Genomic DNA, 112,214 nt, shown 5'->3' with positions numbered 1-112,214 from the left:
AGGCCGCCGAGAAGGCCATAGCGAACCCGCTGCTGGACGAAATCAGCCTGCGCGGGGCGAAGGGTGTCCTGATCAACATCACCGGCGGGCACGACCTGACGCTGTTCGAGCTGGACGAAGCGGCCAACCGCATCCGCGAGGAAGTGGACGCCGACGCCAACATCATCGTGGGCAGCACGATGGATCCGACGATGGAAGGCTTCATGCGCGTGTCCGTCGTGGCCACCGGCATCGACGCCAGCGACGAGAGCAAGGAAATCCCGGTGCCGCGTCGCTCGCTTGCAGAGCCGCTGAAGCCGGTTGAAGACGTCGAGGTCGAGGCGATCGAGGCCTACGAGGAAAAAGTCGAGCCGGTAGCGGAGCCCGCCGTGGCGGCGAGCACCGAAACGACCGAAGAACCCAGCCTGTTCAATGCCTTTGACGCGCAGCGCGCAGCGGCCGAAGAGCAGATGGAAGACATCTTCGAGGCCGAGAGCGGCGAGCGCGACCTGCCGCCGCCGGCCTATACGCCGCGCCCCGAGCCCGAAACTTTCGTGGCGCAGGCGGAAGAACCCGAGACCTTCGTGGCGCCCAAGGCCCCCGCGCCGGGCACCCCGTCGCAGGACGCTCTGGCCCGGCTTCAGGCGGCGGTTCATCACCGTGGCGGCGAAACCCGCCAGCCAGCGCAAGAAGCGCCCGCAGCTGCACAGGGGCAGGGTCCGGCACATGCCGCCGAGAAGCCGCGTTTCGGGATCAACTCGCTGATCAACCGGATGACGGGTCATGGCATGGAAGGGCAGCCGCAGCAGCCGCAGCGCCCGGTGCGCCAGCAGCCGCCGATGCAGGCCACGGCGCCGCAGCCGGAGGTGCGCGACGAGCGTGAGGAAGAGGACGACCAGATCGAAATTCCCGCATTCCTGCGCCGTCAGGCGAACTGATCCGAACAATAAATCACTATGCTAAAGGGCCGCGAAGAGCGGCCCTTTTTCGTTGTGGTGCAAGGAGTTGGCAGGTTGTGCGGCAGAGTTGGCAAAAAACCGCCAAGCCTTGCAACATCGATGTTTCAGCGCGTTGCAAAGAGTGAATTGAGGATTTCTTCGGAGCGAAATAGGTGTGGCTGAGTTAATTAAAATATGCCGATCTTCGGCCTGAGGTAAGCACGTGCAAAATACGGTCAAAACCCCGGTATCTTTCGATGGCCTCGGCCTGCACTCGGGTGCGCCCGCGCGCCTGACCATCCTGCCGGCGCCGGCGAACCGCGGAATCGTCTTTCGGCGGATCGACGGCGATTTGCGTGACTGCGAAATCCCGGCGCGCTGGGACATGGTGAACCAGTCGCCGCTTTGCACCCTTCTGGAAAACGCGGCGGGCGTCAGTATTTCGACGGTCGAGCACATCATGGCGGCCCTGTCGGGATGCGGTGTGCACAACGCGGTGATCGAGGTCAACGGACCGGAGGTGCCCATCCTGGATGGCAGCTCGGCCCCGTTCGTGCATGGCATCCTGTCCACCGGGCTGCGCCGCCAGCACGCGCCGGTACGCGCGCTGAAGGTTCTGAAGCCTGTCGAGGTGGTCAAGGGTGACGCAAAGGCCCGTCTGGTGCCGCATGACACGCTGCTGCTGGAATTCGTGATCGAGTTCGATGATGCGGCGATCGGTCGGCAGAAAAAGCTTCTGAATATGTCGAACGGCAGTTTCGTGCGCGAATTGTCGACCGCGCGCACCTTCTGCCGCAAGGCGGACGTGGACGCGATGCGCGCCAACGGTTTGGCCCTGGGTGGCAATCCCGGAGAGAACGCGGTGGTCTTCGACGGGGACCGTGTGCTGAGCCCCGGCGGGCTGCGCCAGCCGGATGAACCGGTGCGGCACAAGATGCTGGATGCGCTTGGCGACCTGGCGCTGGCCGGTCTGCCGATCCTGGGCCATTACAGCGGCCTGCGCGCCGGGCATGCGGTCACCAACGACCTGCTGCGCGCGATGTTCGCCCAGCCCGATACGTTCGAGATCGTGACCTGCGACGCCGAGACCGCCGCCCGGCTGCCCGGCGCGGGCGTGCATTGGGCCGAGGTACCTGAGGTCGCCTGACCACAGGTTAGTGCTTTGTGACCTGCAATCGGGTCTAAGGCGTTTTGCACCGGAAAATTATGTGCTAGGACGCCGTTGATATTGCAGATATGATCCTGCGACATCACGCGGCCTTAAGGCCTGAACACGAGTTTAGCACAGGGCTTTTGGGGGTACGTGCGAGCATGACAGGCGGCAGAATCGGGATCGGTTTGGCAGCGGCCCTCGTGGCCTCGACACTCCTTGCAAGCTGTGGTGGCGTCAACTCGCGCATTTCGCGCGGTGAAGTCGACTACGAACAGTTCACGGCGGAACAGATTTTCGGCCGGGCCGAGTACGACCTGGCAAGCGGTGACCCCGAACAGGCGGCGGAACTCTTCGCCGAGGTCGAGCGGCTTTATCCCTATTCGGAGTGGGCCAAGCGCGCCGTGATCATGCAGGCCTTTGCCTATCACAAGGACGAGGATTACGAGAACAGCCGGTCCGCCGCGCAGAGGTATCTCGATTTCTATCCCGCCGATGGCGATGCGGCCTATGCGCAATACCTGCTGGCGCTCAGCTATTACGATCAGATCGACGAGGTGGGCCGCGATCAAGGGCTGACGTTCCAGGCGCTGCAATCGCTGCGACAGGTGATCGAACAGTATCCCGACAGCGAATATACCAGCTCGGCGATCCTGAAGTTCGACCTGGCCTTCGACCACCTGGCGGCCAAGGAAATGGAGATCGGGCGCTATTACCTGCGGCGCGATCACTTCACGTCGGCCATCAACCGCTTTCGCGTCGTGGTCGAGGATTTCCAGACCACGACCCACACCGCCGAGGCGCTGCACCGGCTGGTCGAGGCGTACCTGTCGCTGGGCCTGACGAACGAGGCACGCACGGCAGGCGCGATCCTGGGCCACAACTTCAAGAGCACCGAATGGTACGAGGACAGTTACAAGCTGTTGACCGGGCAGGGGCTGACACTGGAAGCGGTGGGCGACAGCTGGCTGCGGCAGGTCTATCGGCAAACGATCCTCGGACGCTGGTTGTAACCGCCCGGGGGGCCTGATGCTCCGCGCGCTGGAGATTCGTGACATTCTGATCATCGACCGGCTGGACCTGGCGTTTCAGCCCGGTCTGAACGTGCTGACCGGCGAGACCGGGGCCGGCAAGTCGATCCTGCTGGACTCGCTGGGCTTCGTGCTGGGCTGGCGCGGACGGGCCGAACTGGTGCGGCAGGGGGCCGAGCAGGGCGAGGTGGTGGCCGAGTTCGATCTGCCCGAAGGGCACGCGGCACGGGCGGTACTGGAAGAGGCGGGGCTGCCGGTGGAGGACACGCTGCTGCTGCGGCGCGTGAACACCGGCGACGGGCGCAAGACGGCCTGGGTCAATGACCGCCGCTGCTCGGGTGACGTGCTGCGGGCGCTGTCGGACACGCTGGTGGAACTGCATGGGCAGCATGACGACCGGGGCCTGCTGGACCCCAAGGGGCACCGGGACCTGCTCGATGAGTTTGGCGGGCTGTCGGGACTGCGCGAAAAGGTGCGCGGCGCGTGGAAGGCGCGCAGCGCGGCGCGCAAGGCGTTGCGCGAGGCCGAAGCGAAGCTGGCCGAGATGCGCGCCGAGGAAGAATTCCTGCGCCACGCGGTCGAGGAACTGGACGCGTTGTCGCCCCAGCCGGGCGAGGAGGCGGAGCTGGACACGCGCCGCCGCCTGATGCAGCAGTCCGAACGCATCCGCGAGGATATCGCCAAGGCGCAGGCCGCCCTGCGCGATGGCGCCGAAGGGCAGGCGCAGGATGCGCTGCGCTGGCTGGAAGGGGCTGCCGACAAGGCCGAGGGCCGGTTAGAGGAGGCGCTGGCCGCCCTTGGCCGCGCCATGGTCGAACTGGACGAGGCCGCGAGCGGCGTCGAGGATTGCCTTGAGGCGCTGACCTTCAACCCGCTGGAATTGGAAGAGACCGAAGAGCGGCTTTTCGCGATCCGGGCGCTGGCCCGCAAGCATGGCGTGGCGCCGGATGACCTGGCCGGGTTTGCCGAGGGCGTGCGCGACCAGGTTGCGACCCTGGAACAGGGCGATGCGGACCTCAAGGCGTTGCAGGCGGCGGTCACGGAAGCGGATGCGGCCTATGCCGAGGCCGCCGGGACGCTGAGTGACGCGCGTACCAAGGCGGCGGGTAAGCTGGACAAGGCCGTGATGGCCGAACTGGCGCCGCTGAAGATGGATCGCGCGGTCTTTGCCACGCATGTCACCCAAGCCGATCCCGGAGAAACGGGACAGGACGCGGTGACCTTTACCGTGGCCACCAATCCCGGCGCGCCGGCAGGCCCCTTGGGCAAGATCGCCTCGGGCGGGGAGTTGAGCCGGTTCCTGCTGGCGCTCAAGGTCTGTCTGACCGGCGGGCAAAGCGGCCTCACGCTGATATTCGACGAGATCGACCGGGGCGTGGGCGGGGCCACCGCCGATGCGGTGGGCCGGCGGCTGGCGGGGCTGGCGTCGGACAACCAGGTGCTGGTGGTCACCCATTCGCCGCAGGTCGCGGCAAGAGGCGCGCACCACTGGCGCGTCGAAAAGCGCGTGGCCAAGGGGCAGACGCTGTCGACGGTCACGGCGCTGGATGCAGGGGCGCGCACCGACGAGATCGCGCGGATGCTGTCGGGCGAGACCATTACCGAGGAGGCCCGCGCCGCCGCCGAGGCGCTGATGGCGGGCTGACCCCGGCTTTTCCTCTGGCCATAATTATCCCGGGGAAGCGGCGAAACCGCAGGTTCGCCGTGGGGGGCAGCGCCCCCTCTTCGCGGCGTCACACGCGCCGCGCGGTCAGTTGCGGGGCGGCACGAGTTTGCCGGGGTTCATGATGTTGTCTGGGTCAAGCGCCTGCTTGATCGTACCCATGAGGCCCCAGGCGGGACCATGTTCGCGTTCCATGTAGCCCAGCTTGCCCACGCCGATGCCATGCTCGCCCGTGGCGGTACCGCCGAGCGACAGCGCCAGCTCGACCAGATGCTCGGAGGCTTTCAGCACGCGGGCCTTGTCGGCGGCATCCTCGGGGTCGAATTGCAGGATGGCGTGGAAATTGCCGTCGCCCACATGTCCCAGGATCGGGCCTTCGATGCCTTGCGCATCGAGGTCGCGCCGCGTCTCTTCAATGGCGCGGGCCAGGTTCGAGATCGGCACGCAGATATCGGTGACCAGCGCCTTGGTTCCGGGACGGTGAGCGACGATGGCGTGATAGGCGGCGTGGCGCATGGCCCAGAGCGCGGAGCGTTCCTCGGTCTTGCGGGCCCAGTCGAAGCCCTTGCCGCCGAACTCCTGTGCCAATTCACCGAACATCCGCGCCTGTTCCGCGACGCCCGCGTCCGAGCCATGGAATTCCAGCAGCAAATGCGGGCAGGCGGGCAGGGCGGCGCCGGAATAGGCATTCACCGCTGCGACGCTTTGGGTGTCCATCAGCTCGATCCGGGCGAGCGGCAGGCCCATCTGCACAGAGGCCATGACCGCCTCGACCGCGTCGCCCACGGCGTCAAAGGCGCAGACGGCGGCAGATATGGCCTCGGGCGTGCCCTGCAGGCGCAGCGTGATCTCGGTGATCAGGCCCAGCGTGCCCTCGGAGCCGACGAACAGCGCGGTCAGGTCGTAGCCCGCCGAGGATTTGCGGGCGCGGGTGCCGGTGCGGATGACCTCGCCCGTGGCAGTGACCACTTCGAGCCCCAGCACGTTGTCGCGCATGGTGCCATAGCGCACCGCCGTCGTGCCGCTGGCGCGGGTCGAGGTCATGCCGCCGATCGAGGCGTTGGCGCCGGGGTCGACGGGAAAGAAAAGGCCCGTGGCGCGCAATTCCTCGTTCAGCGCCTCGCGGGTGACGCCGGGCTGAACGCGCACGTCCATGTCGTCCTGGGACACTTCGAGGATGCGGTTCATGCGCTGGAAGTCGACGCAGATGCCGCCCGAGAACGCCTGCGCCTGCCCTTCGAGCGAGGTGCCGGTGCCCCAGCCGATGACCGGCACGCCGTGGCGGGCGCAGGCCTGCACGATCCGGCGCACCTCGTCTGTGTTTTCGGGATAGGCGACGGCATCGGGCGGCGCGTCCGCGAAATGCGTCTCGCTCCGGCCATGCTCTTGCAGATCGGACTTGGACAGGCTGAGCCGTTGCCCTAAAACGGGCGATAACTCTGAAATGGCGTCACGAATACCCATGTCGAACCCCTGCATTCCCCTGAAACCGCACCCTATGCGAAGCGGTTCCGACAGGGAAGCGCCCTGCGTCACAAGGCCGGGGGCAGGCGGTTGACCGATACCGAGACAGCGCAGGCCGAGGACAGCCCGGGCCGATTGCGGCGCGGATGGCAGCGGATCGACACGTTCGGCCGCAACGCGTGGCGGGTGCTTCGCGACAAGGGGCCGAGCCAGTTCCAGTTCTGGCTGATCGCGCTTTGCATCGGGATCGCGGCGGGCTTTGCGGCGCTGTTCTTTCGCAAGGGAATCAACGCTCTGCAACTGCTGCTTTACGGGTCCGAGGACCCGTCTCTGATGCACAGCTGGGTATCGAACCTGCCGTGGTACTGGGTTCTGGTGATCCCGGTGGGCGGCGGGCTGGTGGTGGGGGCGATCCTGCACCGCTTCACCCCCGATGGTCGGGCGCGGTCGGTGGCCGACGTGATCGAGGGGGCCGCGCTCAACGAGGGCCGGGTCGAGACGCGGGCCGGTGTGGCCTCGGCGCTGGCGTCGATGATCACGCTGGGCACGGGCGGCTCGTCGGGCCGGGAGGGGCCGGTGGTGCATATGGCCGGCGTCATCTCGACCTGGGTCAGCAACCGGATCAACGCCGACGGGATCACCGGCCGCGACCTTTTGGGCTGCGCCGTGGCGGCGGCGGTGTCGGCGTCGTTCAACGCGCCCATCGCGGGTGCCCTGTTCGCGCTGGAGGTGGTGCTGCGCCATTTCGCGCTGCACGCCTTTGCGCCCATCGTGATCGCGTCGGTGGCGGGCACGGTGATCAACCGGCTGGAATTCGGCGATGTGACCGAGTTCGAGTTGCCCATGGCGAGCATTCTGGAATTCTACGTGGAATTGCCCGCCTTCCTGATCCTGGGGTTGATGTGCGGGGCGGTGGCCGTCGTGCTGATGCGCGGAATTTTCTTTGCCGAGGGATTCGCGGATCGGGTGCAGGCGCGCACCGGGTTGCCGCGCTGGCTGCGGCCCGGTGTGGCGGGGCTGATACTGGGCGTGCTGGCAATCGGATTTCCGCACATCATCGGCGTGGGCTATGAGACCACGTCGAAGGCGTTGACCGGCAAGCTGCTCTGGAATGAGGCGGTGGTGTTCTGCATCCTGAAGGTCATCGCGGTGGCGATCACCATCGGCGGGCGTATGGGCGGCGGGGTCTTTTCGCCCTCGCTGATGGTGGGGGCGCTGACGGGGCTGGCCTTCGGGCTGACGGCGACGGCGCTGTTGCCGCAATGGTCGGGGGCGCCGACGCTTTACGCGCTGGCGGGGATGGGGGCCGTGGCCGCCGCGGTGCTGGGCGCACCCATATCGACCACGCTGATCGTATTCGAACTGACGGGGGACTGGCAGACCGGGTTAGCGGTGATGGTGGCGGTGTCGATGTCCACGGCGTTGTCGTCAAAGCTGGTGCGCCACTCGTTCTTCCTGACGCAGCTGGATCGGCGGGGTGTCAGGCTGGCGGCGGGGCCGCATGCCTATCTGCTCACCATGTATCGCGTTGCGCGGGTGATGCGGGAGAAGGGGGCCGAGCGCAGCGCCAACGAAGAGACCTGTTGGGAGTTGATCGAGGACGGGGTCTATATCGACGCGAATGCGACGCTGGACGTGGCGATGCCGATCTTCGAGCGCACGGGCGTCGCGTTCATCCCGGTGGTGACCCTGACCGGCGAGGATGCGAAGCCCGAATTACAGGGGGCGCTGTTCCATGTCGATGCGCTGAAGGCCTATAACCGCGCGCTGACGGCGGTGTCGGCGGAAGAGCATAGCTGAGCGGCGTGCGCCTATTTGGGTCGCCTAAGCGCGGTAGCGCTTCAAACTATGTTGATGTCGCGAAAAGCGTATGTACCCGGCGTGGCGTTTTCGATGGCCTCGCGAAACACATCATCGCAACCTCCGACGGCGTAGATATGCGTTTCCATCCAATAAATTGACATACTACCCCTGCCTATTCTCGCCTCTTTCTTTCGGCCTCTCCCACAAACCCGCTGCCGGACGATCTCAGCTCGCTCGAAGCGGGAGAGGATTTCGAGACGATTTTTGCCACGAAAGTTCGTCACTTGACAAGCCGGTTGAAGGCGGTGTCGGCGGAAGAGCATAATTGATCCGGCAGAACCGCGGCTTTGGTCCGGGGCGAGGTGAGACCCGGTAAGACGCACAACTAAAGGCGGTTGTGCGAAAAGTGATTTCTTGTTTAAAGTGTTTTTCGTGCTCTCACCTCATCGCGGGGGGATGCCATTTTTCAATTGTTTCACATCAAAGGATTTCCGACCATGCTGACCTTTCTTCAAGGCGAATCCACCCTACCGCCAACGATCACCGACATCCCCTGGGGCGACGCTTACAAGATCGGCGGCGGTGTGGATGCCGTTACCGGCGACACGTTCGACGGCTCGGCGCTGACCTCGACCGACACGACACCGGCCAAGGTCGGGGAGGGGCAGATTTCGATCAAGATCATTTCGACCGAAGCGGAGATGGAGCGCGAGATCGACGTGGGCGCGTCGGGGTCCTACAACACCGGTGCGGTCGAGATCTCGGCCGAGGCGTCATACCTCAACAGTGTCAGCTACTCGGCCACGTCCCTGACCGTTCTGGCGCAGGTCGAGATCAGCGATACGGACTATGCGACGATCAAGGACCCGGCGCTGAAGGCGAAGGCGAAGAGCTTGCTGGACAGCGATCAGGCGAAGTTCAAGAAAACCCATGGCGACTATTTCATCAGCGGGGTCAAGTCCGGCAGCCTGCTGAGCGTGGTGTTGCGGATCACGGCGGAGTCCGAGTCGCGGCTGGATGATTTCAAGTCCAAGTTCTCGGGTTCGAAAGGAAACCTCTTTTCGGCGTCGGGCTACGCCAATTTCAAGCAGGCTGTGTCGAGCAGCAAGACGACGTTCGAACAGACGGTCGTGCATTTCGGCACCAAGACCGGGGCGGTGCCGCCCAAGGCCGACGACCCCGAGGAATTGCTGAGGTGGTTCAAGGACAATCTTCAGGCGGCGCAGATGCGGGCCTACCTGACCAGCTATTCCTCGCTCGATCCGAATTTCGACCGGACCGTGCCGGTGGCCCCGGCGGTCTTCGGGGAGATCACCGCGCTATACAAGCAGGTCTGGCTGGTCGAGAGCCGGTTCAAGACCTGTCCGGGCGATTACGCCGACGCCTACGCCCATACGTTCGACACGCTGACGGGCGAGATTCGCGCGGCGCGTGAGGAACTGGCCTCGGAGCCGTCGAAAATTGCTGAGTACGCTAGCCAGCTTGCCTCGCTGAAGACCGAGCTGGATGAGATCTATGCCCGCTACGCGCTTTACATGAGCGTGAAGGGAGCAAAGTCCAGCGTGCCGAAGAAGGACAAGGAACACGAGTCGGGCGATACCAATATCTGGCATTACGGTTACGACACCTGGCCCGGGATCGCGACACAGATCTCGACTACCGAACAAAGCTATAGCGAGAAATGGCAAATCGGCCACCGCACCCACACGTTCGACTGGGGCGGCAGTTCCAAGTACATGCTGGTGGGCTTCACGGTTGACAGCGTCTGGCATTCGCATAACGGGTCATGGAAGCTGACGACGAGCGATCCTCTGTTGAAGGATACCGCCAGCATCTACGTATCGTCGGAATACGACCGGGGCACGAACTGGAAGGTCAAGTGGCACTACGTCGAGGCCAAGGACTATCAGTTCGATTGAAGCGCGACACGCGAGGCCGGGGCGGAATTTTTTGAAAATTCTTGGTGCGCCTAGCGGACCAGTTGCGCTTTCATCCCCGGTTCGGGAAAGCAGGTGGCGGGCTGGCCTGTCGCCTCTTGCCAGCGGCCGATGGAGCGGCGGGTCTTGAAGCCCGGCAATCCATCGGCACCGCCGACGTCGTGGCCCATGCCTTCAAGGCTGCGCTGCATGGCGGCGATGTCGGAGCGGTACATCTTGCCGACAGCCCCCCAGGGTGCCGCGAAGTCGCCGACGCCGTACTGGATGCGGTCGCCGACATGGCCCACGTAAAGCGCGTAGAGGTCGGACATGTTGTAGTCCTTGAGCACGAAGAAATTGGGCGTGACCACGAAGGCCGGGCCGTTGCGCCCGGCGGGCATCATCAGGAAGCCGTCGCCGTTTCGTTCATGATCAGGGAAGGGGCGGCCCGAGACGCGGGTGATCCCCATGGCTTCCCACTCGGTGATTGGACGGCCCTGGTCGGGGCCTTCGAGGGAACAGGAGACGGCGGATGGTACGGTGACCTCGAAGCCCCAGTCGCGGCCCGCGACCCAGCCGTGGCGGGCGAGGTAATTGGCGATGGAGGCCAGCGTGTCGGGCACCGAGCCCCAGATATCGGCACGCCCGTCACCGTCGCCATCGGAAGCGTATTGCAGGAAGCTGGAGGGCATGAATTGCGGCTGGCCGAGCGCGCCGGCCCAGGAGCTGCGCAGGGGGCCGCTTGTGTGGCCGGCCTCGGCGATTTGCAGGGCGGCGATGAGTTCCTCGCGGAAATAGGGCGCGCGGGTGGCCATGAAGCCCTTGGTGCCCAGAACCTCGAACACGTTGTGCGGGATCTTGGCGCGGCCATAGGCGCTTTCGCGGCCCCAGATGCCCAGCAGGATGCGACCGGGCACGCCGGTCTGCTGTTCGATCCGGGCGAGGGTGGAGGCGTGGCGGCTGGCCAATTGGCGGCCTATGGCGGCGTCGCCCGAGACGCCGCGGAAATAGCGGCCCGGCGCGCCGAATTCGGACTGGGTCTGGCGTTTGGGGGTGGTTGCCTTTGACCCCGGCGGGACGAGGTCCGGCAGGTCCCAGTTGAGGCGGACGCCACCCATGGCCCGCTCGAACGTGGCGCGGGAGACGCCCTTGGCCCGGGCGGCGGGCCAGACGTCTTGTTGTAGCCAAGACTGGAATTGGCGCTCGATAGCGGCGCGGTCCTGTGCAAGGGCAGGAATGGCGACGAGGATTGTAACGATCGTCAGTACAAAGCGGATCATGGGCGAAACGGTTTCATATTGCCCGGTTGGAGACAAGATGTGGTGGCAGGCGGGATGAAATCCCGCCCTACACAGGGCGCTTCGGTTCGGTTCACGTCCGGGTCAGACGTAAACGCATCACCCCAAGCTGACGCTTGCCGCACTCTCGGGCAGTTCCTCGTCGAAGCAGCGCTGGTAGAACTCGGCCACGGTCTGGCGTTCGAGTTCGTCGCATTTGTTGAGGAACGTCAGGCGGAAGGCATAGCCAACGTCGCGGAAGATGCGGCTGTTCTGGGCCCAGTTGATCACCGTCCGGGGGCTCATGACGGTCGACAGGTCGCCGTTCATGAAAGCGGTCCGGGTGAGGTCGGCGACAGTGACCATCTGGCTGATCGTCTTGCGCCCGGCCTCGGTGTTCATCTGGGGGGTCTTGGCGATGACGATGGCGGTTTCGGCGTCGTGGCTGAGGTAGTTCAGCGTTGCGACGAGCGACCAGCGGTCCATCTGCGCCTGGTTGATCTGCTGCACGCCGTGATAAAGACCGGTCGTGTCGCCCAGGCCCACGGTGTTGGCCGTGGCGAAAAGACGGAAGCAGGGATGGGGCGTGATGATCTCGTTCTGGTCCAGCAGTGTCAGCTTGCCGTCATGTTCCAGCACCCGCTGGATGACGAACATCACGTCGGCGCGGCCCGCATCGTATTCGTCGAACACGATGGCGACGGGGTTGCGCAGCGCCCAGGGCAAGATGCCTTCGTGGAATTCGGTCACCTGCACGCCCTCGCGCAGCTTGATCGCGTCCTTGCCGATCAGGTCGATCCGGCTGATGTGGCTGTCGAGGTTGACGCGCACTGCGGGCCAGTTGAGGCGGGCGGCGACCTGTTCGATATGGGTCGACTTGCCGGTGCCGTGATAGCCCTGCACCATGACGCGGCGGTTGTGGGAAAACCCGGCCAGGATCGCCAGCGTCGTGTCGGGGTCGAACTTGTAGGTCGAATCGATATCCGGCACGCGTTCGCTTCTGTCGGCGAAGCCCTTGATGACCATGTCGGTGTCGATCCCGAAAACATCGCGGACCGAAAGCTCCTCGGTCGGTTTCATGTCGTGATCCATGTTCCCGTCGGCCATCTGCCTTGATCCTTCAATCGTCGTTTTTTCGTTCGCCCTTCCGTGCAACATATCGCCGGGAAGGGCAAGGGAAAGGGAAAGAATTACTGGCACTCGCCATGTGCCTGCCCTAGGTTCCGATTTCGAAAGGGATGCGCGTTCCATGAAAGACCTCGACGCTATCGAACACATGATCGGTCGATGCGCCCTGAACGACAGGGCCGCGTTTTCCGAACTTTATTCCGCGACTTCGGCGAAACTATTCGGCGTGATCCTGCGTGTGTTGGGTAACCGGGCCGAGGCCGAGGAGGTGCTGCAAGAGGTCTACGTGAAGATCTGGCGCAATGCCGACCGGTACAGCACGGGCGGGTTCAGCCCCATGACGTGGCTGATCACGATCGCGCGGAACGCAGCCATCGACATGCTGCGCAAGCGCAAGGGGGCGGGCGAGCAGATGCCGGAAGGACTGGCTGAAGCGATGCCGGATGCCGCACCGGGGCCGGAGGCGCAAGCCGTTCAGGCGTCGGAGCGGGAAAAGTTGGACGCGTGCTTCGACGAGTTGGAGGCCGATCGCGCGCAGGCCGTGCGCGGGGCTTACCTTGACGGAGAGACCTATGCCGATCTGGCGGCGCGGTTTGACGTTCCGCTGAACACGATGCGAACCTGGCTGCGCCGCAGCCTGCTGAAACTGAGGGAGTGCCTGTCGCGATGAGCGAGGTGCCGGAAAAAGACGACGACGTGGTCCTGGCGGGTGAATACGCGCTGGGATTGCTGTCGGCTGCGGAGGCCGCGGCCTTCGAGTCGCGTCTTGGCGCCGAGCCCGAATTGCGGGCGCTTTACGCGCAATGGGCCGAGGATTTCGCCGTGCTGGCGGATGAGATCCCCGAAGAGGCCCCTCCGGCACGGGTGAAAGCGGCGCTGGACCGCCGCCTGTTCGCTGACGAGCGCCCGGCGCGGCGCGGCCTGTTCGAGCGGTTCGGACTGACCGGATTGGCAGCAGCGGCGCTGGTCGTGGCGCTGTTCTTCGTCGTGGACCTGCCGGGGTCGGGCGTGCAACCGCCGGAGAGCCCGGTCTACCATGCTGACCTGCGGGCCGAGGGTGAGGAAGAGATCATCCTGGCGGCGGGGTATGACGCGACCACGCAGGAAATGTATGTCGAGCGGCGCGGGATGCAGGACCGGCCTGACCGCGATATCGAGATGTGGCTGATCGCCGGGGACAACCCGCCGGTGTCGCTGGGCGTGCTGCCGGAAAACGAGCGGCTGCGCCTGCCGATGACGCCGGAGCAGATCGCGGTGTTGCAAGGCGCGACGCTGGCGATTTCGGACGAACCCGAGGGCGGCTCGCCCACCGGGGCGCCCACGGGCGACATCCTGGCCACTGGCCCGCTCGAAGACGTCTGAAAAATTTCCCGAAACAGCTGAAACTTTCGGTTCGCACCTCCCGTGGCTGCGTATGGGTTGGGCAACAAGGCCCGGCTTTTGTGCATTAAGTTAGGGAGTAGAGATATGTTTAACGTGAAATCAATGACCGCCGCCGTGGCCCTCGCAGCGACTGCGAGCGTTGCCTATGCCGACAATCCGATGGTCGGCGGTGCGGCGATGTATGCCGACAAGAACATTGTTGAAAATGCCGTGAACTCGGCCGATCACACGACGCTGGTGACCGCCGTGAAGGCCGCGGACCTTGTCGACACGCTGTCGAGCGAAGGGCCGTTCACCGTGTTCGCGCCGACCAACGCCGCCTTTGGCGAGCTGCGCGAAGGCGCGGTCGAGGCACTGCTGCAGCCCGCGGCTAAGAAACAGCTGACCGAGATCCTGACCTGCCACGTGGTATCGGCCGACGCGATGTCGACGGCGATCAAGGGCATGGTCGACGATGACGGTGGCGCGCACATGGTGCCGACCGTGGGCGGCTGCATGTTGAAGGCCACTTACCAAGGCAACAGCATCATGCTGGAAGACGAGCGTGGCCGCGTGGCCAACGTGACCATCGCAGATGTCGAACAGTCCAACGGTGTGATTCACGTGATCGACACCGTGATGCTGCCGGCCAAGCAGTAACAAGCTCGTAAGCTGCGGAACGGGGGGCGTTCGTCCCCCGTTCTATCCTCGAATGACAAACGCAGGAGGCTGAAGATGCTACGACGCACATTCATACTGTCGGCCCTGTCCGGGGGCACTTTTCTGACCGCGCTGCCGGGATTTGCCGCGCCGGGCACTTTCGAGGTGACACGCACCGAGGCGGAATGGCGCGAGATGCTGACCGATCCGGAATACGAGGTGATGCGCGAGGAAGGCACCGAGCGCGCCTTTAGCAGCCCGTTGCATGATCTATACAAGCCGGGGACGTATCATTGCCGCGGCTGCGACCTGCCGCTTTATTCGTCCGAGACCAAGTATGACAGCGAGACCGGCTGGCCCAGTTTCTGGAAGGCGATGGACAATGCCATCGGCACCAAGCCGGATCATTCGCTTTTCGCGACGCGGACCGAATGTCACTGCCGCCGCTGCGGCAGCCACCTTGGCCATATTTTCGATGACGGGCCACAGCCGACGGGCAAGCGCCATTGCCTGAACGGAGTCAGCCTGACATTCCGCGACGCCTGAATTCCGGGTCCGATCGCGCACCGGGTGGTTTCAGGACCCGGAACGGTACGAGTGACCCGGTGCGCCCTATTTTTCCAGCTTACTTGAAGTTGCGGCTCTGCTTGATCTGGTCCCAGGCCCAGACGACCTGTTGAAGCTGTTCTTCCTGGCTGCGGTCGCCGCCGTTGATGTCGGGGTGCAGCACCTTGATCAGCGCCTTGTAGGCCTTGCGGATCTCGGCCTTGGAGGCGTGTTCGTTTGCCTCAAGGATTTCGATGGCGCGGCGTTCGGTCGGGGGCAGCTTGCGCTGGCCGCCGCGGTTCTTGCCGGGGTTCTGCGTGGCATTGCCGCCCAGCACCTGGTGCGGGTCCTCGATGCCCAGCCGGGCCCAGGCACGCGCCTCGGGGTCGTTGAACGCCTTGGTCTTGCGCTCCCACACCTTGTCCGAGGACATCTGGGCGTTCATCTCGGCCTCGGTGGTGCCGTCGAAGAAGTTCCACTTGGTATTGTACTCGCGCACGTGGTCCTTGCAGAACCAGTAGAAGTCGTCGAGCACGTCCGGCGCCTTGGGCGCGCGGTACTTGCCGGGCTGGTTGCAGCCCTCGTGGTCGCAGACGCGCGTCGACGTTTCGGATGCCCCGGACATGCCCCGCCGACCGCGCGGGTTCTTCTTTTTCGCGGATGAAACGGACATGTCGAAACCAAACGGATCGGATTTAGCCATTGGCATTCCCTTTGCGACTCGAGGCCAAGAGTGTATGTGATTGCGCGGCAAATTGAAGAGGAAAGATCGGGAAAAAACCGCGCGGTCCCGAACTTCCTTGCACGGGTCAGTCCCGGGGTGGCAGATCGGGGCGCGGCGTGTCTTCGCCATCCCCGTTATCCGCGTCGTCATCTGGCGTATCGTCCTGATTATCCTCGATTTCGTCAGTCTCGGCGGCGGTTTCCAGCTCTTCCGCCTCGTGGTCGTCCCACGGCAGCGGCGGCGGGCTGTCGACGCCTTCCAGTTCCAGCGGGCGGCGGAAGACCAGCATGCTGCGATAGACCGTCTGCGACGAGGTCAGGCCCTGACGTTCCTCGCTGGGCAGGATGTCGGCGCGCAGGTATTCCCAGCCCTCGAGCGCCAGTTCGTTGATCACCGTTTCCAGCCCGTGGGCAAAGCGGCCTTCAGCGCCCTTGATGCCCGGGCCCTTGCGGCCCTTGGCGGGGGCGGGGATGACCTTGTACTCGTATTTCTGGATCACGAAGTGCACCTCTCAAAATTGGCAGGACATCGTAACGTCCTGAGGCTCGGGTGCAACATCAAACCGAAGAAGAAGCGGTCAGCCGCCGGACCAAAGATCCTCGTAGACCTGGGCGATGGTTTCGGCCTCTCGGGTGACGCTGAAATGGGTGCAGGCAATGGTGCGGGCGGCTTGGGACATGGCGGCGTGGCGGTCGGGGTCTGACAGGATGGAGGCGAGCGCATCGGCGGCATCGCCCGGATCGTCCGGCACGATAAGGCCGGTTTGGCCCTGGCTGGAAAAGCTGCGGTAATAGCCGGTGTCGGTGGCCACGAACGGCACGCCCGATGCCATCCCTTCAAGCGGGGTCATGCCATAACCTTCGTAGCGGGGCAGTTGCATCACGGCAGAGAGGGAACGTGTGAGGGTGGGCAGGGCGTCGGGGGAGACCTCGCCGGGGAAGAGGATGCGGTCACTGAGGCCCGCGGCGGCAATCTGCGCCTTTAGCTTGTCGAGGAAAGGCTGGTCGGACTTGGCCGCGCGACCGATGACGAGAGCGGTCAGGCCGGGGTGCTGCGGCAAGAGGCGCAGCATGGCGGCGACGAAGCGGTCGGTGCCTTTCTCGGAGCGGATGCGCCCGATGGTGGCCACGCCGTGGGTGCCGGGATAGCCGGTGGCGGCCCACGCGGCGGCGCGGTCGGGGGCGGGCGTGAAACGGTCGGTGTCGACGCCGTGGGGGGCGACGGCGCGGACATGCGGGACGAACCCGGCTGCGGCCTCGGTCGTGGCGATGACGGCGTCCATGCGCGAAATGAGCCAGCGCGGAAAGGCCGAATGCCGCCGGATCGCGGCGGAGGTGAAGACAATGCGGATGGGGCGGCGCAGCACGTCGCGGACCCAGAGGGCCGCGCGCATTTCGGGATTGCGGCGGACATGCCAGATGGTGAAGGGGTGGTCTTTGGGAGGGGTCTTGGAAAATGCCGCGGCTTGGGACTTGGTGATTGGGTCCGGGCAGCCGGGCAGGGGGTGGCCCGCAAGCGCGAGGTCGTATTGCGACACCTGGCAGCGCACCACGCTGGCGGCGGTCGAGGAAACGCCGGTGAAGTTGCGGTTGAAATTGGTGACGATGAGGTCCGGCACGCGGGGCGGCTTTCCTTGGGGTTCTCGACAGGTGCTAGCGCAGGCCGAGCGACTTGGAAAGGGTGGTCGCGAAGTCGTCCAGCACGTCGGCCTGTACGGCGGCAAAAGCGCGGGTTCGGTCACGCAGCGCGTCGAGGGCGGCGGGATCGTTAAGATAGGTGGTCAGCTTGGCGCCGAGGTCTTCGGCATCGGTGACCTCGATACAGGCCTCGTTGGCCTGCATCTCGGCATAGGCCTCGGCGAAATTGGCGTAGTGCGGGCCGTGGAGGACGGCGGAGCCGGCATGGGCGGGCTCGAACGGGTTGTGGCCGCCCACATCGGTGAAGCTGCCGCAGATGCAGGTCAGGGGGCTGAGCGCGTACCACAGGCCCATCTCGCCCAGTGTGTCGGCGAGATAGACGCGGGTCTGCCCGGTGATGGTCATGCCGGTGGAGCGGCGGGCGCCCTCGAAGCGGTGCTCGGCGATCATGCGCTCGATATCATGGGCGCGTTCGGGATGGCGCGGTACGAGGATCAGGAGCGCGTCGGCATTGCCGCCGGTCATGGCGCGGTGGGCCCTGAGCACGACCTCGTCCTCGCCCGGATGGGTGGAGGCGGCGAGCCAGACCGGCCGGCCGGCGATGAGGCCCTGCATCCGGAGCAGTTCGTCCCGGTCGAAGGGGAGCGGGCCGGCGACGGACTTGAGGTTCATGCCGGCTTCGGCCTGTCTGAGGCCGAGGTCTTGTAGATGGCTCGCGGTGCGGTCGTCCTGGCAATGGATCAGGCGGAAATGATCCATCAGATGCCGCGCGGTGCGGGGGAACCGTTTCCAGTTGCGGGCGGATTTTTCGGAAATCCTGGCGTTGACCAGTGCCAGCGGGACGCCTGCGGCATGGGTCAGACGCAGCATCTGGGGCCAAAGCTCGCTTTCCACGAAGACCGCCGCCGAGGGGCGCCAATGGTCGAGGAAGCGCAGGACCACGCGGCGGGAATCGAGCGGCGCGAATTGATGCGTCGTGCGCGGCGGCAGGCGCTTGCCGACGATCTGCGCCGAGGTGGCGGTGCCGGAGGTTATGAGGAAGGACAGGTCGGGATGCGTGTCGCCCAGATGCTCGATCAGGCGCAGGACCGACAGGCTTTCGCCGACCGAGGCCGCGTGGAACCACATGAGGTCGCCGACGGGGCGCGGTGCGGTGGCATGGCCCTGCCGTTCGGGCAGGCGGTTTGCGGGAATGCCTTGGCGCGACAGGTTTTCCGAGACGCGGCGATAGGCCAGCCGCTCAAGCAGATTTGCCGCCACGCCGTAAAGACGCACGGGCAGGGGCGCCGGATTGCGGGGCATCAGCCGCCGGTGTGGCTCATGTGGCGGGACATGCGCCCGTCCACGGTCTGACGGGAATAGTCGAAATCGTGGCCCTTGGGCTTGCGGGTGATGGCCTCGCGGATGGCGGCCTCGAGCGGGGCGTCATCGTTCGGCGTGTTGCGCAGGGGCGGGCGCAGGTCGGCCATGTCTTCCTGGCCAAGGCACATGTAAAGCTCGCCGGTGCAGGTGAGGCGCACGCGGTTGCAGCTTTCGCAGAAATTATGGGTGAGGGGCGTGATGAAGCCGATCTTCTGGCCGGTTTCTTCCAGCCGCACATAGCGGGCGGGGCCGCCGGTGCGTTCGGAAAGCTCGGTCAGGGTGTATTGCTCTGCCAGGGTCTGGCGCAGATCGGACAGTTTCCAGTATTGGTCCAGCCGGTCCTCGTTGCCGATATCGCCCATCGGCATGACCTCGATGAAGGTCAGGTCCATGTCGCGGGATTTGCACCATTCGACGATGTCGAAAAGCTCGTCCTCGTTGAAGCCCTTGAGAGCGACGACGTTGATCTTGATGCGCAGGCCGGCGGCCTGGGCGGCGTCGATCCCCTCGAGCACCTGCGGGAGGCGACCCCAGCGGGTGATGTCGGCGAATTTCTGTTCATCGAGCGTGTCGAGCGACACGTTCACCCGGCGCACGCCGGCGGCATAGAGGTCTTCGCTGAAGCGGGCGAGTTGCGAGCCGTTGGTGGTGAGCGTCAGTTCCTTGAGGTCGCCGCTGTCGAGGTGGCGTTTCATGCCGTGGAAGAAATGCATGATGTTGCGCCGCACAAGCGGTTCGCCGCCGGTGATCCGCAGCTTTTCCACGCCCATGCGCACGAAGGTGCTGCACATGCGGTCCAGTTCTTCCAGCGTCAGCAGTTCCTTCTTGGGCAGAAAGGTCATGTTCTCCGACATGCAATAGACGCAGCGGAAATCGCAGCGGTCGGTGACAGAGACGCGCAAATAGGAAATGGCGCGCTGGAACGGGTCGATCAAAGGTGCGGTCATAGGGCAGAACGTATGCAAACCGCCGATGAACGGCAAGGGGCATCTTGGGAATTGATGCCGGCGCGCAGGGGTCATAAGGTGAGTGTATGAAACGATTTGTATGCCTTGTCGCCTGTACCGTCGGCCTGTCGGCCTGTGATATTTTGCCCACCATGCAGCAGCAGACGCCGCCGCCTGACCCCGCGTCCGGGAGCGCCGAAGCCGAGGCGGAGGTGCAGACCGCGGGTGTCGCCCCGCCGGCCAATGCGCGGACCGCCGACGAGTTCGACACCACCACGGAAGAAGAGCGTGCGGCAGCGGTGCAATCTGCGCAGAGCGGCGGTGGCGACCGCGACCTGGGGATCACGGTCGCGTCGCTGGGTGCGGCGTCGGATCCGGGCATCTGGATGAAGACACCGCTTGTCGACAGCCCCGGAAAGGGCCGGGTGGAATACCCGGCGAAGGGCACGACGGTGGCGGTCGATCTTATCCCGCTGGACGCGGAGCCGGGATCGGGCAGCCAGCTGTCGCTGGCGGCGATGCGGCTCTTGGAGGCGGATCTGACGGGGCTGCCCGAAGTGCGGGTTTTCGCGACAGGCGGCTGACCTTAAAGGAACTTCTCGGCTTCCTTGCGGGCAAACGGCTTCATGTGGCGGCCGTTTGCGGCCATGAAGGCGCGCACGCGGTCCGGGTCGTGTTTGGACAGGTCACGCAGCCACCAGGCGACGGATTTCTGGATGAACCACTCGCTGTCCTGCACGTAAGCTGCGGCCCAGCCCAGCACGCGTTCGCGCGCCTCGGCCTCAGCCGGTTTGAGGTTGTTGAGCTTGGCGAGCGGCAGGGTGACGATCATCGCGGCGCGCCTGATCCAGTGACTGTCGGAGGTGGTCCAGGTCTCGACCTCGTCCATGCGGGTGAGGTCGGCCATCAGCCGTCGTTGCCCCGCCGTCATGGCGTGGTCGGCGATGGCCCAGCTGTCGAGGTCGGGCAGCCACGCGGTGATCAGTGCCCAGACGGCATCGTCGGGTGTGATCCGGGCCTGCGTCAGCAGCTTGGCCGCAGCGAGGCGGGCCTCGAAGATGTTCGTCCGCCAGAGTGCGTCGGCCAGCGTGACACGCTCTTCGACAGTGAGCGCGCGGCGCCATTCGGTCGTCAGGTCGTTGATTGCCGGGTTGGGCACGCCGAGATAGTCGCGGGGCACCTTGTGATAGTCCGCCATGCCTTCGGCCCGGCCGGGTTCGGCATGCGTGCGAATCTGATCGAGGGCAGTTTCGGGGGTCATGGGTGCAATTCTTTGAGAAGGTCTATAAAGGCCTGTCCCTCGACACCGCCGGAGCAGGACGCCTGAGCCTCGTCGAAGAGGCGTTCAACCTGATCGGCGGGCATGGATGACAGCGTTGCGCCCGCGTCGATCAGCATCGCGCCGCCCCTTGCGTTGCAGGTGCCGAAGACGGTTTCGAACAGTGGAGTCCGGTCGTAGGTGTTCAGGCCGTTCGGGTCTGCACCGTGCTCGAGCAAAATGGCGAGAAGCCGGTTGTCATCGCCGCCCGCCGCCTTGGACAGGGCGAGATCGCCGTGGGAATCAGGGCGCGAAAAATCCGCGCCGTACGCGCCCAGTATCTCGATCATGCGCAGGAAATCGGGATGTTCTCGATCCTGTACGAAATTGATCGCATCGACAAAGGCGGGGGACCCGTATTTGTCCGAGGTGTTCGGATCGGCTCCGGCCTGCAGCATCAATTCCACTGCCTCGGGATCGGATATGGAGACCACGATTTCGCGGAACGGCACGCGGCCATCCGCCAGCGGTGCCGAGAAATCGAACCCTGCTTCGGCACAGGTCCTGATGGCAGATAGGGGTGACCCCGCGCCGAACCGCAGGACGCTGTCGGGAGACGTCTCGAACGGACAAGCCAGCGCGGCCGGCGCGGTCAGGATCAGGACGACGAGGCCGTGCGACAGGTAACGCACGTTTTTTATTCCACCGTCACGGACTTGGCGAGGTTGCGCGGCTGGTCCACGTCGGTGCCCTTGGCGACGGCGGTGTGATAGGCCAGAAGCTGGGCGGGGACAGCGTAGAGGATGGGCGACAGGACCGGGTCGACCTGGGGCAGGACCAGCGTCATCCAGGTGTCGTCGGCGGCCGCCTCGGCGCCGGGGGCGTCGGTGATCAGCATCACCTTGCCGCCGCGGGCCATGACCTCCTGCATGTTCGACACGGTCTTGTCGAACAGCGCATCGCGCGGTGCCATGACGATGACCGGCATCTTCTTGTCGATCAGCGCGATGGGGCCGTGCTTCAGCTCCCCCGAGGCATAGGCCTCGGCGTGGATATAGCTGATTTCCTTGAGTTTCAGAGCGCCTTCAAGGGCCAGTGGGTACATGACGCCGCGCCCGAGGAAGAGCGCGTTGTCGGCCGTTGCCAAACGGTTGGCGGCCTTGTGAAAATCGGCGTTTAATTCAAGAGTGTTGTTGATGGTCGAGGGCAGGCCGCGCAGGTGCGACAGCAGGTCCGAGGTGCGCGCGGGGTCGAGCGTTTCGCGGTCGGAGGCGGCCTTGAGCGCCATCAGCAAGAGCACGGTCAGCTGACAGGTGAACGCCTTGGTTGAGGCCACGCCGATCTCGACGCCGGCATGGATCGGCAGGGCGAGGTCGCTTTCGCGGGCGATGGAGCTTTCGGGGACGTTGATGATCGACAGGATCTTCGCGGCCCGCCCCTCGCAGTAGCGCAAGGCGGCGAGCGTGTCCGCGGTTTCGCCCGACTGGCTGACGAAGATGGCGCCGGTCCTGGCGGGAACGGGAGGCTCGCGATAGCGGAACTCGGACGCGATATCGACGTCGACGGGCAGGCCGGCCAGTTGCTCGAACCAGTATTTCGCGGTGAGGCAGGCGTAATAGGCCGTGCCGCAGGCCACCAGCGTCAGGCGGTCGTATTGGGTGAAGTCCAGTTCCGGTTGGGGCAGGGTCAGGCCGCCCCCGGCCTCGGACAGGTAGTGGCGCAGGGTATCGCCGATCACGGCGGGCTGCTCGGCGATTTCCTTGGCCATGAAGTGCTTGTGCCCGCCCTTGTCGACATGGGTGCTGTCGATCTGGATGGTGCGGACGGCGCGGTTGGCGCGATTTCCCTGCGCGTCGATGATGTCGAGCGTGGTGCGGGTGACGACGGCGATGTCGCCTTCCTCCAGATAGGTGATCCGGTCGGTAAGGGGGGCGAGCGCGATGGCGTCGGAGCCGACATACATCTCGCCGTCGCCATGGCCGATGGCCAGCGGGCTGCCCTTGCGGGCGGCGACGATCAGGTCATCCTCGCCATCGAAGAGAAAGCCGAGCGCATAGGCGCCTTCCAGCCGGGCGATGGCGGATTTGGCGGCCTCGACAGGGGTTTGGCCCTGTTCCATCAGGTGATGGACCAGCATGGCGACGGTCTCGGTATCGGTGTCGGTCTCGTGCGCCAGCCCGGCTTGGGACAGTTCGCTGCGCAGCTCACGGAAATTCTCGATGATGCCGTTATGCACCACGGCCACCGGCCCGGCCTTGTGCGGGTGGGCGTTGACGGTGTTGGGCGCGCCGTGCGTGGCCCAGCGGGTGTGGCCGATGCCGGACTTGCCGCGCAGGGGTTCGTGCACCAGCAGGTCCGACAGGTTCACCAGCTTGCCGACGGCGCGGCGGCGGTCCAGTTGTTTGCCGTTGATCGTGGCGATGCCGGCGCTGTCATAGCCGCGATATTCGAGCCGTTTGAGCGCCTCGACAAGGATGGGCGCGGCTTCGTGCTTGCCTAGAACCCCTACAATTCCACACATTATCCTGCCTCTTTCGCTTGCTTGGCCTTCTTGGACTTTAGCATTTCGAGCAATTTGCGCGCCATGCCCGGCTTGTTGGCCTGCGGGCTGCGGGCAATGGCGAGCGCGCCGTCGGGGACGTCGCCGGTGATGACCGAGCCCGAGCCGGTCATGGATTCGTCGCCCAGTTTGACGGGGGCGACGAGCATGGTGTTGGAGCCCACGAAGACGCGCGCGCCGATCTCGGTGCGGTGTTTCATCACGCCGTCATAGTTGCAAGTGATCGTGCCCGCGCCGATATTGCTGGCCTCGCCCACGGACGCGTCGCCGATATAGCTGAGGTGATTGACCTTGGCGCCTTCGCCGATGAGGGCGTTCTTGACTTCGACGAAATTGCCGATGCGGGTGTCCTCGGCCAGTTCCGCGCCGGGGCGCAGGCGGGCATAGGGGCCGACGATCGCGCCGCGCGAGACGTGGCAGCCTTCGAGATGCGAGAACGCCTTGATATGCGCGCCGGATTCCACGGTGACGCCGGGGCCGAAGACCACGTTGGGTTCCACGATCGTGTCGCGGCCCAGCACGGTGTCATAGGCGAAATGCACGGTCTCGGGGGCTGTGAGGGTGATGCCATCGTCGAGCGCGGTGGCGCGGGCGCGGGTCTGGAAGGCGGCCTCGGCCGCGGCCAGCTCGGCGCGGGAGTTGATGCCCATGGTCTCGGCCTCGTCACAGGCGATGGCGGTGGCCGAGAGGCCCCGGTCGCGGGCGATGCCGATGATATCGGTGAGGTAGTACTCGCCCGCCGCGTTGTCGTTGGTGACGGCGCGGATGAGGTCGAAAAGGACGGGCGCAGAGGCGGCGATGACGCCGGAGTTGCAGAAGGTGATGGCGCGGGTGGCCTCGTCCGCGTCCTTGAATTCGACAATCTTTTCAAGCGTGTCGCCGGACATGACCAGCCGGCCATAGCGACCGGGATCGGCGGCCTCGAAACCCAGCACGACGACGTCATGTTGCGCGCGGGCCGCGACCATGCGGTGCAGCGTGTCCTCGGAGATGAAGGGCGTGTCGCCGTAAAGGACGATGGCGTCGCCCTCGTAGCCCGCGAGCGCGGGCTCGGCCTGCGCCACGGCGTGGCCGGTGCCGTCCTGCGTGGCCTGGTGGGCGGTCAGGATGTCGGGGTCATGGTCGTGCGCCGCCGCCGCGACGGCCTCGGACCCGTGGCCGGTCACGACGACGGTGCGGTCGGGGGACAGGGCCGATCCGGCCTGCAACGCATGGACCAGCATCGGCGCGCCTGCGATCTGGTGCAGCACCTTGGGCAGGTCCGATTTCATGCGGGTGCCCTGGCCCGCGGCCAGGACGATCAGGCTGATGCTCATATGGTTTCTCTTTCCTTCCTGACGTGCCCGTTTTATCCGGTTGCGCAAGCCGCGCAAGGCTGGGCCGTATCAAAGATGATTGCGGGATGTGACAGGGACGGGCGGAAAAGTGCCAACCGTTGCAGGATGACAAGAGGGACGAGTGACATGGGTGAACGGCTGGGAACGGTGGTGTTCGATCTGGACGGGACGCTGGCGGATACCAGCGGTGACCTGATCGCGGCTGCGAATGCCTGTTTCCGGGGGATGGGCGAGGGCGATCTGCTGGATCCGGTGGCGGATGCCGGCACGGCGCTGCGCGGCGGGCGTGCGATGCTGACGCTTGGCATGACACGACTGGGGCGGGCGGATGATTTTGCCGAGATCGACCGGCAATATCCAATTCTTTTAAAGGCTTACGGCGAGGCCATCGACACGCACACGGTGTTCTATCCCGGCGCGATGGACGCGGTGGAGAACCTGCGGCTGGCGGGGCATCCGGTGGCGATCTGCACCAACAAGCCCGAGGCGCTGGCGCTGAAGCTGATGACCTCGCTGGGCGTGCTGGACCGGTTCGGCGCACTGGTGGGGGCCGACACGCTGGCCGTGCGCAAGCCCGACCCCGAGCCGTTGCGCGAGGTCGTGCGGCGGGTGGGCGGCGACCCGGGCCGCTGCCTGCTGGTGGGAGATACGATAACGGACCGCGAGACGTCGAAGGCGGCGGGGGTGCCGTCGGTGCTGGTGACGTTCGGGCCGGGGGACGAGGACGTGCGGGCGCTGGAGCCGGAGGCCACGATCGACCATTTCGACGAGTTGCAGGGCGTGGTGCAAAGGCTCTTCGCCTGAAACCCGGTTTCGGGAAAGCGAAATGCCGCTTTTCCACAGGCGCTTCGCGATTGACCTGCGCCGCGCGGGGCCGCAATAAATGGCCATGAGCGAGGTTTTCACACGCAGTTTCACCCAGCAGGAGCCGATCCCCGAAGAGGGGATGCGCGCCGCGATGGAGGTGATGCAGAGCGGGCGGCTGCATCGGTATAACCTGTCGCCCGGAGAGCTGGGCGAGGTGGGCCTGCTGGAGCAGGAGTTCGCCGCCTACACGGGGGCCAAATACGCGCTGGCGGTCGCTTCGGGCGGGTACGCGATGGCCACGGCGTTGCGGGCGCTTGGGGTCCAGCCTGGCGAAAAAGTGTTAACGAATGCTTTCACACTCGCGCCGGTGCCGGGGGCGATTGCCAGCGTCGGCGCGGTGCCGGTCTTTGTCGGCGTGACGGAAAGCCTGACGATCGACCTTGAAGACCTGATTAACAAGGCGGGCGAGGCGCGCATCCTGATGCTGAGCCATATGCGCGGGCACCTGTGCGACATGGACCGGCTGGTGGAGGTCGCCTGCGACCACGGCCTGACCATCATCGAGGATTGTGCCCACACGATGGGGGCGGCGTGGAACGGTATGCCCTCGGGGCGGCATGGGCTGATCGGGTGCTATTCGACGCAGACCTACAAGCACATGAATTCGGGCGAGGGCGGCCTGCTTGTGACGGACGATGCGGACGTCATGGCGAAGGCGGCGATTCTGTCGGGATCCTACATGCTGTACGGCCGGCACGGGACGGTACCGCCGGAGGAGGCCTTCGAGGCGATCAAGTACGACACGCCCAATATCTCGGGCCGGATGGACCACCTGCGCGCCGCGATTTTACGCCCGCAACTCAAGGCGTTGGACGACCAATGCGCGAAATGGAACGCGCGGTACGCGGCGGTCGAGGACGGGCTGCGCGGCACGCCGGGGCTGACGGTGGTGGAGCGTCCCGAGGCAGAGCGTTACGTGGGCTCGTCGATCCAGTTTTTGTTGCTGGACTGGAGTGATGCGGCCATCGCGGAGGTAGTCGAACGGTGCGGCAGACGCGGCGTCGAGCTGAAATGGTTCGGGGGCGCGGAGCCGGTGGGGTTCACCAGCCGCTACGACAGCTGGCGCTATGCGCCGAGCGTGCCGATGCCCGCAAGCGATCGGGTGCTGAAGGGCATTCTGGACATGCGCCTGCCATTGACCTTCACCTTGGACGATTGCGCACTGATCGCGCGGATCATCCGGGCGGAGGTGGGGGCGGTGCAACAGGCCGCCGCGTCGTAAGGCGGAAAGGTTAATCGCGAATCGGGGCTGAATACCGCGTCGGTATCGCGTCGGTATGTCCGACTGTATGGCGTCCGTGCCAGTGTCGGGCACCCAAGGTGAAGGCACCGCGCGGGGAGTGTCCCGGAAGTGGCGGGCAGTCGGCGTGATGGCGGGTGTCGGATCTTGAGTATTTTTGGAACAGTGAAAGCGGGCCGGGAGCGCGAGGCCGTGCGGAAGTTGTGGATTCAGTCGGGCGCGGGGTCGGGGCGACTGTCGCCGGGAATCGGGACGGTGGAGATCGAGACCTTGGCCGAGCCTTGCGACAGCTCGCGCCCGTGCGAAATGTAGACCAGAGTCTGACGTTGCGCATCGTAGATGCGTTTCACCCGCAAGGTCTTGAAGATGATCGAACGGCTGGCGCGAAAGACGTCTTCGCCATCCTCGGAGCGGTCAATGTCGCCCAGAATGATCGGGCCGGTCTGCTGGCATTCGATGGCGCTGTTGGAGGGATCCTCGAACCAGTTGCCATTCGCCAGCCGGTCGATGAAGCCCCGCTCGAAATAGGCGAGGTGGCAGGTGACGCCCTGCACGTCCGGGTCTTCGATCGCCTCGACGATGATGTCGTTGCCGGCCCAGTCGACGCCGATCTCGCCCACCTGCTCGGCGCGGGCGGGCGAGATCATGGGGGCCACCAGCAAGGCGACCCCGAGAAGTGCGCGGCGCATCAGAACGTGACCGTGCCGTGGGTGCCAACATCGGGCGTGTCGCCCGAAAGGGAGGCGCGGGCAAATTCAAACAGCGACTTGGCATTGCCGTCAGTGGCCCAGACCACGGCCTTTTTCGGGCGCATGCAGACCAGCACGATGTCGTCATCCTGGCGGCCATCCTCGAACCAGACGGCGGCCATGGGTGACCAGATCTCGTCCAGCTTGGCTTCGCTGGTCTCGACCGACAGCTCCCCGTCGATATCGGCATAAAGCTGCGCGCTGGGGCAGGCGGCGATGAACTTGCAGTTCTCCTTACCGACCGCGGCGGCGGCGATATCGGTGCCCTTGGCGGTCACGAACCAGATCGCGTCGTCCTCGCCCGTGATCGTGGGGGCCATGGGGCGCGGCGGGGCGCCGGTGGTGGACAGCATCCCGGCCTGAAGGCTGTCGAGGCGCTTCCAAAGGGCTTCTTTCAGATCATCGGACATCGGGTGTCTCCTTTGCTAAACTGGGTGTCAGTGGGCCAACACGTGGTGCGCGGAATCGGTTCCGGGCCGGCGCGGCGGGATTGACGGCGTTCCGGGGTGGGCCTATAAATGAACAAGTGTTCAATAAATGCCGGGAGGGGTGCATATGTTCGACGCGGTGATGAAGTTCGACCTAGGCGAGGACGTGCATGCCCTGCGCGACATGGTGCATCGCTGGGCGCAGGAGCGGGTGAAGCCGCTGGCCGCCGAGATCGACCGGACGAACGATTTTCCCTCCGAGCTGTGGACCGAGATGGGTGAGTTGGGCCTGTTGGGAATCACCGTGCCGGAGGAGCATGGCGGTGTCGGGATGGGATACCTTGCGCATGTGGTCGCGGTCGAAGAGGTGGCGCGGGCCTCGGCCAGCGTGTCGCTGTCCTATGGCGCGCATTCCAACCTGTGCGTGAACCAGATCAAGCTGAATGGCAGCGATGCGCAGCGGGCGAAATACCTGCCCGGGCTGATTTCGGGCGAGCATGTGGGCGCGCTGGCCATGTCCGAGGCGGGCGCGGGCAGTGACGTGGTGTCGATGAGCCTTCGGGCGGAAATGCGCAACGATCACTATCGCCTGAACGGCAGCAAGTACTGGATCACCAACGGACCGGATGCCGATACGCTGGTGGTCTATGCCAAGACCGAGCCCGAGGCCGGGGCCAAGGGAATCACCGCGTTCCTGATCGAGAAGGCGATGACCGGGTTCACGACCAGCGCGCATTTCGACAAGCTGGGGATGCGCGGCTCGAACACGGCGGAGCTGATCTTCGAAGACGTGGAAGTGCCGTTCGAGAACGTGCTGGGCGAGGAAGGCAAGGGGGTGAAGGTGCTGATGTCGGGCCTGGACTACGAGCGCGTTGTGCTGGCCGGGATCGGGTTGGGCATCATGGCGGCCTGCCTGGACGAGATCATGCCCTACATGGCCGAGCGCAAGCAGTTCGGGCAGCCCATCGGGAATTTCCAGCTGATGCAGGGCAAGATCGCGGACATGTACACGGCGATGAATTCGGCCCGGGCCTATGTCTACGAGGTGGCCAAGGCGTGTGACCGGGGCGAGGTGACGCGGCAGGATGCGGCGGCCTGCTGTCTTTACGCCAGCGAGCAGGCGATGGTGCAGGCGCACCAGGCGGTGCAGGCGATGGGGGGCGCGGGCTTTCTGAACGATGCGGCCGTGGCGCGGATTTTCCGGGATGCCAAGCTGATGGAGATCGGGGCGGGCACGTCCGAGATCAGGCGGATGCTGATCGGGCGCGAGTTGATGGGGGCGATGGCGTAGGCCATGCGGTTCGGGCGCGCTCCGTGGTTTTTCATCCCGCTTCTGGCGCTTGTCTGCCTGGGCGCGGTGGTCGCGCTGCTGCTGGGCGGACGGTCTGTGACCACGACCGAAACTGCGGTGATCGAGGCGGTGGCGGATCGCTACGTGGCCGAGACCGGGGCCGCGCGAACCGATTGCCACGCGACGCCGGCGCAGTCGGCCGGGCTGTGGCTGGTGGTGACCTGTGCGGGCGCGGACGGCGGACGGGTAGAGTATTTCATCGATCGGTTCGGCGATGTGACCGACCGGAAAGAGATGAAGGGAGGCGTGTAAGGTGCTGGAGCATAAAGATTATGATGCATTGAAGGCCACGTTTTCCTGGAGCCTTCCGGCGCGGCTGAACATGGCGGCGCAGGTCTGTGACGACTGGGCCGATACCGAGCCGGACCGGGTGGCGATCAAGGATCTGGCAGAAATGGGTCGGGACCTGACCTATGGCGATCTGCGGGACATGGCGGACCGGCTGGCGCATGTGCTGGTGGCGAAAGGCGTCGCGCGGGGCGACCGGGTGGGCGTGCTGCGCAGCCAGGGGGGATGGTGCGCCGCCGCGCATATCGCGATCTGGAAGATCGGGGCGGTGTCCATTCCGTTGTTCAAGCTATTCCGGGAGGACGCGCTGACCAGCCGGGTGCGGGACGCGGGCGCGAAGATCGTCGTCACCGACGCGGAAGGTATTGATATGCTTTCGGTTGTGGCGGAGGTGGAGGCCTTCGTGCCGGAACATGCGGACCTGCCGGATGCGGGTGCCTTCGAGACCGCCGAGACCGGGCCGGACGACCCCGCCGTGCTGATCTATACCAGTGGCACGACCGGCAGCCCCAAGGGCGCGCTGCACGGGCACCGAGTGCTGACAGGGCATTTGCCGGGGGTGGAGATGCCGCATGATTTCCTGGGACAGCACGAAGGGGATTGCCTGTGGACGCCCGCCGACTGGGCGTGGATTGGCGGGCTGTTCAATATCCTGATGCCGGGGCTGTGCCTGGGTGTGCCGGTGGTGGCGGCGCGCATGCCGAAATTCGATGTCGAAGAGTGCGTGAAGATAATCCGGCAGGGCGCTGTTCGAAATATATTTTTTCCGCCCACCGCCTTGCGGATGCTGAAGGCCGCCGCCGCGCGGATCGACGGGCTTCGCACGGTTGCCAGCGGGGGCGAGCCGTTGGGCGCGGAGATGCTGGACTGGGGGCGGCGGGCGTTTGGTCTGACGATCAACGAGTTTTACGGACAGACCGAGTGCAACCTTGTGGCGGCAAGCTGCCAGAGCCTGTTCGACCCGAAACCGGGCTGCATCGGCAAGGTGGTGCCGGGGCACGAGTTGGCGGTGCTGGACCGCGACGGAGAGCCCACGCAGGATGAGGGCGATGTGGCCGTTAAGCGCGGCTCGGCCAGCATGATGTTGGAATACTGGAACCGGCCCGAGCAGACGGCGGAGAAGTTTCGCGGCGACTGGATGCTGACCGGCGACCGGGGCGTGTGGGACGGAGACTTCCTGCGGTTCGTGGGGCGCGAGGATGACGTGATCACCAGTTCCGGCTATCGGATCGGGCCGGCGGAGATCGAGGATTGCCTTTTGACCCATGACGCGGTGGCGACGGTGGGAGTGGTGGGCAAGCCCGACGCCCTGCGTACCGAGATCGTGAAGGCCTATGTGGTGGTGCGGGACGGAGTGACGGCGGATGACGCCTTGGCCGAGGCGTTGAAAACCCATGTGAAAGAACGGCTTGCGGGGTATTCCTATCCCAGGGAGGTGACGTTCCTGGATGCGCTGCCGATGACGGTGACGGGCAAGGTCATTCGCAAGGAACTGAAGGCACGGGCCGTGGCGGAAACGGAGGAAGAGGCATGATTGGACGCAGTATTGCGATTGTCCTGATAGCGGCAGGCGCCGCGCAGGCGCAGGACCCGAGCGTGAACGAAAACACGGTCGCGGCGTGTTTCGACAGCGCCCCGCGGGAGGCGGGCGTGCCGGGCTGCGTGGCCGATGCGGCCAACCAGTGCCAGGCGCAGCCGGGCGGGTCCTCGACCATCGGCATTGTTGCGTGCCTGCAAGCCGAGACGGCGGTGTGGGACAGGTTCTTGAACCGGGAATACAAGGCGACGCGGGCGCAGGTCGATCAGTTCGATTCCGGTCAACCGCCTGTTTCAGAGGCACTTTTGACGGCGCAGCGGGCGTGGATCGCCTTTCGCGACGCCGAATGCAGCCTGGCCTATGAGCGCAACCGGGGCGGCACAATCCGGTCGGTCGCGGCGGCGTCCTGCCTGATGCGGATGACGGCGCAGCGGTCGCTGGAACTGCGCGATATGCGCGGAGGTCTGTAGGAATGGCGTGGCGGCGCAACCTGATCCTGCCGCTGGCGCAGGTGGCCCTGTGGCCCGCCATGGCGATGGCCGAGGAGGCGCCGCTGCCGGATTTCGAGACCTGCCTGCGCGGCGAGATCCTGCGCTATGAGCAGGCGGTCGATGCCTTTGCGCCGACCCCGGCGGAGAAGGCGGGCTATCCGCTGGCCAATGTGAACGGGGTGGAGTTTTGCGGCACGATCGGGATCGTGATCTGCGACCGGTCCGAGGAACCGCTGGGCTGTCAGAAGGCGCTGGCGGTGGAGCAGGATATCTGGCGGGCGCGGGTGCTGACCGAGTTGCCGGAGCCGAAAGACGCGGAAGGCGCGGAGGTGGAAAAACCTTTTGCAGACGTGCTTTACGAGCAGCTCTTCCACTTGGCGCATGGCATGTCGGCGGGGCAGGATTGTGCCGGGCACAGCCCGCGGATGGAGATGTGGTGCCGGGCGCGCGAGGCCAACGGGCGGCTGCGCGCCGCGGTGATCGCGTGGCAGGTGGCGCGGCACCAGGACATGGTGCCGCCTGCCTTCGAGGCGGGCTGGATCGCCGCGCCCGACCCGGTGCGGCCACGGTCGAGGCCGGAAGAATGACCCGGGTGATGCTTGCCGCATACGAAAACGGGGCCGGCCCGAAGGCCCGCCCCGCCTGTGTCCGGGTTCGCCGGAACGGTTCAGAACGTGTGGACGTAGGACACGCCGAAGACCCACGGATTGATCTTGGCCTTGCCGATGTCCACGCCGTTCAGTTTCACGTCGCTTTCGATGTTCATCCAACGCACGTCTGTCCGCAGGGCACCATGCTCGGAGACCTTGTAATCAAGGCCCGCGTGCAGGGCGAGTCCCCAGCTGTCGTCGAGGTCGAGGCTGTTGCCGACGAGCGGGCCGACGGCCTTGTCCTCGGTGAAGGTGGTATAGTTGATGCCCGCGCCGATGAAGGGTGTGACGTTGCCTTTGTTGGTGAAGTGATATTGCAGCGAGAGCGTGGGCGGCAGGTGCTTGACCTCGCCGATCTTGACGCCGCCGGAGTCAATGTCATGGGCGAAGGGCCAGGCGGCCAGAAGTTCGATCCCGAGGTTGTCGGCGATGAAGTATTCGCCGGTCAGCGAGAGCGAGTAGCCGTTTTCGACGCTGATCGGCGTCGGGCCGGCGAGCACGCCGTTTCCGCTTTCGGGGATGACGCCGGCGAGGCCGACGCCGAGAGAGACGTCGCCACGCTCCTGCGCGAAGGCCGGAACCGCGCCGGCGACGAGTGCTGCGAGTGCGAGGGCGGTGAGATGTTTCATGGTCTTTCCACTTCTGAGTTGTTTGAGCGGAAGATGACGCGGGCCGGGCTAAACCGCCTTGATGTATGTCAAAATCGCAGCGAGTTCGCGGGGCGTTGCAAATATGTCACTGTGTTTTGCGGTGCAGCGGGGGCGCGGCCCCAACAGATGAGTGCGAAAGGAGTGGCGGGATGAAGATTTCCTCTCAGATTCTGACCGGATCGGCGGAATTCCAGGCCAACCGGAAGGCGCATCTGGACGCGCTGGCGGTGGTGGAAGAGGCCGCGCGCGCCGCGGCCGAAGGTGGCGGCGAGGCCGCGCGGGAGCGCCACAAGAGCCGAGGCAAGATGCCGCCAAGGGAACGGGTGGCGAACCTGCTGGACCCGGGCAGCCCGTTCCTGGAGGTGGGCGCGGTGGCCGCACATGGGCTTTACGACGGGGCGGCGCCCTGTGCCGGGGTGATCGCGGGCGTGGGGCGCGTGCAGGGCCGCGACTGCATGGTGGTGTGCAACGACGCCACGGTGAAGGGTGGCACGTATTACCCGATGACGGTGAAAAAGCACCTGCGGGCGCAGGAGATCGCCGAGGAATGCCGCTTGCCTTGCATCTACCTGGTGGATTCGGGCGGGGCGAACCTGCCCAACCAGGACGAGGTGTTTCCGGACCGGGATCATTTCGGGCGGATTTTCTACAACCAGGCGCGGATGAGCGCGAAGGGGATTGCGCAGATCGCTGTCGTCATGGGGTCGTGCACGGCAGGCGGGGCGTATGTGCCCGCGATGAGCGACGTGACGATCATCGTGCGGGACCAGGGGACGATTTTCCTGGCAGGGCCGCCGCTGGTGAAGGCGGCGACGGGCGAGGACGTGACCGCCGAGGACCTGGGCGGCGGGGATGTGCATACGCGGCTGAGCGGCGTGGCGGATTACCTGGCCGAGGATGATGCGCATGCGCTGGCCTTGGCGCGGCGGGCCGTGGGGTCGTTGGGGGGTGGGGTGTCACCCACCCTACGGATGGAGGCGCCGGAGGAGCCGGCCTATGACCCCGAGGAGATATTGGGCGTGGTGCCGGGGGATCTGCGCACGCCCTATGACATCCGCGAAGTGATCGCGCGGCTGGTGGATGGCAGCCGGTTCGACGAGTTCAAGGCGCGGTTCGGCGAGACGCTGGTCACCGGGTTTGCCCATGTCGAGGGCTGTCCGGTGGGGATTGTCGCCAACAACGGCGTGCTGTTTTCCGAAGCCGCTCAGAAAGGCGCGCATTTCATCGAGCTGTGCAGCCAGCGCAAAGTGCCGCTGGTGTTCCTGCAGAACATCACCGGGTTCATGGTGGGCCGCCGGTACGAGAACGAGGGGATCGCGCGGCACGGAGCCAAGATGGTGACGGCCGTGGCGACGACGAGCGTGCCCAAGGTGACGATGCTGGTGGGCGGGTCGTTCGGCGCCGGGAATTACGGCATGGCGGGGCGGGCCTATCAGCCGCGGTTCCTGTGGACCTGGCCGAATTCGCGGATATCCGTGATGGGCGGCGCGCAGGCGGCGGGCGTGCTGGCCACGGTGAAGCGTGACGCGATCGAGCGCAAGGGCGGGACCTGGAGCGCCGACGAGGAGGCGGCGTTCAAGCAGCCGACGATCGACATGTTCGAGGCGCAGAGCCATCCGCTTTATGCCAGCGCACGGCTTTGGGATGACGGGATCATTGATCCGAGGAAATCGCGGCAGGTCTTGTCGCTGAGCTTGCGGGCGGCGCTGAACGCGCCGGTGGAGGAGACGCGGTTTGGCCTGTTTCGGATGTGAGGCGCGCGGGTATCGGGCGGCGCGCGTGTGGCGGCGTCGGAGTTTGAGTGTTTTGGGAACGATGAATGTGGGCGTGGGGCGCGGATGCGCCTCCGGGCCCGGATGTGACGGAGGCGGGAGCCATGTTTGACACGATCCTGATTGCCAACCGGGGCGAGATCGCCTGCCGCGTGATGGAGACGGCGCGGGCCATGGGGGTGCGCTGTGTCGCAGTCTATTCCGATGCCGACCGGGCGGCGCGGCATGTGGCGCTGGCGGATGCCGCTGTGCATATCGGCGGGGCGGCGCCGGCGGAGAGCTACCTGGATGGCGCGCGGATCATCGAAGCGGCAAGGGCAACGGGGGCGCAGGCGATCCATCCGGGCTATGGCTTTTTGAGCGAGAACCCGGATTTCGTGGAGGCGGTCGAGGCGGCGGGGCTGGTCTTTATCGGGCCGTCGGCCAAGGCGATCCGGGCGATGGGGCTGAAGGATGCGGCCAAGGCGTTGATGCACGAGGCCGGGGTGCCGGTGGTGCCGGGCTATCATGGCGAGGATCAGGATCCGGGGGTCCTGGCCGAAAAGGCCGGGGAGATCGGATATCCGGTGCTGATCAAGGCCGTGGCGGGCGGCGGCGGCAAGGGGATGCGGCTGGTAGAGGAGGCCAAGAGCTTTGCCGAAGCGCTGGAGAGTGCAAAAGCCGAAGCGAAGACGGCCTTTGGCAACGCCGCTGTCCTGATCGAGAAGTATATCCAGCAGCCGCGGCATATCGAGGTGCAGGTCTTTGGCGACGGGCAGAGCGCCGTGCATCTTTTCGAGCGGGATTGCTCGTTGCAGCGACGGCACCAGAAGGTCATCGAGGAGGCGCCAGCGCCGGGGATGACCGAGGAGGTGCGCGAGGCCATGGGCGCGGCGGCGGTGCGTGCGGCGGAGGCGATCGGCTATGCCGGGGCGGGGACGGTGGAGTTCATCGTGGACGGTGCGGATGGGCTGCGCAGCGACGGCTTTTGGTTCATGGAGATGAACACCCGGCTGCAGGTGGAGCATCCGGTGACGGAAGAGATCACCGGCGTCGACCTGGTGGAGTGGCAGTTGCGCGTGGCCGCGGGCGAGGGGCTGCCGAAGCGGCAGGAGGACCTGTCGATCAATGGCCATGCGTTCGAGGCGCGGCTCTATGCGGAGGACGTGCCAAAAGGGTTTCTGCCTGCGACGGGGTGCTTGCGGCACCTGGTGTTTCCCGAGGGGGCGCGGGCGGATACCGGGGTTCGGGCGGGGGACGAGATCAGCCCGCATTACGACCCGATGATTGCCAAGCTGACGACGCATGGGCCGACGCGGGCGGTGGCGTTGCAGCGGCTGGGCGCTGCGCTGGAAGCCACGCAGGTGGCAGGGACGGTGACGAACCTGGCTTTCCTGGGGGCGCTGGCGCGGCACGACGCGTTTGGCCGCGGCGAGGTGGATACCGGGCTGATCGCACGGGACCTGGAGGCGTTGAGCGCGGCGCCGGAGGTGAGTGATGCCACTGTGGCGCTGGCGGCGTTGGCGAGCCTTGGCCTGTTGGACGGTGGCGGGGCGGCGACCGGGTTTGTCCTGTGGCAGCCTTTGCGGCGGAGCGTGGTGCTGCGGCGCGAGGGGGAGGAGGTGCAGGCAAAGGTGCAAAGCCTGTCCGCGGAGGCGCATGACGTGGAGGTCGGCGACAGGCGGGTCGCGGCGCGGCGCGTGGGCGGGCGCTGGCAGCTGGACGGGGCGCTGGCGCCGGAGGTGGCGGTGACGGGCGACCTGGTGACGGTCTTTGCGGGCTACGGGATCGGGTTCGACATCCTCGACCCGCTGGAGCGGGGCGAGTTTGCCGCAGGCGACGCCAGCGTGATCGAGGCGCCGATGCCCGGCATGGTCAAGGCTGTCTTTGCCGAAGCCGGGCAGGAAGTGGCCAAGGGCGACCGGCTGGCCGTGCTGGAAGCGATGAAGATGGAGCACAGCCTGCTGGCCCCGCGCGACGGGGTGGTGGCCGAGGTGCTGGCCGATGCGGGCACACAGGTGGAGGCCGGGGCGGCGCTGATCCGGCTGGAGGAGGACGCGGAGGCGGCGGCGTGACGGATGGTTTGCGGCTGACGGGCTATCACTTTGGCGTCTGTATGCGCAGCGTGCGGATGGGGTTGGCGGCGAAGGGGTTGACGCATGACTTTGACGAGGGTGATCCTTTTGGAGAAGGCGCCGAGGCTTTGACCCGGCTGCAAACGTTTGGCCGGAGTCCCGTGTTGGAGGCGAGGGCGCTCCGGCGCTTTGGAGCTGGCACAATGGCACCTGTGGCCGATGCTGGATTATTTTGACATGGTGCCGGGCAGGGAGGAGAGGATCGCCGCAGGATCCGCGTTGGCGGCGTGGTGCGGCTGGATGCAAACCTGCCCCGCGGCGCAAGCGACGCGTCCGGTGCTGACCAAGGAGACGATGGCGTGATTGTCCTGCACCATGTGCCGCAAAGCCGCTCGATGCGGGTGTTGTGGCTGCTGAACGAGTTGGAAGGCGTCGAGTTTCGCGTGGTGACCCATGCGTTCGACAAGAGCCTGCGCCAGCCGGAATTCCTGAGCCTGTCGCCGGCGGGGCGTGTGCCCGCGCTGGAGATCGAGGGCGAGCGGATGTTCGAATCGGGCGCGATGTTGGAATACCTGTGCGAGAAGTTCCCGGAACGCGGGATGGGGCGGATGCCCGGCGACATGGACCGGATGGCCTATCTGGTCTGGTTGAATTTCGCCGAGACGGTGAGCCAGCATGTCGCGATCCTGACCCAGCAGCATATCGCGCTGCGCGAGGATCACATGCGCAGCCCGACGGTGATGCAGCTGGAGGCGGCGCGGCTGCGCAAATGCTATGGCGCGATCGAGGCGCGGCTGAGCACGCCGGTGGAGAACCGCGATTACCTGCTGACCGGGGGCTATTCGGCCTGCGATATCGCCGTGGGGCAGGCGGTGTACATGGCGCAGCATTTCGCCACGCTGGACGGCTTTCCCGAGACGGCGAAATGGTACGAAAGGCTGACCGAGCGGGCGGCGTTCCAGGCGGCGCTGCCCGAGGAGAGCGGCGCGCGGATATACGAGCAGGCGTTCTATGCGGCGCCGGAGGAGGACGCGGGTGTCTGAACGGGTCGAGATCTTCGAGGTCGGGCCGCGCGACGGGTTGCAGAACGAAAAGCGCGAGATATCCGTGGCCGAGAAGGTGGCGCTGATCGACTGCCTGAGCGGCGCGGGGTTTTCCCGGATCGAGGTGGCGAGTTTCGTCAGCCCCAAATGGGTGCCGCAGATGGCCGGCTCGGCCGAGGTGCTGGCGGGGATCACCCGTGTGCCGGGGGTGAGCTATGCCGCGCTGACGCCCAACATGCGTGGTTTCCAGGATGCGATGGCGGCGGCGGCGAACGAGGTGGCGATCTTCGGGTCCGCCTCGGAAGGGTTTTCCAAGGCCAATATCAACGCCACGATCGAGGAGAGCCTGGAGCGCTTTGCCCCGGTGGCCGAGGCCGCGCGGGAGGTGGGCGTGCCTTTGCGCGGCTATGTCTCCTGCGTGACGGATTGCCCTTATGATGGGCGCGTTGCGCCCGACCAGGTGGCCGAGGTGGCGGGGCGGCTTTACGAGATGGGGTGTTACGAGATCAGCCTGGGCGACACGGTCGGGCAGGGCACGCCGGAGAGCATCGGCGCCATGCTGCGGGCGGTGACGCAGGTGGTGCCGGCGGAGAAGCTGGCGGGGCATTACCATGATACCGCAGGCCGGGCGCTGGACAATATCGAGATGTCGCTGCAACACGGGGTACGCGTGTTCGACGCCGCCGTCGGAGGGCTGGGGGGCTGTCCCTATGCGCCGGGGGCCAAGGGGAACGTGGCGACCGAAAAGGTACATAACCGGCTGGTGTCGCTGGGATACGACACGGGGCTGGACCGGGATGTTCTGGCGCGGGCGGCGGAGATGGCGCGCGCGATGCGGACCGGGTGACAAGAATTTTCGAAAATTCTTGTCAAAATTCTTGGAAGAATTTTGGCGCGGGGAGAGGACGGATGTACGAAACGGTGAGGATCGAGCGGGACGACCGCGGCGTGGCGACGCTCTGGCTGGATCGGGCGGAGAAGCACAACGCTTTGTCTGCGCGGATGATCGCAGAGCTGCACGCGGCCGCACAGACGCTGGGCGCGGACGAGAGTGTGCGCGTGGTGGTGATGGCCGCGGAAGGCAAGACATTCTGTGCCGGGGGCGACCTTGGCTGGATGCGCGACCAGTTCGCGGCCGATCCCGAGACGCGGGCCGCGGAGGCGGGCAAGCTGGCCTACATGTTGCAGGCGCTCAACACGCTGCCCAAGCCGCTGATCGCGCGGGTGCATGGCAACGCGTTCGGCGGCGGGCTGGGCATGATCTCGGTCTGTGACGTCGCGGTGGGCGCGGACAGCGTGCAGATGGCGTGCACGGAGACGCGGCTGGGGCTAATCCCGGCCACCATCGGGCCTTATGTCGCGGCGCGGACTGGCGAGGCGAAGGCGCGCCGGTTTTTCATGTCGGGGCGGCGGTTCGATGCCGCCGAAGCGGTCCGGCTGGACCTTTTGGCCCGCGCGGTGCCGCAGGATGCGCTGGATCAGGCCATCGAGGAAGAGGTTGCGCCCTACCTGGACTGCGCGCCAGAGGCCGTGTCGCAGGCCAAGAGCCTGTTGCGTCGGTTGGGGCCGAAGATCGACACGGACGTGATCGGCGACACGATCGAGGCGCTCAGCGCCTGTTGGGCGGGCGCGGAGGCGCAGGCCGGTATCTCGGCGTTTTTCGACAAGCGGGAGCCGCCTTGGCGCGGCGGTGACTGACCGGCGGAAATACCGCCGAATTTAACGAAAAATCAACTTTTCTGCCGCCTTCTGAGCCCCGTGGGGCCGGAAAGGACGGTTATGAAGCGCATTCTGCAACGTCTCGGAGCTTTGGAAACGGCGATGCTGTGCGTCGCGCTGTGCTGGTTCTCGGCTGGTTTCGCCGCGGCCGAGGAGGGTATTTACGCGACGGCGGACGGCCGATTGCGCGCCGATCTGCGCTATTCCGAACGGATTTTCGACCGCCAGAACGACGTGACCAACAAGGTGGCGCGAATTCTGCGGGCGCGGGCCAAAGGACAGGTGCCGGAGGGATCGCTTACCTTTGGCGGGCGGCTGATCGCCACGCAGATTTCCGAGCGCACGGACACGCCCGGCAAGTTTCCCATCCTGTCGCGCCTGCCGCCGACGCATACGCGCGGCACGTCCGACAGCTATGGCGTGATCAACGAGATCTCGCTCAATGCCACGCTGGCGCTGCCGTGGGTGACGGGCTTTGTACAGGGCGAGTTCACCGAGGTCGAATATCCCGGGCAGGACGATGTGCAGCTGCGCAAGTACATGGTAATTTTCGGGGATCTGAACCGGTCGCCCTTTTACCTGGCGGTCGGGCGCAAGACGTTGAGTTTCGGTAATTTTGCCAGCTACGCACCGTTCACCCACACCCATTCCAGCCATTATTTCTGGGCCCAGAGCGAAGACCCGGTGATCGAACTGGGGTATGTCACCGACCGGTCCGAGTTCAGTTTTACCCTGATTCCGGCGCATCGCGGCAACCGGGTGATCAGCAGCCCGAGGAACGATGGCGCGCTGTCGAATTTCACGTTGAACGGATCGCATCGGTTCGGAACCGCGCCGGGACATGACCTGACGGTCGGGGGCGGCTTTTTACGCGGGTCGATCTATGACAGCACCATCGCGCATCACCCGCCGGGGCGGGGGATCAATCGCTTCTGGAACGAGCTGTGGGACGTCAACCTGACCTGGAGCGGGCCGCGATTCGACGTGCAGGCGGAGTTCACGCGCTCGATGCATGGCTGGCCCGCGACGGGGCACCACGTGCAGGCGACGACGCTGCAGGCGCGGTGGCACCGCGAACTGGCCGGCAACCCGATCACCTGGTCGGTTTCCGCCAGCCGGGGGGTGCAGGGCACCGACGGCACCGAATGGGAACGGATGGAGCAGGTGATCCTGGGCGTCGAGTACGAGGCCACGCGGCATGTCACGCTGGGGGCGGAGTACATGTACAACGCAGGCTTTGTGCCGCTGATCCTGCCGACAATCACCGGCGACAGGTCGGTTGAGTCGCACACGCTGATCGCCGGGCTGAAGCTGACGTTCTGACCGGGGCAGGCTGAAGGGGCGCGCGGCGCAGAGCGGTATGCGTCGCGATCCGGGCCTGTTTGTGCCCCCGAAGTGCCGGGGCGTTTCGCGCGCGAACCGGGACGCGTCAATTTGTCTGGTACACCAGAAACCACCTATTACCGATACAGCAGCGTATTCGCGGAATTTTTGGCGTCGAAGGGCGCGCGAAATCACGTCTCGCTTGGTTGACCCTGCCCCGGGGCAGCGGTAAACCCTCACGAGTACTGTACGCCAATCTTATGCGCGGTCCGCCTTGATGGCACGGCGCGCATGAAAGGAGCCACACGTGGAAGAGATGCTGAGGGAGTACCTCCCTGTTCTCGTTCTTCTGGGTATCGCCATCGGTCTCGGACTGGTCCTGATCCTCGCCGCGGTCGTTCTGGCCGTGCGGCACCCCGACCCGGAAAAGGTCAGTGCCTACGAATGCGGCTTCAACGCCTTCGACGACGCGCGGATGAAGTTCGATGTCCGATTTTACCTTGTCTCGATCCTGTTCATCATCTTCGATCTTGAGATTGCGATGCTGTTTCCCTGGGCGGTTGCCTTCGCGGATCTCAGCATGACGGCGTTCTGGTCGATGATGGTCTTCCTGGCGGTACTGACGGCCGGGTTTGCCTATGAATGGCGGAAAGGGGCGATGGAATGGCAGTAGAGGACAAGACCGCGCACACCGCCGATGACGAGATGGTCACCGAGGTGCAGAGCGAAGGGTACCAGTCTCCGCGGATCAAGACCGGACCGTCGAGCCAGGTGCCGCTGGAGGCATATGCCGACGATTACCAGCGCGACACCGCCACGCAGGCGCTGAACCGCGAATTGCAGGACAAGGGATTCCTCGTCACCTCGACCGAGGACATCATCAACTGGGCCCGCACCGGTAGCCTGCACTGGATGACTTTCGGTCTGGCCTGCTGTGCCGTCGAGATGATGCACACCTCGATGCCACGCTATGACCTGGAACGGTTCGGCACGGCGCCGCGCGCCAGCCCGCGCCAGTCGGACCTGATGATCGTGGCCGGTACGCTGACCAACAAGATGGCGCCGGCGCTGCGCAAGGTCTATGACCAGATGCCCGAGCCGCGCTACGTGATCAGCATGGGCTCCTGCGCCAATGGCGGGGGATACTATCACTACAGCTATTCGGTGGTGCGCGGCTGTGACCGGATCGTGCCGGTGGATGTCTACGTGCCCGGTTGCCCGCCCACGGCGGAGGCGCTGGTCTATGGCATCATGCAGCTGCAACGCAAGATCCGGCGCACCGGGACGATCGTGCGCTGAGGCGCCTTTGGGGGATGCAAGATGACTGACGCGCTGACCGAACTTGGAACCCATATCGAAAGCCGCCGGCCCGATTGCGTGGCCGGCTGGTCGGTGGATCATGGCGAGCTGAACGTGACCGTGGCCTTGACCAGCATCAAGGGACTGGTGGAATTCCTGAAGACCGATCCGAACTGCCGCTTTTCGACGTTGGTGGACATCACGGCGGTGGATTACCCGGACCGGCCCAAGCGGTTCGACGTGGTCTACCATTTCCTGAGCATGTACCAGAACCAGCGCATCCGCCTGCGCGTTGCGGTGCGCGAAGAGGACATGGTGCCGTCGATCACCGATATCCACCCGTCGGCCAACTGGTTCGAACGCGAGGTGTTCGACATGTACGGCGTGCTGTTCAGCGGCCACCCGGACCTGCGGCGCATCCTGACCGACTATGGGTTCCGCGGCTTCCCGCTGCGCAAGGATTTTCCGACCACGGGCTATACGGAAGTGCGCTATGACGAAGTGCAGAAACGCGTGGTCTACGAGCCGGTGAACCTGACGCAGGAATACCGGCAGTTCGATTTCATGAGTCCGTGGGAGGGTGCCGACTATATCCTTCCGGGCGACGAGAAAACCGACGAGAAGGCCAAGTGAGCCGGGGCGGAATATGGGGCAGCCGACATGGTCTGGGTGATACTGTTCATGGCGGCGTTCGTGGTCCCGTTCTGGAAGCTGCTGCCGGGCTACGGCATCGCCAGCCCATGGGCGCTGGTGGCGATCTTTCCGCTGGGCGCACTGGCGCTTTTGTACCTGATGGCGTTCGGCCCGCGCGCGGACGATAGAGGAAAAGGAGACCAAGGATGATGGACGGCTCCAACACGATGACGAAGGGCTTTGCCGACGCCGAGACCGGCGAGCAGAAGATCCGTAACTTCAACATCAACTTCGGCCCGCAGCACCCGGCGGCGCACGGCGTGTTGCGCCTTGTGCTGGAGCTGGACGGCGAGATCGTGGAACGCTGCGATCCCCACATTGGCTTGCTGCACCGTGGCACCGAGAAGCTGATGGAGAGCCGGACATACCTGCAGAACCTGCCCTATTTCGACCGGCTGGACTACGTGGCGCCGATGAACCAGGAGCACGCCTGGTGCCTGGCGATCGAGAAGCTGACCGGCGTCGAGGTGCCGCGCCGCGCGAGCCTGATCCGGGTGCTGTTTTCCGAGATCGGGCGAATCCTGAGCCACCTTCTGAACGTCACGACGCAGGCGATGGACGTGGGCGCGCTGACCCCGCCGCTGTGGGGCTTCGAGGAACGCGAGAAGCTGATGATCTTCTACGAGCGGGCCTGTGGCGCGCGGCTGCACGCGGCCTATTTCCGGCCCGGTGGCGTGCACCAGGACCTTCCGCCGGAGTTGCTGGACGATATCGAGACCTGGGCGCGGGACGAATTTCCGAAGTTCATGGACGATATCGACGGGCTGCTGACGGAGAACCGCATCTTCAAGCAGCGTAACGCCGATATCGGCGTCGTCAGCCAGCAGGAGGCGCTGGACTGGGGCTTTTCCGGCGTGATGGTCCGCGGCAGCGGGATGGCGTGGGACCTGCGCCGGTCGCAGCCCTATGAATGCTACGACGAGTTCGATTTCCAGATCCCCGTCGGCAAGAACGGCGACTGCTATGACCGCTATCTGATCCGGATGGAGGAGATGCGCCAGTCGGCGTCGATCATGCTGCAGGCGATCGAGAAGCTCCGCGCGCCCGAGGGGCAGGGCGATATCCTGTCCCGCGGCAAGGTCACGCCGCCCAAGCGGGGCGAGATGAAGACCTCGATGGAGGCCCTTATCCATCACTTCAAGCTGTATACCGAAGGCTTCCACGTGCCGGAGGGCGAGGTTTACGCCGCCGTCGAGGCGCCCAAGGGGGAATTCGGCGTCTACCTGGTGTCGGACGGCACCAACAAGCCCTATCGCGCCAAGCTGCGCGCGCCGGGCTACCTGCATTTGCAGGCGATGGACCATGTTGCGAGCGGGCACCAGCTGGCCGACGTGGCGGCGATCATCGGGACGATGGACGTGGTCTTTGGGGAGATCGACCGCTAGGCGGGACAACGGATATTGACCCTGTAGAAGAACAAGGCCGAAACAGGGGCGGCGAAGGTTCGGAGAGACGACAAGATGAAGACAAAATTCGGTTTGATGGGCGCCATTGCGGCGATGGGGATCGTCGCAGGCTGCACCGCGCCGCCCGAGGGGACGGGCGAGCAGGACGTGGCCAAGTTCCAGGTGGCGGTGGCCAGCATCGGCTGCACCCTGAAGACCGAGGGGGATTACCTGCCGGTGGAATTGCAGACCGGCCTGACCCGCGAGCAATCGACCCAGATGGCCGCCTACATGGTCACCACCGAACGCGCCGTGCGCCTTGAGGGCGGCGGCATCCGAATGACGACAGGAGCGTGCGCAGCCTGATGCTGAGACGTCTACACAGAGAACAACCCGAGAGCTTTGCCTTCACGCCAGACAACCAGGCGTGGGCCGAGGCGCAGATCTCGAAATATCCCGAAGGGCGCCAGGCGAGCGCCATCATTCCGCTTTTGTGGCGGGCGCAGGAGCAGGAAGGCTGGCTGACACGCCCGGCGATCGAGCATATCGCCGAGATGCTGGAGATGGCGCATATCCGGGCACTGGAAGTGGCCAGCTTTTATTTCATGTTCCAGCTGTCTCCGGTCGGCAGCGTGGCGCATTTCCAGATTTGCGGCACCACGTCCTGCATGATCTGCGGGGCCGAGGACCTGATCGGGGTGTGTCGTGAAAAGATCGCGGACAAGCCGCATACGGTCAGCGACGACGGCAAGTTCAGCTGGGAAGAGGTGGAGTGCCTTGGGGCCTGTGCCAATGCGCCGATGGCGCAGATCGGCAAGGATTACTACGAGGATCTGACCGCCGAGCGGTTTGCCGAGATGATCGACGAGTTCGCCGCCGGCAAGGTGCCGGTGCCGGGGCCGCAGAACGGGCGCTATGCGTCCGAGCCGCTGGCCGGTCTGACGACGCTGAAAGAGTTCGACTCGGGTCACACGAAATATAATGGCTCGGTCCAGCGTGCGGTGGATCTGGACGACACGATCAAGCGGATCGACGGCAGCGAGGTGCCGCTGGTGGCGCCGTGGCGCGAGCATGGTGCGAACCATCAGCCCGCGCCGCCGAAAGTGAAACTGAACGAGTCGCCCGCCAACCCGGGGCTGAAGGCGCCGAAACCCGACCGCTCTGAAGGCCGGCCCGCCGACGATACCGGTACGACCAAGGCCGAGGCGCCCGCCAAGAGCAAGGCCAACCCGGTGTCCAAGGACGAACCGGCTGGCGACGACAAGAGCAAGAGGGCCAAGGCCAAGGCGCCCGCAGCGGAATCCGAAGACGCGGGCACCAAGCCCGAGACGATGGACGCGCCGCGCGACGGCGGGGCGGATGACCTGAAGATGATCAAGGGCGTGGGGCCGAAGCTGGAGCAACTTCTGCACTCCATGGGCTTTTACCATTTCGATCAGATCGCTGCATGGGGGCCGCAGGAAGTGGCCTGGGTGGATCAGAACCTGGAAGGGTTCAAGGGCCGCGTGAGCCGGGACGACTGGGTCGCCCAGGCGAAAACTCTGGCCGATGGCGGAACGACGGATTTTTCGAAGAAAGTCAAAAAGGGGGACGTCTACTAGACGATCTTCACGCCAAAGGGAGTTGAGCCATGTTCGATGATATACTGAAGTCACAGTGCAAGCTGGTATGCTTGGGCGTCGGTTTTGCAGCGGGGATCATCGCGATCTACGCTGCGATCGGCAAAGTCGGGATCTTCGCGGCGCTTCTGCTGGGGCTTGCGATGGGCGTGTTCATGGCGTTGGTTCTGTTGCAGATCTTCTGCACCGGCGAGAACGCGGACCTGGGGCAGTTGGAGGAAATGCCCGAGGGAACTGCGACAGCGGCTTCATCTGGCGGCAAGCCCTCCGGCCCGCCGAAGGCGAATGCACCGAAGGACCGGGGCACGCCCGCGCCGAATGCGCCCGTGCCCAACCCGCCGAAACCGAATCCGCCGGTGGGCACCGAGCCCGAGCCGATCCTGCCGAACAAGGCCGATCCTTTGAACGCGCGCACGGGCACGAGCGCCGCGGCGGCGGGAACCGACAAGGTCGCGATGCGGGCCGAGACGCATTCCGGCGGGAACGATGCCGCCACGGCGCAGGATCCGACCTTTACCTCGGCCTCGACGGATGCAGAGGCGGGGGCCAAAGTAGATCCCGCGCCGAAGGCGCCTAAGCCTGAGAAAAAGGCCAAGACCAAGAAGGCGGCGGCCAAGCCGAAGGCGAAGACGAAGACCGCGGACGCCGCCAAAGAGGATGTGGGCACCAAGCCCTCGACGCTGTCCGGCCCGCGCGGTGGAAGCGCCGACAACCTGAAGGAAATCAAGGGCGTCGGTCCGAAGCTGGAAGGCGTGCTGCACGACATGGGGTTCTACCATTTCGACCAGATTGCCAACTGGACCTCTGACGAGGTGGCATGGGTCGACGCGAACCTTATCGGCTTCAAGGGCCGGGTGAGCCGCGACAACTGGATCGATCAGGCGAAAACCCTGGCGGCGGGCGGCGATACCGAGTTCTCGAAGCGCGTGGACAAGGGTGATGTTTACTGAATGAGCGAGGCGAATGAGCGACCGAAACTCAGTGTCGAAAAAGGGCCGACGCGCCGGGCTGGTGATTGCCGGCACGGGCGTGTTCTGGGTGCTGGTCACCCTGATCGGCGAGAAGGAGGGGTTCAGCACCGAGCTGCGCCTCGCCTTCGACCTTGTGGCACTGGCGGGATTCCTGTTTGCCTTCTGGCTCATCTATCAAATCTGGCGCGACAGCCGGGGAAACTAGGGGTTATCTGATGCTGGACGATCAGGATCGTATCTTTACCAATCTCTACGGGATGCACGACCGCAGCCTGAAGGGCGCGCAGGCGCGTGGCCATTGGGACGGGACCAAGACCATCCTCGAGAACGGGCGCGAGTGGATCGTCGAACAGATGAAGGCCAGCGGGCTGCGCGGCCGGGGCGGCGCGGGCTTCCCGACCGGGCTCAAGTGGTCCTTCATGCCCAAGGAAAGCGACGGGCGGCCCGCCTACCTGGTGGTCAATGCCGACGAGTCCGAGCCGGGCACCTGCAAGGACCGAGAGATCATGCGCCACGATCCGCATACGCTGATCGAGGGGTGCCTGATCGCCAGCTACGCGATGCAGGCCCACGCCTGTTACATCTATATCCGCGGTGAATATATCCGCGAGAAGGAAGCGTTGCAGGCGGCGATCGACGAGGCCTACGAGGCCGGGCTGATCGGCAAGAACGCCTGCAAGTCGGGTTATGATTTTGACCTGTACCTTGCGCATGGCGCGGGGGCGTATATCTGCGGCGAGGAAACCGCGCTGCTGGAAAGCCTCGAAGGCAAGAAGGGCATGCCCCGGATGAAGCCGCCGTTTCCGGCCGGGGCGGGGCTTTATGGCTGTCCCACGACGGTGAACAACGTGGAGAGCATCGCGGTGGTGCCGACGATCCTGCGGCGCGGGGCGGACTGGTTCGCCGGCTTCGGGCGGCCCAACAACGCGGGCACCAAGATTTTCGCCGTGTCGGGCCATGTGAACAACCCCTGCGTGGTCGAGGACGCGATGTCGATCAGCTTTGAAGAGTTGATCGACAAGCATTGCGGCGGCATTCGCGGCGGGTGGGACAACCTGAAAGCGGTCATTCCCGGTGGTTCGTCCGTTCCATGCGTGCGCGGCGAGAACATGAAGGACGCGATCATGGATTTCGACGCGCTGCGCGAGGTCGGATCGAGCCTGGGGACCGCGGCGGTGATCGTGATGGACAAGAACACGGACATCATCAAGGCGATCTGGCGGCTGTCGAAATTCTACAAGCACGAAAGCTGTGGGCAATGCACGCCCTGCCGCGAGGGCACGGGCTGGATGATGCGGGTGATGGACCGGCTGGTGCGCGGCGAGGCGGAGGTCGAGGAGATCGACATGCTGTTCGACGTCACCAAGCAGGTCGAGGGTCATACGATCTGTGCCCTGGGCGATGCGGCGGCCTGGCCGATCCAGGGCCTGATCCGCAACTTCCGCGACGAGATCGAGGACCGGATCAAGGCGCAGCGCACCGGCAAGGTGTCTGCGGTGGCGGCGGAGTAAGGAACCGATGTCCGGCACACCTCATCTTGCGCAACTGAATGTCGGACGGCTTGTCGCGCCCACGGATGACCCGCGCGTGGCGGAGTTCATGGGCGCGCTGGACCGTGTGAACGGCATGGGCAAGCGGATGCCGGGGTTCGTGTGGATGATGGAAGGCTCGGGCGAGCCTGGCACGGGCAACACCGAGACCAGCATCGGGGGGGATCCGCAGTTCGTGGCCAACCTGACCGTGTGGGAAGATGCGGCGAGCCTGGAGAATTTCGTTTGGAACACCGTGCATCGGCAGTTCTATGAACGCCGCGCGGAATGGTTCGAGGTGATGGGCGAGATGCATTTCGTCATGTGGTGGGTGCCGCAGGGGCACCGGCCGACATTGGACGAGGGGTTGGAACGGCTGGAGCGCCGGAAGGCGGAAGGCGACAGTGACCATGCCTTTGGCTGGTCTCACCTGGAAGAGGCCCGGTTGTGGCAGACCCGCGGCTGCGCCCCTGTGGCGGCGGAATGACAAGAATGGAAGGCCAGAGAGCGTGACCAGGATGACGACATTGAAAAACGGGGCGCGGGCCCTTGTGCTGGTGCTGATGGCCGGCGCGATGGTTGCGGGGTGTAACCGGACCACCGAACGGGTCACGTTCAACGGGGTGTTCTACAAGCAGAAGTCCAAGGCGGCCTCGCGTGACAACCGCGAGCGGTTCGTCGTGACCGTGCCGCGCGTCAACCGCGGCTATGACGGCGCGCTGGCGGCGGGGGCCTACGAGGGCAAACGGTACTGCGTGCAGAATTTCGGCACCTCGGAGGTGGAGTGGTACATCAGCCCGCTGGCGCCGCGCGGCACGGTACAACCCAATGGCAACAAGCTGACCTTCACGGGGAAATGTGTGCTGTGGTAATTTCCTCTTTCATATCAAAGGCATGGGGCGGCTGTTATTGCATAACAGCGCCGCTGGGGACCATCTGCGCAGCAGATGGCGCGGCGGATGGTCCGGGCGCCCTTGTGAGAGGAAGACAGATATGAAACGTGTATCGAGCAAGATCGTGGGTCTGGCCCTTGGCGCGGCCCTGACGGCGGCAGCACTGCCCGCACAGGCGGGACTGAAGGACGAGGCCGGGATCAACCAGGGGCTGCTCTATCTTGCGGCAGCCGACAAGATCCGCCGCGAGTGCGGCAGCATCGGCGGGCGGCTGTTCCGGGCGCAATCCTATGCCAGCGCGCTGAAGAAAGCGGCGGCGGAGCGCGGTTATAGCGAGGCCGAGATCGATGCGTATATCAACAACGACGCCAACAAGGCGGCCATGCGCGAGCGGCGCAACGCGTATTTCAAATCGAAAGGGGCCAGCAACCTTGACCCCGCCAGCCTGTGTGTTCTGGGCCAAGCCGAAATGGCGAATGGCAGCCAGATCGGGCAGCTACTGAGAGCAAAGTGAGAATTCATGTCTGACCTTCGCAAAATCATCATCGACGATCAGGAAGTGGAAGTGGACGGGGCGATGACCCTGATCCAGGCCTGCGAGCAGGTGGGGATCGAGATCCCGCGGTTCTGCTACCACGAGCGGTTGTCGATCGCGGGCAACTGCCGGATGTGTCTTGTGGAGGTTGTCGGCGGGCCGCCGAAACCGGCGGCCAGCTGCGCCATGCAGGTGCGCGACCTGCGGCCCGGCCCCGAAGGCCAGCCGCCGGTCGTGCGCACCAACAGCCCGATGGTCAAGAAGGCCCGGGAAGGCGTGATGGAGTTCCTGCTGATCAACCACCCGCTGGACTGCCCGATCTGCGACCAGGGCGGCGAGTGCGATTTGCAGGACCAGGCAATGGCTTATGGCGTGGACTTCAGCCGTTATCGCGAGCCGAAGCGGGCCACCGAGGACCTGAACCTGGGCCCGCTGGTGGAAACCCACATGACGCGCTGCATTTCCTGCACCCGCTGCGTGCGCTTCACCACCGAGGTGGCCGGTATCAACCAGATGGGCCAGACCGGCCGGGGCGAGGATGCCGAGATCACCGCCTACCTGGGCGAGACGCTGGACAGCAACATGCAAGGCAACATCATCGACCTGTGCCCGGTCGGGGCGTTGGTCAGCAAGCCTTATGCGTTCACTGCCCGTCCGTGGGAGCTGACCAAGACGGAAACCATCGACGTGATGGATGCGCTGGGGTCCAACATCCGGGTGGACACCAAGGGGCGCGAAGTGATGCGCATCCTGCCGCGCAACCATGACGGCGTGAACGAGGAATGGATCTCGGACAAGACGCGGTTCGTGTGGGACGGGCTGCGCCGTCAGCGGCTGGACAAGCCCTTTATCCGCGAGAACGGCAAGCTGCGTCCGGCCACCTGGCCCGAGGCGTTGGGCAAGGCCGCTGCGGCCATGAAAGGCAAGACCGTGGCCGGCCTCGTGGGCGACCTGGTGCCGATGGAGGCGGCGTTCGCGCTGCGCCAGCTGGTCGAAGGCCAGGGCGGGCGCGTGGAATGCCGCACCGACGGCGCGCACCTGGTGCCGGGCAACCGCTCGGCCTATGTGGGCACGGCGCGCATCGAGGAGATCGACACGGCGAGGAAGATCGTCCTGATCGGAACCGATCCGGGCGTTGAGGCGCCTGTGCTGAACGCGCGCATCCGCAAGGCGTGGCTGCGTGGGGCCGAGGTGGTGCATGCCGGGCAACCTGCGGAGCTGACCTTTGACGCGACCGAGCTGGGAGCGCGCAACCGGGTGCTGCCGCAACTTCTGTCCGAGGCCAAGGAGACCGAGGACGCGATCGTGATCATCGGGCAGGGCGCGTTGATCGGTGATGGCGGGCCTGCGGCGCTGAGCATGGCGATGCAACTGACCGAGAAAATGGGTGCCAAGATGCTGGTCCTGCACACCGCCGCCTCCCGCGTGGGCGCGATGGATGCGGGCTGTGTGACCGACGGCGGGATTACCGCCGCGCTGGACGGCGCTGACGTGATCTATAACCTGGGCGCAGACGAGATCGAGATCGCGGAGGGGCCGCTGGTCATCTACCAGGGCAGCCATGGCGACAGGGGCGCGCATCGCGCCGACATCATCCTGCCCGCCGCGGCCTATCCCGAGGAACAGGGCGTCTTCGTGAACACCGAAGGCCGTCCGCAGCTGGCGCTGCGCGCCGGGCACCCGCCGGGCGAGGCCAAGGAGAACTGGGCGATCCTGCGGGCGCTGTCGGGCGAGATGGGCGCGGTGCTGCCCTTTGACAGCCTGGCACAATTGCGCCGCGTGTTGATCGAGGAGGTGCCGCATGTCGCACAGATCGACGCGGTGCCCGAGAACGAATGGACCATGGTGGACAAGGTCGAGCCGTCGTCGGGCTCCATCGGGGCCGCCTTGGGCGATCACTATCTGACAAACCCGATTGCCCGGGCCAGCGCGCTGATGGCGGAACTGAGCGCAAACGCCAAGGACCGCCGCGAAGAGCCGGTGGCCGCGGAATGACGCAAGCTGCGCTTGGCATATGGGCGCTGTCGGTCATGGCTTTCGCGGGCCTGGCCGCCTGTGCGGCGCCGGGCACTGACCCCGACGCGGAGTTCGACCCCGAGTATCGGGGCATCGAGACGCGCCTTCTGGACGGGGACCTGGTGAATTTCCGTGTGGAAATGGCCGGGGCGCGGACAGCCGAGGACGTCAGCCAATACGCCGAATGCGCGGCGGCGGAGTACACGCTGATCCGGGGATACGGATTTGCGCGCCACGTGCGCACGAATGTGGACGAACGGGGTGGCATCTGGACCGCAGATGCGGTTTACACCATCTCGCCGACGCTGCCCGGTGGCATCATAAGGATCGACGCGGAAGTCGTGGCCGCCAGTTGCGCAGAGAACGGGATACCGACGGTATGAGGGACGAATGGCTGAATTTCTGACAACCCCGCTTGGGACCTTTGTCCTGATCATGGCGCAGTGCCTTGCGGTGGTGGGCTTCGTGATGGTGTCGCTGCTGTTTCTGGTCTATGGCGACCGCAAGATCTGGGCCGCGGTGCAGATGCGGCGGGGGCCGAACGTGGTGGGGGTCTATGGCCTGTTGCAGACGGTGGCCGACGCGCTGAAATACGTGCTCAAGGAAGTCGTCGTGCCAGCGGGCGCGGACCGTACCGTGTTCATGATGGCGCCGATGGCGAGCTTCGTGCTGGCGGTGCTGGCCTGGGCGGTGATTCCGCTCAATGACGGCTGGGTCCTGTCGGACATCAACGTCGCGGTCCTCTTTGTCTTTGCCGTCTCGTCGCTCGAGGTTTACGGCGTGATCATGGGCGGCTGGGCCTCGAACTCGAAATACCCGTTCCTGGGCTCGTTGCGGTCTGCGGCACAGATGATTTCCTACGAGGTCAGCATCGGCCTGATCATCATCGGGGTGATCATCTCGACCGGCTCTTTGAGCTTCGGGTCCATCGTGGCGGCGCAGGACACGAATTTCGGCTTCTTCGGCTGGTACTGGCTGCCGCACCTGCCGATGGTGTTCCTGTTCTTCATCTCGTGCCTGGCGGAAACCAACCGCCCGCCGTTCGACCTGCCGGAGGCGGAATCGGAACTGGTGGCGGGCTACCAGGTGGAATATTCCAGCACACCCTTCCTGCTGTTCATGGCCGGGGAATACATCGCGATCTTCCTGATGTGCGCGCTGACGAGCCTGCTGTTCTTCGGCGGGTGGCTTTCGCCCATTCCGGGGCTGCCGGACGGGGTGTTCTGGATGGTCGCGAAGATGGCGTTCTTCTTCTTTCTCTTCGCCATGGTGAAGGCGATCACGCCGCGTTATCGCTATGACCAGCTGATGCGGATCGGCTGGAAAGTGTTCCTGCCGCTGTCGCTCGCCTGGGTCGTGATCGTGTCCTTCCTGGCGAAATTCGAAGTCTTCGGGTCGTTCTGGGCCCGCTACGCAATGGGAGGCTGACGACAATGACGCAGATCGATTACGGACGCGCCGCAGGATACTTCCTGCTGAAGGATGTGTTCAACGGTTTCAAGCTGGGGTTCAAATACTTCTTCGCCCCCAAGGCGACGCTGAACTATCCGCATGAAAAAGGCCCGCTGAGCCCGCGGTTCCGGGGTGAGCACGCGCTGCGGCGTTATCCCAATGGCGAAGAGCGGTGCATTGCCTGCAAGCTGTGCGAGGCGATCTGCCCCGCGCAGGCGATCACCATCGACGCCGAGCCGCGCGACGACGGTAGCCGCCGCACGACGCGCTATGACATCGACATGACCAAGTGCATCTATTGCGGCTTCTGCCAGGAAGCCTGCCCGGTGGATGCCATCGTCGAGGGGCCGAATTTCGAGTTCGCCACCGAGACCCGCGAAGAGCTGTTCTATGACAAGCAGAAACTGCTGGAGAACGGCGAGCGGTGGGAAGCCGAGATCGCCCGCAACCTGGAAATGGACGCGCCTTACAGATGAGCAATCCGACGAACCCGTTCGAGGCCATGATGGCCCAGGCGCAGGAGATGGTGAAGACCATGAATCCGGCGCTTGAGTCGTTCTCGCCCAAGGGGTTCGAGGCGATGTGGCCCACCATGCCGAAGGAATTCATGGAGATGATGTTCGGCCGTGGCATCAGCAAGGACGGGCTGGACGCCAAGACGCGTCTGCTGATCACGCTTGCGGGGTTGACCATGCTGGGCGCGCAGAGCGATACGCAGATCAGGATGACCGTGCGCCACGCGCTGGAAGCGGGCGCCACGAAAGACGAGATTGCCGAGACCATCGCGATGATGGCGATGTTTGCCGGTATCCCGTCCATGAACCGGGCGATGGATTTCGCGCGCGAGGTCATGGACGAGGCCAAGGACGAGGACCAGGACACATGACCATTGCCGCGTTTTCCTTCTATCTCTTTGCGGTCTCGCTGTTGGCGGGGGGGCTGTTCACGGTGGTCAGCCGGAACCCGGTGCACTCGGTCCTGTGGCTGATCCTGGCGTTCCTGTCCGCGGCTGGCCTTTTCGTGCTTTTGGGCGCGGAGTTCGTGGCGATGCTCTTGATCATTGTCTATGTGGGCGCGGTCGCCGTGCTGTTCCTGTTCGTGGTGATGATGCTGGACGTGGATTTCGCCGAGCTGAAGGCGGAGATGGCGAAATACATGCCGCTGGCGCTGCTGATCGGGATCATATTGCTGATGCAATTCGGCGTCGCCTTCGGCAACTGGCAGATGGCCACGGATGCCGAGGGCGCGCGCGCGGCCGTCACGCCGACCGACCTGGAGAATACCAAGGCGCTGGGGATGCTGCTGTATGACCAGTATTTCCTGCTGTTCCAGCTGGCGGGTCTGATCCTGCTGGTGGCGATGATGGGCGCGATCGTGCTGACGCTGCGCCACCGCTCGGACGTCAAGCGGCAGGACGTGCTGGCGCAGATGTACCGCGATCCGGCCAAGGCGATGGAACTGAAGGACGTGAAACCGGGGCAGGGGTTGTAATCCTGCTGTTCGCGCCCCGGACCTGATCCGGGGCCTCCCGGACCGTCGGGCCCGGGCAAGAGACAATGAGGTCCCGGGTCAGGCCCGGGACGGGATGAAAAGACAAACGAACGGGCGCGGCCCGGAGGGACGACATGATTGGACTGGAGCATTACCTGACGGTGGCGGCGGCGCTGTTCGTCATCGGGATTTTCGGGCTTTTCCTGAACAGGAAAAACGTGATCATCCTGCTGATGTCGATCGAGTTGATGCTGCTGTCGGTCAACGTGAACCTCGTGGCATTTTCCAGCTTCCTGGGTGACATGGTGGGGCAGGTCTTTACCCTGTTCGTGCTGACCGTGGCCGCCGCGGAGGCCGCCATCGGGCTTGCCATTCTTGTCTGCTTCTTCCGCAACCGCGGCACGATCGCCGTGGAAGACGTCAACGTGATGAAGGGCTGAGGGCATGGAACAGATCATTCTATTCGGCCCGCTTCTGGGCGCCATCATCGCGGGCTTCGGCTGGCGCATCATCGGGGACGCGGGCGCGCAGTGGGTGACCACGGGCCTGTTGTTCCTGTCGGCGCTCCTGAGCTGGATCGTCTTTTTCAGCTTCGACGGGACGACCCAGTACATTCACATCCTCGACTGGATCCAGTCGGGCGAGCTGGACGTGGCGTGGTCGATCCGGCTGGACCGGCTGACGGCGATCATGCTGATCGTGATCACCACGGTGTCGGCGCTCGTGCACCTGTATTCGATGGGCTACATGGCCCATGACGAGAATTTCCGTGACGACGAGAGCTATCGCCCACGTTTCTTTGCCTATCTGAGCCTCTTTACCTTCGCCATGCTGATGCTTGTGACGGCGGACAACCTGGCGCAGATGTTCTTTGGCTGGGAGGGCGTGGGCCTGGCGTCTTACCTGCTGATCGGGTTCTATTTCCGCAAGCCAAGCGCCAACGCGGCGGCGATCAAGGCGTTCGTGGTGAACCGGGTGGGGGATTTCGGCTTTGCGCTGGGGATCTTCGCGCTGTTCTTCTTGACCGGGTCGATCAATTTCGACGACGTGTTCGCGGCGGCGCCCGAGTTGGCGAATACGCAGCTGACGTTCCTCTGGACGGAGTGGAATGCGGCGAACCTGATCGCCTTCCTGCTGTTCGTCGGCGCGATGGGCAAATCGGCGCAGCTGTTCCTGCACACCTGGTTGCCGGACGCGATGGAAGGCCCGACGCCGGTGTCGGCGCTGATCCACGCGGCGACCATGGTGACGGCGGGGGTTTTCCTTGTCTGCCGGATGTCGCCGCTGATGGAGTTCGCGCCCGGCGCGCTGGCCTTCGTCACGGTGCTGGGCGGCATGACGGCGTTCTTTGCGGCCACGGTGGGGCTGGTGCAGAACGACATCAAGCGCGTCATCGCCTATTCGACCTGTTCGCAGCTGGGCTACATGTTCGTGGCCGCGGGTGTGGGGGCCTACAGCGTGGCAATGTTCCACCTGTTCACGCACGCGTTCTTCAAGGCGATGCTGTTCCTTGGCGCGGGCTCGGTCATCCACGGGATGCATCACGAGCAGGACATGCGGAACTATGGCGGGCTGCGCAAGAAGTTTCCCTATACGTTCTGGGCCATGCTGATCGGGACGCTGGCAATTACCGGCGTGGGCATTCCGCTGACCACGATCGGCTTTGCCGGCTTCCTGTCGAAGGACGCGATCATCGAGAGTGCCTATGCGGGCACCAGTGGTGGCTTTGCCTTCTGGGCGCTGGTCATCGCGGCGCTGTTCACCAGCTTCTACAGCTGGCGGCTGATGTTCCTGACCTTCTGGGGCGAGCCGCGCGGCGACAAGCACACGCATGAGCACGCGCACGAAAGCCCGATGGTGATGGTGGCGCCGCTGGGCGTGCTGGCGCTCGGGTCGATCTTTGCCGGGATGATCTGGTACAACAGCTTCTTCGGGCACACGGACACGGTGGCGAAGTTCTTTGGCGTGCCTTACGCGGAAGAGCAGCACCACGAAGAAGGCGCCGAGGAGCACGGTGAAGAGACCGCGGCGGCCGACGAGAGCCATGCCGAAGAGGGTGAGGCCCATGCCGAGACCGAAGAAGGCGGTTACGGCGAGGAGCATCACTATGTGTTCACCGGCGAGCCGGGCGAGGGCGCGATCTATGCCGCCGAGGGCAACACGATCCTGAACGACGCGCACGCGGTGCCGAAATGGGTCAAGGTCAGCCCCTTCGTGGCGATGATCGTCGGCTTCCTGACGGCGTTCTGGTTCTACATCCTGAACCCGTCGATCCCCGGACGGCTGGCCGAGAACCAGCGCCCGCTGTACCTGTTCCTGCTGAACAAGTGGTATTTCGACGAGATCTACGACTTTGTTTTCGTTCGGCCCGCCAAGCGGCTGGGCAGCCTGTTGTGGAAGAAGGGCGATGGCAACGTCATCGACGGGACCATCAACGGGGTCGCGATGGGGATCATCCCGTTCTTCACCCGCCTCGCCGGACGGGCCCAGTCGGGATACATCTTCACCTATGCCTTTGCCATGGTCATCGGGATCGCGGTGCTTGTCACATGGGTGAGCCTTAGCGGGGGAGCGAACTAATGGATAACCTGCTTTCCATCACCACCTTCATTCCCGCCATCGCGGCTTTCATCCTGGCGGTGTTCCTGCGGGGCGATGACGAGGCGGCGCAGCGCAATGCCAAGTGGGTGGCGCTGATCGCGACCGGGCTGACCTTTCTGGTGTCGCTGTTCATCCTATTCGATTTCGACCCGAACAACACCGGCTTTCAGTTCGTGGAAGAGCGCGAGTGGCTGCTGGGGCTGCAATACAAGATGGGCGTGGACGGGATCAGCATCCTGTTTGTCATCCTGACGACCTTCATGATGCCGATCACCATTGCCGCGTCGTGGAACGTGACGCACCGGGTGAAGGAATACATGATCGCCTTCCTGCTGCTGGAAACGCTCATGTTGGGCGTGTTCATGGCGCTGGACCTGGTGCTCTTTTACCTGTTCTTCGAGGCAGGGCTGATCCCGATGTTCCTGATCATCGGGATCTGGGGCGGCAAGGAACGCATTTATGCGTCGTTCAAGTTCTTCCTCTACACGTTTCTTGGCTCGGTCCTGATGCTGGTGGCGATGGTCGCCATGTTCGCCGAGGCGGGCACGACGGATATCCCGACGCTGATGACGCACAGCTTCGGGTCGGAGACGTTCAGCCTGCTGGGCATCCAGATCGTGGGTGGCATGCAGACGCTGCTGTTCATCGCGTTCTTCGCAAGTTTCGCGGTGAAGATGCCGATGTGGCCGGTGCATACCTGGCTGCCGGATGCGCACGTGCAGGCGCCGACGGCGGGCTCGGTCGTGCTGGCGGCGATCCTGTTGAAGATGGGCGGCTATGGCTTCCTGCGATTCAGCCTGCCGATGTTCCCGGTGGGGTCCGAAGTGCTGACGCCGCTGGTCTTGTGGATGTCGGCCATCGCCATCGTCTATACCTCGCTGGTCGCCTTGGCGCAGGAAGACATGAAGAAGCTGATCGCCTATTCGTCCGTGGCGCACATGGGCTACGTCACCATGGGGATCTTCGCGGCGAACCAGCAGGGGATCGACGGGGCGATCTTCCAGATGCTGAGCCACGGGTTTATCTCGGGTGCGCTGTTCCTGTGCGTGGGCGTGATCTATGACCGGATGCACACGCGCGAGATCGACGCCTATGGCGGCCTGGTGAACCGGATGCCGGCCTATGCGCTGATCTTCATGCTGTTCACGATGGCCAATGTGGGTCTGCCGGGCACGTCGGGCTTCATCGGGGAATTCCTGACGCTGATGGGGATATTCAAGGTCAACACCTGGGTGGCGCTGGTGGCCACGTCTGGCGTGATCCTGTCGGCGGCCTATGCGCTGTGGCTCTATCGCCGGGTGGTGCTGGGCGACCTGATCAAGGAAAGCCTGAAGTCGATCAAGGACATGACGCAGCGCGAGAAGGCGATCTTTGCCCCGCTGGTGGTGATGACCTTGCTGCTGGGCGTTTATCCCAGCCTTGTGACCGACATCATCGGCCCCTCGGTCGAGGCGCTGATTTCCAATTATGAAACGGCCCTGGTCGACGCGGACAGCGCGACCAAGCTGGCCGCTGCGACGGAGTAGTCCCATGCAGGCTGATCTGAATGTAATCCTGCCGGAGATCCTGATCTCGGTATACGCGATGGCGGCGCTTCTGGGCGTGGCCTATACCGGCAAGGATCGGTACGCGCCGCTGCTGGTGTGGATCACGGCGGCGGTCTTCGTGGTGATGGCGGCCTGGATCGGGTTCTCGGGCGATGGCACGCGCACGGCGTTCGGCGGCATGTTCAACGATGACGGGTTCGCGCGGTTCGCCAAGGTGGCGGTGCTGCTGTCGGCAGCGGCCGTGCTGCTGATGGGGCAGGACTACATGGCGCAGCGCGACATGCTGCGGTTCGAGTATCCGCTGCTGGTGGCGCTGGCGGCCGTGGGCATGATGATGATGGTCAGTGCCGGTGACCTGATGGCGCTTTACATGGGGCTGGAGTTGCAGTCGCTGGCGCTTTACGTCGTCGCCTCGCTGCGGCGCGACAGCGTGAAATCGACCGAAGCGGGCCTGAAATACTTCGTGCTGGGCGCGCTCAGCTCGGGCATCCTGCTGTACGGGGCCTCGCTGGTCTATGGCTATACCGGCACGACGCTGTTTTCCGGGATCATCGCATCGGCGGAAGGACAGGCGCCGCTCGGATTGCTGATCGGGCTGGTGTTCGTGCTGGCGGGGCTGGCCTTCAAGGTCTCGGCGGTTCCGTTCCACATGTGGACGCCGGACGTCTACGAGGGCGCGCCGACACCGATCACGGCGTTCTTTGCCACCGCGCCCAAGATGGCGGCGATGGCGCTTTTCGCCCGCGTGGCGCATGACGCGTTCGGCGGCGTGGTGGGCGACTGGCAGCAGGTGATCGCGGTGCTGTCGCTGTTGTCGATGTTCCTGGGCGGGATCGCCGCGATCGGGCAGACCGATATCAAGCGGCTGATGGCCTATTCGTCGATCGCGCATATGGGATACGCCCTGATGGGGCTGGCGGCGGGCACGGCGTTCGGCGTGCAGGCGATGCTGGTCTACATGGCGATCTACGTGACCATGAACGTCGGCACCTTCGCTTTTGTCCTGTCGATGGAACGCGACGGGCGGCCGGTGACGGATATCGCCAGCCTGAACCTTTATTCCCGGGCGCATCCGGGCCGGGCGCTGGCGGTGTTGATCCTGATGTTCAGCCTTGCGGGCGTGCCGCCTTTCCTGGGGTTCTTCGGCAAGCTTTACGTACTGCGGGCCGCTTACGATGGCGGGCTTGTCTGGCTGGCGGTGGCCGGGGTGATCGCGTCGGTGATCGGGGCGTTCTATTACCTGCGCATCGTCTTCTTCATGTATTTCGGCGAAGAGGGCGAGCCGCTGGAAGCGCGCAAATCGCCGGTGCTGTGGGGGTTCCTGATGGCGTCGGCGGCGATCATGGTCGTGGGGATGCTGAACATGTTCGGCGTCGAGGCCATGGCGCAGGCGGCGGCGGCGACGCTTGTCGACTGAACCGCATCGCAGTCTGGAAAAAGGTGACGCGCCCTTGGCGCGTCGCTTTGTTTTTCGGGCGCCTCCGGCGGGAGTATTTTTTGAACAATGAAAGAGCCGTGGCCAGAAGGATACGGGCGGCGGGTGCTGGACGAGGTGGACAGCACCAACGCCGAGGCGGCGCGAATTGCGCCCGGCCTGAGCGGTCCGGAATGGATAATGGCGCGGCACCAGACGGCGGCGCGGGGGCGGCGCGGGCGACCCTGGGCCAACCCGGCGGGCAACTTCGCGGCGACGCTGGTGATGCGGCCCACGGAAAGCCCGGACCAGGTGGCGCTGCGGTCTTTCGTGGCCTCGCTGGCGCTTTTTGATGCGTTCGTGGCAGTGACGGGACGGCCGACGGGCTTTTCGCTGAAATGGCCGAATGACGTGCTGTTGAACGGCGGCAAGCTGGCCGGGATACTCTTGGAAAGCGCGGGCGCGGGTGGCGGGCTAAGCCATTTCGCCATCGGAATCGGGGTGAACCTGCGCGACGCACCCGAGGCGGACGCGGTGGAGCCGGGGGCTGTGCGGCCCGTATCGCTCATGTCCGAGACCGGGGTGGAGGTTGCAGCGGAGGAGTTCCTTGACCTGCTTGCTCCGGCCTATGCCAAGCTGGAGACACAGTTCGCGACGTATGGATTTGCGCCCATTCGCGCGGCCTGGATGGACCGGGCGGCGCGCTTGGGCGAAGTAATAACCGCAAGGACGGGCCGCGAGGAATTTACCGGCACGTTCGAGACGGTGGACGCGGGCGGCAATCTTGTTCTAACAGATGCCAAATCGCGCCACGTCATCCCGGCGGCGGACGTGTTTTTCTGACGAAAGAGAGGGGCGCCAAGATGCTTCTGGCGATCGACTGCGGCAACACCAACACGGTTTTCGCGATCTGGGACGGGTCGAAGTTTCTGTGCACCCTGCGCACCTCGACCCACCATGCGCGGACGGCGGATGCCTATTTCACGTGGTTCTCGACGCTTGTGAAGCATTACGAGATCGACCTCGATATCACCGATGTCATCATCTCGTCCACGGTGCCGCGCGTGGTGTTCAACCTGCGCGTCTTTGCGGACCGTTTCTTTGGCTGCCGGCCCATCGTGGTGGGCAAGCCGGAATGCGCGCTGCCGCGCCAGCCGCGGGTGGACGAGGGCACGCAGGTGGGGCCGGACCGGCTGGTGAATGCCGCCGGGGCCTACGACCTTTATGGCGGCAACCTGATCGTGGTGGATTTCGGCACAGCAACGACCTTTGACGTTGTGGCCGAGGATGGCGCCTATGTCGGGGGCGTGATTTCCCCCGGCGTCAACCTGAGCCTCGAGGCCTTGCACATGGCGGCGGCGGCCTTACCTCATATCGACGTGACGAAGCCGCAGAAGGTGATCGGCACCAACACGGTGGACTGTATGCAGTCGGGCGTGTTCTGGGGCTATGTCGGGCTGGTCAGCGGTGTGACAGAGCGCATCCGGGCCGAGTACGAGACGCCGATGAAGATCATCGGCACGGGTGGCCTTGCGCCGCTTTTCGCGCAGGGCGACCTGCTGTTCGACGAAATTCGAGAAGATTTGACGATGCATGGGCTGACCGTGATCCATGCCCATAACAAGGAAGGCTGATCGGGGATGAGCAGTGAGAGATTGACGTACCTTGCCCTTGGCGGGGCGGGGGAAATTGGCATGAACGCCTATGTCTACGGATACGGCGCGCCGGGCAAGGAAAGGTATATCCTTGTGGACCTCGGCGTGACGTTTCCGGACATGGATGGCACGCCGGGGGTGGACCTGATTTTCCCCGATATCGCGTGGCTGGAAGAGCGGCGCGACCAGTTGGAGGCGGTGTTCATCACCCACGCGCACGAAGACCACGTGGGTGCTGTGGCGCATTACTATGACCAGCTGGGAGCGCCGATTTACGCGCGGGCGTTCACCGCCAATATCGCGCGGCGGAAGATGGACGAGCATGGCCACCCGGAGAAGGCGGTGCAGACCGTGTCGCCTTGGCCCGAGACGACCCAAGCGGGACCGTTCACCGTGGGGTTCGCGCCGATCTCGCATTCGATCCCGGAAAGTTCCGGCCTGGTGATCGACACGCCGGCGGGGCGGATCGTGCATTCGGGGGATTTCAAGATCGACATGGACCCGGTGGTGGGCGAGGCCTTTGACGAGGCGATGTGGGCCGAGATCGCCAAGCCGGGGGTGAAGGCGCTGGTCTGCGACTCGACCAACGTGTTCAACGCCCATGAGGGGCGCAGCGAAAGCACCGTGGGCCCCGAGATCGAGAAGCTTGTCGCAGGCGCAAAGGGCATGGTCGTGGCGACGACATTCGCCAGCAACGTGGCACGGGTGAAGACGCTGGCCCAGGCCGGGGAACGGGCCGGGCGGTCGATCTGTCTGCTGGGCCGGGCGATGCGGCGGATGATCGAAGCCTCGGTCGAGACCGGCGTGCTGACCGATTTCCCGCGCACGATCAGCCCCGAGGACACGCGGGACATTCCGCGCGAGAACGTGATGCTGATCGTCACCGGCAGCCAGGGGGAACGGCGCGCGGCCAGTGCGCAGTTGGCGCAGGGCAAGTATAACGGGATTACGCTGAAGCCCGGGGACACGTTCCTGTTCTCGTCCAAGACGATTCCGGGCAACGAGCGCGGTGTCATTCGCATCATCAACCAGTTCAGCGAACAGGGCGTGGACGTTGTGGATGACAGCAGCGGCCTTTACCACGTGTCGGGGCACGCCAACCGGCCCGACCTGAAGAAGCTGCACCAGATCGTCCAACCGCAATTCGTGATTCCGATGCATGGCGAGCACCGGCACCTGCGCGAGCATGTGAAGCTGGCGGGCGAAAGCAAGCTGCACGGGGTTCTGGCGCCGAACGGCACGATGATCGATCTGAGCGGCAACCGTGCAGAGGTGGCCGAGTATGTCGACACCGGGCGGACCTACCTTGACGGGTCGGTGAAGGTCGGAGCACTTGACGGTATCGTGCGCGACCGGATCCGCATGGCGCTGAACGGGCACGTGACGATCAACGTGATCCTGGACGAGAGTGACGAACCGCTGGGCGAGCCCTGGTGCGAGATCATGGGGCTGGCCGAGACCGGCAGCAGCCGCGCGCCGCTGGTGGACGTTCTGGAAGAGGACCTGAGCCAGTTCATGGGGCGTGCGAAGCCCAAGACGCTGAGCGACGATGACGCGCTGGAGGACGGACTGCGCAAGGTGGCGCGTCAGAGCGCGCAGGGCGAGATCGGCAAGAAGCCCGAGGTGACGGTGATTATCAGCCGGTTGTCATAACGCTTGGGGCGGGGGGGCGCGAGGGCTTTCGCCCACCCTACGGAATCGGTTTGACGCGTGCGGAAGGTGGGTTCTCACCCACCCTACGAGGCCGGTTCAGGACACCATCCGCTCGTCGAAGCTCTTGGCGATGAAGCTGGGCAGGTGGTCGCCCATGCCGACGGGGCCGGACTTGTCCTTGTTGTCCTGCTTCTTGCCGCTGCTGCCACTGCGGCCGCGCGAAGGTTTCTCGCCTTCGTCCTGCGACTTGGATTCGGATTTCGCGTCGGCTGTCGGCTCGGACTTGGCGTCCTCGGTTTTCTGTGGAGCGGTTTCCTGCGCCTCTTGCGACTCATCCGACTTGCGGCGGCTGCGTGAGCGGCGTGGCTTCTTCGGCGCGTCCTCGGTGGCTGCGTCGGCCTCGGGCTCGGGCGCGGCGTTGCCCAGCGGGTTGTCGAGCTTGGGGATCTCTTTCTGGATCAGGTTCTCGACCGCGCTGAGAGCTTTCTCGTCGCGCGGGTTGCAGAGCGTGATCGCCTTGCCGTCGCGCCCGGCACGGCCGGTGCGGCCGATGCGGTGGACGTAATCCTCGGGGTGGCCGGGGACGTCGAAGTTGAACACATGGCTTACCGAGGGCACGTCGAGGCCGCGGGCGGCCACGTCGGAGGCCACGAGAATGCGCAGATCGCCGGCGCGGAAGCCGTCGAGCGTGCGGGTGCGCTGGCTTTGGTCGAGGTCGCCGTGAATGGGCGCGGCGTCATAGCCGTACTTCTTGAGCGACTTGGCGACGATATCCACATCCGTCTTGCGGTTGCAGAAGATGATCGCGTTGGTCAGCTTCTCGCCCTCGGCGTCGATGAGTGCACGCAGCAGCTTGCGTTTTTCGCTGTCTGCCCGGTCGCGGCGCGAGGGTTTGAACATCGCCACGCCCTGTTCGATCGTCTCGGAGGCCGTCGCCTGACGGGCGACCTCGATGCGTTCGGGGCTGGAGAGGAACGTGTTGGTGATGCGCTCGATCTCGGGCGCCATGGTGGCGGAGAAGAAAAGCGTCTGGCGGGTGAAGGGCGTCAGGCCGAAGATGCGCTCGATATCGGGGATGAAGCCCATGTCGAGCATCCGGTCGGCCTCGTCCACGACCATCACTTTCACGTCCGAAAGGATCAGCTTGCCGCGCTCGAAATGGTCGAGCAGGCGGCCGGGCGTGGCGATCAGGACGTCGACGCCCTTGTCGATGATCTGTTCCTGCTCCTTGAAGCTGACGCCGCCGATCAGCAGCGCCTTGGTCAGCTTGAGGTACTTGGAATAGGTGTCGAAATTCTCGGCCACCTGCGCGGCGAGTTCGCGCGTGGGGCAAAGCACCAGGCTGCGCGGCATGCGCGCGCGGGCACGGCCCCGGGCCAGAAGCGACAGCATGGGCAGGGTAAACCCGGCGGTCTTGCCGGTGCCGGTCTGGGCGATGCCCAAGACGTCGCGGCCTTCGAGCGCGGGAGGTATGGCGCCCGCCTGGATGGGGGTGGGGGTTTCGTAGCCGGCTTCTTCGACGGCTTTCAGAACCTTGGGGTTCAGGCTCAGGTCAGAAAATTTTGTCATGTATGTCCACAGGTTTGCGGACACGATTCTGGCCCGCCATCTCGAATTGGCCCGTAAGTGCAGGGCCTTGGTGCACTTCCCCTATCTGAAGGCCGGGCGTTGGTCAATGTGCGACGCCACGGGACGGACAAAGTGTGTATGTCGTGTGAATTGTGTGCGTTGCGGCAACAATCAAGGGCGATCAGGTGAAATTCGGGAAATGCCGGGCGCGTTTGGCGTCCAGATCGAGGGAGACCGCGTGCAGGTGGCCCTGCGCGTCGAGCCGGGTGCGCAGGTCCGGCGTGGCCACACAGACCTCGGTGAAGAAGGCGCGCAGGGCGTCTTCGCCGCCCTCGGACTCGAGCATCGAGAACAGCTGGTGCATCGTCAGGGCCGTTTCCGAGTGCCGGGCGTTGGCTTTGAGGTCGGGCCGGTAGGAGCCTCGGGTGAGCCGGTAGCGGAACCGCGCCTGCCAGTCGTCCCAGGTGGGGGCATGAAGATGCACGAGGCGACAGTCGTGGAGGTCGAAGAGGTTGGAATCGCGTGTCTTTCCGACGAACGCGTTATGGATACGGATGCTGACATCGGGCTGCCCGGTGCGCACGAATAACTTCCCGGCGACGTGGCTGAGAAAGCCGCCATTCAGATGCTCGCCGTAGCAGGGGTAAAGCCTGGCGGTCTGTTCACGGCGGATCCGCAGCATCGGATCGAAGCCCTTGCACCAGATTGTGCCGGGCGGCGGCGGGTCGGCGGGATCGGGCTGCATTGCCTCGATCGGGCGCACGCGGGCAGACAGGATGCCGGGCGGGATCGCAACCAGTTGGGCGGTGAGCGGCGACAGGGGCTGCAAGAATTCATCGACGTCGACATGCAGGAGCCAGTCGACCTGCGGATCGCGTGTATAGCAATGCGTGGCGTTGAGCGACTGGCGGTGCTGGTGCGCGTCCGGCCGCCCCTTGTCGCGGCGGCGGCGTTTCCAGTAATTGGCATCCGTCAGGATCACGCGGCATTTGGGGTGCCGCTTGAGCGCCGAGCGGGCCTGCGCCGTGTCCTCGTCCAGGTAGACAAACACCCGGTGGGCGCCCAGGTCGAGGTAGTGCGCGGCAAAATTCAGGATGTCTTGGGCGGGCGCCTTGATTGTGGCGACCACGCCCCATGTGGGGTCACTGCTCATGGCCTGAGCATGTGACAGGGGCGCTGTGCGCGCAAGAGGTCGGTACCTCTGGCAGGGGTATTTGAGGCCAGGAGAAGGTCAGGGGTGCGTTTGCGTGGCCGAGTGGTGCAGTGAAGGGCGGTACCCGGCGGCCAGTGTGGCGACGGTCGAGGCCCGGGTGAGCACGGTCGCGGGTCTCGTGGTGCGGGGCAGGGCGGCGGTGTAGCCGCCGGGGGTGTAGCGCAGGAGGCGGTCGCCCCATACAAGATGCGGCGCGTCGTCGTGCAGGATGAAGGCGCCATCGGGCAGCGTTTCGAGGACTGCCGTGTGGCGGACCTGCGCGCGCGTGCGCGTGACACGATCGCGGTGCATCAGGCGGTCGATCTCGGCCAGTGTTGCGGTGCCGTTGGCGGCGTGGAAAAGCAAAACGAAGCGTTTAAACTCCGGGCGACGGCATTCGCCGCAGGGGCGGTGACCGGCGGCGAGCGCCGTGGGCTCGTCGAGGAAGAAAAGTTCGGTGTAGGCTCCGGGCTGCATCAGGGCACGGCGGCGGCCCTTGAAGCTCAGCTGACAGGTGACCCAGTGAGCGTGCCGCCAGCGCGCCTTGCCCAGTCGTTGATCGGCGTCGTGCAGGATGCCCCGGTTTCCCATGAGGGTGCCGCGTTCCGGCGTGGCCGCGATCTCGCCCGTGGGCAGGACTCGGTTCTGCAGGGTCACGGTTGCTTCCTGGCACGACGCTCTGCCCGTGCCGCCTTCATTCGCTGGACGCGGGAGAAGACGGTACGCGTGTCGGTGACGACAAGGCGCAGCATCGCGCGGGCAAGAGGGGCGATGGTCGCGTCGGCCTCGGACAGCAGCCAGAGCCGGGCGAGCATGTTCTTGTCGAGGTCGCCAGACTTGAAGGAATAGCGGGTGACCCCGAAAGGCATGCTGTGGTGCTTTTCACCGGGCCGAAGGCTGAAGAGCTTTCGCCCGGAGAGCCCGCTGTAGCTGCGTTCGCTCTCGTAGAGCTTGATCGTGTCGAAGAGCACCGAAAGCCCCATGCCGCAGGCGCGTTGGTCGCCGGTCCGGCCATGATCCGCAAAGGTGGTGGCGGAGGACACCATCCAGCGCACGGGCATGTCCTTGACCAGGCGTGCACCATGTTCGGACCACAGGCGGAAAAACAGGGTCAGGGCCTCATCCGGCGGATCACGCCGGCGCAGCACCGCGATGAGGATCGCGTTCAGCACATGCGCCTCGCTGTAGCCGGCCAGTTGAACGCTGAAATCCTCGTGCTTTTCGTGGATGTCGCGCGTTTTCCGGCGCGGTGGCACGGGGCCGGGGGAAACCGTCGCGTGGAAGAAGCGCGAGAGGTCCGCATCGATTGGCGGCAACAGGTCTTGCCAATTGGTGAATTGGGTGCGCTTGCCCTCGAACCGCTTTACGAGAGAGGCAAATCCGCCGGGGTATACCTGGTCATCCATTGCGCCAGAATGATGCGAAGAGGCCCGTCACACCATCATTTCCTTGGTCGCCGACAGATTGACGTCCGGGTAGTCGCGTTCGATGCGGTCGATGTCCCATTGCAGGCGAGTGAGGTAGACCGTGTCGCCGTCGTTATCGAGCGCGATGTGCTGCTTGTTGGCGTTGACGAGTTTCTCGACCGCCTCTTTCGGGCCGTGGACCCAGCGGGCGGAGGTGAACTGCGACGGCTCGAAGCGGACGGGCAGACCGTATTCCAGCTCGATCCTGCTGCCCAGAACCTCGAACTGCAATTGCCCCACGACGCCGACGATGAAGCCCGCGCCCATGGTCGGCTTGAACACCTTGGCGGCGCCTTCCTCGGCGAATTGCATGAGGGCCTTTTCCAGGTGCTTGGCCTTCATCGGATCGCCTGCGCGGCAGTTTTGCAGCAGTTCCGGCGCGAAGGACGGGATGCCGGTGACGCGCAGGGCCTCGCCCTCGGTCAGGGTGTCGCCGATGCGCAGCTGGCCGTGGTTGGGGATGCCGATGATGTCGCCGGCCCAGGCCTCTTCGGCCAGTTCGCGGTCGGAAGCGAGAAAGAGCACGGGCGCGGAAACCGTCATGGGTTTCTTGGAGCGCACATGGGTGAGCTTCATGCCGCGCTTGAAATGACCCGAGGCCATGCGCACGAAGGCGACGCGGTCGCGGTGCTTGGGGTCCATGTTGGCCTGCACCTTGAAGACGAAGCCGGAAACCTTTGATTCCTCTGGTGAAATCTGGCGCGGTTCGGCGGATTGCGGCTGGGGTTCCGGGCCATAGGTGCCGATGCCGTCCATCAATTCCTTGACGCCGAAAGAGTTGATGGCGGAGCCGAACCAGATCGGGGTCATATGGCCTTCGAGTACCGATTGCGGGTTGAGATCCGGCAGCAATTCGCGGGCCATTTCAACGTCTTCGCGCAGTTTCTCAACCAGATGCGCGGGGACGTGGTCCTCCAGCTTGGGGTCGTCCAGACCGTCGATCTTGATGCTTTCCGCCACCTTGTTGCGGTCGGCGCGGTCCATCAGTTCCAGCCGGTTGCGCAGCATGTCGTAGCAGCCGATGAAATCGCGGCCGACGCCGATGGGCCAAGAGGCCGGGGTCACGTCGATCGCCAGCATCTCCTGTATTTCGTCAATGATCTCAAAGGTATCGCGGCTTTCGCGGTCCATCTTGTTGCAGAAGGTCAGGATCGGCAGGTCGCGCAGGCGACAGACCTCGAACAGCTTCTGCGTCTGGCTTTCCACGCCCTTGGCACCGTCGATCACCATGACGGCGGCGTCGACCGCGGTGAGGGTGCGATAGGTATCCTCGGAGAAGTCCGAGTGGCCGGGCGTGTCAACGAGGTTGAAGCGGAAGTCGTTGAAATCGAACGACATTGCGGAGGCCGAGACGGAAATTCCCCGGTCTTTCTCCATCTGCATGTAGTCCGAGCGGGTACGCCGTGCCTCGCCCTTGGCGCGGACCTGACCGGCCATCTGGATGGCGCCGCCGTAAAGCAGGAACTTCTCGGTCAGGGTGGTCTTGCCGGCATCGGGGTGGCTGATGATGGCAAAGGTGCGCCGCCGCGCGATTTCGGGCGGCAGATCGGGGCGATTTGGGACGGTATCCAACATGAGCGACGCTATAGAGGCGGCGCGGGGCGGGTGCAAGATTCGGGCGTCGGTATCGCGTCGGTATTCGAGTGGCATCGCGTCGGTGTCATCTTGGTGTGCCAGGGTGATGCTGTCAGGATGTGGCCAGAGACCGCCTGCGGCATCGAAACGCCAGTGGACCGGAACGCTGCGGCGTGGCAACATTGGAACATTACGTGAACGTCAGAAATGGGAGTTTCGACAGATGGGCATGATGGAGATTGCAAATGAACTGGTCGCCGGGTGCCGCGAGGGCCGGGCGAAGGAAAACCTGGGCCGGCTTTACGCCGCCGACGCGGTGTCGGTTGAGGCCGTCGACATGGGGCAGGGCCGAGAGACGCACGGGCTGGACGGGATCCGGGCAAAACACGAGTGGTGGGAAGGCGCGATGGAGATGCTGGAGGCCGAGGTCGCCGGACCGATGTGGCACGGCGACGACCGGTTCGCGGTGATCTTCCGCTCGAAGGTCAAGGAGACGGAGACCGGCAAGGTGTCGGACATGGAGGAGGTCGGCATTTACACCGTGGCGGATGGCAAGATCGTGCGCGAGGAGTTCTTTTACACCTACTCGGAGGTGTGAGGCGGATCAGCGCGTCGAGGCGTCCTTGAGTAGCCGGGCCATGTCGGGCTGGATGTCGGCCTCGTTCACCTCGAATTCCAGGTGGGCGCGGTTGCCGTGCCCGCCCAGGGGCAGGGCGCGGGCGAGTTCGTCGTTGAGATCCTGCGGCAGGACGGCGCGGGTGCGCGGGTCGACCAGCAGGGTCTCGGCGGCGATGCCTTCGGCATAGATGATCTGGTGGGTGTCGAAGAGCAGCTGGTAGTATTCGACGAAGCCGCCATCCTCCTGCACCACGGTGTCGCCGTTCACCAGATGGCGGGCGCGGATCAGCACCTCGGACCGGCCGGCGCCGAGCGCGTCGGAGCGTTGATAGACGAACAATCGGTGATCGGGGCTGACCAGCAGGTCGCCGGTGTTGTTCATGGCGCCCGCGCGGATGCGGATGGGGGAGAACTCGCCCACGGCGCGCACGGTGGACTGACCGATCCAGCGCACTGGCTGGGGGCCGTCGTCGCGGGTGAGGACGCGGTCGCCGATCTTGAGATCCTCGATCGCGGTCTGGGCGCCGGAGGCCATGGTGATATGCGTGCCCTTGGAAAACGAAACGCAGGCCACTTCGGCGAATTTCTGGCGGGCGTTGACGGTGTCGATGCCCACGAGGCTGTAGCCGGTGCGCGGTTTCAGCTGGGCCAGCGGGTGAGCATAGACCTGGGCCACGTCGCCGGCGGCGTCGACCTCGACCAGGATCAGGATCTCGGAGGTCTGGCCGTTGGCGGACATCATTGTCAGGCAGCTGTCGAGATGGACGGTGGCGCCGGGTGTGCCAAGGCGGGAGCCGTCCATGATGGTGAGCGCATTGCCGTCGCCGGGGGCCAGCGACATGCGGTGCAGGCGGGCGCCGACGCGCAGGTCATAGGTGTCGTCGAGGTCGAGTTCGTGCGCGAAGGAAATGGAATCGCCCAGGTTGGCCCCGTTGATGACAGTGAAATCCGCCGCCCGAAGGACGGGGATGGCGTAGGCCGGACGCTCTGGGCCCTTGGTCATGCTGTTCCTTTGTCCTGTTGCGGTCCGTTGGCGGACCTGCGCTGCCTGCTTGGGTGGCGTAGCGTAGGATTATGGCGTCATGTGGTCAACATGGCGACGCGAACAGGGGATTTGCTGGTCCTTTGGCGGGAGGGAGTGCTAACTGGGGTCGAAAATATCGGGAGTTTGTATCATGGACCTTGGAATAAGAGGTAAACGCGCGTTGGTCTGCGCGTCGTCGAAAGGGTTGGGGTTGGGCTGTGCCCGGGCGCTGGCCGAGGCGGGCGTGGACCTGGTGATGAACGCCCGCGGGGAAGAGGCGCTGGAGGTGTCGGCGCAGGCCATTCGCGACGAGTTCGACGTAAAGGTGACCACCGTGGCCTGTGACGTGACCACGCCGGAAGGGCAGAAGAAGGTGATAAGCGCCGCGGAAGGCGTTGATATCCTTGTGACAAACGCAGGTGGCCCGCCACCGGGAAAGTGGACGGATTGGGACCGGGAGGATTTCATCAAGGCGCTGGATGCCAACATGCTGACGCCCATCGCGTTCATCAAGGCGTTGGTGCCGGGGATGATGGAGCGCGGCTGGGGCCGGGTCGTGAACATCACCTCGCAAAGCGTGAAGGCGCCGATCCCGGTGCTGGGGCTGAGCAATTCGGCGCGTGCGGGGCTGACCGGGTACGTTGCGGGCACGGCGCGGCAGGTTGCGGGAAAAGGTGTGAATATCAATAACCTGCAGCCTGGCATTCATGCAACGGACCGGGCTGATTCGCTGGACAAGGGCGTGAGCGAGGCGCAGTCGATCAGCATCGACGAAGCCCGTGCGCAGCGGGCGGCGACGATCCCGGCCGGGCGCTATGGCACGGCCGAGGAATTCGGCGCAAGCTGCGCGTTCCTGTGCAGCCAGCACGCTGGGTTCATCGTGGGGCAGAACATCCTGCTGGATGGCGGCGCGATCAACGCCACGATGTAATAGTCGCGCACACGGGCGATCACGTTCGCGTCGGGATGCGCGAAGAGTCTGGCGCGGGTGCAGGGGCGCTGCTATCGGTTCGAGACTTGGACCGAAGAGGAGCGGCGCCCATGCAAACCACTGCCATCATTGCCATTTTCGGGCTCGTTCTGGTGGCGAGCCTATTGGTAACCCCGCGCCGCGCGACGGTCGAAGGGTTCTTCGGGGGCGCAAGCGTGGCCGGGCGGGCGCCGACGCTGTGGGTGCTGGTGCTGAGCCAGGTGACGACGTGGATCTTTGCCCGGTCGCTGATGAACTCGGCCATCCTGGGGTATTTCTACGGGATCTGGGGCGTGCTGGCCTATGCGGCCTACTATGGCTCGTTCCTGACCGGCGGCTTCGTCGTGGCGCGCCTGCGGCGCGAGGGGGCCGGCTCGGTGCAGGACTGGTTGCGCGGGCGGTTCGGCGGCACGGGCACGACGCTTTACAACATCGTCATCGCACTGCGGCTGTTGTCGGAGGTGTTCGCAAACCTGCTGGTCGTCGGCCTGATCTTTGCCGCGGCCCTGCCGGACGTCGGCATGGCGCGCGAGGCGTCGATCCTGCTGGTGGCGGGGCTGGGCCTGGCCTACAGCGCCTGGGGCGGGTTGAGCGCGGCGCTGCGCACGGACGTGGTGCAGATGCTTGTTTTCATAGTGGTTTTCGGCGTGGCCTTCGTGGCGTTGGTAACTGCACCGGGGTTCGATATCGGCGCGGTGCTGACGTCCGAGGGCGCGAGCGGGGCGTGGAATGGGCAGGTGTTGCTGCTGGTCGCGTTCCTGCAGGTGTTTTCCTACCCGGTGCATGACCCGGTGATGATGGATCGCGGATTCCTTGCCGATGAGAAAACGACTCGCGCGTCGTTCCTGCACGCCTTCTGGATCTCGTTTCTCTGCATCGTGGGCTTCGGTTTTTTCGGGATCGAGGCGGCGCTGCGGGGCGCGGAATACGAAGGTGAACTGCTGGGGACATGGGCGGGGATGTTCCCGGTCTGGGTCTATGTGGCGCTGCTGGTTTCGCTGCTGGTCAGTGCGCTGTCGACGCTCGATTCCGCGCTGGCCAGTGCGGCGCGGTTGATGGTGGACGAGCTGGGGCTTGCGCCGCGCACGCTGGCCGGCGGGCGCATGGCGATGGTGGGCTTCATGCTGGCGGGGGCCGCGCTGACGCTGTGGGACAATCAGAGCCTCTTTGACGCGGTGGCGGTCAGCGGCACCGCGAGCCTGTTCCTGACGCCCGTGCTGTTGGCCGGGCTGGTGATGGGGCGGCGGGTGCCTGTCTGGGCCTTCTCGGTCAGTTTCGCGGCGGCGATGGCAGGGGCGGTGGCCTATTTCGCAAGGGGCGCGGTGTTCGCGCCGACACCGCTGGCGGAGTGGCACAAGTACGAACAGTTGCTGGCGATCTGCGTGGTCGTGCTGTTGATCGGATGCGCCACGGTCTTCGCTTCGGCGCGGCGGGCAGGCTAGGCGTCAATTTTTGCGCAAAAATTGAGCCAGAAGATTCGAATTTTCTGGCTCTGCTGTGGAAAAACCCGGACTCTGCGGCGGATTGGTTCTTCCAACCGGCGGCGCAACCGCTTAGATACGGTTGACGTACATCCTGCGGGACCTCAGAAACGGGGCCGGGATAAGGGAGACATATCATGCTGAACAACATCGGCCTTCCGGGGCTCTTGCTGATTGCGGTGGTCGTGCTGGTCCTTTTCGGACGCGGCAAGATCTCGTCGCTGATGGGTGAGGTGGGCAAGGGCATCACCTCGTTCAAGAAGGGCGTCGCGGAAGGAAACAAGGAAGTCGAGGACGCCAGCAACGACGCTGCGGATTCGGCCCGGGACGTCACGCCCGAAGACGGCAAAGAAAAAGACAAGGTTTAACGCTTCAGAATGTTCGACCTGGGCTGGACCGAGCTCATGGTGATCGGCATCGTCGCGCTGATCGTCGTGGGGCCAAAGGATTTGCCGGGCATGTTCCGGACCGTGGGACGGTTCGTGGGCAAGGCCAAGCAGATGGCACGCGAATTCAGCCGGGCGATGAACGACGCGGCGGATGAGGCGGGCGTCAACGAGGTGTCCAAGTCCCTGAAATCGGCCACGAACCCGATGGGCGCGGCGATGGACGAGGTCAAGAAATCGACCGACAGCTTCACCGCCAAGACCATGGCCGGGCCCGAGCCCAAGCGGGCCGAGTTCGACGACGACCGCAAGGCGATGGTCGACAAGATCTCGAAGCGTTCGGCCGAGATGGCCGAGGAACGCAAGGCGGCGGAAGAAGCGGCCAAGGCCAAGGCCGAGGACGAGACTGCGAAGCCGACACCTGCGGCGGCGAAGACGGACAGCACGGCCAAGGCAGCGCAGCCCAAGAAAGCGCCCGCGAAAAAGGCAGCGCCGAAATCCGGGGCCAAACCCGCGCCCAAGAAGGCGGCGCCGAAAAAGGCGGCTGCAAGCAAGGCGCCGGCGAAAAAACCGGCTGCGAAGAAACCGGCTGCGAAGAAGCCCGCCTCGGATAAACCTGCATGAGCGCCACCGACGACGACGACATCGAGATGAGCTCGGCCCCGCTGATCGAGCATCTGGCGGAGTTGCGCACGCGGCTTATCCGCTCTGTGCTAGCGTTCCTCGTGGGGATCATCCTGGCTTTCGCGGTGGCCGAGCCGATCCTGCAATTCCTGCTTGGCCCGATCGAGGCGACGCTGCGGACGCTGGGCGACCCGTCGCCGACGCTGCAATACACCAGCCCGCAGGAATACCTGTTCACGCTTTTCCGTATCTCGATGGTGTTCGGCTTCATGCTGGCGTTTCCGGTGATCGCGGCGCAGATGTGGCGGTTCGTGGCGCCGGGACTGTACCGGAACGAGAAGGCGGCGTTTTTGCCCTTCATCATTGCCTCGCCGATCATGTTCCTGCTGGGCGCGGCCTTCGCGCATTTCGTGGTGACGCCGCTGGCGATGAACTTTTTCCTAGGGTTCGCGGATGTCAGTTCGATCTTTGCCAACCTGCTGACCGGATCGGTTAGCGAGGTGGAGACGGTGGCCGACCCGAACCTGCCCGTGGTGCCCGAAAATCTGGGCGCGGTCGTGCCCGAGACGGATAACGGTCTGCGCATCACCTTCTTCGGGAAGGTGAACGAGAGCCTTGATATCACGCTGAAATTCATCATGGCCTTTGGCATCTGTTTCCAGTTGCCGGTGCTTCTGACCCTGATGGGCAAGGCCGGGCTGGTGAGCGCCGAAGGGTTGGGCGCGGTGCGCAAATACGCGATGGTCGGCATCCTGCTTCTGGCCGCCCTCGTGACGCCGCCGGACGTGGTGACGCAGCTGATCCTGTTCACCGTGGTTTACGGACTTTACGAGATTTCCATCTTCCTTGTGCGCCGGGTTGAGAAGACCCGTGAAGAGAAGTTGCGCGCCGAGGGCGTATGGTTCGAGGATGACGACGAGGTCGATCCGATGGAGGCCGAGTTCGACGCGGATGACGAGGACGACGCGGGCGACCTCGACGATCTGGATGAAGACCGGAGCAAGACATGACCACAGACCCGATGGAACGGATCGCCGCCGCGCTGGAGCGGATGCGCCCGGCACCGATGGAGGCGCCGGATTTCGACGCCGCAGATGCCTTTGTCTGGCATGTGGAGCCCGACCGGCTGCACCCCGTGCCGGACGTGAACCGGGTGGACATGGACCTGCTGGTGGGGATCAACCGCTCGCGCGACACGCTTCTGGACAACACGCGCCATTTCGCCAAGGGGCTGCCGGCCAACAATGCGCTCTTGTGGGGCGCGCGGGGGATGGGCAAATCGAGCCTGGTGAAGGCGGTGCATGCCGCCGTGCGAGCCGAGGGGCCGGACCTGAAGATCGTGGAGTTGCAGCGCGAGGACCTGCCCAGCGTAGGGCGGTTGTTGAACATCCTGCGGCAGAGCGACGCGCGGTTCATCCTGTTCTGCGACGACCTGAGCTTTGGCCATGATGACCAGCATTACAAGTCGCTGAAAGCGGTTCTGGATGGCGGGATCGAGGGGCGGCCCGAGAACGTGGTGTTCTATGCCACGTCGAACCGCCGACACCTGATGCCGCGCGACATGATCGAGAACGAGCGGTCGAGCGCGATCAGCCCCAGCGAGGCCACGGAAGAAAAGGTGTCGCTGTCGGACCGGTTCGGGCTGTGGCTGGGGTTCCACCCCTGCGACCAGGACGAGTACCTGTCGATGATCCGGGGCTATTGCGACGCCTACGGGGTCGAGATCGACGACGCCACGCTGCGGGCCGAGGCCATCGAGTGGCAGGCGACGCGCGGGTCGCGCTCGGGCCGGGTGGCGTGGCAGTATTTCACTGATCTGGCCGGACGGCGGGGCGTGAGCCTGTAGGGTTTTCCTGAGTATTTTTGGAACTGTGAAACGGGCCGGAAGCTGTGCCTGTTTTGATCTGTTTCGCGGTGGGGGGTGGAACCCCACCCTACGGTGGGGTCCTGTTGTTGCGAGTGGCGCAATAATATCTCGGAAATTATTGCTCTATCCGAGGCGCGACCGGGCGTAATGCGCCTATTGCAGGTAGGGCAGCGGATCGACGCTTTCGAAGCCTTCGCGCACCTCGAAATGGAGGGCTGCGGAGCCGTCGGTGCGGATTGAAGCCAGCTGGCCGCCACGGGAGATGCTGTCCCCCTTGGATACCCTTACCTTGTCGACGTTGGAATAGACCGTCAGCAGGTTCTGGTCGTGCTTGACCACGATGATCGGCACGCCGTTGGTGTCCTTGGTGATGGCCGCCACGGTGCCGGACCGGGCGGCGCGGACGGGCGTGCCGGCCGGTGCCGCGATGTCGATGCCGTCATTCTTGCCCTTGGAATACTCGCGGATGATGTCGCCCTTCACCGGATAGCTCATGCGGGCATTGCTGCTGGCGCTGGCGGTGTTGCCGCCTAGGTCGGGGGCGGCGGTGCTTTCCACGGGCTTGGCGGCGGCAACGGTCTTTTCCTCGGGCAAGGGCTGGGCCGCCGAGGGCGGCGTGGGGGTGGGGCTGCCCTGGCCGGGAGAGGTGGTTTCCAGAGCCGTGGTCTGGACCTGCGCGGGCTTGGCGTCGGGCACGGCGACGGGGATCAGCAGGTACTGACCTTCGCGGACGGCGAAATCGGTGCCGAGGCCGTTCCAGTCGGCCAGGCTGCGCACGGAAACGTCGTAGAGCCGCGCGATGGTGAAGGCGGTCTCGCCGCGCTGGACCTGGTGGCGGACGGGCTCGACGCCGGACTGGCCACGGTCGAGGGTGCGGTTGGAACTGGTGCGGCCCGAGCTGGCATTCTCGATCGCGTTCCCGGCCACCGAGGCAATGTCGACGCCGGGGCGCGGCGTGAGCGGGCCACCGGCGGGTTCGGCAACGCGGCCGGGCAGGGCGATGATTTCGCCGTCGCGCAGGGTGTCGCCCGGTTGAATGCCGTTGTAGCGGGACAACTCGCCCACGTCGACGCCGATGCGGCGCGCGAGGCTTTGCAGCGTGTCGCCACGGCGGGCCACGGCCACCTGGTAATTCGGGTAGGAGATGATGCCGCGACTGTCGGGGTTTGGCCGGTTTGCGCTGGCGTTGCGCGCGGCCTCGGCGGTGCCCGGGCCGCCGTCGCGCATGTCGATGTCGAAATTGTCGCATCCGGCCACGGCCAGCAGCGCCACGGCGCAAACGAGGGGTCGCATGGGGGTCTTGAAGTGGCTCATCTCGATCTTGTCCTCATCTCGGTCCCCTTGTTGCCCGGGGATCAAAGCGGTGACCGGGGCGGTCCCGGCCTTGTGGTTCTGTCCTGTCCTGTCAGTCCCGGCCCAACCCTTCGAGCAGGGGCACGAAACGCACCGGGCGCAGTTCGTCGTAATCGAAGCCCGTCTCGGATCTTGTGACCCGGATCAGGCTTTGTACCGCGTCGGACTGCCCCACGGGTACCACCATGATACCCCCGATTTTCAACTGCGCCAAGAGCGGCCCGGGCGGATCCTCGGCCGCGGCCGTCACCAGGATGCGGTCGAAGGGGGCCTGTTCGGGCAGGCCGAAGCTGCCATCGGCGGTCAGGGCGGTGATGTTGGTCAGGTCCAGCGCCTGGAATATGGTGCTGGCGTCGGCCACCAGCGCCTTGTGCCGGTCGATGGTATAGACGCGGCGGGCAATCTGGCTGAGGATCGCGGCCTGGTAGCCGGAGCCGGTGCCGACCTCCAGCACCTTGTCGCGGGGCGTGACCTTGAGCGCCTGCGTCATCAGGCCGACGACGGAGGGCTGCGATATGGTCTGGCCGCAGGCGATGGGCAGCGGCATGTCCTCGTACGCGCGGGTGGCGAAATGGCCGCGCACGAAGGCGCCGCGGTCGATCTTTTCCATCGCCAACAGGACGCGCTTGTCGGTCACCCCGCGCGAGCGCAGCGCGAAGAGAAACTGCATCTTGCGTTCGGCGATATCGTCGGCATCCTCGGTCATCAGCGTCATTCGATCGCCTTGAGCGCGTCGAGGGCGTCATGGGCGGTGAGGTCGGCGCGCATGGGCGTGACCGAGATGTAGCCCTTGAGGTTCCAGTCGGCATCGGTGCCGTCGGCGGTGGGCTCGCCCTGCGGTGCGCCGGTGACCCACAGGAAACGGCGCCCGGACGGCGAGGTGGTAGGCTGCACGCCGAAGCCCATGTCGCGGCGAAAGCCCTGGCGGCAGGCGCGGACGCCCTGCACCTCGGCGCCGGGGATGGGCGGGAAGTTCACGTTGTAGAAGATGCCGTAATCGTCCTGCGTCCAGACGCCCTTGTCCAGAAGGGTGCGCAGGGTGGCAAGGCCATGCTGGCGGCTTGATTCGAACTTGTCGTCGAGATCGCGGTTGCGGGGGCCGTAATACTGGCTGAGGGCGACGGCGGGAAAGCCTTGCAGCGCCGCCTCCATGGCGGCGCCGACGGTGCCGGAATAGACCGCGTTCTCGGCCGCGTTGTTGCCGCGGTTCACGCCCGACAGGATCAGGTCGGGGGGCGCGTCCTTCATCACGTCATGCACGGCGGCCAGCACGCAGTCGGCGGGCGAGCCTTGTGCGGCAAAGCGGCGCTCGTCCATCTGGCTGACCATCATCGGGGTGGTGTAGGAAATGCAGTGCCCGACGCCCGATTGCTCGAACGCCGGTGCCACGGTCCAGACCTCGCCCGAGGGGCCGGCAAGGTCGGTCGCGATCTCTTCCAGAACGGCGAGGCCGGGGGCCGAGATACCGTCGTCATTGGTGATGAGAATGCGCAAGGGGCTGCTCCTGCCGGTGTGTCGGATTGGCGGCGTTTCGCCTTGTGTAGCGGGGCTGTGGTCAGGGAGCAAGCGCTGCAGGCTGTGCGGGATATGGGCTGTACGGGGCCGCGTCCGGAGGGCAACAGAACGTCCGGGCGTGGCATCAGGTGGCGGGTGTTGGAGGGAGTATTTTTGGCAAGAAAAAGCCGGGGCGGGGCGGATGCAACTGTAAATACATTCGACCGGAAAAAGCCTGCAATTACCGGGACGCCACGCATCCTGACGCGCGTGTTCCAAGGCTTAATCGGATCGAATGTTGTGTCTATGCCTTCGCCGCGTCAGGACTGTGAGAGGCAGGCCGCTGACCTCAGTAGCTGAGCTCTGCGGCGAAAAGGCTGGCGATCTCGTCGCGTGTGATCCGCGACGATGCTTCTTCGGCCGGTGCTTCAGCCTGTCGGCTGCGTTTTGTCAGAACACTGATAAGAATGCGCATCCGTGGTTTCCTGTCTTTCTGCGCCCCCGCGAACGAACAGACGGAACGGGCTGGCGGAAAGTTTCAGGGAAACGCAGTAATTTCCGCAAGAAACAGGCAAGTCGTGGTTTTTATGAGGTATCTGTTTGGGGCGCAATGGGTCTGCCGCCCGTGCAACAGGGCTATCTGGCGTGTTTGCGCACCGGTTTTCCAAGGAGACAGGCCCGTGTGCCGGCACTTGCCGGATGGGCGCGACCAAGCCTGTCGGGTGCTACAGGATCTCGGGCAGTAGCCGCGCGGCCACGTCGGGGGCGGTGGGCAGGGCGTCGCGGTCCTCGCCGGGGAAGAACCGGGCACGGGTCGCGGTGGCGATGGGGCCGGGGTCGAGCACCTGCACCTTCGGCCCGAGTTTGACGGTCTCGGCCTGCCAACTGCGGGCCAGCGCGATCTGGGCGGCCTTGGTGGCGCCATAGGTGCCGAAGAATTTCTGTCCGGCACGGGGGTCGTCGAAGAAGACGGCGCGGCCGGTCTCGCCCAGAAGCGGGCTGACAAAGCCGATCAGGCGGGCGACAGCGTCGACATTGGTGTTGAGCGAATTGCGCCAGTCCTTGGCGTCGATCTGGTGCGTGGGCGTCATCGGGGCGGCGTGAACGGCCGTGTGCACCCAGAGGTCGAGCGCGCCCCAGCGGTCGTAGATCGACCGGCAGAGCTGGGCCATGGCGGCCTCGGTGTTGATGTCCATGGGCGCAAGCGTCGCGTCGCCGCCCTGCGCCTTTATGCGGTCGTCGAGCTCTTCCAGCGCGCCGGTGGTGCGGGCCACGGCGACGATGTGGTGGGTCGGGGCAAGCGCCTGGGCGAGGGCCGCGCCGAGGCCGCGGGAGGCGCCGGTCACCAGGGCCAGTTTGCGAGAGGGTGCGTTTTCCATGCCCTGCCAAATCTCATCCCGGCCGGGCAATATCAAGTGTAAAGCGTCGGGCCGACGCCTGGCGTCGGGGATGGTGCCGCGGGCGCGCGCCCAGCCTTTCGTCGATGTGTCATAGGGAGAGCCGGGCGTTATAATGTCTTGACACTTGGTGCCGCGGCGCCAAGAAAGGCGGGTGAAACGAGACAGGAAAGGACAGCGCCATGGCGGATACCGTTTTGAGCAAGGCCGTGATCGGCCACGAAGGTCTGACGAAAAAACTGGGGCTGGTGATCGGCGGATCGCTGTTCATCGCGATGGCCGCGCAGGTGAGCATCCCGTTCTTCCCGGTACCGATGACATTGCAGACGCTGGCGATCCTGATCGTCGGGCTGACCTTCGGCTCGCAGCTGGGGCTGGCGACGCTGGTCACCTACCTGGGTTATGGCGCGATGGGCCTGCCGGTCTTTGCCAACGGTGCCTCGGTTGCGGCGCTGATGGGGCCGACGGCTGGTTTCCTTTTTGGCTTTGCAGCGATGGCGTTCCTGGCCGGTCTGGCCGTGGAAAAGGGTCTGGCGCGGGGTGTCGTGTCGACTGCGGTGATCGCCATGGCGATCTCGGCGCTTCTGTATGTGCCCGGGCTGGCATGGCCGGCAATGGTGATGGGCACGACGATGCCCGACCTTTGGGCCGGCTGGATGGCGCCGTTCTTGCTGGGTGACGCGGTCAAGGCCGTGATCGCGGCGATGGTCGTCTGGGGCGGCTGGAAGGCGTTGCAGGCGCGCAAGGGCTAAGATCCGACGGACAAGAGTTTTCTAGCGCCGTCCCGGATCGGGGCGGCGCTTTGCGTTTGGGCGGGGCAAAATTTGCGCAAATTCTGTGCCGGAAAATGCGTATTTTCCGGGGTGTTTCCTGAGTAGAAAACGGCTCAGGCGCTTTCGTGAAGCTTTTTCAGAGCGGCTTCGCACAGCCCGAGGTCGAGCCATTGGCAGCCTGCGCAGAGCTGCGTCAGGGCGCCGGGCAGGACGTTTGCCTTGATACGCTGCTTGGCTTCGCCCCACGTGAGGCAAGTGCCGACGGAAAGGCGGAGCGCGCCGGCGTGGCGGGTGTCGAGCGTGGCGATCTTGGCTTGCGAGGTGCAGAGCGTGCCGCGCCGCTTGGGGCAGGGCGCGCAGATGTCGTCGGTGGCGCCGACGACCTCGATCGCCACGTCATTGCCGCCGGGCGCGCGCAGGCGGTCGTCGACGATGCGGGCCATGTTGGCGGTGAACGCGTCGGAATAGCCCTTGCCCTGGAATCCCAGCGAGCAGAGAAAATGATGCGGGCGGTAGCGAAGCGGCGTATCGTCCATGTCGGGCGTGTGCCCTGTCGGACCGGGTGCGGTCAAGCCTCAGCCGCGCGGCATTTCCAGCGTCGTGGTGTTGGTGCCGCGCATGAGCACGAGCCTGCCCTCCTCGATGGCGATCACCTTGGCGTTGCCGATCGTGGTGCCCTTGGTGACGGTCGCGATCTTGCCCGAGGCGGTGCGGATGAGCGCCCGGTCGCCATCGGGTTTCATGAAGGTTCCGAGCAGCGCGAGGCGCCCCGAGGGGAGCGCGTTCTTGTCGGTCGCCGTCTCGAGTGTTTCGCGGGGTGTGTCGGTCTCGGATGCCATTTCTTGCCTGCTTGCGTTGCACGGGTGAACGCGCAGGCCCTAAGGGCGACTCGGGGCAATGAAAACCCAGGTTTTCAAGCATCGGCGGAATGGCGCTGCGTTGCAGCATCAGACTGGCGGAGGGACGCTTACAAGCCGGTGCAGGCGGCCTCGTTATTCCGCCGCCTTCAGTTCGAAGCCCTTTTCGATCTGGTCGGAAGGTTCCACCGGGTAGTCGCCCGAGAAGCAGGCGTCGCAATATTGCGGACAGCCTGTGTCGCGGCCCTTGGCCTCGCCCACGGCGCGGTAGAGACCGTCAAGCGAGATGAACTTGAGGCTGTCCACGGCGAGGTGGTCGCGCATCTCGTCCTCGGACATGGTGGCGGCCAGCAATTTCTCGCGGTTGGGTGTGTCGACGCCGTAGAAGCAGGGCCAGGCCGTAGGGGGCGACGCGATGCGGAAATGCACCTCGGCCGCGCCGGCGTCGAGGATCATCTCCTTGATCTTGCGCGAGGTGGTGCCGCGCACCACGCTGTCATCGACGAGGATCACGCGCTTGCCCTCGATCAGGGCGCGGTTGACGTTCAGCTTGAGCCGAACGCCCATGTTGCGGATCTGCTCTGTCGGCTCGATGAAGGTGCGGCCCATGTACTGGTTGCGGATGATGCCCATGGCGTAGGGAATACCGCTTTCCTGGCTATAGCCGATGGCGGCGGGGGTGCCGGAATCGGGCACCGGGCAGACGAGATCGGCGTCGACCGGGCTTTCCTTGGCCAGCTCCACGCCGATCTGGCGGCGGGTTTCATAGACCGATCGGCCACCGATGATGGAATCGGGGCGCGAGAAATAGACATGTTCGAAGATGCAGAAGCGCGAGCGGCGCGGGCGGAAGGGGCGGTGGCTTTCGACGCCGTTCTCGTTGATGACGACCATCTCGCCCGGTTCGATTTCGCGCACGAAACGGGCGCCGATGATGTCGAGCGCACAGGTCTCGGAGCTGAGCACCCAGCCGTCGCCGACCTGGCCCAGGACCAGCGGGCGGACGCCCAGCGGGTCACGCACGCCGATGAGCTTGGTGCGGGTCATGGCGACGATGGAAAACGCGCCCTCGACGCGGCGCAGGGCGTCTTCCATGCGTTCTGGAATATTGCGTTGCAGCGAGCGGGCCATCAGGTGGATGATGCACTCGGTGTCGGAATTCGACTGGAAGATCGAGCCGCGCTCGATCAGTTCGCGCCGCAGCGCGTTCGCGTTGGTGATGTTGCCGTTATGGGCAATCGCGGCCCCACCCATGGCGAATTCACCGAAGAAAGGCTGCACGTCGCGGATCACCGGGTTCTTGCCGCCCGCGGTGGAATACCGGACGTGCCCGATCGAAAGCGGGCCGGGCAACGTTTCCATCAGGCTTTGCCGGGTGAAGTTGTCGCGCACGTAGCCGAATCGACGGGCGGAGTTGAAGCCTTCCTCGGCATCGTGGCTGACGATGCCGCCGGCCTCTTGCCCGCGGTGTTGCAGGGCGTGCAGGCCGAGGGCGACGAAATTGGCGGCGTCGGTGACGCCGATCACCCCGAAGACGCCGCACTCCTCGCGCAGTTTGTCCTCGTCGCCGGTGTCGCGCACCGCGTCGAAGTCGAAAGGATGGGCAGGGGGCATTTGCTTGTCGGACAAGGGGCAGCTCCGAATCCGTGGACGCTTGAGCCTCTAGATAGTGGCTCGCGGGGGATATGTCACGAAACTATCATGTAAAATCTGATGTCGTGACGTGACGTGTTGATTGGGCGACGGTTTTTCGGGGCGATGGCCTGATCCCGGCCGGGCAATTTTGAGTATTTGAAGAACGATGAAAGGGCGCCGCACGGGATTGGGGGGCGTCAATACCGCGACAGGATCGCACCGGCGGCGACCAGAAGGGCCGCGACCACGCGTTGCAGCGACACGTCGCGCGGGGCGAGGCCGAAGGCGCCGAAATAGTCCAGCAGCAGGGCTGCGACCATCTGGCCGAGGATCAGGGCCGTCGTGGTTGTCAGCACGCCCAGAAGGGGCACGGCCCAAAGCGCCGCCCAAACGTAGACGGCGCCGAGCGCACCGCCGATCAGCAGGACTTTCGGCACCGAGGGGATGCGGGCCAGACCGGGACCTTCGCCGGAGAGGAGCGTGATCACGAGCAGGATGAAAAAGCCCACGCCGAAGGAGATGGTCGCCGCCGCCAGCGTGCTGTCGATGCTTTTGCTGAGCGCCGCGTTGATGGGCGCCTGCATCGCGATGAAGGAGCCGCAGACGGCGATCAGGATCGCCGCGAAGAGGGGGGCGGAAGGCAAGCGGCGCCTATTGCCCGGTCTCGGTGGGCTGCGGGTCGACGGGGTCCGCCGGGGCGTCGCAGGCGCTGACCAGGTCCTCGTATTTCTGGGTGATCCAGCCCAGGGCCTGTTCGGGGTTGCCGTCCTCGACCTTTGAGGTGAGCTGGGCAAAGACGCGGGCCGAGCGGCTGTCGTCGATCATCTCGATATCCTGGCTGGTGACGACCGTTTCGTAGACGAAATAGGCGATGGCCACCAGGAGGATGCCGCGCGCCACGCCGAAGAGAAACCCGAGGCCCTGGTCGATGCCGCCCAGGGCAGAGCGTTGCACGACAGAGGAGAAGAGCGGGGTGATGAGCGAGGTCACGATGAGGGTGACGGCGAAGATCGCCGCCGCGGCGGCCAGCATGGAGAGAGCACAGGTGTCGGCGAGGAAATCGCCCACCACGGGGACTTCCTTGACCAGCGGTTCGACCTGCGGTGCGAAGAGGAAAGCGAGGATGGCGGCGACGATCCAGCCGGCGATGGCCAGAAGCTCGCGCACGATGCCGCGCGAATACGCGAGGAGTGCCGACAGCACGATGATCAGCGCGACGATCCCGTCGATGATGGTGAAGCCTTCCATGAGCGCGTCCTGTTTTACCTTTGGTTGGGCGCGCTACCCGGCGCCGAAAATCTCACCTACGAAGCTGGTCAGGTCGCTGATCTGGTTGAGCGACAGACCCCCCGTTCCGCCGGTCTTGCCCCCGGCGGGAATGATTGCGGAGCTAAAACCAAGTTTTGCGGCTTCTTTCAACCTGTTTTCTGTCTGGGACACCGGGCGGAGGGCGCCGGACAGAGAGATTTCGCCGAAAAGGACACAGTCGGCGGGCAAAGCGGTGTCTTCGCGCGCGCTGAGAAGGGCCGCGGCGACGGCAAGGTCGGCGGCGGGTTCGGAAATGCGGATGCCGCCGGCGACGTTGAGATAGACATCGAGCCCCGCGAAGGGCACGGCGCAGCGGGCCTCGAGCACGGCGAGGATCATGGCGAGGCGGGCGCCGTCCCAGCCCACCACGGCGCGGCGCGGCTGGGAATGGGGCGTGGGGGCGACGAGCGCCTGCATTTCCACCAGCACGGGGCGGGTGCCCTCGATGCCGGCGAAGACGACCGAGCCGGGCGACGGGTCGCCGCGGCCCGACAAAAAGAGCGCGGAGGGGTTGGGGACCTCGGCGAGGCCGCTGCCCGTCATCTCGAACACGCCGATCTCGTCGGCGGGGCCGAAGCGGTTCTTGACCGCGCGCAGGATGCGGAACTGGTGGCCGCGCTCGCCTTCGAAATAAAGCACCGAATCGACCATGTGTTCGACGACGCGCGGGCCGGCGATCTGGCCTTCCTTGGTGACGTGGCCCACCAGGATGACGGAACAGCCCTTGCGCTTGGCGAAGGTGACAAGCTCGTGCGCGGCGGCGCGGACCTGCGCGACCGAGCCGGGCGCGCTGTCGACATTGTCGGCCCACATGGTCTGGATCGAATCGATGATGACCAGCTGGGGCGTGTCGCGGTCGAGCGTGGTGATGATGTCGCGCAGGGCGGTGGCGGTGGCCAGTTTCACGGGCGCGTCGCCAAGGCCGAGGCGCTGGGCACGCATGCGGACCTGGGCGCTGGCCTCTTCGCCCGAGACGTAGACCGTTTGCAGGCCGGCCTGGGCGAAACGAGCGGCGGCCTGCAGCAGCAGCGTGGACTTGCCGATGCCGGGATCGCCGCCCACCAGCGTCGCCGAGCCGGGCACGAGACCGCCGCCGAGGACGCGGTCAAGCTCTGCGATGCCGGAATGGGTGCGCGGCGGGGGCGCTTCGGCGGTGGAGAGGTCACTGAGCGCGATGGCGTTGCCGCGTTTGGCGCCGAGCGACTTGGAGGCCGGGCCGGCGGACAGGGGGGCCTCTTCGATGATCGTGTTCCATTCGCCGCAGGCGTCGCAGCGGCCGGACCACTTGGAGTGGACGGCGCCGCAGGCTGTGCAGGTGAAGGAGGCGGTTTTTCCCATGGCGGGGTCATGCCCCAAGCGCGGGGCGCGGTCAAACGCCTTCGCGTTGCGGCACTCGCGCGGCGGTTACTCGGCGGCGCGCTGGGGCAGGCCGACCACGGTGCCGTCCAGGCCGGAGACCTCCTCGTAGCCCAGTTCGGGCAGGATCGGGCGCAGGTCGTCGCGCAGGCGTTCAAGCTGGCTGACCGCGACGCTTTCCTCCATATCGACATCCTGGGCCCATTGCTTGAGCCGGACGCCGACGGCCTTGGCGTGGTCGAGACGCTTGTTGAACTGCTCGACCTCCTGCTGGCGCTGCTTGAGGAAGGCGCGGGCGCGGTCGACCTTGTCGTCGGAATAGACCTCGGCCAAGTCGCGGCTGATGTAGGACATCTGGGCCGCGACCTCCATGATCTGCGGCTCCAGCGATTCCAGGTCGGGATGCTCGCGCATGTAGGCGAGGCGTTCTCGTACGGCGTCGAACTCGGACTGGATCCGGAACATGCCGGCCCGGTCGGCGGCATGCGCGGCGGAATAGGCCTGCGTGACGTCATGCATGTTCATGTGAAAGCGGCGGTGCGAGTTTTCCAGCGCCATGACGCGGGCGTTGGTGGGCAGGTAAAAGCACAGGAGAACGGCGAGAACGGTCAGGCCGATCTGTGCAATTTGTCCGGCGTTTTCATAGATCTGCCCGCCGAAGCTGACCTGAAACTCAAGCCAGGGCAGAATGCCGAACGCGGCGAGGATGGTCGCTAGGGCCAGTGCAAGCGCGGCCAGGGCGAAAACGGCCACGGCAAGGCGGTTGAGAAAGACTTGGGCGATTAAAAAAATCGAACGAATGGTGTCGGTCATCACTTCCCCCCAGAAAGTGTTGCCAATGCAATATCGGCAAGTTTACGCCGATTTTTGCAAATCGCCTACTGAAATTTTCGGGAAATCAGGACAGGCATGGACCTGCAACGGCCTTTATTCATCGGGCAACGCCCTGGAATTCGTATTGGTTCCCGCACGCTTAGCACCTTTTTCGGTGAGATGTCCGATGGCGATGGAGGCGAGGATGCAGGCTGTGAAGAGGTAAAGCCCCCAGGCGGTCTCGATCCGGCCGACGCCGATGCCCTTGGTCAGCGTGATGTAGAGGGCCACGAGAAAGACGTCGGCCATGGCGAGTTTGCCGAGGATTTGCAGCGCCGGCAGGGTCTTGCGGCGCAGGAGGCCGAAATGGATCAGGGCGAGACCGATGGTTTTCACGTAGGGCGCGAAGAGCGCGAAGAAGGTGACCATGAGGGCGAGAAAGACGTCGCTGTCCCAGAGGGACTGAAGCCCGGTGATGACGGAAATCTCGGAAAGGCCGAAGAGCGGCAGGAGACCGGCGCGCATCAGCGGGGCGAACCAGGCGACGGGAAAAAGGACCAGCAGGGTCAGGTTGAGGTATTTGAGCATGAATGGCCTTTTACTGGAATGGTCCAGAGCTAGGAGGGCCGGGTCGCTATGGCAAGCGCGGCGTAAGGGGAAAACGGGATGGAGCGTGGCGGGCTCTGCGTCGATGCACCAAAAGTCTTGAAAAGACTTTTGGCAAAACTTTTCAGAAAAGTTTTGCCGGGCGGTTAGCGGACCGCTTCGATCGGACCCTCGGCGGAGCCGGTGATGAACTGCTCCAGATAGGGATCGCCGGAATTGTCCATGCTGGAGACCGGTCCGGTCCAGCGGATCTTGCCGCCGTGGAGCATGGCCACGTTGTCGGCTATGGCGCGCACCGACGTCATGTCGTGGGTGATGGTCATGGCGGTCGCGCCCATCTCGACCACGATCTCGCGGATCAGCTCGTTGATGACGCCCGACATGATCGGGTCGAGGCCGGTGGTGGGCTCGTCAAAGAAGATGATTTCCGGCTCGGCGCAGATGGCGCGGGCCAATCCGACGCGTTTCTGCATGCCGCCAGAGAGTTCGGCGGGGTACTTGTCGGCCTGCTCGGGGGTGAGGCCGACGCGGCGCAGTTTTTCGATGGCGATCTCGCGCGCCTCCGCCCAGGGGCGCTTGAGCGAGCCGCGCAAAAGGCGGAAGGCGACGTTCTGCCAGACGGGTAGCGAGTCGAAGAGCGCGCCGCCCTGAAAGAGCATGCCGAAGCGGGCGAGGAAGGCGTCGCGGTCGCCCTTGGTGACGTCCTGGCCGTCGAGGGTGATCAGGCCGCTGTCATGCTGGATGAGGCCGAGGATACATTTCAGGACCACGGATTTGCCGGTGCCGGAGCCGCCGATGATGACCATCGACGTGCCCTTGGGAATCGACAGGTTCACGCCGCGCAGGACGTGGTTGTCGCCGAAGGACTTATGAACATCCGAAAGCTCGATCATACCGAGAAGAACACCCCCGTCAGCAGGAAGTTGGCGGCGAGGATGAGGATGGCGGCGGCCTGGACCGAGCCCTTTGTGGCGCGGCCGACGCCCTGCGCGCCGCGGCCCGAGTTCATGCCGTAGTAGCAGCCCATGACGGCGGCAATGACGCCGAAAACCGCGCCCTTGACGAGGGACGAGACGATATCGAGCGGTTCGAGGAAATCCACGGTGTTCTGGATATAGGTGGCGGCGTTGAAGCCGAGGTTCTGCACGCCCACGGTGTAGCCGCCCAGGATGCCGATGATGTCGCCCACGCCGACCAGCAGCGGGACGGTGACGAGGGCGGCCAGCACGCGGGGGCCGACCAGGTATTTCATCGGGTGGGTCGATAGGGTGACGAGCGCGTCGATCTGCTCGGTCACCTTCATGGTGGCGATTTCGGCGGCGATCGAGGACGTGACGCGGGCGGCGATCATCAGGCCGACCAAGACGGGGCCCAGTTCGCGCACCATGCCGATGGCGACGATCTGGGGCACCACGGCCTCGGCGTTGAAACGCGCGCCGCCGGAGTAGATCTGCAAGGCCAGCGCGCCGCCGGTGAAGATGGCCGTGAGGCCCACCACGGGCAGCGACAGCCAGCCCACCTGCATCAGCGCGTTGAACACCTCTCGCGGGTAGTAGGGCGGGCGCAGGATGTGGCTGAAGGTCGAGAGGGCGAAGAGCGTGATCCGCCCCAGCATCGCCAGCGCCGCCAGCGTGTTGCGCCCGAGCGCGGCGAGGGGCGACAGGACCAGGCTCATCCGCCGGTATAGAGCCGGTCGTAGCGCGCGCCCATCGCGGTCAGGATCTCGTAGCCGATGGTGCCGGCGTTGTCGGCGAGGTCGTCGACGGTCTGCTCCGCGCCCAGGATACGGAGCCACTTGGGATCAAAGCCGAGATCCGTGATGTCGACCGAGATCGAGTCCATCGAGATACGGCCCGCCACCGGGCAGGGAGTGTCGTCGGCGTAAAGCACGGTCTTGGGGCCCATGATGCGGTGAATGCCGTCGCCATAGCCCGCGGACACGGTGGCGATGCGGGTTTCGCGCGTGGCCGTGAAGGTATTGCCGTAGCCCACGGTCTCGCCCGGTTCCAGGTGGCGGGTCTGGATCACCGGCAGGTCGAGCGTGACGACAGGCTGCGCGCCCGAAAAGGGCAGGCCGCCGTAAAGGCCAATGCCCGGACGGGTCATGTCGAAGTGGAAGTCCGGCCCCATCAGCACGCCGCCGGTGGCACCGAGGCAGCGCGGCACGCCGGTGCCGTCGGTCATCTCCCTGAAGCAGGCAAGCTGTTGCGCGTTCATCGGGTGGTCGGGCTCGTCCGCGCAGGCAAGGTGCGATATCAGCAGCACCGGGTTCGCGGCCAGTACCGTGTCGCGCACGGCGGCCCATTCGGCGGGCTCCATCCCCAGCCGGTTCATGCCGGAATCGAGCTGGATGCCGAAGGGGTGGCCGGGCAGCGCCTCGAGATGGCGGATCAGCTGATCGGTGGTGTTCAGCATGGGCGTGAGGCCCAGGTCCGAGATCATGTCGGTGTCGCCGGCCATGTGGCCGGAAAAGACGTGAATGTCGGGTTTCGGGCCGAGCGCCTGGCGTAGTTCCACGCCTTCCTTGGGTATGGCGACGAAGAAAGTGTTGGCCCCCGCGCGGGCCAGGGCGCGGGCGACGCGGGCCATGCCGAGGCCGTAGCCGTCGGCCTTGACCACGGCGGCGGTTTCCACGGCGGTCTGCGCGTCGAGCGCGCGCCAGTTGCCTGTCAGCGCGTCTAGGTCGATGGTAAGCTTGCCGGAACTACTCATGGGCTGTGGTTTTGACTGGATGGGCCGGGGGGTCAAGCCCTAAGGCGGACCAAGCGCCGGCTCAGAATTCGGTGCCGTCCTGCTGCCACGGTTTGGCGAGGTTGCCGAAGCGGGTGAACTGGCCTTCGAAGCTGAGTTCGACGGTGCCGATGGGGCCGTGACGCTGTTTGCCGATGACGACCTCGGCGCGGCCGTGCAGGCGCTCCATGCGTTCCTGCCAGGCGGCGATCTCTTCCAGCTTGTCGTCGGAGGGTTTCTCGCGCTCGGCGTAGTATTCCTCGCGGAAAACGAACATCACGACGTCGGCGTCCTGTTCGATCGAGCCGGATTCGCGCAGGTCGGAAAGCTGCGGGCGCTTGTCCTCGCGGGATTCGACCTGGCGCGACAGCTGCGACAGGGCGATCACGGGGATGTCGAGTTCCTTGGCGATGGCCTTGAGGCCTTGCGTGATCTCGGAGACCTCGTTCACACGGCTGTCCTTTGCGGACGCGGGGCGGACAAGCTGAAGGTAGTCGACGATCAGCACGTCCAGCCCGTGCGTCCGCTTCAGCCGACGGGCCCGCGCGGCCAGCTGGGAGATGGGCAGGGCGGGCGTGTCGTCGATGTAGAGAGGGCAGGATTCGAGGGTCTTGGCGGCCTCGACGAAGCGGCGGAATTCGGTTTCCGTCATGTCGCCGCGGCGGATCTGTTCGGATGGCACCTCGGCGGCCTCGGACAGGACACGGGCGGCCAGCTGTTCGGCGCTCATTTCCAGCGAGTAGAAGCCCACGACGCCGCCCTCGACCGCGCCTTCGGAGCCGTCGGGCAGCGTGCCGCGATTGTAGGCCTTGGCGATGTTGAAGGCGATGTTGGTGGCCAGCGAGGTTTTCCCCATCGAGGGGCGCCCGGCGAGAATGAGAAGGTCCGACTTGTGCAGGCCGCCCAGTTTCTTGTCCATGTCGACAAGCCCGGTGGAGATGCCGGCAAGGCCGCCGTCGCGCTGATAGGCGGCGTTCGCGACATTAACAGCGTCGGTTACGGCCCTGAGAAAGCTTTGAAATCCGGTTTCGGACTGGCCTTGTTCGCTGAGCTTATAGAGCTTTTGTTCGGCCTCGACGATCTGGTCGCGGGGTTCGAGATCGACCTCGGCGCGCTGGGCCTTGCCGGCGATGTCGTTGCCAAGACCGATCAGCTCGCGGCGGATGGCCATGTCATAGATCATCTGGGCGTAGTCGCGGGCGGCGAAGGCCGAGATGGCGGCACCGGCGAGGCGGGCGAGATAGGCGGGGCCGCCCAGTTCCTTCAGACCCTCATCGTCTTCGAGGAAGGTCTTCAGCGTGACCGGCGAGGCGAGGTTGCCCTTGGCGATGCGGGCGGCGGCGGTCTCGTAGATGCGAGCGTGGACCGGATCGTAGAAATGCTGCGGGCCGATCAGGTTGGCGACACGGTCGTAAATGTCGTTGTTGGTCAGGATCGCGCCCAGAAGCTGCTGTTCGGCCTCGGTGGAATGCGGCAGGGCTTCCGGTGTCTGCGCATCCGGGGCGGCCGGTGTGCCGGACGCATTGAAGGTCGCAACTTCGCTCATTTTATCCCCCGTACTGCTCTGATCCCGGGTTGCGGTGCGGTGTCGCTGCCGTGCCTGTCCCCGTAGGCTGGTCTCTTAGCGAGCGGGCCTGCGCGGTGGCAACTGGTATGTTTATGTGGATACGCTGTGGATATCCAGACCCTACAATATATTGCCCCCAGGCAAGGCGTTGCGTCAAGATATCGTTCGGCTCGTGTGACGGAGGCGAGTTACCGTTGCGTCAGCACAACGATAAAAAATTTTCACAAACCGGCGTCTGCGGCGGCCGCACAGGGGCGACTCAGGCGTGCGTCAGCTTCGGGCGGCCTGCCAGGCGCGGGGATCGTCGAGGAACGATTCGACGCCGTCGAGCGTGGCGGCGTCAAAGCTGCCCTGGGCGCGCGCCTCGGCCAGCACGTCGCGCCAGGTGCAGAGGTAATGCAGCGCCACGCCGTGGTCGCCCAGCGTCTGTTCAGTTTCGGGGAAGATGCCGTAATAGAAGATGACGGCGGTGTGCCCGCAGGTGGCACCGGTGTCGCGGATGGCGTCGACGAAGCTGAGCTTGGAGCCGCCATCGGTGGTCAGATCCTCGACCAGGAGCACGCGATCGCTATCGGTCATCGCGCCCTCGATCCGGGCGTTGCGGCCATAGCCCTTGGGCTTTTTGCGCACGTAGGTCATGGGCAGGGCCATGCGTTCCGCCACCAGCGCGGCGAAGGGGATGCCGGCGGTCTCTCCCCCGGCGATGTTGGTGAAGGCCTCGAAGCCCGCATTGCGCATCACGGTGATGGTCAGGAAATCCATCAGGGTGGAGCGGATGCGCGGGAAGGAGATGAGCTTGCGGCAATCGATATAGGTGGGGCTGGGCAGGCCCGACGCTAGCGTGAAGGGCTCATCGGCATTGAAGTGCACGGCCTCGATCTCCAGCAGCATCCGGGCGGTTAGGCGGGCGATCTCGGCTTGGTCGGGATAGGTCGAGGGGATCATGCGGTTGGTCCTTGGTGGAAAGCGCCGGAGCCTCCGGCGGGGTTATTTGGGGCCAGAGGAAGGATCAGATGACGCGCCAATGCAGCGGCATTTGCGCATCGAACAGGGTGACGGGGCCGTCTCCGGTGTCGATCTTGGGCGGATAGGCGGCAGGGTCGCCCTTGGTCAGCGTGATCGTGTCGGTGCTGACGGGCAGGCCGTAGAAGGCGGGGCCGTGTTCGGATGTAAAACCGGCGAGGCGATCCAGCGCGCCTTCCTGTTCGAACACCTCGGCGAGGATCGAGAGCGTGTTGGTGGCGGTGAAGCAGCCCGCGCAGCCGCAGGCCGATTCCTTGTTCGGGTCGGTGTGCGGGGCGCTGTCGGTTCCAAGGAAGAAGCGAGTGTCGCCCGAGGTGGCGGCGGCGCGCAGGGCGAGGCGGTGTTCCTCGCGCTTGGCGACGGGCAGGCAGTAATAATGCGGTTTGATGCCGCCCACGAGGATGTGGTTGCGGTTGATCACGAGGTGATGCGTGGTGATGGTGGCGCCGAGGTTTTCGGCGTTCGATTTGACGTAGTCCACGCCTTGCTGCGTGGTGATGTGTTCCATGACGATGCGCAGGCCGGGCGTGGCGCGGCGGAGCGGATCGAGCACGCGGTCGATGAACACCGCCTCGCGGTCGAAGATGTCGATGTCGGCGTCGGTCACCTCGCCATGTACGCAGAGTGGCATGCCGATCTCGGCCATCTTTTCCAGCACCGGGCGCACGCGGTCGAAATCGCGCACGCCGGAAGCGGAGTTGGTGGTGGCACCGGCCGGGTAGAGCTTGACCGACGTCACAAGGCCCGAGGCGTGGGCGGCGGCAACGTCCTCGGGATCGGTTTCCTCGGTCAGGTAGAGGGTCATCAGCGGCGTGAAATCCATGCCGGCGGGCAGCGCATTCATGATCCGGTCGCGGTAGGCGGCGGCGTCGGCCCCGGTGACCACGGGCGGCACGAGGTTGGGCATGATGATGGCGCGCCCGAAATGGCGTGCCGTCTCGGGCAGAACGGCCCGCAGCACCGCGCCGTCGCGCAGGTGCAGGTGCCAGTCGTCGGGGCGGGGGATGGTCAGGGTCCGGCTCATGGCCCGAGGGCTTACAACAGCCCGCGCGGCTGCGCCAGTGGCTCAGACGGTGGATCAGTCGATTTCGCGCGGCGGCATCGGCATGCCCTGTTCCTCGGCTTTGTCGTAGGCGGCGCGGACAGCGCGTCGGAAGCGCGGCCCGGGCGTGGTGCGCATTACGTGCTGGGCCAGGCGGGCGGTCAGGTAGTGACGGCCGTCATCTTCGAGCCGGGTCACCAGCGCCTTGAGATAGGGGACATCCGTGCGCCGCGCCCGGTAGAGCCGGGCGAGGCTGGCGGTGTCGAGCTTGCCGGCGCTGAGTTGGGCGATGAAGCGCAGGAGGATGTTCATGCGCATCAGACCGCGATCGAGGCGCGGCCCCATGTACCGCATCCGGTAGCGGCTGACGTTGCTGCGGGCGAAGAGGGCCGCATGCATCGCGTCTTCCTCGATGTCGGGGTCGTAGAGGATCACGGCGCGGTCAGCGGCGTCCAGCATGTCGGGTGCATAGCCGTAACGGGACGTGAAATCGAGCTTGCGGCTACGGCGGAACCGTTCGTCCCACTCGCTCATGCGTGGGTCGAGCGTGGCCTGGGGCTGAATCGCCAGCACGCGGGCGCCGGGGGCCGCCACGGAAAACGCGGCGGCGGCATAGCCGGCAGGGCCGGCCCCGTAGAAGATCACCTGGTCGAACTCTTCGAAGAAGCCGTCGTCGATCAGCCGGTCGAAAAAGCCGAAGACGCGGCCCTCGCGGAACCAGCTGTCGGTCTGGCTGGCCAGGCAGAGGTGCGACCAGCCAAGCGCGCGGCCCAGTTGCCACCCCAGCGGCTGGGCCTCGGGTGACGTCACGCGCAGGGCGGGGAAGGCCTCGAAGGTGACCAGTAGCGTCGGCGTGTGCTCGATGAAGATGGCGGCATGGGCATCACCCAGGCGCTCGACATAGCCGTCGGCATCGGCGGCGTCGTCCAGCTTGTCCAGCCAGTCTTCCCAGTCCAGCCCGGACAGGGATGTATCCAGCGCCTTGGGATAATCTGCGCTCATGCTCGGACCTCGAAGCTCGGAGTTTCCCCGCTTGGCACGGGTTATTGGAATGTATGCTAGGGGGCAATAAGGGCAAAACTTTGGAAAATTAATGGGGTTTGTGCGGGGCGGCGGCGTGCCGCGCCCGGGGGGCTGGGTCTTGACGACGCGCGGATGCCGTGCAGTTCTGCATGGGCAAGGGAGGCCGTGCATGAGTGAACTGACATCCATCGACGACGTGGAGGCGATGCTGGCCGGGCAGGATTATGTCTGCGGGCGCAGCCTTGCGACGGTTGTTTTCCTGGGGCTGCGCCTGGGCCGGCCACTGTTCCTGGAAGGCGAGGCGGGCGTCGGCAAGACCGAGATCGCCAAGGCGCTGGCGGCGGGGCTGGGGCGCAGGCTGATCCGGCTGCAGTGCTACGAGGGGCTGGATGCGTCGAGTGCTGTCTACGAGTGGAATTTCGCCGAGCAGATGATTGCCATTCGCGCCGCCGAGGCCAGTGGCGGCGTGGACCGCGAGCGGCTGACAGACGAGTTGTTCACCGAGGATTTCCTGATCGAACGCCCTCTTTTGCAGGCGATGCGCCCGCAGGAGGGCGGGGCGCCGGTGCTGCTGATCGACGAACTCGACCGCACCGACGCGCCTTTCGAGGCGTTCCTGCTGGAGGCGCTGAGCGATTTCCAGGTGACGATTCCGGAACTGGGCACGATCCGCGCGCCCGAGCCGCCCATCGTGGTGCTGACCTCGAACCGCACGCGCGAGGTACATGATGCGCTGAAGCGGCGCTGTCTCTATCATTGGGTCGACTATCCCAGTTTCGATCGCGAGATCGAGATTTTGCAGGCCCGCGCCCCTGAGGCGGCGGAAATGCTGAGCCGCGAGGTGGTGGCGTTTGTCCAGAAACTGCGCACGGAAGACCTGTTCAAGAAACCCGGCGTGGCCGAGACGATCGACTGGGCGAAGTGCCTGCTGGCGCTGGACGTGATGTCGCTGAGCCCCGAGGTGATCGCCGACACGCTGGGCGCGATTCTGAAATACCAGGACGACATCCAGAAAATGCAGGGGTCCGAGGCCAAGCGTATCCTCGACGAGGCCAAGGCAGGGTTGGAGCCGGCATGAGTCTTCCTCTGGCCGGAAATATCCCGGGGGTTTGGGGGCTGGCCCCCAATTTGACGAGTGTTTGGGGGCTGGCCCCCAACCGGGACGGTTGATGGAATACCCCGACCTCGACCTGCCGGAGCATCCCAAGCTCGGCCACAACATCACCCATTTTGCCCGCGCGCTGCGCAAGGCCGGGGTGCCGGTGGGGCCGGGGCGGGTGATCGACGCCATTCGCGCGGTCGAAGCGGCGGGGTTCACCTCGCGATCCGATTTCTTCTACACGCTGCGCGCCTGTTTCGTGTCGCGCCCCGAGCACCGGGCGGTCTTTGCCCAGGTCTTCCGCCTTTACTGGCGCGACCCGCGCTACATGGAGCACATGATGGCGATGATGCTGCCCGCCATCCGCGGCGTGCAGGAGGACCGCAGCGCGCAGGCGGCCGAGAAGCGCGCGGCCGAGGCGCTCTTGGACGGTATAGAGCCCGAGATGCCCGAGGCGGAAAGCCAAGAGGCCGACGAGGAAACGCAGATCGATATCGACGCGTCCCTGACCATGAGCCGCGAGGAACGGCTGCGGACCCTGGACTTCGAACAGATGAGCACCGCCGAAATCGCCCAGGCCAAGCGGATGCTGGCCAGGCTGAGCCTGCCGGTGAAACCCTTCGCGTCGCGCCGGGGGATACCTGCCACGACCGGCACGCGGATCGACGCGCGCAAGACCCTGCGCGCGGCCATGCGGAAGGGGGGCGAGATGCGGCGCATCCACGTGCAAAAGCCGCGTCCGCGCTGGCCCAACCTGGTGGTGCTGTGCGATATTTCCGGCTCGATGAGCCAGTACAGCCGGATGGTTCTGCATTTCCTTCATGCCGTGGCGAACGAGAAAGGCGCGGGCTGGGCGGCGGTGCATGCCTTCACCTTCGGCACACGGTTGACCAACATCACGCGCCATTTGGCGTCGCGTGACGTGGACGCCGCGCTGGCCGCGGCCGGGGCCGAGGCGCAGGACTGGGAGGGTGGCACGCGGATCGCGGCCTGCCTGCACGCGTTCAACCGCGACTGGTCGCGGCGGGTGACCGGGCAGGGGGCGGTCGTCCTGCTGATCACCGACGGGCTGGACCGTGACGACAGCTTTGACCTGGGCCGCGAGATGCAACGTCTGCACCTGTCGTCGCGACGCCTGATCTGGCTGAACCCGCTGTTGCGCTGGGACGGGTTCGCCCCGCGCGCCACCGGCATCCGGGCCATGCTGCCCCATGTGGACGCGTTTCGGGCCGGTCATTCCATCGCGACGCTGGAAGATCTGGCGGCTGCGATCAGTGCGCCGCACGATAGCGGCGAGAAGGCACGGTTGATGGCGCTTCTCTGACTCCTGCGAACCGGCGGGGTTCCGCCGATGCTGCACCCTCCTTATCGGAACACTCTGGCATGCCGGGCGTTGGGCCGTGACGCCGCACGAGTTCGCGGTATCCGTATCTAGGGAGAGAAGAGATATGCGCCGACTGACGCTGACATCCACCACCGCCGCCATCGCGCTTGCGATCGGCCAGACCGCGCCGCTTCCGCTTGCGGCTCAGACCGCCGCAGGCGACTTGCCCACTTGTTCGGGAAGCTCCGAGTTGCCCTGCACCGTGCCGGGCCTCGACGTCGTGGTCGAAAACGAAGTTGATCGCCAGACGCTGGCCCTCTGCGGGGCGATCGAAGCCAGTGGCTCTCAGGGCACGGAGGCGTGCAGCGACGCACAGATCAACGAAGTCGTGGCAGACTTGTCTCCAATCGGAGCGGCTGCGGGATCGGAGATGGACGCCGCATCGGAGCAGGCCGAAGAAACGATGCAAACCGCGCAGGCGGATGTCGAGGAAGTCCAACCGAACGTCAATGCAGAAGCCGAAGCCCAGGCCGCCGCAGAAGCCGAAGCCGCGGCCCAAGCTGCCGAACAGCAAGCCGCAGAGCAGCAGGCAGCTGAAGCCGAAGCCCAGGCCGAGGCGGAAGCCCAGGCCGCCGCCGAGGCAGAAGCGCAAGGCGCTGAGGAGCAGGCTGCTGCCGAGGCCGCCGAAGAACAGGCCGCTGCCGAGGCCGAAGCGCAGGCTGCCGAGGCACAGGCAGCTGCCGAGGCGCAAGCACAGGCTGCGGAAGAAGAGGCGGCACAAGCCGAGGCTGCGCAGCAGCAACAGGACGAAGAGGCCGCCGCCGCGGCTGAGGCCGAAAGCCAGACCGAGGCGCCCGCTGCGTCGGACACTGCCACCGAAGAGACAGAGGAACTGGAGCAGGCGCTCGAGGCCGATCAGGCCGAGACGGATGCGAACGCTCAGGCCGAAGTTGAGGCCGAGACGCAGGACGCCCCCGCGAGTGCAGAGACCGAACAGGCCGAGAGCGATGCGCCTGCCGACACGGCCCAGACCGAAGAAGATGAGCTGCAGCAGGCGCTTGAGGCGGAAGAGGCTGAGGCGGAATCGCAGGACGCCCCCGCGACCGCGGAGACCGAACAGGCCGAGAGCGATGCGCCGGCCGACACGGCCCAGACCGAAGAAGATGAGCTGCAGCAGGCGCTCGAAGCCGAACAGGCCGAGGGTGAGGCTGAACCCAACGCCCAGCAGACCGGCGAAGCAACCGATTCCGCGACAGACGAACAGCCGACGGAACAGGCCACGACCGATTTGCCTGAACCGCAGATCGATGAAGACCCGGAAGCGCAGGCCCAGGCACAGGCCGAAGCCGCCGCCCAGGTCGAGGAGCAGGCCGCAGCCGCCGCTGCTGCCAACGACGATGCCGAGGCCGTCAGTAGCGAAGAGGTGACGCTTACCGAGGAGAACACGCGCTCGTCCGACGAGGAATTCGAGACGACCGTTGGCGGCGATGCGCAAAACGCGACCAACACCGAGACGGCCCCGGCCGCCGGAACGCCGCGGACCAGCGATGACCGCGACGAGAACCTGCGCGATATCCTGACCGCCGCCGCGGCGATCGGGCTTGGTGCCTATGCGATCGGGCAGGTGACCGACGATGGCGGCACCGTGGTCTCGAACAGCGGTGACCGCGTCGTGGTGGAAAACAACGGTCGGTATCGCATCATCAAGGACGACGACGCGCTTCTGCGCCGTCCAGGTAGCGATGTGCGCGTGCAGACTTTCGACGACGGCTCGACCCGCAACACCGTGACGGCACAGGACGGCACGCAGACCATCACCATCCGCTCCGCAGATGGCCGTGTGCTGCGCCGGACGCAGGTTTATCCCAACGGGGACCAGGTGGTGCTGTTTGACGATACGCGCCAGGTCGAGGCGGTGAACGTGCAGCAATTGGCCGACACCCGTGCACAGGAGTACGACTACACCAACGCGTCGGAAGACGAGCTGCGTACGGCCATCCTGGCCACCCGGGACGCGCCTGCGACACGCCGCTATTCGCTGAACCAGGTGCGGTTCGTGGATGCGGTGCGCCACCAGGTGCCGGTGATCGCACTTGATACGGTCAACTTCGAGACCGGCAGCGCGGTGATCCGCCCCGAAGAGGCCAGGGACCTTTCGGTGCTGGGCAACGCCATGCGCGACGCCATCGCCGAAGACCCGCGCCAGGTGTTCCTGATCGAAGGTCACACCGACACGGTCGGTCCGGCCAGCAACAACCTGGCGCTGTCCGACCGCCGCGCGGAATCGGTGGCGCTGGCCCTGACCGAGTATTTCGACGTGCCCCCGGCGAACATGATCGTGCAGGGGTATGGCGAAGCGGACCTGAAAATCCGCCAGGCCGGTGACATCCGCGAGAACCGCCGCGCCGCGGTCCGCAATATCACCGGACTGCTGAACGACAGCTGACGTTTGCACTGATCAAACGGAGTGGCCCCTCGCCGGTTGGCGGGGGGCTTTTTCGTTGCGGGAGGTGCAGGCCCAGGATTCTTCGTACGAAGACTCCTGGGCGTTGACCGCAGCCGAAATTGCGTTTGTGAAAGCGGGGCACCCGGCCCATATTGGGGCCATGACCGACCGGTTCGACACGATCCCCGAGACAGCACTGGCCTGGCACGAGGCCGGCAAAGGCGCGGCGCTGGCCACCGTGGTGGAAACCTGGGGCAGTGCGCCCCGGCGCGTGGGAAGCCAGTTGGCGATTTCCGGCGCAGGCGAGATCGAGGGATCGGTCTCGGGCGGCTGTGTCGAGGGCGCGGTGGTGGCCGAAGCGCTGGATGCCATCGAGGACGGCACGCCCGTGATGCTGGAATACGGGGTCAGCGACGGCGACGCCTTTGCCGTGGGGCTGGCCTGTGGCGGCACGATCCGGGTCCTGGTAGAGCCGGTGGGCACGGTGATGCCGGTGGAACTTCTGAAGGACCTGGTGCTGGCGCGCGAGGCGCGGGTGCCGGTGGCTTATATCACCGGCATGGAGGCCGAGCGCAGGCTGGTGCGCGAGGGGTACGCAGACCGCTTTCGCGCCGACCGATCGGGGTTCGAGGAGGATGGGACGACCTTCGTGGCGATCCACAATCCGCCGTTGCGGATGATCATCGTCGGCGCCGTGCATATCGCCCAGGCGCTGGTGCCGATGGCGCGGGTGGCGGGATACGACCCGCTGCTGATCGACCCGCGCGAAAGTTTCGGCAGCGAGGCGCGGTTCCCGGGCGAGGTGATCCTGCACGACTGGCCAGACGAGGCGGTGGCCGCCTACGGGCTGGACAGCCGGACGGCCTTGGTGCTGCTGACCCACGATCCCAAGCTTGACGATCCGGCGCTGGAAGCGGCGTTGGCGTCGGATGTTTTCTATATTGGCGCGCTGGGCTCGACCCGGACCCATGCCAAGCGGGTGGCGCGGTTGGAGGAGAAAGGCTTCGGGCCTGACCAGATCGCGCGCATTCACGGGCCGGTGGGGCTGGATATCGGCGCGGCGGGACCGTCCGAGATTGCCGTGGCGATCCTGGCGGAAGTGACCCGCGTGCTCAGGAAAGGCGGATGAAGTTCGGACCGGTCGCGCTGGCGGAGGCGGCGGGCGCGATCCTGGCGCATAGCGAGCATTTGCCGGACGGTCGCCTGCGCAAGGGGCAGGTTCTGACCGAAGCGGATATCGCACGTTTGCGCGCGGCGGGTTTTACCGAGGTGATCGCCGCCGTACTGGAGCCGGGCGACCTGCACGAGGACGACGCCGCCGCGCGGCTGGCCGCGGCGGTGCGGGACGGCGCGCCGGGCCTGTCCCTGAGCCGGGCGTTCACGGGGCGGGTGAACCTGGTGGCCGACGGGCCCGGCGTGGTCGAGGTGGACGCGGCAAAGGTCGCGGCGGCCAACATGGTCGATGCGATGGTGACGCTGGCCACGGTTGCGCCGTGGTTCCAGGCGCATCCGGGAGGCATGGTGGCGACGGTCAAGATCATCTCTTACGGCGTGGCGGCAGAGGCGTTGGGCAGGGCGGCGGAGGCCGGGCGGGGCGCGATCCGGCTGCACCCTCCGCAATACGAGAGCGCCAGCCTGATCGTGAGTGACACGGCGGACGGTCCCGGCCTGCGCGGGGTGGAGGCGATCCGCACGCGGCTTGCGGCCCTTGGAATGCGCCTGAAACAGACGCTGAGTTGCCCGCATGAGGCGCCTGCTCTGGCCGAGGCAATGTCGTCGGCGACGGGGGAGGTGGTGCTGATCCTGACCGGGTCGGCAACATCGGATCCGCGCGACACCGGACCCGAGGCGTTGCGGCGCGCGGGCGGTACGGTGGAACGGTTCGGCATCCCGGTCGACCCGGGGAACCTGCTGTTCACAGGGCGGCTGGGCGCGAGACCCGTGATCGGGTTGCCCAACAGCGCGCGCTCGCCGGTTCTGCACGGGGCGGACTGGGTGCTGGCGCGGGTCGCCTGCGGGGTGCCGATCGGTGCGGCGGATTTCGCGGCGATGGGCGTCGGCGGCCTGCTGAAGGAAATCCCGACGCGTCCGCAGCCGCGCCAGCGGAAACAGGCCGGGTAGGGACGCCGGGCAGGGGCAGGGCCCGCCCGGCGCCCGGGTTCAGCCGTCCAGTTGCGACAGCTTTTCGAGGATGCCGGTCCAGCCCCAGCGATGGCCTTCGCGCTGCTCTTCGCTGACGAAGCGGACCTGGGTCAGTTGCACGCGCGTGCCGCCCGGACCGGGGGTGAAGGTGATGGTGACCTCGCTGTCATCGCGTGACGCGTGGCTTTCCCAGGTGAAGAACAGCCGGTTGGGCCGGTCAATTTCCTTGTAGGTGCCGGTGTGGGGCAGGTCCTTGTCGCCGTTGCGCATGATGATCTCGAACCGTCCGCCCTCGACCGCGTCCGAGGACGCGCGGGGCACCACGGTCTCGCCGGGGCAGATGAAGCGTTTCATGGTGTCGGGGTCGAGCCAGGCATCGAAAAGGCGCTCGGGCGTGGCGTCGATCACGCGTTCGACGGTGAGGGTGAGGTCATTTTCGGTGGCAGTCATGGGTCGGTCTCCTGTGTGAGCAGATGGTCGAGCGCCTCCAGCCGGAGGGCCCAGATCGAACGCAAGTCACGGAACCAGCGGTCGACATGGGCAAGTTCCTCGACCCGCAATTCGATCATGTGCTCGCGCCATTCGGTGCGGCGCGTGACCAGCCCCGCGCCTTCGAGCACCTTGATGTGCTTGGAGACGGAATTGAGGCTTATGTCGAACCGTGCGGCGATGTCGGTCACCCGAAGCGGTCCATGCTGCGCCAGAAGCGTCAGGATGGCGCGGCGGGTGGGGTCGCCTGCGGCCTTGAGGATGTCGGTCAGTCGTTGCTGTGAGTCTTGTTCATCCATATGGGTGAATAACATCGTGCGGGATATTAGTCAACCATTTGGGTGAACGATAGGGCGGCGTCTTCTGCCGCCCGAGCCGATCCGCGAGCGCGCAAGTAAGACGAAGGCAGGGGGGTGGCGCGACAGAAAGTGCCTTCTCAAGTCTGGGGCGGCGTGTTTAACTCGGACCCAGCCAATTAGAAAAGCCAATGGGAGGAGCCGATGGCACAGGTCAAGATGACCGTGAACGGCAAGCCTGCGTCCGGCGAGGTGGAAGGACGCACGCTACTTGTCGATTTTATCCGTGATACGCTGGGCCTGACCGGCACGCATGTGGGCTGTGACACAAGCCAGTGCGGCGCCTGCGTGGTGCATGTGGACGGCAAGGCCGTGAAGGCCTGCTCGATGTTCGCGGCCGAGGCCGAGGGGACGGAAGTGACCACGATCGAGGGGATGGCCGCGGAGGACGGCACCATGACCCCGGTCCAGAAGGCGTTCCAGGAATTCCACGGGCTGCAATGCGGATTCTGCACGCCGGGCATGGTGATGTCGGCGGAGGCGATGCTGAAGGACAACCCGAGCCCGACCGAGGCGGAGGTGCGCGAGTACCTCAAGGGCAATATCTGCCGCTGCACCGGGTATCACAACATCGTCAAGGCGATCCTGGCGGCGTCGGGACAAGACGTCAGCAATATCGCGGCCGAGTAAGGCGTAGGGTGCGTGCGTGCACGCACCGTTTTCAGGGAGGACTAACACATGCCCAAAGATGGTGGCATCGGCGCCAGTTCCAAGCGGCGCGAGGACGTACGGTTCCTGACGGGGGCCGGAAATTATACCGACGACATCAACCTGCGCGGACAGGCCTATGTGCATTTCCTGCGCTCGGACGTGGCGCATGGCACGCTGGACAACGTGGACACCAGCGCCGCCGAGGGCATGCCCGGGGTGCTCAAGGTCTTCACCGGCGCGGATTTCGCCGAGGTGGGGGGCATTCCCTGCGGCTGGCAGGTGACGGACCGGCATGGCGAGCCCATGCAGGAGCCGCCGCATCCGGTGCTGGCACAAGGCAAGGTGCGCCATGTGGGCGACCCCATTGCCGCCGTGGTGGCCGAGACGCGCGAACAGGCGCGGGACGCGGCCGAGGCGATCGAGGTGGACATCAGTGATTTGCCGACCGTCATGGACATGAAGGATGCGCTGAAGGATGGCGCCACCAAGGTGCATGACGATCTGACGAGCAACCTGTGCTACGACTGGGGCTTCGTCGAGGAGAACAAGGGCGCGGTGGACGAGGCGATCAAGAACGCCGCGCATGTCACGACGCTGGAGCTGGTGAACAACCGGCTGGTCCCGAACGCGATGGAGCCGCGCGTGGCGGTGGGCGATTACAGCCGTGGCACCGATGACAGCACGCTTTACACCACGTCGCAGAACCCGCACGTGATCCGCCTGCTGATGGGCGCCTTCGTGCTGGGCATTCCCGAGCACAAGCTGCGGGTCGTGGCGCCCGATGTGGGCGGCGGCTTCGGCTCGAAGATTTATCACTATGCCGAGGAAGCCTTCTGCACCTTCGCCGCGAAGAAGCTGAACCGGCCGGTGAAGTGGACCTGCTCGCGATCCGAGGCGTTCATCAGTGACGCCCATGGCCGGGACCACGTGACCAAGATCGAACTGGCACTGGACGCCGACAACAACTTTACAGCCGTGCGCACGGAAACCTATGCCAACATGGGGGCGTATTTGTCGACCTTCGCGCCGTCGATCCCGACTTGGCTGCACGGCACGCTGATGGCGGGCAACTACAAGACGCCCAATATCTATGTGAACGTGAAGGCGGTCTTTACCAACACCGTGCCTGTCGATGCCTATCGCGGGGCCGGACGGCCCGAGGCGACCTATCAGCTGGAGCGTGTCATCGACAAGGCGGCGCGGGAGCTGGGCGTGGACCCGATCGAGTTGCGGCGGCAGAACTTTGTCACCGAGTTCCCCTATGCGACGCCTGTGGCCGTGGAATATGACACTGGCGATTACAACGCCTGCATGGACAAGCTGCTGGAAATGATCGACATGTCCGGCTTTGACAAGCGGCTGGCGGACAGCAAGGCCAAGGGCAAGCTGCGCGGGCTTGGCGTGAACTGCTATATCGAGGCCTGCGGCATCGCGCCGTCGAACCTGGTGGGGCAGTTGGGCGCGCGTGCGGGTCTCTATGAATCGGCCACCGTGCGGGTGAACGCCACCGGCGGGATCACCGTCATGACCGGCAGCCACAGCCATGGGCAGGGGCATGAAACCTCGTTCGCCCAAGTTGTCGCGGACATGATCGGGATCGACGAGTCGATGATCGAGATCGAACATGGCGACACCGCGAATACGCCGATGGGCATGGGCACCTACGGCTCGCGGTCCATCGCCGTGGGCGGCAGTGCCATGGTCAAGGCGACGGAAAAGATCATCGCCAAGGCCCGCAAGATCGCGGCGCACCTGATGGAGGCCTCGGAGGCCGATATCGAGCTGAAGGACGGCCAGTTCAGCGTCGCGGGCACGGACAAATCCGTGGCCTGGGGTGACGTGACGCTGGCGGCTTACGTGCCGCACAATTACCCGCTGGAAGAGATCGAGCCGGGCCTGGAGGAGACCGCGTTCTACGACCCGGCGAACTTTACCTATCCGTCGGGCGCCTATGCCTGCGAGGTGGAGGTCGACCCCGAGACCGGCAAGGTCACCATCGAGAGCTTTGCCGCCGCCGACGATTTCGGCAATGTTATCAACCCGATGATCGTTTCGGGGCAAGTGCATGGCGGGCTGGCGCAGGGGATCGGGCAGGCGTTGCTGGAGCAGACCTCCTACGATGCCGACGGCCAGCTGCTGAGCGCGTCCTACATGGATTACGCAATGCCGCGCGCCGATGACGTGCCGTTCTACGATGTCGACCATTCCTGCCAGACGCCCTGCACGCACAACCCGCTGGGTGTGAAGGGCTGTGGCGAGGCCGGGGCGATCGGCAGCCCGCCTTCGGTGGTCAATGCCGTGGTGGATGCGCTGCAACGCGCGGGTCATGACGTGACGCATATCGACATGCCGCTGACGCCCTCGCGCGTCTGGCAGGCGATGCAAGGGTAAGGAGAGAGACAATGTACGCATTCGAAATCGAACGCCCGAGCACCGTGGCAGATGCGGTCGCCCTGCTGAAGCAGAGCGACGAGAACCAGGCGCTGGGGGGCGGGCAGACCCTGATTCCCACGCTGAAGCAACGGCTGGCCGCGCCCGAGGTGCTGGTCTGCCTGAGCGGGATCGACGAGATCAAGGGTGTCTGCACCGATGATGACGGCCGCATCTGCATCGGCGGGGGCACGACCCACGGCGAGGTTGCGGCGGGATCGGGCGCGTATCCGGCGTTGGTCTGGATGGCCGAGAATATCGGCGACCCGGCGGTGCGCAATCGCGGCACGATCGGCGGGAGCCTCGCCAACAACGACCCGTCGGCGTGCTATCCGGCGGCGGTGCTGGCCTCGGGCGCGACGGTGGTGACCAACGAGCGCGAGATCGCGGCCGATGATTTCTTCGACGGCATGTTCGCGACCGCGCTGAACGAGGGCGAGATCATCACCGAGGTCAAGTTCCCGGTGCCGGAGAAAGCCAACTATCAGAAGTTCGAACAACCCGCGTCGCGCTTTGCGCTGGTGGGTGTCTTCGTGGCGAAGTTCGCCGATGGCGTGCGCGTGGCCGTCACCGGCGCGTCGGAAGAAGGCGTGTTCCGCTGGACAGAGGCAGAGGAGGCGCTGAACGGCAACTTCTCGGCCTCCGCGCTGGACGGGCTGTCGGTGCCGGCGGACGGGATGATTTCGGACCTGCACGGCTCGGGTGCCTATCGCGCGCATCTGGTCGCGGTGATGACCCGCCGGGCGGTCGAGGCGGCCTGAGCGCCTTTTAGATCTGGCGCAATGCCATAGCAGCCCGACCTGCCATTGGCTGGTCGGGCTTTTTTCGGCGTGCCATGTTGGTAAGACGCCGCCGTTCGAGAACAGGCGTTTCGTGCGTTCGACCGCAACTGCTCACGCAAGAGATGTGCGACACGGAGATGTTCCGAAGTTGTGATAATCTCGGGTCTTCAATTGGGAGACTCATCATGTCGGATTATTTTGATTTAGGCGCCTATTCGCGCCCCGTGACATCGGTTCCCGTTGCCCAGACCTGGTTTGATCGTGGCCTTGTCTGGTTGTTTGCCTATAACCACGAGGAAGCCATTGTCTGCTTTGAGAAGGCGATCGAGGCGGACCCGGAGTGCGCGCTGGCGCATTGGGGCATCGCCTATTGCATCGGGCCCAACTACAATAAGGCTTGGGAGGTCTTCACGCCCGAGGAAAAGGCGCCCGCGCTGGAGCGCGCCCACGCCGCGCTGAAGGCGGGGTTGGCGCTAAGGGATGCAAGGCCGCTGGAACGTGCGCTGCTAGAGGCGCTGGCGTCGCGCTATCCGACCGACCCTGAGATTGAGGATTACCAGCCGTTCAACGACGGGTTCGCCGAGGCGATGCGCCCGGTCTACGATGCGCACAAAGACGACCTCGATGTGGCGTGCTTCTTCGCGGAAGCGCTGATGAACCGCACGCCCTGGCAGCTTTGGGATTTCCAGAGCGGCGTGCCCAACCCCGAGGGCTCGACCGTCGAGGCGATGGCGGTGCTGGAGCGCGCCTTTGCCGAGACGCCCGGCGCGTGGGACCATCCGGGCCTATTGCACATGTACATTCACCTGATGGAGATGTCGCCGCATCCCGAAAAGGCGCTGCGCCATGGGGACCGGCTGACCGATCTCGTGCCCGATGCGGGGCACCTCGTGCATATGGGCACCCATATCGACGTGCTATGCGGCGACTACCAGAACGTGCTGACGCGCAACCTTGCCGCGGCAGAGGTGGACGAGCGGTTCAAGGACTATGCGGGGGCGGCGAATTTCTACGCGCTGTACCGCATCCACAACCTGCATTTTGCCGCCTACGGCGCGATGTTCCTGGGCCAGAAGGCGGCAGCGGTGAGTGCGGCGGCGCGCCTGCGTGGCGAGGTGCCGGACGAGGTGGTCAGGTCATACCCTGATATTTTCGAGACCTTCGTGGCCGCCGCCCCGCATGTCTATATCCGTTTCGGAATGTGGGAAGAGATCCTGGAGCTGGAGCAGCCCGAGGATACAGAGCTATACGTGACCACGAACGCGCTGATTTACTACGCCAAGGCAGTGGCCCTGGCCAATCTGGGTCGACATGCGGAGGCCGAGCAAACGATGGCGGACTTCACGGCGGCCTATGCGCTGGTGCCGGACACGCGGATGCTTTTCAACAACACCGCGCGCGATGTGCTGGCCGTGGGCGAGGCGATGATGCAGGGCGAGGTTGCATTCAAATCCGGTCGGCGGGAAGAGGGGCTGGAGCACCTGCGCCGTGCGGTCGCGCTGGATGATGGACTGGAATATGAAGAGCCGTGGTCGTGGCCACAGCCGACGCGGCACGCGCTGGGCGCGCTTCTGATGGAAGCGGGCAAACTCGAGGAGGCCGAGGCGATTTATCGGGCCGATCTGGGGCTTGATGGACAATTGCCGCGTCCGAGCCAGCACCCGCGCAATGTCTGGGCGTTGCACGGGCTTCACGAATGCCTGCACCGCCGAGGTGAGATGGTGGAAGTGTCGCATGTGAAGCTGCTGCTGGACCAAGCGGTCGCACGAGCGGATATTCCAATTCGCGCAAGTTGTCTGTGCCGCAAGGCCGCGGCCTAACAGGCAGGGGCGAAACATCCTCGGCACATACCCTACGCGCCGCGCGGGGGCTGTGTTGATGCCCTGCCAACCCGGCTGAATGCGTTCGGGCTGTTGGCAGGGCCTACACAGTTCCTTGGCTTATCGTACCCTTGTGGATAAGTGTCACATCCCCGTCACGGAATCGCGCTACCCAAATCGCAAGATGTACCGCCAAATCCAGCACTTGCCAGAGGCGTAACACGATATATAGTGAACTCAATCAAGGGGTGGCTGTCACGCCCCGTACCACAGCATGAGGCGATACGAGCGGGGGTAAGTTAGGCCATGGACGCAGACTTCAGGACGGAATTCGTAAGGGCGCCCTCGGCGCTGAAACATCATCCGGCACTGGTTCTGAATGCCGACTATCGCCCGCTGTCCTATTACCCCTTGTCGCTGTGGCCCTGGCAGGACGCGGTGAAGGCCGTGTTCCTTGACCGGGTGGATATCGTGGCCGAGTACGAAGACACGGTGCGAAGTCCCTCGACCGAGATCAGGATACCCTCGGTCATCGTTCTCAAAGATTATGTCAAACCTCAAAAGCGCGTGGCCTTCACGCGCTTTAATTTGTTTCTGCGGGACGAATTCCAGTGTCAGTACTGCGGAGCGAAGGGGGATCTGACATTCGACCACGTGGTGCCGCGCGCCAAGGGCGGGATCACGTCCTGGGAAAACGTCGTGGCGGCGTGTTCGCCCTGCAACCTGCGCAAGGGCTCCAGAAGCCTGCGGCGCTCGGGGCTGAACCTGCGCAAGCCGCCGCGCGCACCGGCGGCGGAACAGCTGCGCAACCTCGGTCGCAAGTTCCCGCCCAACCACCTGCACGAAAGCTGGATCGACTTCCTTTACTGGGATGCCGAGCTGGAAGCCTAGGGCGTTCTTCTAAAAGATTGACCTGAAACCGATCTGCGTGTTGGCTTTGCCGGACGATACCGGGGAGGGGCACATGCGTCTTGGGATTTATCAATGCGATGCGGGCGGTCTGTCGACAAGTGCGCGGCTGCGCGCGCTGGAGTTGCGGCTGGCGGAGCGCGAGGTCGACCTGATGGTCTGTCCGGAGCTGTTCCTGTCGGGCTACATGGGGGCCGATCACGCCGCGCTGGCCGAACCTGCGACGGGTCCGTTCTTTCAGGATGTGGCAGAGATGGCGAAGCGGCACGAGACGGCCGTGTGTTATGGCTATCCGGAAGTGGCGGATGGTGTCATCTACAACGCCGCGCGGCTGGTCGGTGCCGATGGCGCGGCGCTGGCCAACCACCGCAAGCGGTTGCCGTCGCCGGGCAGTTTCGAGGAAGAGACATTTGCCAACGGGGACAGCCTCACGCTGGTCGATCACGGCGGAATGCGGATCGCGATCATCATCTGCTACGAGGTCGAACTGCCCGAAAGCCTGCGCAAGGCGGCGCAGCACGGCGCCGAACTGGCGCTGGTGCCGACGGCGCTGGTCGATCAATGGGGCGTGGTGGCCGAGAAACTGGTGCCGACGCGGGCCTTCGAGAACGGGCTGTGGCTGGCCTATGCCAACCACGCGGGCGAGGAGGGCGGCGCGCGCTACCTCGGCGGCAGCCGGATCGTTGCGCCGGACGGCGTGGAGGAAGCCGTGGCCGGGGCCGAGGAGACCGTGATTGCCGCCAATGTCGACCCGGAGCGTGTGGTGACGGCGCGCAACCGGCTGCCTTATCTGCGCGATGCAGTCAAATTGTGAAGCGCTGACGTGACGGGTTCTGACAGACCAGACGCCGAAAACACGGAATGAGATAGGCCGGGCAGTGGCCCGGCCCATCATTTGACTTACGCCGCCGCGCGGTTGCGGCGGCGCTGGCGGCGGGGTTTTTGCGCCGAAGAGGGGGCCTGACCTTGGCCGCCACCCTGGGCGGGCTTGCCGCCACGACGACGGTTGGACCCGTTGCCGCGTTTCTTTGGGCCGCGGCCCGGCTCGAAAGCAGGCGCTGTGCCGCTGGCGACGGGAACGGTGATCTTCATCACCTTCTCGATGTCGCGCAACAGGTCCGCTTCTTCGGGCGCGCAGAGCGAAATGGCCTCGCCTTCGCGGCCCGCCCGCGCTGTGCGGCCGATGCGGTGGACGTAATTGTCGGCCACTTCGGGCAGGTCGTAGTTGACCACGTAGGCGACGCCCGGAATGTCGATGCCGCGTGCGGCCACGTCGGTCGCCACGAGGATGTTGGTGGTGCCGTCGCGGAAGGCCTTGAGCGCGCGGTCGCGCTGGCCCTGGCTCTTGTTGCCGTGGATCGAGGCGGCGTTGAAGCCGTCGGACACCAGCCCCTTCATCAGCCGTTCCGCGCCGTGCTTGGTACGCGAGAAGACGAGGGTCAGGGCATGCGGGTCGTCGGCCAGGAGTTCACGCAGCTTGGCGGACTTGTCGTTCTTGGCCACGTGGTGCACCGACTGGGTGATCTTGTCGGCGGCCTTGCCCGGGGGCGAGACCTGCACCCGGCGGGGGTTGGTCAGGTAGGCGGCGGAGATCTCCTCCATCTGCTTGGGCATGGTGGCCGAGAACAGCATGGTCTGGCGCGGGCTGCCGAGATGCGGCGCGATCTTGCGCAGGGCGTGGATGAAGCCCATGTCGAGCATCTGGTCGGCCTCGTCCAGCACGAGGTGACGCGCGGTGGACAGGTCGAGCGCGCGGCGCTCCATCAGGTCGATAAGGCGGCCCGGCGTGGCGACGAGGATGTCGGTGCCGCGCGACAGAAGGCTGATCTGCTTGCCGATGGACTGACCGCCGACGACGGTGACGACGCGCAGCTTGGTGCCTTTCGTGAGACCGCGCAGCGACTCGGCGATCTGGTTCACCAGCTCGCGCGTCGGGGCGAGGATGAGGGCCTTGACGGTCTTCTCGGCCGGTTTGCCGGGCGCATCGAGCAGGTGCTGGATGAGCGGCAGGCCGAACGCCAGCGTCTTGCCGGTGCCGGTCTGGGCGAGGCCCATGACGTCGTGGCCTTCGAGGGCCAGGGGAATGGCCTTGTTCTGGATGGGCGTCGGCTCTGTCAGGCCGGCGGTCTTCAGGGCGGTGTTGAGTTCGGGCGCGAGGCCCAGCATGTCGAAATCGTACAAGTCGTATCCTTTGCGGGCCACGCGGCGTCGTGCCGGTGACCAAGAGACATGGCCCGCACGGGATGCGCGGGCGCAAGGGTTGCGCGGACACTTTAAGAAGGAGCGGGCGGATCCCGCGCCATCTGGCGCCGCATCAGAAACCCTGCGTGATGGGGGAACTGGAAAATCAGGCTGGTTGC

114 protein-coding genes (1 of these 114 running past the window's edge) are annotated in these 112,214 nt (G+C 65.2%); 70 read left to right on the top strand and 44 right to left on the bottom strand.

Annotation, left to right across the window (positions count from 1 at the left end; genetic code table 11):
• The 4 genes from ftsZ to recN all read left to right on the top strand — a co-directional run.
• Positions 1-917: the 3' portion of a cell division protein FtsZ gene (ftsZ, locus tag C2I35_RS03280; RefSeq protein WP_103761558.1), read on the top strand. It extends 733 nt beyond the left edge of the window; the window shows 917 of its 1,650 coding nt (coding positions 734-1,650); its start codon lies beyond the left edge, outside the window; the stop codon is at positions 915-917.
• Positions 918-1,140: 223 nt separating this feature from the next.
• Positions 1,141-2,064: a UDP-3-O-acyl-N-acetylglucosamine deacetylase gene (lpxC, locus tag C2I35_RS03275; protein ID WP_103761557.1), complete on the top strand. Its 924-nt coding sequence runs from the start codon at positions 1,141-1,143 to the stop codon at positions 2,062-2,064.
• Positions 2,065-2,228: 164 nt separating this feature from the next.
• Positions 2,229-3,080 carry an outer membrane protein assembly factor BamD gene (locus C2I35_RS03270; RefSeq protein ID WP_103761556.1) on the top strand — a complete coding sequence of 284 codons (852 nt, stop codon included), beginning with the start codon at positions 2,229-2,231 and terminating at the stop codon, positions 3,078-3,080.
• Between the two features lie 16 nt (positions 3,081-3,096).
• Positions 3,097-4,743, top strand: a complete 1,647-nt coding sequence (gene recN, locus C2I35_RS03265) for a DNA repair protein RecN (RefSeq protein WP_103761555.1) — start codon at positions 3,097-3,099, stop codon at positions 4,741-4,743.
• A gap of 105 nt (positions 4,744-4,848) precedes the next feature.
• Here recN and C2I35_RS03260 read toward each other — a convergent pair whose 3' ends face one another.
• Complete coding sequence (locus C2I35_RS03260) at positions 4,849-6,225, bottom strand: FAD-binding oxidoreductase (RefSeq protein WP_103761893.1); 1,377 nt, start codon at positions 6,223-6,225, stop codon at positions 4,849-4,851.
• 135 nt (positions 6,226-6,360) lie between these two features.
• Between C2I35_RS03260 and C2I35_RS03255 the strand changes: the two genes are divergently transcribed.
• Together C2I35_RS03255 and C2I35_RS03250 are read left to right on the top strand one after the other, a co-directional pair.
• A complete protein-coding gene (locus tag C2I35_RS03255; protein ID WP_245890399.1) occupies positions 6,361-8,025 on the top strand; it encodes a chloride channel protein in 1,665 nt (554 codons plus the stop codon).
• 500 nt (positions 8,026-8,525) lie between these two features.
• Positions 8,526-9,947, top strand: coding sequence for a hypothetical protein (locus tag C2I35_RS03250; protein ID WP_103761553.1), 1,422 nt, complete (start codon positions 8,526-8,528; stop codon positions 9,945-9,947).
• 50 nt (positions 9,948-9,997) lie between these two features.
• Here C2I35_RS03250 and C2I35_RS03245 read toward each other — a convergent pair whose 3' ends face one another.
• Together C2I35_RS03245 and cobS are read right to left on the bottom strand one after the other, a co-directional pair.
• The gene (locus C2I35_RS03245; protein ID WP_103761552.1) at positions 9,998-11,224 is read right to left on the bottom strand and encodes a lytic murein transglycosylase; all 1,227 of its coding nucleotides are present in this window, start codon (positions 11,222-11,224) and stop codon (positions 9,998-10,000) included.
• A gap of 117 nt (positions 11,225-11,341) precedes the next feature.
• Positions 11,342-12,328: a cobaltochelatase subunit CobS gene (gene cobS, locus C2I35_RS03240; RefSeq protein ID WP_103761551.1), complete on the bottom strand. Its 987-nt coding sequence runs from the start codon at positions 12,326-12,328 to the stop codon at positions 11,342-11,344.
• 142 nt (positions 12,329-12,470) lie between these two features.
• Here cobS and C2I35_RS03235 point away from each other — a divergent pair, with 142 nt between their 5' ends.
• The 4 genes from C2I35_RS03235 (at position 12,471) to msrB (ending at position 14,917) form a co-directional block, all read left to right on the top strand.
• Positions 12,471-13,019, top strand: coding sequence for a sigma-70 family RNA polymerase sigma factor (locus tag C2I35_RS03235; protein WP_103761550.1), 549 nt, complete (start codon positions 12,471-12,473; stop codon positions 13,017-13,019).
• Positions 13,016-13,711, top strand: coding sequence for an anti-sigma factor (locus tag C2I35_RS03230; protein ID WP_103761549.1), 696 nt, complete (start codon positions 13,016-13,018; stop codon positions 13,709-13,711). Before C2I35_RS03235 ends, C2I35_RS03230 begins: the two co-directional genes overlap by 4 nt.
• 105 nt (positions 13,712-13,816) lie before the next feature.
• Positions 13,817-14,371 carry a fasciclin domain-containing protein gene (locus tag C2I35_RS03225; protein ID WP_103761548.1) on the top strand — a complete coding sequence of 185 codons (555 nt, stop codon included), beginning with the start codon at positions 13,817-13,819 and terminating at the stop codon, positions 14,369-14,371.
• Between the two features lie 75 nt (positions 14,372-14,446).
• On the top strand, positions 14,447-14,917 hold the full coding sequence (gene msrB / locus C2I35_RS03220; protein WP_103761547.1) for a peptide-methionine (R)-S-oxide reductase MsrB: 471 nt from the start codon (positions 14,447-14,449) through the stop codon (positions 14,915-14,917).
• A 79-nt stretch (positions 14,918-14,996) separates the two neighbouring features.
• On the opposite strand, the gene C2I35_RS03215 is transcribed toward msrB, so the two are convergent.
• The 5 genes from C2I35_RS03215 to moaA form a co-directional block, all read right to left on the bottom strand.
• The gene (locus C2I35_RS03215) at positions 14,997-15,620 is read right to left on the bottom strand and encodes a J domain-containing protein (protein WP_103761546.1); all 624 of its coding nucleotides are present in this window, start codon (positions 15,618-15,620) and stop codon (positions 14,997-14,999) included.
• Between the two features lie 106 nt (positions 15,621-15,726).
• The gene (locus tag C2I35_RS22395) at positions 15,727-16,140 is read right to left on the bottom strand and encodes a DUF4177 domain-containing protein (RefSeq protein ID WP_245890375.1); all 414 of its coding nucleotides are present in this window, start codon (positions 16,138-16,140) and stop codon (positions 15,727-15,729) included.
• Positions 16,141-16,218: 78 nt separating this feature from the next.
• On the bottom strand, positions 16,219-17,259 hold the full coding sequence (locus tag C2I35_RS03205) for a glycosyltransferase family 4 protein (protein ID WP_103761545.1): 1,041 nt from the start codon (positions 17,257-17,259) through the stop codon (positions 16,219-16,221).
• A gap of 34 nt (positions 17,260-17,293) precedes the next feature.
• Complete coding sequence (locus C2I35_RS03200; RefSeq protein ID WP_103761544.1) at positions 17,294-18,580, bottom strand: 3-deoxy-D-manno-octulosonic acid transferase; 1,287 nt, start codon at positions 18,578-18,580, stop codon at positions 17,294-17,296.
• Complete coding sequence (gene moaA / locus C2I35_RS03195; RefSeq protein WP_103761543.1) at positions 18,580-19,587, bottom strand: GTP 3',8-cyclase MoaA; 1,008 nt, start codon at positions 19,585-19,587, stop codon at positions 18,580-18,582. The genes C2I35_RS03200 and moaA overlap by 1 nt, the downstream gene beginning before the upstream one ends.
• 86 nt (positions 19,588-19,673) lie before the next feature.
• Between moaA and C2I35_RS03190 the strand changes: the two genes are divergently transcribed.
• A complete protein-coding gene (locus tag C2I35_RS03190; protein WP_170067103.1) occupies positions 19,674-20,171 on the top strand; it encodes a hypothetical protein in 498 nt (165 codons plus the stop codon).
• 2 nt (positions 20,172-20,173) lie between these two features.
• On the opposite strand, the gene C2I35_RS03185 is transcribed toward C2I35_RS03190, so the two are convergent.
• From C2I35_RS03185 to glmU, 4 genes are read right to left on the bottom strand one after another with little or no spacing between them, the layout of a single operon-like run.
• Positions 20,174-20,848, bottom strand: a complete 675-nt coding sequence (locus C2I35_RS03185) for a DNA alkylation repair protein (RefSeq protein WP_103761542.1) — start codon at positions 20,846-20,848, stop codon at positions 20,174-20,176.
• Positions 20,845-21,537, bottom strand: coding sequence for an ankyrin repeat domain-containing protein (locus C2I35_RS03180; RefSeq protein WP_103761541.1), 693 nt, complete (start codon positions 21,535-21,537; stop codon positions 20,845-20,847). Before C2I35_RS03180 ends, C2I35_RS03185 begins: the two co-directional genes overlap by 4 nt.
• A gap of 5 nt (positions 21,538-21,542) precedes the next feature.
• Positions 21,543-23,366, bottom strand: a complete 1,824-nt coding sequence (glmS, locus tag C2I35_RS03175) for a glutamine--fructose-6-phosphate transaminase (isomerizing) (RefSeq protein WP_103761540.1) — start codon at positions 23,364-23,366, stop codon at positions 21,543-21,545.
• A complete protein-coding gene (gene glmU / locus C2I35_RS03170; RefSeq protein ID WP_103761539.1) occupies positions 23,366-24,721 on the bottom strand; it encodes a bifunctional UDP-N-acetylglucosamine diphosphorylase/glucosamine-1-phosphate N-acetyltransferase GlmU in 1,356 nt (451 codons plus the stop codon). The genes glmS and glmU overlap by 1 nt, the downstream gene beginning before the upstream one ends.
• Before the next feature lie 159 nt (positions 24,722-24,880).
• On the opposite strand from glmU, the gene C2I35_RS03165 reads away from it, so the two are divergent.
• Complete coding sequence (locus tag C2I35_RS03165; RefSeq protein WP_103761891.1) at positions 24,881-25,546, top strand: HAD-IA family hydrolase; 666 nt, start codon at positions 24,881-24,883, stop codon at positions 25,544-25,546.
• Positions 25,547-25,631: 85 nt separating this feature from the next.
• Complete coding sequence (locus C2I35_RS03160) at positions 25,632-26,831, top strand: DegT/DnrJ/EryC1/StrS family aminotransferase (protein ID WP_103761890.1); 1,200 nt, start codon at positions 25,632-25,634, stop codon at positions 26,829-26,831.
• A gap of 227 nt (positions 26,832-27,058) precedes the next feature.
• Here the strand turns inward: C2I35_RS03160 and C2I35_RS03155 are convergent, their stop codons facing one another.
• Together C2I35_RS03155 and C2I35_RS03150 are read right to left on the bottom strand one after the other, a co-directional pair.
• The gene (locus C2I35_RS03155) at positions 27,059-27,538 is read right to left on the bottom strand and encodes a CreA family protein (RefSeq protein WP_103761538.1); all 480 of its coding nucleotides are present in this window, start codon (positions 27,536-27,538) and stop codon (positions 27,059-27,061) included.
• Positions 27,538-28,008, bottom strand: a complete 471-nt coding sequence (locus C2I35_RS03150) for a pyridoxamine 5'-phosphate oxidase family protein (protein WP_103761537.1) — start codon at positions 28,006-28,008, stop codon at positions 27,538-27,540. The genes C2I35_RS03155 and C2I35_RS03150 overlap by 1 nt, the downstream gene beginning before the upstream one ends.
• Before the next feature lie 145 nt (positions 28,009-28,153).
• Here C2I35_RS03150 and C2I35_RS03145 point away from each other — a divergent pair, with 145 nt between their 5' ends.
• From C2I35_RS03145 to C2I35_RS03125, 5 genes are read left to right on the top strand one after another with little or no spacing between them, the layout of a single operon-like run.
• Entirely contained in the window at positions 28,154-29,317 is a 1,164-nt protein-coding gene (locus C2I35_RS03145; protein ID WP_103761536.1) for an isovaleryl-CoA dehydrogenase, read from the top strand.
• A 3-nt stretch (positions 29,318-29,320) separates the two neighbouring features.
• On the top strand, positions 29,321-29,629 hold the full coding sequence (locus tag C2I35_RS03140) for a hypothetical protein (RefSeq protein ID WP_103761535.1): 309 nt from the start codon (positions 29,321-29,323) through the stop codon (positions 29,627-29,629).
• 1 nt (position 29,630) lies between these two features.
• Entirely contained in the window at positions 29,631-31,199 is a 1,569-nt protein-coding gene (locus C2I35_RS03135; protein WP_245890374.1) for an AMP-binding protein, read from the top strand.
• Positions 31,196-31,672, top strand: a complete 477-nt coding sequence (locus tag C2I35_RS03130; protein WP_103761534.1) for a lysozyme inhibitor LprI family protein — start codon at positions 31,196-31,198, stop codon at positions 31,670-31,672. Before C2I35_RS03135 ends, C2I35_RS03130 begins: the two co-directional genes overlap by 4 nt.
• 2 nt (positions 31,673-31,674) lie before the next feature.
• Entirely contained in the window at positions 31,675-32,280 is a 606-nt protein-coding gene (locus tag C2I35_RS03125) for a hypothetical protein (protein ID WP_103761533.1), read from the top strand.
• 80 nt (positions 32,281-32,360) lie between these two features.
• Here C2I35_RS03125 and C2I35_RS03120 read toward each other — a convergent pair whose 3' ends face one another.
• Positions 32,361-32,972: an OmpW/AlkL family protein gene (locus C2I35_RS03120; RefSeq protein WP_103761532.1), complete on the bottom strand. Its 612-nt coding sequence runs from the start codon at positions 32,970-32,972 to the stop codon at positions 32,361-32,363.
• Between the two features lie 170 nt (positions 32,973-33,142).
• Between C2I35_RS03120 and C2I35_RS03115 the strand changes: the two genes are divergently transcribed.
• The 33 genes from C2I35_RS03115 (at position 33,143) to C2I35_RS02945 (ending at position 63,657) form a co-directional block, all read left to right on the top strand.
• On the top strand, positions 33,143-34,747 hold the full coding sequence (locus tag C2I35_RS03115) for a carboxyl transferase domain-containing protein (RefSeq protein WP_103761531.1): 1,605 nt from the start codon (positions 33,143-33,145) through the stop codon (positions 34,745-34,747).
• A gap of 122 nt (positions 34,748-34,869) precedes the next feature.
• Positions 34,870-36,819, top strand: coding sequence for an ATP-binding protein (locus C2I35_RS03110; RefSeq protein ID WP_103761888.1), 1,950 nt, complete (start codon positions 34,870-34,872; stop codon positions 36,817-36,819).
• Positions 36,820-37,038: 219 nt separating this feature from the next.
• Positions 37,039-37,182: a hypothetical protein gene (locus tag C2I35_RS22065; RefSeq protein ID WP_170067102.1), complete on the top strand. Its 144-nt coding sequence runs from the start codon at positions 37,039-37,041 to the stop codon at positions 37,180-37,182.
• Positions 37,179-37,862 carry a glutathione S-transferase family protein gene (locus tag C2I35_RS03100; protein WP_103761887.1) on the top strand — a complete coding sequence of 228 codons (684 nt, stop codon included), beginning with the start codon at positions 37,179-37,181 and terminating at the stop codon, positions 37,860-37,862. The genes C2I35_RS22065 and C2I35_RS03100 overlap by 4 nt, the downstream gene beginning before the upstream one ends.
• Complete coding sequence (locus tag C2I35_RS03095; RefSeq protein ID WP_103761529.1) at positions 37,855-38,709, top strand: hydroxymethylglutaryl-CoA lyase; 855 nt, start codon at positions 37,855-37,857, stop codon at positions 38,707-38,709. Before C2I35_RS03100 ends, C2I35_RS03095 begins: the two co-directional genes overlap by 8 nt.
• Positions 38,710-38,771: 62 nt before the next feature.
• Positions 38,772-39,560: a crotonase/enoyl-CoA hydratase family protein gene (locus C2I35_RS03090; RefSeq protein ID WP_103761528.1), complete on the top strand. Its 789-nt coding sequence runs from the start codon at positions 38,772-38,774 to the stop codon at positions 39,558-39,560.
• Positions 39,561-39,641: 81 nt separating this feature from the next.
• On the top strand, positions 39,642-40,904 hold the full coding sequence (locus C2I35_RS03085; RefSeq protein ID WP_103761527.1) for a hypothetical protein: 1,263 nt from the start codon (positions 39,642-39,644) through the stop codon (positions 40,902-40,904).
• 307 nt (positions 40,905-41,211) lie between these two features.
• Positions 41,212-41,577: an NADH-quinone oxidoreductase subunit A gene (locus tag C2I35_RS03080; RefSeq protein WP_057789898.1), complete on the top strand. Its 366-nt coding sequence runs from the start codon at positions 41,212-41,214 to the stop codon at positions 41,575-41,577.
• Complete coding sequence (locus tag C2I35_RS03075; RefSeq protein ID WP_245890373.1) at positions 41,568-42,203, top strand: NuoB/complex I 20 kDa subunit family protein; 636 nt, start codon at positions 41,568-41,570, stop codon at positions 42,201-42,203. Before C2I35_RS03080 ends, C2I35_RS03075 begins: the two co-directional genes overlap by 10 nt.
• Positions 42,204-42,224: 21 nt before the next feature.
• Positions 42,225-42,836, top strand: a complete 612-nt coding sequence (locus C2I35_RS03070; protein WP_103761526.1) for an NADH-quinone oxidoreductase subunit C — start codon at positions 42,225-42,227, stop codon at positions 42,834-42,836.
• Positions 42,837-42,863: 27 nt separating this feature from the next.
• On the top strand, positions 42,864-43,046 hold the full coding sequence (locus tag C2I35_RS03065) for a hypothetical protein (protein ID WP_103761525.1): 183 nt from the start codon (positions 42,864-42,866) through the stop codon (positions 43,044-43,046).
• The gene (locus C2I35_RS03060; protein ID WP_211286104.1) at positions 43,043-44,281 is read left to right on the top strand and encodes an NADH-quinone oxidoreductase subunit D; all 1,239 of its coding nucleotides are present in this window, start codon (positions 43,043-43,045) and stop codon (positions 44,279-44,281) included. Before C2I35_RS03065 ends, C2I35_RS03060 begins: the two co-directional genes overlap by 4 nt.
• Before the next feature lie 75 nt (positions 44,282-44,356).
• A complete protein-coding gene (locus C2I35_RS03055; RefSeq protein ID WP_245890372.1) occupies positions 44,357-44,647 on the top strand; it encodes a hypothetical protein in 291 nt (96 codons plus the stop codon).
• Complete coding sequence (locus tag C2I35_RS03050; RefSeq protein ID WP_103761884.1) at positions 44,647-45,882, top strand: NADH-quinone oxidoreductase subunit E; 1,236 nt, start codon at positions 44,647-44,649, stop codon at positions 45,880-45,882. The genes C2I35_RS03055 and C2I35_RS03050 overlap by 1 nt, the downstream gene beginning before the upstream one ends.
• 29 nt (positions 45,883-45,911) lie before the next feature.
• The gene (locus tag C2I35_RS22285; protein WP_211286103.1) at positions 45,912-46,850 is read left to right on the top strand and encodes a helix-hairpin-helix domain-containing protein; all 939 of its coding nucleotides are present in this window, start codon (positions 45,912-45,914) and stop codon (positions 46,848-46,850) included.
• Positions 46,851-46,863: 13 nt separating this feature from the next.
• On the top strand, positions 46,864-47,076 hold the full coding sequence (locus tag C2I35_RS03030; protein WP_103761522.1) for a DUF5337 domain-containing protein: 213 nt from the start codon (positions 46,864-46,866) through the stop codon (positions 47,074-47,076).
• Between the two features lie 10 nt (positions 47,077-47,086).
• Positions 47,087-48,382: an NADH-quinone oxidoreductase subunit NuoF gene (gene nuoF, locus C2I35_RS03025; protein WP_103761521.1), complete on the top strand. Its 1,296-nt coding sequence runs from the start codon at positions 47,087-47,089 to the stop codon at positions 48,380-48,382.
• A 7-nt stretch (positions 48,383-48,389) separates the two neighbouring features.
• Positions 48,390-48,887, top strand: coding sequence for a DUF3291 domain-containing protein (locus C2I35_RS03020; protein ID WP_103761520.1), 498 nt, complete (start codon positions 48,390-48,392; stop codon positions 48,885-48,887).
• 31 nt (positions 48,888-48,918) lie between these two features.
• Positions 48,919-49,272, top strand: coding sequence for a hypothetical protein (locus tag C2I35_RS03015; RefSeq protein ID WP_103761519.1), 354 nt, complete (start codon positions 48,919-48,921; stop codon positions 49,270-49,272).
• 121 nt (positions 49,273-49,393) lie between these two features.
• The gene (locus tag C2I35_RS03010; protein WP_103761518.1) at positions 49,394-49,807 is read left to right on the top strand and encodes a DUF5333 domain-containing protein; all 414 of its coding nucleotides are present in this window, start codon (positions 49,394-49,396) and stop codon (positions 49,805-49,807) included.
• Positions 49,808-49,813: 6 nt separating this feature from the next.
• A complete protein-coding gene (gene nuoG, locus C2I35_RS03005; RefSeq protein WP_103761517.1) occupies positions 49,814-51,823 on the top strand; it encodes an NADH-quinone oxidoreductase subunit NuoG in 2,010 nt (669 codons plus the stop codon).
• A gap of 35 nt (positions 51,824-51,858) precedes the next feature.
• Positions 51,859-52,227 (top strand): YNQ4 family lipoprotein, encoded by a 369-nt coding sequence (locus C2I35_RS03000; protein WP_245890398.1) that lies wholly within the window; start codon positions 51,859-51,861, stop codon positions 52,225-52,227.
• 7 nt (positions 52,228-52,234) lie between these two features.
• Positions 52,235-53,272, top strand: coding sequence for an NADH-quinone oxidoreductase subunit NuoH (gene nuoH, locus C2I35_RS02995; RefSeq protein ID WP_103761515.1), 1,038 nt, complete (start codon positions 52,235-52,237; stop codon positions 53,270-53,272).
• Positions 53,273-53,277: 5 nt separating this feature from the next.
• Entirely contained in the window at positions 53,278-53,772 is a 495-nt protein-coding gene (gene nuoI / locus C2I35_RS02990) for an NADH-quinone oxidoreductase subunit NuoI (protein ID WP_103761514.1), read from the top strand.
• Positions 53,769-54,182, top strand: a complete 414-nt coding sequence (locus C2I35_RS02985; RefSeq protein WP_103761513.1) for a carboxymuconolactone decarboxylase family protein — start codon at positions 53,769-53,771, stop codon at positions 54,180-54,182. Before nuoI ends, C2I35_RS02985 begins: the two co-directional genes overlap by 4 nt.
• Complete coding sequence (locus C2I35_RS02980) at positions 54,179-54,787, top strand: NADH-quinone oxidoreductase subunit J (protein WP_103761512.1); 609 nt, start codon at positions 54,179-54,181, stop codon at positions 54,785-54,787. The genes C2I35_RS02985 and C2I35_RS02980 overlap by 4 nt, the downstream gene beginning before the upstream one ends.
• Positions 54,788-54,921: 134 nt before the next feature.
• Positions 54,922-55,227 (top strand): NADH-quinone oxidoreductase subunit NuoK, encoded by a 306-nt coding sequence (gene nuoK, locus C2I35_RS02975; RefSeq protein WP_057789867.1) that lies wholly within the window; start codon positions 54,922-54,924, stop codon positions 55,225-55,227.
• A gap of 4 nt (positions 55,228-55,231) precedes the next feature.
• Positions 55,232-57,367 carry an NADH-quinone oxidoreductase subunit L gene (nuoL, locus tag C2I35_RS02970; RefSeq protein WP_103761511.1) on the top strand — a complete coding sequence of 712 codons (2,136 nt, stop codon included), beginning with the start codon at positions 55,232-55,234 and terminating at the stop codon, positions 57,365-57,367.
• Complete coding sequence (locus tag C2I35_RS02965; protein WP_103761510.1) at positions 57,367-58,914, top strand: NADH-quinone oxidoreductase subunit M; 1,548 nt, start codon at positions 57,367-57,369, stop codon at positions 58,912-58,914. The genes nuoL and C2I35_RS02965 overlap by 1 nt, the downstream gene beginning before the upstream one ends.
• Positions 58,915-58,918: 4 nt before the next feature.
• On the top strand, positions 58,919-60,352 hold the full coding sequence (gene nuoN, locus C2I35_RS02960; protein ID WP_103761509.1) for an NADH-quinone oxidoreductase subunit NuoN: 1,434 nt from the start codon (positions 58,919-58,921) through the stop codon (positions 60,350-60,352).
• An 87-nt stretch (positions 60,353-60,439) separates the two neighbouring features.
• Positions 60,440-61,192, top strand: coding sequence for a biotin--[acetyl-CoA-carboxylase] ligase (locus C2I35_RS02955; protein ID WP_103761508.1), 753 nt, complete (start codon positions 60,440-60,442; stop codon positions 61,190-61,192).
• 20 nt (positions 61,193-61,212) lie between these two features.
• Positions 61,213-61,983 carry a type III pantothenate kinase gene (locus tag C2I35_RS02950; protein ID WP_103761507.1) on the top strand — a complete coding sequence of 257 codons (771 nt, stop codon included), beginning with the start codon at positions 61,213-61,215 and terminating at the stop codon, positions 61,981-61,983.
• A gap of 6 nt (positions 61,984-61,989) precedes the next feature.
• On the top strand, positions 61,990-63,657 hold the full coding sequence (locus C2I35_RS02945) for a ribonuclease J (protein WP_103761506.1): 1,668 nt from the start codon (positions 61,990-61,992) through the stop codon (positions 63,655-63,657).
• Between the two features lie 96 nt (positions 63,658-63,753).
• Here the strand turns inward: C2I35_RS02945 and C2I35_RS02940 are convergent, their stop codons facing one another.
• The 5 genes from C2I35_RS02940 to C2I35_RS02920 all read right to left on the bottom strand — a co-directional run bounded on the left by C2I35_RS02940 (position 63,754) and on the right by C2I35_RS02920 (position 69,459).
• The gene (locus C2I35_RS02940) at positions 63,754-65,226 is read right to left on the bottom strand and encodes a DEAD/DEAH box helicase (protein WP_103761505.1); all 1,473 of its coding nucleotides are present in this window, start codon (positions 65,224-65,226) and stop codon (positions 63,754-63,756) included.
• Between the two features lie 181 nt (positions 65,227-65,407).
• Positions 65,408-66,379 carry a glycosyltransferase family 2 protein gene (locus tag C2I35_RS02935; RefSeq protein ID WP_103761504.1) on the bottom strand — a complete coding sequence of 324 codons (972 nt, stop codon included), beginning with the start codon at positions 66,377-66,379 and terminating at the stop codon, positions 65,408-65,410.
• Between the two features lie 78 nt (positions 66,380-66,457).
• Positions 66,458-67,075, bottom strand: coding sequence for a hypothetical protein (locus C2I35_RS02930; RefSeq protein ID WP_103761503.1), 618 nt, complete (start codon positions 67,073-67,075; stop codon positions 66,458-66,460).
• Positions 67,072-67,824, bottom strand: a complete 753-nt coding sequence (locus C2I35_RS02925) for a hypothetical protein (RefSeq protein WP_103761502.1) — start codon at positions 67,822-67,824, stop codon at positions 67,072-67,074. The genes C2I35_RS02930 and C2I35_RS02925 overlap by 4 nt, the downstream gene beginning before the upstream one ends.
• A 27-nt stretch (positions 67,825-67,851) precedes the next feature.
• Positions 67,852-69,459, bottom strand: coding sequence for a peptide chain release factor 3 (locus C2I35_RS02920; RefSeq protein ID WP_103761883.1), 1,608 nt, complete (start codon positions 69,457-69,459; stop codon positions 67,852-67,854).
• A gap of 223 nt (positions 69,460-69,682) precedes the next feature.
• Between C2I35_RS02920 and C2I35_RS02915 the strand changes: the two genes are divergently transcribed.
• Entirely contained in the window at positions 69,683-70,057 is a 375-nt protein-coding gene (locus C2I35_RS02915) for a nuclear transport factor 2 family protein (protein WP_103761501.1), read from the top strand.
• Between the two features lie 6 nt (positions 70,058-70,063).
• On the opposite strand, the gene C2I35_RS02910 is transcribed toward C2I35_RS02915, so the two are convergent.
• Positions 70,064-71,080: a Hint domain-containing protein gene (locus tag C2I35_RS02910; RefSeq protein WP_103761500.1), complete on the bottom strand. Its 1,017-nt coding sequence runs from the start codon at positions 71,078-71,080 to the stop codon at positions 70,064-70,066.
• Positions 71,081-71,252: 172 nt separating this feature from the next.
• Between C2I35_RS02910 and C2I35_RS02905 the strand changes: the two genes are divergently transcribed.
• The 6 genes from C2I35_RS02905 to C2I35_RS02880 all read left to right on the top strand — a co-directional run bounded on the left by C2I35_RS02905 (position 71,253) and on the right by C2I35_RS02880 (position 76,408).
• Positions 71,253-72,032 (top strand): SDR family oxidoreductase, encoded by a 780-nt coding sequence (locus C2I35_RS02905; protein ID WP_103761499.1) that lies wholly within the window; start codon positions 71,253-71,255, stop codon positions 72,030-72,032.
• 110 nt (positions 72,033-72,142) lie between these two features.
• Complete coding sequence (locus tag C2I35_RS02900; protein WP_103761498.1) at positions 72,143-73,513, top strand: sodium:solute symporter family transporter; 1,371 nt, start codon at positions 72,143-72,145, stop codon at positions 73,511-73,513.
• Between the two features lie 176 nt (positions 73,514-73,689).
• Positions 73,690-73,920 (top strand): twin-arginine translocase TatA/TatE family subunit, encoded by a 231-nt coding sequence (locus C2I35_RS02895; protein ID WP_103761497.1) that lies wholly within the window; start codon positions 73,690-73,692, stop codon positions 73,918-73,920.
• Between the two features lie 9 nt (positions 73,921-73,929).
• Complete coding sequence (gene tatB / locus C2I35_RS02890; protein WP_103761496.1) at positions 73,930-74,562, top strand: Sec-independent protein translocase protein TatB; 633 nt, start codon at positions 73,930-73,932, stop codon at positions 74,560-74,562.
• Positions 74,559-75,572, top strand: a complete 1,014-nt coding sequence (gene tatC, locus C2I35_RS02885; RefSeq protein WP_103761495.1) for a twin-arginine translocase subunit TatC — start codon at positions 74,559-74,561, stop codon at positions 75,570-75,572. The genes tatB and tatC overlap by 4 nt, the downstream gene beginning before the upstream one ends.
• Entirely contained in the window at positions 75,569-76,408 is an 840-nt protein-coding gene (locus C2I35_RS02880; RefSeq protein WP_103761494.1) for an ATP-binding protein, read from the top strand. The genes tatC and C2I35_RS02880 overlap by 4 nt, the downstream gene beginning before the upstream one ends.
• A 174-nt stretch (positions 76,409-76,582) precedes the next feature.
• On the opposite strand, the gene C2I35_RS02875 is transcribed toward C2I35_RS02880, so the two are convergent.
• The 5 genes from C2I35_RS02875 to C2I35_RS02860 form a co-directional block, all read right to left on the bottom strand.
• Positions 76,583-77,743 (bottom strand): LysM peptidoglycan-binding domain-containing M23 family metallopeptidase, encoded by a 1,161-nt coding sequence (locus C2I35_RS02875; RefSeq protein ID WP_103761493.1) that lies wholly within the window; start codon positions 77,741-77,743, stop codon positions 76,583-76,585.
• A 91-nt stretch (positions 77,744-77,834) separates the two neighbouring features.
• On the bottom strand, positions 77,835-78,488 hold the full coding sequence (locus tag C2I35_RS02870) for a protein-L-isoaspartate(D-aspartate) O-methyltransferase (protein ID WP_103761882.1): 654 nt from the start codon (positions 78,486-78,488) through the stop codon (positions 77,835-77,837).
• A 5-nt stretch (positions 78,489-78,493) separates the two neighbouring features.
• Positions 78,494-79,276, bottom strand: a complete 783-nt coding sequence (gene surE / locus C2I35_RS02865; RefSeq protein ID WP_103761492.1) for a 5'/3'-nucleotidase SurE — start codon at positions 79,274-79,276, stop codon at positions 78,494-78,496.
• 349 nt (positions 79,277-79,625) lie between these two features.
• A complete protein-coding gene (locus C2I35_RS22570; protein WP_274592028.1) occupies positions 79,626-79,751 on the bottom strand; it encodes a hypothetical protein in 126 nt (41 codons plus the stop codon).
• Between the two features lie 250 nt (positions 79,752-80,001).
• Positions 80,002-80,655, bottom strand: a complete 654-nt coding sequence (locus C2I35_RS02860; RefSeq protein WP_103761491.1) for an SDR family NAD(P)-dependent oxidoreductase — start codon at positions 80,653-80,655, stop codon at positions 80,002-80,004.
• A 200-nt stretch (positions 80,656-80,855) separates the two neighbouring features.
• On the opposite strand from C2I35_RS02860, the gene C2I35_RS02855 reads away from it, so the two are divergent.
• The gene (locus C2I35_RS02855; protein ID WP_103761490.1) at positions 80,856-81,425 is read left to right on the top strand and encodes a biotin transporter BioY; all 570 of its coding nucleotides are present in this window, start codon (positions 80,856-80,858) and stop codon (positions 81,423-81,425) included.
• A 134-nt stretch (positions 81,426-81,559) separates the two neighbouring features.
• On the opposite strand, the gene C2I35_RS02850 is transcribed toward C2I35_RS02855, so the two are convergent.
• From C2I35_RS02850 to C2I35_RS02780, 15 genes are all read right to left on the bottom strand, one after another.
• Positions 81,560-82,018, bottom strand: a complete 459-nt coding sequence (locus C2I35_RS02850) for a DUF1284 domain-containing protein (RefSeq protein ID WP_245890371.1) — start codon at positions 82,016-82,018, stop codon at positions 81,560-81,562.
• Positions 82,019-82,021: 3 nt separating this feature from the next.
• Positions 82,022-82,285: a hypothetical protein gene (locus C2I35_RS02845; RefSeq protein ID WP_103761488.1), complete on the bottom strand. Its 264-nt coding sequence runs from the start codon at positions 82,283-82,285 to the stop codon at positions 82,022-82,024.
• Between the two features lie 153 nt (positions 82,286-82,438).
• Positions 82,439-83,917, bottom strand: coding sequence for an amidophosphoribosyltransferase (purF, locus tag C2I35_RS02840; RefSeq protein ID WP_103761487.1), 1,479 nt, complete (start codon positions 83,915-83,917; stop codon positions 82,439-82,441).
• A gap of 218 nt (positions 83,918-84,135) precedes the next feature.
• The gene (locus C2I35_RS02835; protein ID WP_245890370.1) at positions 84,136-84,582 is read right to left on the bottom strand and encodes a DMT family transporter; all 447 of its coding nucleotides are present in this window, start codon (positions 84,580-84,582) and stop codon (positions 84,136-84,138) included.
• A 7-nt stretch (positions 84,583-84,589) separates the two neighbouring features.
• The gene (locus C2I35_RS02830; protein ID WP_103761486.1) at positions 84,590-85,186 is read right to left on the bottom strand and encodes a CvpA family protein; all 597 of its coding nucleotides are present in this window, start codon (positions 85,184-85,186) and stop codon (positions 84,590-84,592) included.
• Between the two features lie 33 nt (positions 85,187-85,219).
• Complete coding sequence (gene radA / locus C2I35_RS02825; RefSeq protein ID WP_103761485.1) at positions 85,220-86,584, bottom strand: DNA repair protein RadA; 1,365 nt, start codon at positions 86,582-86,584, stop codon at positions 85,220-85,222.
• 66 nt (positions 86,585-86,650) lie between these two features.
• Positions 86,651-87,415, bottom strand: coding sequence for a DNA repair protein (locus C2I35_RS02820; RefSeq protein ID WP_103761484.1), 765 nt, complete (start codon positions 87,413-87,415; stop codon positions 86,651-86,653).
• 114 nt (positions 87,416-87,529) lie between these two features.
• Positions 87,530-88,003 (bottom strand): paraquat-inducible protein A, encoded by a 474-nt coding sequence (locus C2I35_RS02815; RefSeq protein ID WP_103761483.1) that lies wholly within the window; start codon positions 88,001-88,003, stop codon positions 87,530-87,532.
• 164 nt (positions 88,004-88,167) lie between these two features.
• Positions 88,168-88,914 (bottom strand): ABC transporter ATP-binding protein, encoded by a 747-nt coding sequence (locus tag C2I35_RS02810; protein ID WP_103761482.1) that lies wholly within the window; start codon positions 88,912-88,914, stop codon positions 88,168-88,170.
• Positions 88,911-89,696, bottom strand: a complete 786-nt coding sequence (locus tag C2I35_RS02805) for an MlaE family ABC transporter permease (RefSeq protein ID WP_211286102.1) — start codon at positions 89,694-89,696, stop codon at positions 88,911-88,913. Before C2I35_RS02805 ends, C2I35_RS02810 begins: the two co-directional genes overlap by 4 nt.
• Positions 89,693-90,733 carry an alanine racemase gene (gene alr, locus C2I35_RS02800; protein ID WP_103761481.1) on the bottom strand — a complete coding sequence of 347 codons (1,041 nt, stop codon included), beginning with the start codon at positions 90,731-90,733 and terminating at the stop codon, positions 89,693-89,695. The genes C2I35_RS02805 and alr overlap by 4 nt, the downstream gene beginning before the upstream one ends.
• A 61-nt stretch (positions 90,734-90,794) precedes the next feature.
• The gene (locus C2I35_RS02795; protein WP_103761480.1) at positions 90,795-92,297 is read right to left on the bottom strand and encodes a replicative DNA helicase; all 1,503 of its coding nucleotides are present in this window, start codon (positions 92,295-92,297) and stop codon (positions 90,795-90,797) included.
• A 291-nt stretch (positions 92,298-92,588) separates the two neighbouring features.
• Positions 92,589-93,263, bottom strand: a complete 675-nt coding sequence (locus C2I35_RS02790) for an orotate phosphoribosyltransferase (protein WP_103761479.1) — start codon at positions 93,261-93,263, stop codon at positions 92,589-92,591.
• 64 nt (positions 93,264-93,327) lie between these two features.
• Positions 93,328-94,365: a dihydroorotase gene (gene pyrC / locus C2I35_RS02785; protein WP_103761478.1), complete on the bottom strand. Its 1,038-nt coding sequence runs from the start codon at positions 94,363-94,365 to the stop codon at positions 93,328-93,330.
• A 54-nt stretch (positions 94,366-94,419) separates the two neighbouring features.
• Positions 94,420-95,385 carry a phosphoadenosine phosphosulfate reductase gene (locus C2I35_RS02780; protein ID WP_103761477.1) on the bottom strand — a complete coding sequence of 322 codons (966 nt, stop codon included), beginning with the start codon at positions 95,383-95,385 and terminating at the stop codon, positions 94,420-94,422.
• Positions 95,386-95,575: 190 nt separating this feature from the next.
• Here C2I35_RS02780 and C2I35_RS02775 point away from each other — a divergent pair, with 190 nt between their 5' ends.
• From C2I35_RS02775 to C2I35_RS02755, 5 genes are all read left to right on the top strand, one after another.
• On the top strand, positions 95,576-96,484 hold the full coding sequence (locus C2I35_RS02775; RefSeq protein ID WP_103761476.1) for an AAA family ATPase: 909 nt from the start codon (positions 95,576-95,578) through the stop codon (positions 96,482-96,484).
• Positions 96,485-96,575: 91 nt separating this feature from the next.
• Positions 96,576-97,829: a vWA domain-containing protein gene (locus tag C2I35_RS02770; RefSeq protein WP_425442869.1), complete on the top strand. Its 1,254-nt coding sequence runs from the start codon at positions 96,576-96,578 to the stop codon at positions 97,827-97,829.
• A 124-nt stretch (positions 97,830-97,953) separates the two neighbouring features.
• The gene (locus C2I35_RS02765) at positions 97,954-100,275 is read left to right on the top strand and encodes an OmpA family protein (RefSeq protein WP_103761474.1); all 2,322 of its coding nucleotides are present in this window, start codon (positions 97,954-97,956) and stop codon (positions 100,273-100,275) included.
• 160 nt (positions 100,276-100,435) lie between these two features.
• Entirely contained in the window at positions 100,436-101,404 is a 969-nt protein-coding gene (locus C2I35_RS02760) for an XdhC family protein (protein ID WP_103761879.1), read from the top strand.
• Positions 101,401-102,396, top strand: coding sequence for a molybdopterin-binding protein (locus C2I35_RS02755; protein WP_103761473.1), 996 nt, complete (start codon positions 101,401-101,403; stop codon positions 102,394-102,396). The genes C2I35_RS02760 and C2I35_RS02755 overlap by 4 nt, the downstream gene beginning before the upstream one ends.
• Before the next feature lie 39 nt (positions 102,397-102,435).
• Here C2I35_RS02755 and C2I35_RS02750 read toward each other — a convergent pair whose 3' ends face one another.
• Complete coding sequence (locus C2I35_RS02750) at positions 102,436-102,867, bottom strand: SRPBCC family protein (protein WP_103761472.1); 432 nt, start codon at positions 102,865-102,867, stop codon at positions 102,436-102,438.
• Complete coding sequence (locus tag C2I35_RS02745) at positions 102,864-103,205, bottom strand: ArsR/SmtB family transcription factor (RefSeq protein WP_103761471.1); 342 nt, start codon at positions 103,203-103,205, stop codon at positions 102,864-102,866. The genes C2I35_RS02750 and C2I35_RS02745 overlap by 4 nt, the downstream gene beginning before the upstream one ends.
• A 201-nt stretch (positions 103,206-103,406) precedes the next feature.
• On the opposite strand from C2I35_RS02745, the gene C2I35_RS02740 reads away from it, so the two are divergent.
• The 6 genes from C2I35_RS02740 (at position 103,407) to C2I35_RS02715 (ending at position 110,668) form a co-directional block, all read left to right on the top strand.
• Positions 103,407-103,892 carry a (2Fe-2S)-binding protein gene (locus C2I35_RS02740; RefSeq protein ID WP_103761470.1) on the top strand — a complete coding sequence of 162 codons (486 nt, stop codon included), beginning with the start codon at positions 103,407-103,409 and terminating at the stop codon, positions 103,890-103,892.
• A 48-nt stretch (positions 103,893-103,940) separates the two neighbouring features.
• Positions 103,941-106,304, top strand: coding sequence for a xanthine dehydrogenase family protein molybdopterin-binding subunit (locus tag C2I35_RS02735; protein ID WP_103761469.1), 2,364 nt, complete (start codon positions 103,941-103,943; stop codon positions 106,302-106,304).
• A gap of 11 nt (positions 106,305-106,315) precedes the next feature.
• A complete protein-coding gene (locus tag C2I35_RS02730; RefSeq protein WP_103761468.1) occupies positions 106,316-107,104 on the top strand; it encodes an FAD binding domain-containing protein in 789 nt (262 codons plus the stop codon).
• Positions 107,105-107,310: 206 nt separating this feature from the next.
• The gene (locus C2I35_RS02725) at positions 107,311-108,945 is read left to right on the top strand and encodes a tetratricopeptide repeat protein (RefSeq protein WP_103761467.1); all 1,635 of its coding nucleotides are present in this window, start codon (positions 107,311-107,313) and stop codon (positions 108,943-108,945) included.
• 306 nt (positions 108,946-109,251) lie between these two features.
• Positions 109,252-109,836 carry an HNH endonuclease gene (locus C2I35_RS02720; RefSeq protein ID WP_103761466.1) on the top strand — a complete coding sequence of 195 codons (585 nt, stop codon included), beginning with the start codon at positions 109,252-109,254 and terminating at the stop codon, positions 109,834-109,836.
• Between the two features lie 73 nt (positions 109,837-109,909).
• Positions 109,910-110,668: a nitrilase-related carbon-nitrogen hydrolase gene (locus C2I35_RS02715; RefSeq protein WP_103761465.1), complete on the top strand. Its 759-nt coding sequence runs from the start codon at positions 109,910-109,912 to the stop codon at positions 110,666-110,668.
• A gap of 86 nt (positions 110,669-110,754) precedes the next feature.
• Here C2I35_RS02715 and C2I35_RS02710 read toward each other — a convergent pair whose 3' ends face one another.
• Positions 110,755-112,035: a DEAD/DEAH box helicase gene (locus C2I35_RS02710; protein WP_103761878.1), complete on the bottom strand. Its 1,281-nt coding sequence runs from the start codon at positions 112,033-112,035 to the stop codon at positions 110,755-110,757.
• Positions 112,036-112,214 lie beyond the last annotated feature (179 nt).

It is taken from the genome of Roseovarius confluentis (assembly GCF_002917925.1).
In the GTDB taxonomy this organism is placed as follows: Bacteria; Pseudomonadota; Alphaproteobacteria; order Rhodobacterales; family Rhodobacteraceae; genus Roseovarius; species Roseovarius confluentis.
This window is presented reverse-complemented; position numbering and strand designations above follow the sequence as displayed.

Coding starts and splice junctions, on each gene's coding strand:
- C2I35_RS03140 (WP_103761535.1), top strand. CDS start 29,321: ATGCGGTTCGGGCGCGCTCCGTGGTTTTTCATCCCGCTTCTGGCGCTT.
- C2I35_RS03200 (WP_103761544.1), bottom strand. CDS start 18,580: ATGCCCCGCAATCCGGCGCCCCTGCCCGTGCGTCTTTACGGCGTGGCG.
- C2I35_RS02950 (WP_103761507.1), top strand. CDS start 61,213: ATGCTTCTGGCGATCGACTGCGGCAACACCAACACGGTTTTCGCGATC.
- C2I35_RS02880 (WP_103761494.1), top strand. CDS start 75,569: ATGACCACAGACCCGATGGAACGGATCGCCGCCGCGCTGGAGCGGATG.
- C2I35_RS03070 (WP_103761526.1), top strand. CDS start 42,225: ATGACTGACGCGCTGACCGAACTTGGAACCCATATCGAAAGCCGCCGG.
- C2I35_RS02980 (WP_103761512.1), top strand. CDS start 54,179: ATGACCATTGCCGCGTTTTCCTTCTATCTCTTTGCGGTCTCGCTGTTG.
- C2I35_RS02845 (WP_103761488.1), bottom strand. CDS start 82,285: ATGGCATCCGAGACCGACACACCCCGCGAAACACTCGAGACGGCGACC.
- C2I35_RS02735 (WP_103761469.1), top strand. CDS start 103,941: ATGCCCAAAGATGGTGGCATCGGCGCCAGTTCCAAGCGGCGCGAGGAC.
- C2I35_RS03065 (WP_103761525.1), top strand. CDS start 42,864: ATGGTCTGGGTGATACTGTTCATGGCGGCGTTCGTGGTCCCGTTCTGG.
- nuoK (WP_057789867.1), top strand. CDS start 54,922: ATGATTGGACTGGAGCATTACCTGACGGTGGCGGCGGCGCTGTTCGTC.
- C2I35_RS02855 (WP_103761490.1), top strand. CDS start 80,856: ATGGCGGATACCGTTTTGAGCAAGGCCGTGATCGGCCACGAAGGTCTG.
- radA (WP_103761485.1), bottom strand. CDS start 86,584: ATGGGAAAAACCGCCTCCTTCACCTGCACAGCCTGCGGCGCCGTCCAC.
- C2I35_RS03235 (WP_103761550.1), top strand. CDS start 12,471: ATGAAAGACCTCGACGCTATCGAACACATGATCGGTCGATGCGCCCTG.
- tatC (WP_103761495.1), top strand. CDS start 74,559: ATGAGCGCCACCGACGACGACGACATCGAGATGAGCTCGGCCCCGCTG.
- C2I35_RS02920 (WP_103761883.1), bottom strand. CDS start 69,459: ATGTTGGATACCGTCCCAAATCGCCCCGATCTGCCGCCCGAAATCGCG.
- C2I35_RS02935 (WP_103761504.1), bottom strand. CDS start 66,379: ATGAGCAGTGACCCCACATGGGGCGTGGTCGCCACAATCAAGGCGCCC.
- C2I35_RS02750 (WP_103761472.1), bottom strand. CDS start 102,867: ATGACTGCCACCGAAAATGACCTCACCCTCACCGTCGAACGCGTGATC.
- C2I35_RS03015 (WP_103761519.1), top strand. CDS start 48,919: ATGACGACATTGAAAAACGGGGCGCGGGCCCTTGTGCTGGTGCTGATG.
- C2I35_RS03090 (WP_103761528.1), top strand. CDS start 38,772: ATGTACGAAACGGTGAGGATCGAGCGGGACGACCGCGGCGTGGCGACG.
- C2I35_RS03085 (WP_103761527.1), top strand. CDS start 39,642: ATGAAGCGCATTCTGCAACGTCTCGGAGCTTTGGAAACGGCGATGCTG.
- C2I35_RS02740 (WP_103761470.1), top strand. CDS start 103,407: ATGGCACAGGTCAAGATGACCGTGAACGGCAAGCCTGCGTCCGGCGAG.
- C2I35_RS03145 (WP_103761536.1), top strand. CDS start 28,154: ATGTTCGACGCGGTGATGAAGTTCGACCTAGGCGAGGACGTGCATGCC.
- C2I35_RS03030 (WP_103761522.1), top strand. CDS start 46,864: ATGAGCGACCGAAACTCAGTGTCGAAAAAGGGCCGACGCGCCGGGCTG.
- nuoI (WP_103761514.1), top strand. CDS start 53,278: ATGACGCAGATCGATTACGGACGCGCCGCAGGATACTTCCTGCTGAAG.
- C2I35_RS03270 (WP_103761556.1), top strand. CDS start 2,229: ATGACAGGCGGCAGAATCGGGATCGGTTTGGCAGCGGCCCTCGTGGCC.
- nuoL (WP_103761511.1), top strand. CDS start 55,232: ATGGAACAGATCATTCTATTCGGCCCGCTTCTGGGCGCCATCATCGCG.
- C2I35_RS03230 (WP_103761549.1), top strand. CDS start 13,016: ATGAGCGAGGTGCCGGAAAAAGACGACGACGTGGTCCTGGCGGGTGAA.
- C2I35_RS22570 (WP_274592028.1), bottom strand. CDS start 79,751: ATGCGCATTCTTATCAGTGTTCTGACAAAACGCAGCCGACAGGCTGAA.
- recN (WP_103761555.1), top strand. CDS start 3,097: ATGCTCCGCGCGCTGGAGATTCGTGACATTCTGATCATCGACCGGCTG.
- cobS (WP_103761551.1), bottom strand. CDS start 12,328: ATGGCCGACGGGAACATGGATCACGACATGAAACCGACCGAGGAGCTT.
- purF (WP_103761487.1), bottom strand. CDS start 83,917: ATGCCCCCTGCCCATCCTTTCGACTTCGACGCGGTGCGCGACACCGGC.
- C2I35_RS02915 (WP_103761501.1), top strand. CDS start 69,683: ATGGGCATGATGGAGATTGCAAATGAACTGGTCGCCGGGTGCCGCGAG.
- C2I35_RS02965 (WP_103761510.1), top strand. CDS start 57,367: ATGGATAACCTGCTTTCCATCACCACCTTCATTCCCGCCATCGCGGCT.
- C2I35_RS03020 (WP_103761520.1), top strand. CDS start 48,390: ATGTCCGGCACACCTCATCTTGCGCAACTGAATGTCGGACGGCTTGTC.
- C2I35_RS02940 (WP_103761505.1), bottom strand. CDS start 65,226: ATGACAAAATTTTCTGACCTGAGCCTGAACCCCAAGGTTCTGAAAGCC.
- C2I35_RS02895 (WP_103761497.1), top strand. CDS start 73,690: ATGCTGAACAACATCGGCCTTCCGGGGCTCTTGCTGATTGCGGTGGTC.
- C2I35_RS02815 (WP_103761483.1), bottom strand. CDS start 88,003: ATGCTCAAATACCTCAACCTGACCCTGCTGGTCCTTTTTCCCGTCGCC.
- C2I35_RS03075 (WP_245890373.1), top strand. CDS start 41,568: ATGGCAGTAGAGGACAAGACCGCGCACACCGCCGATGACGAGATGGTC.
- C2I35_RS02780 (WP_103761477.1), bottom strand. CDS start 95,385: ATGAGCGCAGATTATCCCAAGGCGCTGGATACATCCCTGTCCGGGCTG.
- C2I35_RS02910 (WP_103761500.1), bottom strand. CDS start 71,080: ATGACCAAGGGCCCAGAGCGTCCGGCCTACGCCATCCCCGTCCTTCGG.
- C2I35_RS03150 (WP_103761537.1), bottom strand. CDS start 28,008: ATGTCCGATGATCTGAAAGAAGCCCTTTGGAAGCGCCTCGACAGCCTT.
- C2I35_RS03155 (WP_103761538.1), bottom strand. CDS start 27,538: ATGCGCCGCGCACTTCTCGGGGTCGCCTTGCTGGTGGCCCCCATGATC.
- C2I35_RS03000 (WP_245890398.1), top strand. CDS start 51,859: ATGGCTTTCGCGGGCCTGGCCGCCTGTGCGGCGCCGGGCACTGACCCC.
- C2I35_RS02860 (WP_103761491.1), bottom strand. CDS start 80,655: ATGGAAAACGCACCCTCTCGCAAACTGGCCCTGGTGACCGGCGCCTCC.
- C2I35_RS02900 (WP_103761498.1), top strand. CDS start 72,143: ATGCAAACCACTGCCATCATTGCCATTTTCGGGCTCGTTCTGGTGGCG.
- C2I35_RS02730 (WP_103761468.1), top strand. CDS start 106,316: ATGTACGCATTCGAAATCGAACGCCCGAGCACCGTGGCAGATGCGGTC.
- C2I35_RS03060 (WP_211286104.1), top strand. CDS start 43,043: ATGATGGACGGCTCCAACACGATGACGAAGGGCTTTGCCGACGCCGAG.
- C2I35_RS03250 (WP_103761553.1), top strand. CDS start 8,526: ATGCTGACCTTTCTTCAAGGCGAATCCACCCTACCGCCAACGATCACC.
- C2I35_RS03160 (WP_103761890.1), top strand. CDS start 25,632: ATGAGCGAGGTTTTCACACGCAGTTTCACCCAGCAGGAGCCGATCCCC.
- nuoF (WP_103761521.1), top strand. CDS start 47,087: ATGCTGGACGATCAGGATCGTATCTTTACCAATCTCTACGGGATGCAC.
- C2I35_RS03010 (WP_103761518.1), top strand. CDS start 49,394: ATGAAACGTGTATCGAGCAAGATCGTGGGTCTGGCCCTTGGCGCGGCC.
- glmU (WP_103761539.1), bottom strand. CDS start 24,721: ATGAGCATCAGCCTGATCGTCCTGGCCGCGGGCCAGGGCACCCGCATG.
- nuoG (WP_103761517.1), top strand. CDS start 49,814: ATGTCTGACCTTCGCAAAATCATCATCGACGATCAGGAAGTGGAAGTG.
- C2I35_RS02805 (WP_211286102.1), bottom strand. CDS start 89,696: ATGAGCCTGGTCCTGTCGCCCCTCGCCGCGCTCGGGCGCAACACGCTG.
- nuoN (WP_103761509.1), top strand. CDS start 58,919: ATGCAGGCTGATCTGAATGTAATCCTGCCGGAGATCCTGATCTCGGTA.
- C2I35_RS02925 (WP_103761502.1), bottom strand. CDS start 67,824: ATGGATGACCAGGTATACCCCGGCGGATTTGCCTCTCTCGTAAAGCGG.
- C2I35_RS02765 (WP_103761474.1), top strand. CDS start 97,954: ATGCGCCGACTGACGCTGACATCCACCACCGCCGCCATCGCGCTTGCG.
- C2I35_RS02905 (WP_103761499.1), top strand. CDS start 71,253: ATGGACCTTGGAATAAGAGGTAAACGCGCGTTGGTCTGCGCGTCGTCG.
- C2I35_RS03120 (WP_103761532.1), bottom strand. CDS start 32,972: ATGAAACATCTCACCGCCCTCGCACTCGCAGCACTCGTCGCCGGCGCG.
- pyrC (WP_103761478.1), bottom strand. CDS start 94,365: ATGAGCCGGACCCTGACCATCCCCCGCCCCGACGACTGGCACCTGCAC.
- C2I35_RS02745 (WP_103761471.1), bottom strand. CDS start 103,205: ATGGATGAACAAGACTCACAGCAACGACTGACCGACATCCTCAAGGCC.
- C2I35_RS02955 (WP_103761508.1), top strand. CDS start 60,440: ATGAAAGAGCCGTGGCCAGAAGGATACGGGCGGCGGGTGCTGGACGAG.
- C2I35_RS02945 (WP_103761506.1), top strand. CDS start 61,990: ATGAGCAGTGAGAGATTGACGTACCTTGCCCTTGGCGGGGCGGGGGAA.
- C2I35_RS02820 (WP_103761484.1), bottom strand. CDS start 87,415: ATGACCGACACCATTCGTTCGATTTTTTTAATCGCCCAAGTCTTTCTC.
- C2I35_RS03185 (WP_103761542.1), bottom strand. CDS start 20,848: ATGACCCCCGAAACTGCCCTCGATCAGATTCGCACGCATGCCGAACCC.
- C2I35_RS02775 (WP_103761476.1), top strand. CDS start 95,576: ATGAGTGAACTGACATCCATCGACGACGTGGAGGCGATGCTGGCCGGG.
- C2I35_RS03245 (WP_103761552.1), bottom strand. CDS start 11,224: ATGATCCGCTTTGTACTGACGATCGTTACAATCCTCGTCGCCATTCCT.
- C2I35_RS02760 (WP_103761879.1), top strand. CDS start 100,436: ATGACCGACCGGTTCGACACGATCCCCGAGACAGCACTGGCCTGGCAC.
- C2I35_RS03050 (WP_103761884.1), top strand. CDS start 44,647: ATGCTGAGACGTCTACACAGAGAACAACCCGAGAGCTTTGCCTTCACG.
- C2I35_RS02985 (WP_103761513.1), top strand. CDS start 53,769: ATGAGCAATCCGACGAACCCGTTCGAGGCCATGATGGCCCAGGCGCAG.
- C2I35_RS02875 (WP_103761493.1), bottom strand. CDS start 77,743: ATGAGCCACTTCAAGACCCCCATGCGACCCCTCGTTTGCGCCGTGGCG.
- C2I35_RS02770 (WP_425442869.1), top strand. CDS start 96,576: ATGGAATACCCCGACCTCGACCTGCCGGAGCATCCCAAGCTCGGCCAC.
- msrB (WP_103761547.1), top strand. CDS start 14,447: ATGCTACGACGCACATTCATACTGTCGGCCCTGTCCGGGGGCACTTTT.
- C2I35_RS03125 (WP_103761533.1), top strand. CDS start 31,675: ATGGCGTGGCGGCGCAACCTGATCCTGCCGCTGGCGCAGGTGGCCCTG.
- C2I35_RS22285 (WP_211286103.1), top strand. CDS start 45,912: ATGTTCGATGATATACTGAAGTCACAGTGCAAGCTGGTATGCTTGGGC.
- C2I35_RS03130 (WP_103761534.1), top strand. CDS start 31,196: ATGATTGGACGCAGTATTGCGATTGTCCTGATAGCGGCAGGCGCCGCG.
- C2I35_RS03055 (WP_245890372.1), top strand. CDS start 44,357: ATGAAGACAAAATTCGGTTTGATGGGCGCCATTGCGGCGATGGGGATC.
- alr (WP_103761481.1), bottom strand. CDS start 90,733: ATGAGTAGTTCCGGCAAGCTTACCATCGACCTAGACGCGCTGACAGGC.
- nuoH (WP_103761515.1), top strand. CDS start 52,235: ATGGCTGAATTTCTGACAACCCCGCTTGGGACCTTTGTCCTGATCATG.
- C2I35_RS02810 (WP_103761482.1), bottom strand. CDS start 88,914: ATGATCGAGCTTTCGGATGTTCATAAGTCCTTCGGCGACAACCACGTC.
- glmS (WP_103761540.1), bottom strand. CDS start 23,366: ATGTGTGGAATTGTAGGGGTTCTAGGCAAGCACGAAGCCGCGCCCATC.
- C2I35_RS02725 (WP_103761467.1), top strand. CDS start 107,311: ATGTCGGATTATTTTGATTTAGGCGCCTATTCGCGCCCCGTGACATCG.
- C2I35_RS03190 (WP_170067103.1), top strand. CDS start 19,674: ATGAAACGATTTGTATGCCTTGTCGCCTGTACCGTCGGCCTGTCGGCC.
- C2I35_RS02790 (WP_103761479.1), bottom strand. CDS start 93,263: ATGATCCCCTCGACCTATCCCGACCAAGCCGAGATCGCCCGCCTAACC.
- C2I35_RS03115 (WP_103761531.1), top strand. CDS start 33,143: ATGAAGATTTCCTCTCAGATTCTGACCGGATCGGCGGAATTCCAGGCC.
- C2I35_RS02715 (WP_103761465.1), top strand. CDS start 109,910: ATGCGTCTTGGGATTTATCAATGCGATGCGGGCGGTCTGTCGACAAGT.
- C2I35_RS02830 (WP_103761486.1), bottom strand. CDS start 85,186: ATGGAAGGCTTCACCATCATCGACGGGATCGTCGCGCTGATCATCGTG.
- moaA (WP_103761543.1), bottom strand. CDS start 19,587: ATGACCGCACCTTTGATCGACCCGTTCCAGCGCGCCATTTCCTATTTG.
- C2I35_RS03110 (WP_103761888.1), top strand. CDS start 34,870: ATGTTTGACACGATCCTGATTGCCAACCGGGGCGAGATCGCCTGCCGC.
- C2I35_RS03260 (WP_103761893.1), bottom strand. CDS start 6,225: ATGGGTATTCGTGACGCCATTTCAGAGTTATCGCCCGTTTTAGGGCAA.
- C2I35_RS03225 (WP_103761548.1), top strand. CDS start 13,817: ATGTTTAACGTGAAATCAATGACCGCCGCCGTGGCCCTCGCAGCGACT.
- C2I35_RS02795 (WP_103761480.1), bottom strand. CDS start 92,297: ATGAGCGAAGTTGCGACCTTCAATGCGTCCGGCACACCGGCCGCCCCG.
- C2I35_RS02755 (WP_103761473.1), top strand. CDS start 101,401: ATGAAGTTCGGACCGGTCGCGCTGGCGGAGGCGGCGGGCGCGATCCTG.
- C2I35_RS02720 (WP_103761466.1), top strand. CDS start 109,252: ATGGACGCAGACTTCAGGACGGAATTCGTAAGGGCGCCCTCGGCGCTG.
- C2I35_RS03215 (WP_103761546.1), bottom strand. CDS start 15,620: ATGGCTAAATCCGATCCGTTTGGTTTCGACATGTCCGTTTCATCCGCG.
- C2I35_RS02870 (WP_103761882.1), bottom strand. CDS start 78,488: ATGACCGAGGATGCCGACGATATCGCCGAACGCAAGATGCAGTTTCTC.
- C2I35_RS22065 (WP_170067102.1), top strand. CDS start 37,039: ATGCTGGATTATTTTGACATGGTGCCGGGCAGGGAGGAGAGGATCGCC.
- tatB (WP_103761496.1), top strand. CDS start 73,930: ATGTTCGACCTGGGCTGGACCGAGCTCATGGTGATCGGCATCGTCGCG.